101 protein-coding genes and 6 tRNA genes (2 of these 107 only partly in view) are annotated in these 114456 nt (G+C 72.8%); 67 read left to right on the top strand and 40 right to left on the bottom strand.

All coding sequences use genetic code 11. The features are described from left to right. A protein-coding gene (locus G7063_RS08735; protein ID WP_166414052.1) for a hypothetical protein crosses the window boundary here: on the bottom strand, positions 1–330 show its 5' portion. 285 nt of this gene lie to the left of the window's left edge; the window shows 330 of its 615 coding nt (coding positions 1–330); the start codon lies at positions 328–330; its stop codon lies off the left edge, out of view. A gap of 73 nt (positions 331–403) precedes the next feature. Here G7063_RS08735 and G7063_RS08730 point away from each other — a divergent pair, with 73 nt between their 5' ends. From G7063_RS08730 to G7063_RS08720, 3 genes are all read left to right on the top strand, one after another. Continuing rightward, positions 404–1183 carry a 1-acyl-sn-glycerol-3-phosphate acyltransferase gene (locus tag G7063_RS08730; protein ID WP_166415282.1) on the top strand — a complete coding sequence of 260 codons (780 nt, stop codon included), beginning with the start codon at positions 404–406 and terminating at the stop codon, positions 1181–1183. 117 nt (positions 1184–1300) lie between these two features. Continuing rightward, a complete protein-coding gene (locus G7063_RS08725; RefSeq protein ID WP_166414051.1) occupies positions 1301–2518 on the top strand; it encodes a pyrophosphate--fructose-6-phosphate 1-phosphotransferase in 1218 nt (405 codons plus the stop codon). Next, entirely contained in the window at positions 2515–3861 is a 1347-nt protein-coding gene (locus tag G7063_RS08720) for a class II 3-deoxy-7-phosphoheptulonate synthase (protein ID WP_166414050.1), read from the top strand. Before G7063_RS08725 ends, G7063_RS08720 begins: the two co-directional genes overlap by 4 nt. A 94-nt stretch (positions 3862–3955) precedes the next feature. Here the strand turns inward: G7063_RS08720 and pknB are convergent, their stop codons facing one another. Next, positions 3956–6013 (bottom strand): Stk1 family PASTA domain-containing Ser/Thr kinase, encoded by a 2058-nt coding sequence (pknB, locus tag G7063_RS08715; RefSeq protein ID WP_166414049.1) that lies wholly within the window; start codon positions 6011–6013, stop codon positions 3956–3958. Positions 6014–6112: 99 nt separating this feature from the next. On the opposite strand from pknB, the gene G7063_RS08710 reads away from it, so the two are divergent. After that, positions 6113–6511: an Rv2175c family DNA-binding protein gene (locus G7063_RS08710; protein WP_166414048.1), complete on the top strand. Its 399-nt coding sequence runs from the start codon at positions 6113–6115 to the stop codon at positions 6509–6511. Between the two features lie 69 nt (positions 6512–6580). Here the strand turns inward: G7063_RS08710 and G7063_RS08705 are convergent, their stop codons facing one another. After that, complete coding sequence (locus tag G7063_RS08705) at positions 6581–7681, bottom strand: polyprenyl synthetase family protein (protein ID WP_166414047.1); 1101 nt, start codon at positions 7679–7681, stop codon at positions 6581–6583. A 106-nt stretch (positions 7682–7787) separates the two neighbouring features. On the opposite strand from G7063_RS08705, the gene G7063_RS08700 reads away from it, so the two are divergent. The 3 genes from G7063_RS08700 (at position 7788) to G7063_RS08690 (ending at position 11319) form a co-directional block, all read left to right on the top strand. Next, entirely contained in the window at positions 7788–8918 is a 1131-nt protein-coding gene (locus tag G7063_RS08700) for a DUF4192 domain-containing protein (RefSeq protein ID WP_166414046.1), read from the top strand. A gap of 136 nt (positions 8919–9054) precedes the next feature. Next, entirely contained in the window at positions 9055–9462 is a 408-nt protein-coding gene (locus G7063_RS08695) for a universal stress protein (protein WP_166414045.1), read from the top strand. 216 nt (positions 9463–9678) lie between these two features. Next, on the top strand, positions 9679–11319 hold the full coding sequence (locus tag G7063_RS08690) for an RNA polymerase sigma factor (protein WP_370520695.1): 1641 nt from the start codon (positions 9679–9681) through the stop codon (positions 11317–11319). Between the two features lie 217 nt (positions 11320–11536). On the opposite strand, the gene G7063_RS08685 is transcribed toward G7063_RS08690, so the two are convergent. Beyond that, positions 11537–11743, bottom strand: coding sequence for a hypothetical protein (locus tag G7063_RS08685; RefSeq protein WP_166414044.1), 207 nt, complete (start codon positions 11741–11743; stop codon positions 11537–11539). A gap of 201 nt (positions 11744–11944) precedes the next feature. Between G7063_RS08685 and G7063_RS08680 the strand changes: the two genes are divergently transcribed. From G7063_RS08680 to G7063_RS08645, 8 genes are all read left to right on the top strand, one after another. Beyond that, on the top strand, positions 11945–14071 hold the full coding sequence (locus G7063_RS08680; RefSeq protein WP_240916009.1) for a type IIA DNA topoisomerase subunit B: 2127 nt from the start codon (positions 11945–11947) through the stop codon (positions 14069–14071). A 51-nt stretch (positions 14072–14122) separates the two neighbouring features. Continuing rightward, complete coding sequence (locus G7063_RS08675; protein WP_166414042.1) at positions 14123–15106, top strand: GNAT family N-acetyltransferase; 984 nt, start codon at positions 14123–14125, stop codon at positions 15104–15106. A gap of 61 nt (positions 15107–15167) precedes the next feature. Further along, a complete protein-coding gene (locus tag G7063_RS08670) occupies positions 15168–15911 on the top strand; it encodes a lysoplasmalogenase (protein ID WP_206188128.1) in 744 nt (247 codons plus the stop codon). 96 nt (positions 15912–16007) lie between these two features. Next, positions 16008–17117 (top strand): hypothetical protein, encoded by a 1110-nt coding sequence (locus G7063_RS08665; protein WP_166414041.1) that lies wholly within the window; start codon positions 16008–16010, stop codon positions 17115–17117. Then, the gene (locus tag G7063_RS08660; RefSeq protein WP_166414040.1) at positions 17117–17800 is read left to right on the top strand and encodes a hypothetical protein; all 684 of its coding nucleotides are present in this window, start codon (positions 17117–17119) and stop codon (positions 17798–17800) included. Before G7063_RS08665 ends, G7063_RS08660 begins: the two co-directional genes overlap by 1 nt. After that, entirely contained in the window at positions 17797–18921 is a 1125-nt protein-coding gene (locus G7063_RS08655; protein ID WP_166414039.1) for an energy-coupling factor transporter transmembrane component T, read from the top strand. The genes G7063_RS08660 and G7063_RS08655 overlap by 4 nt, the downstream gene beginning before the upstream one ends. Then, positions 18918–20612: an ABC transporter ATP-binding protein gene (locus G7063_RS08650; protein WP_166414038.1), complete on the top strand. Its 1695-nt coding sequence runs from the start codon at positions 18918–18920 to the stop codon at positions 20610–20612. Before G7063_RS08655 ends, G7063_RS08650 begins: the two co-directional genes overlap by 4 nt. Beyond that, positions 20609–21418, top strand: coding sequence for an ECF transporter S component (locus G7063_RS08645; protein ID WP_166414037.1), 810 nt, complete (start codon positions 20609–20611; stop codon positions 21416–21418). The genes G7063_RS08650 and G7063_RS08645 overlap by 4 nt, the downstream gene beginning before the upstream one ends. Here the strand turns inward: G7063_RS08645 and G7063_RS08640 are convergent. Further along, the gene (locus G7063_RS08640) at positions 21378–21890 is read right to left on the bottom strand and encodes a YcxB family protein (RefSeq protein ID WP_166414036.1); all 513 of its coding nucleotides are present in this window, start codon (positions 21888–21890) and stop codon (positions 21378–21380) included. The two genes, G7063_RS08645 and G7063_RS08640, sit on opposite strands and share 41 nt — an antisense overlap. 217 nt (positions 21891–22107) lie before the next feature. Between G7063_RS08640 and G7063_RS08635 the strand changes: the two genes are divergently transcribed. The 3 genes from G7063_RS08635 (at position 22108) to G7063_RS08625 (ending at position 25350) form a co-directional block, all read left to right on the top strand. Further along, positions 22108–24006 (top strand): DUF2075 domain-containing protein, encoded by a 1899-nt coding sequence (locus G7063_RS08635; protein ID WP_166414035.1) that lies wholly within the window; start codon positions 22108–22110, stop codon positions 24004–24006. Between the two features lie 65 nt (positions 24007–24071). Next, positions 24072–24734, top strand: a complete 663-nt coding sequence (locus G7063_RS08630; protein ID WP_166414034.1) for a DUF5701 family protein — start codon at positions 24072–24074, stop codon at positions 24732–24734. Between the two features lie 85 nt (positions 24735–24819). After that, positions 24820–25350, top strand: a complete 531-nt coding sequence (locus tag G7063_RS08625) for a dihydrofolate reductase family protein (protein WP_166414033.1) — start codon at positions 24820–24822, stop codon at positions 25348–25350. 82 nt (positions 25351–25432) lie between these two features. Here the strand turns inward: G7063_RS08625 and G7063_RS08620 are convergent, their stop codons facing one another. Further along, positions 25433–26725, bottom strand: a complete 1293-nt coding sequence (locus tag G7063_RS08620) for an esterase family protein (protein ID WP_166414032.1) — start codon at positions 26723–26725, stop codon at positions 25433–25435. A 287-nt stretch (positions 26726–27012) separates the two neighbouring features. Here G7063_RS08620 and G7063_RS08615 point away from each other — a divergent pair, with 287 nt between their 5' ends. The 4 genes from G7063_RS08615 to fepB are packed head-to-tail and all read left to right on the top strand — an operon-like array spanning position 27013 to position 31098. Next, positions 27013–28056, top strand: a complete 1044-nt coding sequence (locus tag G7063_RS08615) for an iron ABC transporter permease (protein WP_240916008.1) — start codon at positions 27013–27015, stop codon at positions 28054–28056. Further along, positions 28053–29144: an iron chelate uptake ABC transporter family permease subunit gene (locus G7063_RS08610; protein ID WP_166414031.1), complete on the top strand. Its 1092-nt coding sequence runs from the start codon at positions 28053–28055 to the stop codon at positions 29142–29144. Before G7063_RS08615 ends, G7063_RS08610 begins: the two co-directional genes overlap by 4 nt. Beyond that, positions 29141–30007 carry an ABC transporter ATP-binding protein gene (locus G7063_RS08605; protein WP_166414030.1) on the top strand — a complete coding sequence of 289 codons (867 nt, stop codon included), beginning with the start codon at positions 29141–29143 and terminating at the stop codon, positions 30005–30007. Before G7063_RS08610 ends, G7063_RS08605 begins: the two co-directional genes overlap by 4 nt. 41 nt (positions 30008–30048) lie before the next feature. Next, a complete protein-coding gene (gene fepB / locus G7063_RS08600) occupies positions 30049–31098 on the top strand; it encodes a Fe2+-enterobactin ABC transporter substrate-binding protein (protein ID WP_166414029.1) in 1050 nt (349 codons plus the stop codon). A gap of 109 nt (positions 31099–31207) precedes the next feature. Here fepB and G7063_RS08595 read toward each other — a convergent pair whose 3' ends face one another. Then, positions 31208–32146 (bottom strand): phosphotransferase, encoded by a 939-nt coding sequence (locus G7063_RS08595; RefSeq protein WP_166414028.1) that lies wholly within the window; start codon positions 32144–32146, stop codon positions 31208–31210. A gap of 176 nt (positions 32147–32322) precedes the next feature. Between G7063_RS08595 and G7063_RS08590 the strand changes: the two genes are divergently transcribed. Next, on the top strand, positions 32323–32922 hold the full coding sequence (locus G7063_RS08590) for a DUF6318 family protein (RefSeq protein WP_166414027.1): 600 nt from the start codon (positions 32323–32325) through the stop codon (positions 32920–32922). 22 nt (positions 32923–32944) lie between these two features. After that, complete coding sequence (locus G7063_RS08585; protein ID WP_166414026.1) at positions 32945–33826, top strand: hypothetical protein; 882 nt, start codon at positions 32945–32947, stop codon at positions 33824–33826. Between the two features lie 57 nt (positions 33827–33883). Here G7063_RS08585 and metH read toward each other — a convergent pair whose 3' ends face one another. After that, positions 33884–37417, bottom strand: a complete 3534-nt coding sequence (metH, locus tag G7063_RS08580) for a methionine synthase (RefSeq protein ID WP_166414025.1) — start codon at positions 37415–37417, stop codon at positions 33884–33886. 86 nt (positions 37418–37503) lie between these two features. On the opposite strand from metH, the gene G7063_RS08575 reads away from it, so the two are divergent. Continuing rightward, positions 37504–37863 (top strand): DUF488 domain-containing protein, encoded by a 360-nt coding sequence (locus G7063_RS08575; RefSeq protein WP_166414024.1) that lies wholly within the window; start codon positions 37504–37506, stop codon positions 37861–37863. A gap of 85 nt (positions 37864–37948) precedes the next feature. Here the strand turns inward: G7063_RS08575 and G7063_RS08570 are convergent, their stop codons facing one another. Further along, complete coding sequence (locus G7063_RS08570; RefSeq protein ID WP_166414023.1) at positions 37949–40405, bottom strand: DNA topoisomerase (ATP-hydrolyzing) subunit A; 2457 nt, start codon at positions 40403–40405, stop codon at positions 37949–37951. Between the two features lie 127 nt (positions 40406–40532). Here G7063_RS08570 and G7063_RS08565 point away from each other — a divergent pair, with 127 nt between their 5' ends. From G7063_RS08565 to G7063_RS08555, 3 genes are all read left to right on the top strand, one after another. Next, positions 40533–43349, top strand: coding sequence for a GNAT family N-acetyltransferase (locus G7063_RS08565; protein WP_166414022.1), 2817 nt, complete (start codon positions 40533–40535; stop codon positions 43347–43349). Positions 43350–43454: 105 nt separating this feature from the next. Beyond that, a complete protein-coding gene (locus G7063_RS08560; protein WP_166414021.1) occupies positions 43455–44042 on the top strand; it encodes a DUF5998 family protein in 588 nt (195 codons plus the stop codon). A gap of 2 nt (positions 44043–44044) precedes the next feature. Then, complete coding sequence (locus G7063_RS08555; RefSeq protein ID WP_166414020.1) at positions 44045–45241, top strand: alkaline phosphatase family protein; 1197 nt, start codon at positions 44045–44047, stop codon at positions 45239–45241. 107 nt (positions 45242–45348) lie between these two features. Here G7063_RS08555 and sepH read toward each other — a convergent pair whose 3' ends face one another. Beyond that, positions 45349–46500, bottom strand: a complete 1152-nt coding sequence (gene sepH / locus G7063_RS08550) for a septation protein SepH (RefSeq protein ID WP_166414019.1) — start codon at positions 46498–46500, stop codon at positions 45349–45351. Positions 46501–46615: 115 nt separating this feature from the next. Here sepH and G7063_RS08545 point away from each other — a divergent pair, with 115 nt between their 5' ends. From G7063_RS08545 to G7063_RS08535, 3 genes are all read left to right on the top strand, one after another. Next, positions 46616–47380, top strand: coding sequence for a trimeric intracellular cation channel family protein (locus G7063_RS08545; RefSeq protein ID WP_240916007.1), 765 nt, complete (start codon positions 46616–46618; stop codon positions 47378–47380). After that, on the top strand, positions 47377–48240 hold the full coding sequence (locus G7063_RS08540) for an inositol monophosphatase family protein (protein ID WP_166414017.1): 864 nt from the start codon (positions 47377–47379) through the stop codon (positions 48238–48240). The genes G7063_RS08545 and G7063_RS08540 overlap by 4 nt, the downstream gene beginning before the upstream one ends. A 295-nt stretch (positions 48241–48535) precedes the next feature. Next, the gene (locus G7063_RS08535; protein WP_102508472.1) at positions 48536–48835 is read left to right on the top strand and encodes a DUF4193 domain-containing protein; all 300 of its coding nucleotides are present in this window, start codon (positions 48536–48538) and stop codon (positions 48833–48835) included. A 92-nt stretch (positions 48836–48927) separates the two neighbouring features. Here the strand turns inward: G7063_RS08535 and G7063_RS08530 are convergent, their stop codons facing one another. Next, positions 48928–49401, bottom strand: a complete 474-nt coding sequence (locus G7063_RS08530; RefSeq protein WP_166414016.1) for a DUF3093 domain-containing protein — start codon at positions 49399–49401, stop codon at positions 48928–48930. 52 nt (positions 49402–49453) lie between these two features. On the opposite strand from G7063_RS08530, the gene dut reads away from it, so the two are divergent. The 4 genes from dut to G7063_RS08510 all read left to right on the top strand — a co-directional run bounded on the left by dut (position 49454) and on the right by G7063_RS08510 (position 51984). Continuing rightward, complete coding sequence (gene dut, locus G7063_RS08525; protein ID WP_166415278.1) at positions 49454–49939, top strand: dUTP diphosphatase; 486 nt, start codon at positions 49454–49456, stop codon at positions 49937–49939. Positions 49940–50029: 90 nt separating this feature from the next. Then, positions 50030–50761, top strand: coding sequence for a DUF3710 domain-containing protein (locus G7063_RS08520; protein WP_166414015.1), 732 nt, complete (start codon positions 50030–50032; stop codon positions 50759–50761). Between the two features lies 1 nt (position 50762). Next, positions 50763–51134, top strand: coding sequence for an OB-fold nucleic acid binding domain-containing protein (locus G7063_RS08515; RefSeq protein WP_166414014.1), 372 nt, complete (start codon positions 50763–50765; stop codon positions 51132–51134). 58 nt (positions 51135–51192) lie between these two features. After that, positions 51193–51984: a DUF3159 domain-containing protein gene (locus G7063_RS08510; protein ID WP_240916006.1), complete on the top strand. Its 792-nt coding sequence runs from the start codon at positions 51193–51195 to the stop codon at positions 51982–51984. A 62-nt stretch (positions 51985–52046) separates the two neighbouring features. Here the strand turns inward: G7063_RS08510 and G7063_RS08505 are convergent, their stop codons facing one another. Further along, positions 52047–52727, bottom strand: a complete 681-nt coding sequence (locus tag G7063_RS08505) for a TrkA family potassium uptake protein (RefSeq protein WP_166414013.1) — start codon at positions 52725–52727, stop codon at positions 52047–52049. Next, the gene (locus tag G7063_RS08500) at positions 52727–53377 is read right to left on the bottom strand and encodes a TrkA family potassium uptake protein (protein WP_166415276.1); all 651 of its coding nucleotides are present in this window, start codon (positions 53375–53377) and stop codon (positions 52727–52729) included. The genes G7063_RS08505 and G7063_RS08500 overlap by 1 nt, the downstream gene beginning before the upstream one ends. A 127-nt stretch (positions 53378–53504) precedes the next feature. Between G7063_RS08500 and G7063_RS08495 the strand changes: the two genes are divergently transcribed. The 5 genes from G7063_RS08495 (at position 53505) to G7063_RS08475 (ending at position 61814) form a co-directional block, all read left to right on the top strand. Beyond that, a complete protein-coding gene (locus G7063_RS08495; RefSeq protein ID WP_166414012.1) occupies positions 53505–55505 on the top strand; it encodes an APC family permease in 2001 nt (666 codons plus the stop codon). Continuing rightward, positions 55502–56851, top strand: coding sequence for a class I SAM-dependent RNA methyltransferase (locus G7063_RS08490; RefSeq protein WP_166414011.1), 1350 nt, complete (start codon positions 55502–55504; stop codon positions 56849–56851). Before G7063_RS08495 ends, G7063_RS08490 begins: the two co-directional genes overlap by 4 nt. 237 nt (positions 56852–57088) lie before the next feature. Continuing rightward, positions 57089–59845: an aconitate hydratase AcnA gene (gene acnA / locus G7063_RS08485; protein WP_166414010.1), complete on the top strand. Its 2757-nt coding sequence runs from the start codon at positions 57089–57091 to the stop codon at positions 59843–59845. A gap of 134 nt (positions 59846–59979) precedes the next feature. Continuing rightward, positions 59980–61323 (top strand): serpin family protein, encoded by a 1344-nt coding sequence (locus tag G7063_RS08480; RefSeq protein WP_206188127.1) that lies wholly within the window; start codon positions 59980–59982, stop codon positions 61321–61323. A gap of 56 nt (positions 61324–61379) precedes the next feature. Further along, positions 61380–61814, top strand: coding sequence for a DUF1801 domain-containing protein (locus G7063_RS08475; protein WP_166414009.1), 435 nt, complete (start codon positions 61380–61382; stop codon positions 61812–61814). A 67-nt stretch (positions 61815–61881) separates the two neighbouring features. On the opposite strand, the gene G7063_RS08470 is transcribed toward G7063_RS08475, so the two are convergent. Then, positions 61882–62883 (bottom strand): phosphotransferase, encoded by a 1002-nt coding sequence (locus tag G7063_RS08470; protein ID WP_166414008.1) that lies wholly within the window; start codon positions 62881–62883, stop codon positions 61882–61884. After that, the gene (locus G7063_RS08465; protein ID WP_166414007.1) at positions 62880–63557 is read right to left on the bottom strand and encodes a CoA pyrophosphatase; all 678 of its coding nucleotides are present in this window, start codon (positions 63555–63557) and stop codon (positions 62880–62882) included. The genes G7063_RS08470 and G7063_RS08465 overlap by 4 nt, the downstream gene beginning before the upstream one ends. Positions 63558–63615: 58 nt before the next feature. On the opposite strand from G7063_RS08465, the gene G7063_RS08460 reads away from it, so the two are divergent. After that, a complete protein-coding gene (locus tag G7063_RS08460) occupies positions 63616–63948 on the top strand; it encodes a hypothetical protein (RefSeq protein WP_166414006.1) in 333 nt (110 codons plus the stop codon). After that, positions 63945–64679 carry a class I SAM-dependent methyltransferase gene (locus G7063_RS08455; RefSeq protein ID WP_166414005.1) on the top strand — a complete coding sequence of 245 codons (735 nt, stop codon included), beginning with the start codon at positions 63945–63947 and terminating at the stop codon, positions 64677–64679. Before G7063_RS08460 ends, G7063_RS08455 begins: the two co-directional genes overlap by 4 nt. 18 nt (positions 64680–64697) lie before the next feature. On the opposite strand, the gene G7063_RS08450 is transcribed toward G7063_RS08455, so the two are convergent. Next, positions 64698–66146, bottom strand: coding sequence for a GuaB1 family IMP dehydrogenase-related protein (locus G7063_RS08450; RefSeq protein WP_166414004.1), 1449 nt, complete (start codon positions 66144–66146; stop codon positions 64698–64700). 245 nt (positions 66147–66391) lie between these two features. Between G7063_RS08450 and G7063_RS08445 the strand changes: the two genes are divergently transcribed. The 6 genes from G7063_RS08445 to pflA all read left to right on the top strand — a co-directional run bounded on the left by G7063_RS08445 (position 66392) and on the right by pflA (position 73569). Further along, the gene (locus G7063_RS08445; protein WP_206188126.1) at positions 66392–67654 is read left to right on the top strand and encodes an inorganic phosphate transporter; all 1263 of its coding nucleotides are present in this window, start codon (positions 66392–66394) and stop codon (positions 67652–67654) included. Between the two features lie 11 nt (positions 67655–67665). After that, positions 67666–67905, top strand: coding sequence for a hypothetical protein (locus G7063_RS08440; protein WP_166414003.1), 240 nt, complete (start codon positions 67666–67668; stop codon positions 67903–67905). 156 nt (positions 67906–68061) lie between these two features. Continuing rightward, a complete protein-coding gene (gene dxs / locus G7063_RS08435; RefSeq protein WP_166414002.1) occupies positions 68062–69933 on the top strand; it encodes a 1-deoxy-D-xylulose-5-phosphate synthase in 1872 nt (623 codons plus the stop codon). 269 nt (positions 69934–70202) lie between these two features. Continuing rightward, positions 70203–72308, top strand: coding sequence for a pyruvate formate lyase family protein (locus G7063_RS08430; RefSeq protein ID WP_166414001.1), 2106 nt, complete (start codon positions 70203–70205; stop codon positions 72306–72308). 31 nt (positions 72309–72339) lie between these two features. After that, positions 72340–72591 carry an autonomous glycyl radical cofactor GrcA2 gene (gene grcA2, locus G7063_RS08425; protein ID WP_102508497.1) on the top strand — a complete coding sequence of 84 codons (252 nt, stop codon included), beginning with the start codon at positions 72340–72342 and terminating at the stop codon, positions 72589–72591. A 93-nt stretch (positions 72592–72684) separates the two neighbouring features. Next, positions 72685–73569, top strand: a complete 885-nt coding sequence (pflA, locus tag G7063_RS08420) for a pyruvate formate-lyase-activating protein (RefSeq protein WP_166414000.1) — start codon at positions 72685–72687, stop codon at positions 73567–73569. Between the two features lie 245 nt (positions 73570–73814). On the opposite strand, the gene G7063_RS08415 is transcribed toward pflA, so the two are convergent. The 7 genes from G7063_RS08415 to G7063_RS08385 all read right to left on the bottom strand — a co-directional run bounded on the left by G7063_RS08415 (position 73815) and on the right by G7063_RS08385 (position 81566). Beyond that, a complete protein-coding gene (locus G7063_RS08415) occupies positions 73815–74105 on the bottom strand; it encodes a DUF1416 domain-containing protein (protein WP_166413999.1) in 291 nt (96 codons plus the stop codon). Between the two features lie 29 nt (positions 74106–74134). Further along, entirely contained in the window at positions 74135–74974 is an 840-nt protein-coding gene (locus G7063_RS08410; protein WP_166413998.1) for a sulfurtransferase, read from the bottom strand. Between the two features lie 196 nt (positions 74975–75170). Then, positions 75171–77282, bottom strand: a complete 2112-nt coding sequence (locus G7063_RS08405; protein WP_166413997.1) for a 3-hydroxyacyl-CoA dehydrogenase NAD-binding domain-containing protein — start codon at positions 77280–77282, stop codon at positions 75171–75173. Next, positions 77279–78535, bottom strand: a complete 1257-nt coding sequence (locus G7063_RS08400) for a thiolase family protein (protein WP_166413996.1) — start codon at positions 78533–78535, stop codon at positions 77279–77281. Before G7063_RS08400 ends, G7063_RS08405 begins: the two co-directional genes overlap by 4 nt. A gap of 118 nt (positions 78536–78653) precedes the next feature. Beyond that, positions 78654–79658: a peptidoglycan bridge formation glycyltransferase FemA/FemB family protein gene (locus G7063_RS08395; RefSeq protein ID WP_166413995.1), complete on the bottom strand. Its 1005-nt coding sequence runs from the start codon at positions 79656–79658 to the stop codon at positions 78654–78656. 9 nt (positions 79659–79667) lie between these two features. Beyond that, complete coding sequence (locus tag G7063_RS08390; RefSeq protein WP_166413994.1) at positions 79668–80909, bottom strand: ribonuclease D; 1242 nt, start codon at positions 80907–80909, stop codon at positions 79668–79670. Positions 80910–80993: 84 nt separating this feature from the next. Then, positions 80994–81566: a DUF3000 family protein gene (locus G7063_RS08385; RefSeq protein WP_166413993.1), complete on the bottom strand. Its 573-nt coding sequence runs from the start codon at positions 81564–81566 to the stop codon at positions 80994–80996. A 147-nt stretch (positions 81567–81713) separates the two neighbouring features. On the opposite strand from G7063_RS08385, the gene gndA reads away from it, so the two are divergent. Both gndA and G7063_RS08375 read left to right on the top strand, forming a co-directional pair. Continuing rightward, positions 81714–83147 (top strand): NADP-dependent phosphogluconate dehydrogenase, encoded by a 1434-nt coding sequence (gndA, locus tag G7063_RS08380; RefSeq protein ID WP_166413992.1) that lies wholly within the window; start codon positions 81714–81716, stop codon positions 83145–83147. Positions 83148–83261: 114 nt separating this feature from the next. Continuing rightward, positions 83262–84449, top strand: coding sequence for a DegT/DnrJ/EryC1/StrS family aminotransferase (locus G7063_RS08375; protein WP_166413991.1), 1188 nt, complete (start codon positions 83262–83264; stop codon positions 84447–84449). Here the strand turns inward: G7063_RS08375 and G7063_RS08370 are convergent. After that, entirely contained in the window at positions 84439–85674 is a 1236-nt protein-coding gene (locus tag G7063_RS08370) for a hypothetical protein (RefSeq protein WP_166413990.1), read from the bottom strand. The two genes, G7063_RS08375 and G7063_RS08370, sit on opposite strands and share 11 nt — an antisense overlap. Before the next feature lie 138 nt (positions 85675–85812). Here G7063_RS08370 and G7063_RS08365 point away from each other — a divergent pair, with 138 nt between their 5' ends. After that, positions 85813–86568: an aspartate/glutamate racemase family protein gene (locus G7063_RS08365; RefSeq protein WP_166413989.1), complete on the top strand. Its 756-nt coding sequence runs from the start codon at positions 85813–85815 to the stop codon at positions 86566–86568. A 15-nt stretch (positions 86569–86583) separates the two neighbouring features. Here G7063_RS08365 and G7063_RS08360 read toward each other — a convergent pair whose 3' ends face one another. Then, positions 86584–87381: a dihydrofolate reductase family protein gene (locus G7063_RS08360; RefSeq protein WP_166413988.1), complete on the bottom strand. Its 798-nt coding sequence runs from the start codon at positions 87379–87381 to the stop codon at positions 86584–86586. A gap of 97 nt (positions 87382–87478) precedes the next feature. Between G7063_RS08360 and zapE the strand changes: the two genes are divergently transcribed. Beyond that, entirely contained in the window at positions 87479–88531 is a 1053-nt protein-coding gene (zapE, locus tag G7063_RS08355) for a cell division protein ZapE (protein ID WP_166413987.1), read from the top strand. Between the two features lie 15 nt (positions 88532–88546). On the opposite strand, the gene G7063_RS08350 is transcribed toward zapE, so the two are convergent. The 9 genes from G7063_RS08350 to G7063_RS08310 all read right to left on the bottom strand — a co-directional run bounded on the left by G7063_RS08350 (position 88547) and on the right by G7063_RS08310 (position 94301). After that, positions 88547–89413 (bottom strand): PPK2 family polyphosphate kinase, encoded by an 867-nt coding sequence (locus tag G7063_RS08350; RefSeq protein ID WP_166413986.1) that lies wholly within the window; start codon positions 89411–89413, stop codon positions 88547–88549. Positions 89414–89507: 94 nt separating this feature from the next. Continuing rightward, positions 89508–91742 (bottom strand): glycogen debranching protein GlgX, encoded by a 2235-nt coding sequence (gene glgX, locus G7063_RS08345; protein ID WP_166413985.1) that lies wholly within the window; start codon positions 91740–91742, stop codon positions 89508–89510. A 50-nt stretch (positions 91743–91792) separates the two neighbouring features. Next, complete coding sequence (locus tag G7063_RS08340) at positions 91793–92623, bottom strand: metalloregulator ArsR/SmtB family transcription factor (RefSeq protein ID WP_166413984.1); 831 nt, start codon at positions 92621–92623, stop codon at positions 91793–91795. Positions 92624–92707: 84 nt separating this feature from the next. After that, a complete protein-coding gene (locus G7063_RS08335) occupies positions 92708–93172 on the bottom strand; it encodes a GyrI-like domain-containing protein (RefSeq protein ID WP_166413983.1) in 465 nt (154 codons plus the stop codon). Between the two features lie 173 nt (positions 93173–93345). Further along, positions 93346–93417, bottom strand: a tRNA-Val gene (locus tag G7063_RS08330). 80 nt (positions 93418–93497) lie between these two features. Beyond that, positions 93498–93569: transfer RNA gene (locus G7063_RS08325), tRNA-Gly, on the bottom strand. Between the two features lie 462 nt (positions 93570–94031). Beyond that, a tRNA-Val gene (locus tag G7063_RS08320) sits at positions 94032–94103 on the bottom strand. 17 nt (positions 94104–94120) lie between these two features. Next, a tRNA-Cys gene (locus G7063_RS08315) sits at positions 94121–94191 on the bottom strand. Positions 94192–94229: 38 nt separating this feature from the next. Then, positions 94230–94301, bottom strand: a tRNA-Gly gene (locus G7063_RS08310). A 143-nt stretch (positions 94302–94444) separates the two neighbouring features. On the opposite strand from G7063_RS08310, the gene G7063_RS08305 reads away from it, so the two are divergent. From G7063_RS08305 to G7063_RS08290, 4 genes are all read left to right on the top strand, one after another. After that, complete coding sequence (locus G7063_RS08305; RefSeq protein ID WP_166413982.1) at positions 94445–95566, top strand: chorismate-binding protein; 1122 nt, start codon at positions 94445–94447, stop codon at positions 95564–95566. Then, entirely contained in the window at positions 95563–96384 is an 822-nt protein-coding gene (locus tag G7063_RS08300) for an aminotransferase class IV (protein ID WP_166413981.1), read from the top strand. Before G7063_RS08305 ends, G7063_RS08300 begins: the two co-directional genes overlap by 4 nt. 168 nt (positions 96385–96552) lie before the next feature. Beyond that, positions 96553–97263 (top strand): class E sortase, encoded by a 711-nt coding sequence (locus tag G7063_RS08295; protein ID WP_166413980.1) that lies wholly within the window; start codon positions 96553–96555, stop codon positions 97261–97263. Continuing rightward, positions 97263–97448 carry a hypothetical protein gene (locus tag G7063_RS08290; RefSeq protein ID WP_166413979.1) on the top strand — a complete coding sequence of 62 codons (186 nt, stop codon included), beginning with the start codon at positions 97263–97265 and terminating at the stop codon, positions 97446–97448. The genes G7063_RS08295 and G7063_RS08290 overlap by 1 nt, the downstream gene beginning before the upstream one ends. A gap of 80 nt (positions 97449–97528) precedes the next feature. Here G7063_RS08290 and G7063_RS08285 read toward each other — a convergent pair. Both G7063_RS08285 and G7063_RS08280 read right to left on the bottom strand, forming a co-directional pair. Continuing rightward, positions 97529–97603, bottom strand: a tRNA-Val gene (locus G7063_RS08285). Positions 97604–97623: 20 nt separating this feature from the next. Further along, positions 97624–98133: a MarR family winged helix-turn-helix transcriptional regulator gene (locus tag G7063_RS08280; RefSeq protein ID WP_166413978.1), complete on the bottom strand. Its 510-nt coding sequence runs from the start codon at positions 98131–98133 to the stop codon at positions 97624–97626. An 81-nt stretch (positions 98134–98214) separates the two neighbouring features. Here G7063_RS08280 and G7063_RS08275 point away from each other — a divergent pair, with 81 nt between their 5' ends. Next, positions 98215–98580 carry a DoxX family protein gene (locus G7063_RS08275; RefSeq protein ID WP_166413977.1) on the top strand — a complete coding sequence of 122 codons (366 nt, stop codon included), beginning with the start codon at positions 98215–98217 and terminating at the stop codon, positions 98578–98580. Between the two features lie 68 nt (positions 98581–98648). Here the strand turns inward: G7063_RS08275 and G7063_RS08270 are convergent, their stop codons facing one another. The 3 genes from G7063_RS08270 to G7063_RS08260 all read right to left on the bottom strand — a co-directional run bounded on the left by G7063_RS08270 (position 98649) and on the right by G7063_RS08260 (position 102150). Continuing rightward, a complete protein-coding gene (locus G7063_RS08270) occupies positions 98649–100337 on the bottom strand; it encodes a long-chain-fatty-acid--CoA ligase (protein WP_166413976.1) in 1689 nt (562 codons plus the stop codon). A gap of 74 nt (positions 100338–100411) precedes the next feature. Next, the gene (locus G7063_RS08265) at positions 100412–101323 is read right to left on the bottom strand and encodes a ketopantoate reductase family protein (protein ID WP_166413975.1); all 912 of its coding nucleotides are present in this window, start codon (positions 101321–101323) and stop codon (positions 100412–100414) included. Positions 101324–101400: 77 nt separating this feature from the next. Beyond that, the gene (locus G7063_RS08260) at positions 101401–102150 is read right to left on the bottom strand and encodes an alpha/beta fold hydrolase (protein ID WP_166413974.1); all 750 of its coding nucleotides are present in this window, start codon (positions 102148–102150) and stop codon (positions 101401–101403) included. Positions 102151–102215: 65 nt separating this feature from the next. Between G7063_RS08260 and hrpB the strand changes: the two genes are divergently transcribed. The 10 genes from hrpB (at position 102216) to G7063_RS08210 (ending at position 113736) form a co-directional block, all read left to right on the top strand. Then, a complete protein-coding gene (gene hrpB / locus G7063_RS08255; protein ID WP_206188125.1) occupies positions 102216–104723 on the top strand; it encodes an ATP-dependent helicase HrpB in 2508 nt (835 codons plus the stop codon). A 35-nt stretch (positions 104724–104758) separates the two neighbouring features. Beyond that, entirely contained in the window at positions 104759–105835 is a 1077-nt protein-coding gene (locus G7063_RS08250; protein ID WP_166413973.1) for a phosphotransferase family protein, read from the top strand. Between the two features lie 86 nt (positions 105836–105921). After that, positions 105922–107928: a threonine--tRNA ligase gene (gene thrS / locus G7063_RS08245; protein WP_166413972.1), complete on the top strand. Its 2007-nt coding sequence runs from the start codon at positions 105922–105924 to the stop codon at positions 107926–107928. Between the two features lie 2 nt (positions 107929–107930). Next, positions 107931–108503 carry an HIT domain-containing protein gene (locus G7063_RS08240; RefSeq protein ID WP_166413971.1) on the top strand — a complete coding sequence of 191 codons (573 nt, stop codon included), beginning with the start codon at positions 107931–107933 and terminating at the stop codon, positions 108501–108503. Positions 108504–108599: 96 nt separating this feature from the next. Next, entirely contained in the window at positions 108600–109244 is a 645-nt protein-coding gene (gene pgsA / locus G7063_RS08235; RefSeq protein ID WP_166413970.1) for a phosphatidylinositol phosphate synthase, read from the top strand. Further along, positions 109241–110236, top strand: a complete 996-nt coding sequence (locus tag G7063_RS08230) for a phosphatidylinositol mannoside acyltransferase (RefSeq protein ID WP_370520692.1) — start codon at positions 109241–109243, stop codon at positions 110234–110236. Before pgsA ends, G7063_RS08230 begins: the two co-directional genes overlap by 4 nt. Then, complete coding sequence (locus tag G7063_RS08225) at positions 110233–111447, top strand: glycosyltransferase family 4 protein (protein ID WP_304610648.1); 1215 nt, start codon at positions 110233–110235, stop codon at positions 111445–111447. The genes G7063_RS08230 and G7063_RS08225 overlap by 4 nt, the downstream gene beginning before the upstream one ends. Further along, complete coding sequence (locus G7063_RS08220; RefSeq protein ID WP_166413968.1) at positions 111444–112118, top strand: hypothetical protein; 675 nt, start codon at positions 111444–111446, stop codon at positions 112116–112118. Before G7063_RS08225 ends, G7063_RS08220 begins: the two co-directional genes overlap by 4 nt. 63 nt (positions 112119–112181) lie before the next feature. Continuing rightward, positions 112182–113087, top strand: coding sequence for a pyridoxal 5'-phosphate synthase lyase subunit PdxS (gene pdxS / locus G7063_RS08215; RefSeq protein WP_206188124.1), 906 nt, complete (start codon positions 112182–112184; stop codon positions 113085–113087). A gap of 1 nt (position 113088) precedes the next feature. Next, a complete protein-coding gene (locus G7063_RS08210; protein WP_166413967.1) occupies positions 113089–113736 on the top strand; it encodes an NUDIX hydrolase in 648 nt (215 codons plus the stop codon). A gap of 56 nt (positions 113737–113792) precedes the next feature. Here G7063_RS08210 and G7063_RS08205 read toward each other — a convergent pair whose 3' ends face one another. After that, positions 113793–114456, bottom strand: partial view of a PPC domain-containing protein gene (locus tag G7063_RS08205; protein WP_166413966.1) — the 3' portion only. The gene runs 197 nt beyond the window's last position; 664 of the gene's 861 nt are visible here — the last part of the coding sequence; its start codon lies beyond the right edge, outside the window — the gene reads right to left on this strand; it ends in the stop codon at positions 113793–113795.

Genomic DNA, 114456 nt, shown 5'->3' with positions numbered 1-114456 from the left:
GTCGCGCGGCCCGATGGGGTGAACGCCCGGGAGCGTCGGGACGTCGGTGAGCCACGACTGCCGCCGGACGTCGACGTGGTCCGTGGCGGCGCGCACGTCGTCGAGACCCGCGACGATCCGCGCGAACTCCGTGTCGGTGTCGAGGTCCGCGGCGTCCGCGGCGGTGCCGCCTGACGCGTCGGGAGCGTCAGGTGCGGTAGGTTTCTCCGCAGGGACCGAGGTGTGCGCATCGGCGTCGTCGGTCGCCCGGACGCCGTCCGCGACCTCGCCCGTGAGGTCCTCGGAGGCCTTGTCAGGGCCCTGCGTGGGATCGACGTTGGGTTCCACCATGCAGATCACTCTAGAGTCGGAAGGTGCGCCCCGTCGGAGGCGCGAGGAGGAAGCTGCGTTGTTCTACTGGCTCATGAAGAAGATCGTCGCCGGTCCCTGGCTGAAGCTGTACTTCCGGCCGTGGACCCGCGGGCTCGAGAACGTGCCCGCGACCGGCGGGGCGATCCTCGCGAGCAACCACCTCGCCGTCATCGACTCCTTCGTCCTGCCGATCGTCCTCGACCGCGAGATCGTCTTCATCGGCAAGTCCGAGTACTTCACGGGCACGGGACTCAAGGGCCGCCTCCAGGCGAAGTTCTTCCGCGGCGTCGGGACGATCCCCGTCGACCGCTCGGGCGGCAAGGCCTCCGAGGCCGCCCTCAACACGGGACTCGCGCGTCTGCGCGAGGGTGGGCTCTTCGGCATCTACCCCGAGGGGACGCGGAGCCCCGACGGTCGGCTCTACCGCGGCAAGACGGGCGTCGCGCGCCTCGCGCTCGAGTCCGGCTGCCCCGTCGTGCCCGTCGCGATGATCGCCACGGAGGATGCCCAGCCGCTCGGCAAGGTCATGCCGCGCCCGGTCCGCGTCGGCGTCGTCGTGGGGGAGCCCCTCGACTTCTCGCGCTACCACGGCATGCAGGACGACCGCTTCATCCTGCGCTCCGTCACGGACGAGATCATGTACGCGCTCATGAGCCTCTCGGGCCAGGAGTACGTCGACATCTACGCCGCTACCGCGAAGGCGCGGATCGCGGCGGGACAGAAGTCCGGTGCGGACGCCGCTCCGAGCGGCAAGGCTCCTGGAGGACGTACCGCTCCGGACGTCCATGTGCCGGTCCCGCCCGAAGAGGGCGCGGCACCGTCGGTAGACTGACGGCGGCGTGGACGGCTCTGCCGTCCGGCGCCCCGCGGTCCGGAAAACCATGGCCCGACGAGCCCGACGCACCCCCGCGTCGCAGGCCCGTGGGCGACGATGAGAGGTAGTTCTTCGATGGCTGTACGTCGTGTTGCCCTTCTGACGGCCGGTGGCTTCGCCCCGTGCCTCTCCTCCGCGGTCGGAGGGCTGATCGAGCGCTACAACGAGCTCGACCCGTCGATCGAGATCATCGCGTACCAGCACGGCTACCACGGCCTGCTCCGCGGCGACAAGATCGTCGTCGACGCCGAGGGCCGCGCCAAGGCTGGCGTCCTGCACCGCTTCGGCGGCTCGCCGATCGGCAACTCGCGCGTCAAGCTGACGAACGCGAAGGACTGCGTCAAGCGCGGTCTCGTCCAGGAGGGCGAGGACCCGCTCAAGGTCGCGGCCGAGCAGCTCAAGTCCGACGGCGTCGACGTCCTCCACACGATCGGCGGCGACGACACGAACACGACCGCAGCCGACCTCGCGGCGTACCTCCACGAGAACGACTACGAGCTCACGGTCGTCGGTCTGCCCAAGACGATCGACAACGACGTCGTGCCGATCAAGCAGTCGCTCGGTGCCTGGACGGCCGCCGAGGAGGCCGCCGGCTTCGCGTTCAACGTCATCGGCGAGCACCGTTCCGGCCCGCGCATGCTCATCGTGCACGAGGTCATGGGCCGTCACTGCGGCTGGCTCACCGCCGCTGCGGCTGCCGAGTACCGCAAGCACCTCGACACGCTCGAGTGGGTTCCGAGCCTCGGCCTCACGCGTGAGCGCTGGGACATCAGCGCGGTCTTCGTCCCCGAGATGAAGATCGACATCGAGGCCGAGGCCGCGCGCCTCAAGGCCGTCATGGACACCCAGGGCAACGTCAACATCTTCCTCTCCGAGGGTGCGGGCATGCACGAGATCGTCGAGCAGCTCGAGGCCGCAGGCGAGACCGTCGAGCGTGACCCGTTCGGCCACGTCAAGCTCGACACGATCAACCCGGGTGCCTGGTTCGCCAAGCAGTTCGCGGAGCGCCTCGGCGCCGAGAAGGTCATGGTCCAGAAGTCGGGCTACTACTCGCGCGCCGCTGCGGCGAACGAGGAGGACCTGCGCCTCATCAAGTCGATGACGGACTACGCCGTCGACGCCGCGCTCCGCGGCGAGTCGGGCGTCGTCGGGCACGACGAGGAGAACGGCGACGTCCTCACGGCCATCGCGTTCCCGCGCATCGCCGGCGGCAAGGCGTTCGACGTCAAGCAGCCGTGGTTCGGCGAGCTCCTCGCCGGCATCGGCCAGGACCTGGTGCCCGCACAGGCATGACGACGACGGCGCACGACGAGGTGGTGGAGGGGCTCGACCACTTTCGCTCGCTGACTGCCAAGCAGCAGCCCACCTGGCCCGACGCTCACGCGTTGGGCCAGGTGGCCGCGCGCCTGGCCGAGGCCGCCCCCCTCGTCGTGCCCGCAGAGGCCGACCTGCTCACCGAGCGGCTCGCAGCCGCTGGTCGCGGCGACGCGTTCCTCCTGCAGGGAGGCGACTGCGCCGAGACCTTCGCCGAGGCGCAGGCCGACCGGATCCGCAACAAGATCCGCACGATCCTGCAGATGGCGGTCATCCTCACGCACGGCGCGAGCATGCCCGTCGTGAAGATGGGGCGCATGGCCGGGCAGTACGCCAAGCCGCGCTCGTCGGACGACGAGACCCGCGACGGCGTGACCCTGCCCGCGTACCGCGGTGACATGGTCAACGGCCACGACTTCACCGAGGCCGCTCGCATCCCGGATCCCCAGCGGCTCCTCGACGGCTATCAGATCTCCGCCGCGACGATCAACATCGTGCGTGCCTACACGCGGGGCGGTTCCGCCGACCTGCGGCGCGTGCACGAGTGGAACCGCGGCTTCATGCTGAACCCCGCATATGCGCGCTACGAGTCGACAGCCGCCGAGATCGACCGCGCGCTGCGCTTCATGGACGCGTGCGGCGCCGACTTCGACGCGCTGCGCACGGTCGAGTTCTACGTGTCGCACGAGGGGCTCCTGCTCGACTACGAGCGCGCCCTCACGCGCGTCGACGCCCGCACGGGCGAGGCCTACGACACGTCGGGGCACTTCCTGTGGATCGGGGAGCGCACACGCGACCTCGACGGCGCGCACGTCGAGTTCCTCTCGCGCGTCGCCAACCCCATCGGCGTCAAGCTCGGACCCACGACCTCCCCGGCAGAGGCGATCGCCCTCATCGAGAAGCTCAACCCGACGGGACGTCCTGGTCGCCTGACGTTCATCACCCGCATGGGCGCGGGCCGCATCCGCGAGGCGCTGCCCCCGATCGTCGCGGCCGTCCGCGACCACGGGAGCCCCGTGACGTGGGTGACCGACCCGATGCACGGCAACACGATCACCGCCGCGACGGGCTACAAGACCCGCCGCTTCGAGGACGTCCTCGACGAGGTGAGCGGCTTCTTCGAGGTCCACCGCGCGCTCGGGACCGTTCCGGGCGGGCTTCACGTCGAGCTCACGGGTGACGACGTCACGGAGGTGCTCGGCGGCTCCGAGGAGATCGACGACGAGGGCCTCGCTGCCCGCTACGAGACGCTCGTGGACCCGCGCCTCAATCACCAGCAGTCGCTCGAGATGGCCTTCCAGGTGGCCGAGATGCTGCGCTGACGGCGCACAGAGCGTTCGTACGTCGAAGGGCCCCGACCGCATGGTCGGGGCCCTTCGACGTACGTATGCGCGCGCGGCGATCCGTGGGTGGGCCTCAGACGACCGTGATGGAGATCGTCGACCCCTTGGGGATCTTGGTGCCGGCATCCTCGCTCTGGAACCGCACGATGTTGAGGAGCCCGCCCCACTGCTTCTTGACGTCCGGCACGAAGCCGGCGTCGCGGAGGATGCTCTCCGCGTCGGCGGCGGACTTCCCGACGACGTTGGGCACGACCATGAGCGGAGGTCCCTCCGAGACGACGATCGTCACGACGTCCGTGCGGTGGGCGTCGCTCGAGGCCGTCGGGCTCTGGGAGATGACCGAACCCTTGGGAACCGTCTCGGAGTGCTCCTTGGTGACCTTCACCTCGAGCCCGACGCTCTTGAGCGTCGCGGTCGCGTTCTTCCTCGTCGAGTCGACGACCTGGGGGACCGTCACCGGGGCGGGGCCCTGCGAGACCGTCAGCGTCACGACCGTCGAGTGCGTGACCTCCGCGCCCTCCGTCTGGTCGACCGCCATGACCTGGCCCGCGGGGATCTTGTCGTCGTGGACGAGCGTGTCGGGGGCGAGCTCGAGCTGGGCCTCGGCGAGGCGCGCGTGCGCCTCCTCGGCCGTCAGCCCGACGAGGTCCTTCGGCACGGTACGCATGAGGATGCCGAGGGACACGACGAGGCGGACGGTGCCCTCCTTGTGGATCTCCGCGCCCTCGCGGGGCTCGACGCTGACGACGGAACCCTTGGGGATGTCGTCGTCGTTGACGGTCTCGGAGGTGTCGGCGCGGAGGCCGAGCGTGCGTAGCGCAGCCGATGCCGCGTCGGCCTCGGCGCCGACGAGCCCCGAGGGGACCGTCGTGTAGGCGCCAGGCCCCCACGTCGCCCACCAGAGGGTCGCGCCGCCGGCGAGCGCGGCCACGAGGACGACGACGAGCGTCGCGACGAGCGCGCGCCGTCGACGGCGCGCGCGACGCGCCGGACCGACGGTGTCGACGGGAGCGACCGCACCGGTGCCGATCGGCAGCGCGATCGTGGTGCCGGAGCCGGCGATCCCGAGAGCCTCCGTGCGGTCGTCGTCCTCGTCGGGGGTCGGCGCGGACACTGGCGAGGAAGGCGATGAGGGCGTGTCCGGGCTTGGTGCGGAGTCCTCGCCGGGCGGAGGCGGGACGGGAGGGATCGCGGCGTCGTCGGCCGCGGGCTCGTCGATGTCAGGAATCACCTGGGAGGCGACCTCGACCTCGTGCCGCAGCGCGAGATCCTCGGGCGCGAGCGCCGCACGCGTGCGACGCAGCAGCTCGAGCGCGGCCGACGCGTCCGGCGGACGGTTCTCCGCGTCGCGCGCAGCGAACGCTGCGACGAGCTCGTCGACCTCGGTGGGGACGTCGTTCGCGACGTCGGAGACGTCGGGGACGTCGACGTTCACGTGGCGGTACGCGACCTGGATGGGCGTCGCACCCGTGTGGGGCTGCGCGCCCGTGATCATCTCGTGGAGGAGGATCCCGACGGCGTAGACGTCTGTGCGCGCGTCGCACGCCCCCGTGAGGATGATCTCCGGGGCCAGGTAGGCGACGGTGCCGAACACCGTGCCGGTCGCGGTCGACGTCACCTCGGTGACGGCGCGCGCCAGGCCGAAGTCGGCGACCTTGATACGCCCCTCCTCAGAGAGGAGGACGTTCTCGGGCTTGATGTCCCGGTGGACGAGTCCCGTGCGGTGCGCGGCCGTGAGGGCGTCGAGCACAGCCTCTGCGACGTCGAGCGACTCGCCGACCGAGAGAGTGCCCCTCTCACGCAGCCGTCGGCGCAGCGTCGTCCCGTCGACGAGCTCCATCGTGAGGTAGCTCGTGTCGCCGTCGACGCCCTGGTCGAACACCGCCACGAGGCCAGGGTGCGCGAGACGTGCCGCCGCGCGGGCCTCGCGCCGGAAGCGCGAGACGAAGTCCGCGCCCTCCGCGCCGTCGGCGAGGTGGGGGTGCATGACCTTGAGCGCGACCTCTCGGTCGAGACGCCGGTCGACGGCCCTGTAGACCGTCGCCATGCCGCCCCGAGCGATCCGTGACACGACGAGGTAGCGGCCGTCGACGAGACGGCCGACGAGCGGGTCGGTCAGGGTGGCTCCCACGGTGGCGAGTCTACGGTGGTGCGCCTGCCGGAGGTGGGTGGGCGCGCCCGATGTCCACCGCGTGATCGTGGGTGCTTCACACACGACTACCGTGGACCCATGACTGACACCACGTACACGGGGGAGTGGCTCACGCTCCCGGCCGTCGCCGAGCTCCTCGGGACCGACGTCGCCAAGGTCCGGGGAATGCTGCACGACCGCGTCATCGTCGCGGTGCGACGTGGCGAGAACCCCGTCAAGCGCGTCCCGGCCGACTTCTTCGTGCCGCGCCACCTGCAGAACCCTGCGGACCGCCGCACGCCCGTCGAGGGCGAGCACCCCGTCCCGCTGCCCTCGCTCCAGGGCACGATCGCGCTGCTCGGAGATCTGCGCTTCGACGACGAGGGGATCATCGACTGGCTCCTTGCTCACAACGAGGAGATCGGCGCGTCGCCGCTCGCCGCACTGCGCGAGGGCCGCAAGTCCGAGGTGCGGAGGGTCGCGCAGTCGATGCTCTGAGCGCCGAGACCTCGGACGTGTGAGGCCCGGTCGGGGATCCCCGACCGGACCTCACACGTTGGAAGAGCCTCAGGCAGCGCGCTCGATCGCCGCGTAGCCCAGCGCGCGGAGCATCGTTGCGCCCTCACCCGCGAGGTCGAGCGCGTCGAGCGCCTCGAACGCCTCGTCGGCGAGCTGGTCGACGAGCCGCTCGACCCCGTCGAGGGCGCCGGTCCGCACAAAGATCTCGCGCAGGTCGGCGATCTCTTCGTCGGTGAGCTCGGGCGATCCGACGAGCCCGCGCACGAGCGCGGCCTCAGCAGCGGTCGCGCCACCGAGCGCCCGCGCGAGGAGGACCGTGCGCTTGCCCTCGCGCAGGTCGTCGCCCGCCGGCTTGCCGGTCGTCGCGGGGTCACCGAACACGCCGAGGATGTCGTCGCGCAGCTGGAACGCCTCGCCGAGCGGCAGGCCGAAGCGGCGGACGCCCGCGAGCGTGTCCTCGTCGGCACCGGCCGCGGCCGCGCCGAGGCTCAGCGGGTGCTCGACCGAGTAGCGAGCCGACTTCGCGCGGATGACGGCGCGGGACCGGCGCTCGTCCTCGGCGGCGTCGTCGCTCCACGGGCGTACCTGCGAGAGGACGTCGAGGTACTGGCCGAGCGTCACCTCGGCGCGCATCGTGTCGAAGATCTCGCGGGTCGGCGAGCCGACGCGCTCCGGCAGGTGCTCGAGCGCGGTCGTGAGCATGCGCTCGCAGCCCGCGAGCGCGAGGTCGCCGAGGAGGACGGCGGCCGAGAGGCCGAACTGCGAGGAGTCGCCCGGCCAACCGCCCGCGCGGTGCACGCGCGCGAAGTGGACGTGCGCCGTCGCATGGCCGCGGCGGGTGTCGGACTTGTCCATGAGGTCGTCGTGGAAGAGCGCGGCGGCCTGGAAGAGCTCGAGCGCGGCCCCGAGGCGCAGTGCGCCCTCGGCCTCGCCCTCGTCGTCGGTCAGCGCACGCCACGCCCAGTACGTGAAGGCCGCGCGGAGGCGCTTGCCCCCACCGAGCAGCCTGCCCATCGCGTCGAAGAGGGGCACGACGTCCTCGCCGTGCTCGGCGGCCGCGTCCTGGCGGGCGCCGGTGAGATAGAGGTCGACGAGGTGGTCGACCCGGGAACGCACGTCGTCACGATCGACCAGGGCTGGGGTACTCATGCCCGCAGCCTAGCGAGGTTGTCCCCAGGCGAGGGTTGCTCGCCTGCCGTCCACAGATCTGCACGGACGCCGCGCGCGTGTCTCGCGCACCGTGTGCGGTGGGTCCATGACGCACACGATCCGGGCCTCCGAGCCCTGCGAGCTCCTCGCCCTCGTCCCGTACCAGATGGGCTTCGTCCCGCGCGACTCCGTCGTCCTCGTCGGGCTGCGGGGTCCGCGCCGCCGGGTCGGCATGATGATCCGCACCGACGTCGGCGACGTCGCGCACCCCGAGGCCGGCCCTCAGCTCGCACGCAACCTCGTCGCTGCCGCAGCGCGGGACGGGGCGTCGGGAGTCGTCGTCGTGCTTTACCGCGAGCGAGCGCTCGCCGACGGCGAGCACCTCGACGATCAGGCGACGAACGCGCTCGAGGCGCTTCTCGAGGCGATCGGCGACGCGCTCGAGATCCGGGGCGTCGTCGTCGTCGGGGAGACGACGTACCACGAGGTAGAGCCCGACGGACAGCTCGTCGCAGCCCGCCCGCTCGCCGACCTCGAGTCGACCGCGGTCGGCGCGCGCATGGTCTTCGACGGCGTGGCCGTCCTCGCGGACCGGGACGACCTCGGCCGGATCCCGGTCCCCACAGCCGTGCACCGGCGCACCGCGGCGCGCGCCGCCCGCGCCCACGGACGCCCGGCGCCCGACGCCCTCGGCTCGAGCGGCGGCTGGCGCAGCCGGTCGCTCGCCGAGTGGCGGGGCGCTGTGCGCGCAGCTGGACGCGACGCCGCCGCCTCGCGTCCGCAGCGTGCCCGGCCCACGCAGTGGGGTCGTCTCGGGGAGGCGCTCGAGGACAAGCACCTGCGCGACGCGGTCCTCGTGACGCTCGTGGCGGGCTTGAGCCAGGTCGCCGAGAGGTTCTGCGCGAGCGACGGACGGGACTGTGCCGAGGACGTCGGGCTCGCGGTGCAGGTCATCGTGGACCCGACGGTCGCGCTCGCGCCGGACCCCACGCTGCTCGAGCCTGCCCGAGCCGTGCTGCGCGAGGTCGCTGCGCACCGGGACGGCGGGTCGGCGCCCGCGCTCACTCTTCTCGGCGTCACCGCCTGGTGGACGGGGCACGGAGCCGAGGCCGGCGTCTGGATCGACCGTGCGCTCGAGATCGACCCCTTCCATTCGCTCGCGGGCCTCGTGCGCACAGCGCTAGACGCCGGCCTGCCGCCGGGCTGGGTGCGTCGCGCGCGCATGTCGCAGGACTGAGACGGACGGTGTGTGCCGGACGCCACAGCATGCGCACCCGGACAGGGGGCGGAGGGCATGACGCGGTACGGCAGGCGTCGGATATCGTCGGAGATCTACGGCGCGACACGGTGCGCCCGGCGCAGGAGGAACAACGATGTCTGTTGTCGTCGGCTACCAGTCCACGACCGAGGGGTCGACGGCGCTCAGCGCCGCCCGCGAGGCGGCGCGGGCGAAGGGTTCACGGCTCGTCGTCGTCGTGAGCGAGCGGGCCGACAGGGTCGACGAGACGCGCGCTCGGGCACGTGACGAGGATCTCGCGCGCGTCACCGCGGAGCTCGCGTCCGAGGGCGTCGACCACGAGGTGCGTGTGCTCGAGGGCGCGGGCGACGTCGCCGACGACCTCGTCCGTGTGGCGGAGGAGACTTCGGCGTCGCTCGTCGTCATCGGGCTGCGCCGGCGCAGCCCTACTGGCAAGCTCGTGCTCGGCGCGAACGCTCAGCGTGTGCTCCTCGACGCGCCGTGCCCCGTGCTCGCGGTCAAGCCGACGCCCGCGACTGCCTGACCTCGCGAGCCCGCGGGAACAACTCGCGGGTCCCTGTGCGTTGGAGGGGTGGCGCACGGCACTCGGGAGCGCGATGAAACGCCCCGCTCGGGGCGCGTCCCGGGCGATCCGTGCGCGTGCTCCGAGTACAATAGGGGGACCGTGCTCACACCGCACCGCGAAGTTCATCCCGTGGCCGGCGTCATGCACTCCTCGAGTTCTGCCGAAAGGTCATCTGTGGCGCCCAACATCCCGAACCCCGCCCTGCCGCGCGAGTTCGAGCACCCCGTGCTCCAGGAGCTCGTCCGGCGCGGGACGACCGACGGCCGGATCGACGCCGAGAGCCTGCGTTCCGCGTGCGAGACCGCTGCGGTCGCGGACGCCAAGCGGCTCAAGGCCGTCTACCGTGCGATCGCGATGCTCGGCATCGAGGTGACGCTGCCCGCGACCGGCAAGGTTGCCGCGGCCGCCACGAAGCGTGCGACGTCGGCGACCGCGAAGGCGGACGTCGGGTCGGCGACCGCCACGAAGGCTGCGCCGAAGCGTGCCGCAGCCAAGGCTGCGCCGAAGGCCGTCGAGGCCGAGGTCGAGACCGAGGACGAGGTCGCCGCGAAGCCTGCCGCGAAGAAGGCGCCCGCCAAGAAGGCTCCGGCCGCGAAGGCGCCGACCAAGGCCGCCGCGGCGAAGAAGGCCGCTGCCGCGAAGACCGCCAAGGCCGCCGACGAGGGCGACGAGCCGGTCGAGGACGACGCCGAGGCTGTGCCCGGCGACGAGGACCTCGAGGACGTCGAGATCGACGCGGACGAGCCCGAGACGGACACGGCCGAGGAGACCGAGGCGAAGCCTGCCGCTGCTGCTGCCGCGGCCACCAAGCCTGCCGAGGAGGCCGAGGAGTCCACGAGCGGCTTCGTCTACTCCGACGCCGACGACGACGACGCCCCGGCGCAGCAGGTCGTCACGGCCGGTGCGACCGCTGACCCGGTCAAGGACTACCTCAAGCAGATCGGCAAGGTCGCCCTCCTCAACGCCGAGCAGGAGGTCGACCTCGCCAAGCGCATCGAGGCGGGACTCTTCGCCGAGGAGCGGCTGACCCACGCTGCGGGCGAGCTCGCCCCCAAGCTGCGTCGTGAGCTCGAGTGGATCGCGTCCGACGGCCGTCGCGCGAAGAACCACCTGCTCGAGGCCAACCTGCGCCTCGTCGTCTCGCTCGCGAAGCGCTACACGGGTCGCGGGATGCTCTTCCTCGACCTCATCCAGGAGGGCAACCTCGGCCTCATCCGTGCTGTCGAGAAGTTCGACTACACCAAGGGCTACAAGTTCTCGACGTACGCGACGTGGTGGATCCGTCAGGCGATCACGCGTGCCATGGCTGACCAGGCGCGCACGATCCGCATCCCCGTCCACATGGTCGAGGTCATCAACAAGCTCGCCCGCGTCCAGCGGCAGATGCTCCAGGACCTGGGCCGCGAGCCCACGCCCGAGGAGCTCGCCAAGGAGCTCGACATGACCCCTGAGAAGGTCGTCGAGGTCCAGAAGTACGGCCGCGAGCCCATCTCGCTCCACACGCCGCTCGGCGAGGACGGCGACAGCGAGTTCGGTGACCTCATCGAGGACTCCGAGGCCGTCGTCCCGGCGGACGCCGTGAGCTTCACGCTCCTGCAGGAGCAGCTCCACCAGGTGCTCGACACGCTCTCCGAGCGTGAGGCCGGCGTCGTCTCGATGCGCTTCGGACTCACCGACGGGCAGCCCAAGACGCTTGACGAGATCGGCAAGGTCTACGGCGTGACGCGTGAGCGCATCCGTCAGATCGAGTCGAAGACGATGTCGAAGCTGCGTCACCCGAGCCGCTCGCAGGTTCTGCGCGACTACCTCGACTGAGCTCGACGTCCGACGGCCCCCGCACCGATGGTGCGGGGGCCGTCGTCGTTCCCGGTGACGCCCGAGCGTGCCCGCGCGCACGGGGAGAGTGGCCATCGTCGGACTCGTGAGCCGCGGGTCGTGGGCGCGCGCTCACGCGCAGGGGGAGCGGGAGACGTCGAAGGGCCCCGCACCATCTCGGTGCGGGGCCCTTCGAGGTCGGGCTGCGATCGGCGGCTCAGCGCGCGCCGTGCTCCTCGTGGAGGCGGTCGGTCTCGTCCTGGATCTCCACGGCGACCGACGCGTAGGCGTCGGCGTGCTCGCGCGAGTGATGCGCGCAGAAGAGGAGCTCACCCACGGGGAGGGTGATACGGACGTAGGCCTGGGCGCCGCAGCGGTCGCAGCGGTCGGCCACGGTCAGGGGGGTCACGGTAGCGGTGCTCATGTCAGCATCCAACCATCCTGGGCGTCCCGGGATTCCGTCATCCGAGGAACGTTCGCCACCGGCGTACGGATCGTCTCGTGCCAGATGGCGGGATTCGGACGTCCGGCCTGCGACCGTCACAAACCCGTGTGGGTGAGGCGCACGCGCCACGCAGCGTGCCGCGGCCGGGAGTGTCGGAGGCAGCGCCTAGAGTGGGTGCTCGTGCCGACCGCAACGACCGAGTCCTACTCCGCCCGCCACCTCTCCGTCCTCGAGGGCCTCGAGGCGGTGCGCAAGCGACCTGGCATGTATATCGGGACCACCGACTCGCGCGGTCTCATGCACTGCCTCTGGGAGATCATCGACAACGCGGTCGACGAGGCCCTCGGCGGGCACTGTCAGAACATCACGGTGACGCTCCACGCCGACTCGTCGGTGTCGGTCGAGGACGACGGGCGCGGCATCCCCGTCGACGTCGAGCCCAAGACGGGACTCTCGGGCGTCGAGGTCGTCTTCACGAAGCTCCACGCGGGCGGCAAGTTCGGCGGCGGCTCGTACGCCGCGTCGGGCGGCCTCCACGGCGTCGGCGCGAGCGTCGTCAACGCGCTCTCGTCGCGCCTCGACGTCGAGGTCGACCGCGGCGGCAAGACGTGGGCCATGTCCTTCCACCGAGGCGAGCCCGGGACCTTCGACGACCCGCGGACGGGACCGAGCCCCGACGCGGCGTTCGCGCCGTTCGTCGACACCTCCGAGCTCCGCGCTGTCGGCAAGGTCGCGCGCGGACGCACTGGGACGCGCGTGCGCTACTGGGCGGACACGCAGATCTTCCTGCGCACGGCCGCGTTCCAGTACGACGAGCTCGTCGCCCGCATCCGCCAGACGACGTTCCTCGTGCCCGGCCTGCGCATCATGCTGCGCGACGAGCGCGGCATCGAGGGGACGCCCGGCGCCGAGGGAACCTGGGAGGAGGAGTTCCACCACACGGGCGGGACCGTCGACTTCGTCGAGTTCCTCGCCCCCGACACCGCCGTGACGGCCGCGTGGCGGCTCGCGGGGTCGGGTCGATTCACCGAGACCGTTCCCGTGCTCGACGAGCGCGGGCACATGACGCCGCGGGAGGTCGAGCGAGAGTGCGAGGTCGACATCGCCCTGCGCTGGGGGACCGGCTACGACACGACCGTGCGGACGTTCGTCAACATCATCGCGACGCCCAAGGGCGGAACGCACCTCGCGGGCTTCGAGGCCGGGCTGCTCAAGCTCGTGCGCAAGCAGATCGAGGCCAACGCGCGCCGGCTGAAGATCACCGCGAAGGACTCCTCGGAACGCATCGAGAAGGACGACATCCTCGCGGGTCTCACCGCGGTCGTCACCGTGCGTCTCGCCGAGCCGCAGTTCGAGGGCCAGACGAAGGAGGTCCTCGGCACCGCACCCGTCCGCGGCATCGTCTCGAAGGTCCTCGAGAAGGAGCTCGGCGCGATCCTCACGTCGACGAAGCGCGACGAGAAGGCGCAGTCGGCGCTCCTGCTCGACAAGGTCGTCGCCGAGATGCGTGCACGCATCTCGGCACGCAAGCAGAAGGAGATCTCGCGCCGCAAGAACGCGCTCGAGACCTCGTCGTTGCCCGCCAAGCTCGCCGACTGCCGCTCGGACGACGTCGAGCGCTCCGAGCTCTTCATCGTCGAGGGCGACTCGGCTCTCGGCACAGCCAAGCTCGCGCGGTCCTCGGACTTCCAGGCGCTCCTGCCCATCCGCGGCAAGATCCTCAACGTCCAGAAGGCCTCCGTCTCCGACATGCTGCGCAACGCCGAGTGCGCCGCGATCATCCAGGTCATCGGCGCAGGCTCGGGGCGGACCTTCGACCTCGAGCAGGCGCGCTACGGCAAGATCGTCCTCATGACGGACGCTGACGTCGACGGCGCCCACATCCGCACGCTGCTCCTCACGCTGTTCTTCCGCTACATGCGGCCCCTCGTCGAGGACGGACGGGTCTACGCGGCCGTGCCGCCGCTCCACCGGATCGAGGTCATCGGCGCGGGCAGCCGCAAGAACGAGTACATCTACACGTACTCCGAGGCCGAGCTCACCGCGACGCTGAAGAAGCTCGACAAGGCAGGCAAGCGCTACAAGGACGACATCCAGCGGTACAAGGGCCTCGGCGAGATGGACGCCGACCAGCTCGCAGAGACCACCATGGACCCGCGCCTGCGCACCCTGCGACGGGTGACGCTCGCGGACGCCGAGATCGCCGAGCACGTCTTCGACCTGCTCATGGGCTCCGACGTGGCTCCTCGCAAGGAGTTCATCGTCGCCGGCGCACAGAGCATCGACCGCTCGCGCATCGACGCCTGACCGGGCGATAAGGGGTCGACCCGGCGACCGGCCACGGCGCATGCTGGGTCCATGGACCTTCATCCCTCGCTGACATGGCGCCCCCTCGAGACCTCGGACGCCGACGACCTGCAGCGGCTCTTCAACGCCGTCGAGGAAGCCGACGCACAACCGTTCCGGATGTCGCTCGACGAGGTCGTCGAGGACCTCGGCGAGACCTGGCGCGACCTGGCCCACGAGAGCATCGTCGGGATCGACGAGGACGGCGTCGCCAGGGCCTGGATGCTCCTCACCGCGCCGCCCGAGGACGCGACCGAGCGCCGCGTCTACCTCGACGGCGGGGTCGACCCGGAGCTGCGCGGGCGCGGGATCGGGCGCACGGTCGCGAGCTGGGGGATCGACCGCGCGCACGAGCTGCTCGCACGCCGTGGCTCGGGCGACGGCGTGCCGTGGCGCGTCGGCGTGGTCGTCGGCACCGAGAGCACAGGGACGACGCACCTCTACGAACGGCTCGGGTTCGGCGCGCTGCGCCACTACGCGAACCTGCGGCGTGACCTCGACGCACCGCTCGTCGACGCGCCCGCAGCGGACGGCATCGTCCTGAGCCAGTGGGGTCCGCAGGACGAGGAGGAGGTGCGCCTCGCGCACAACGCCGCCTTCGCCGACCACTGGGGCTCGCAGCCGTCGAGCCCCGAGCGCTGGCTCACGGGACGGTCGACGTTCGCGGCAGGCTGGAGCCTCGTCGCGCGTGACACCGCCCGAGAGGGCTCGCCGGTCGTCGGCTACCTGCGGAGCGACCGCTTCCCCGACGACTGGCCCGCACAGGGCTTCACGAGCGGATACGTCCACCTGCTCGGCGTCGTGCGTGAGGGTCGCGGACGCGGCATCGCGAGCCTCCTGCTCACCCGTGCGCTCGAGCTCTTCCGGGAGGACGGCATGGAGGCAGGGACGCTCGGCGTCGACACCGCCAACCCGACGGGCGCGTACCGCCTCTACGAGCGGCTCGGGTTCCGCGTGTACCACTCCGAGGTGCTGCTCGGCGTGTCGGGCACCTGAGCGAGGACGGCCGCGCAGCCCGTCCCGTAACGTGTGCGCAGCCGTCGTCAAGGAGGATGCCGTGAGGCTTCGCGCGCCCGTCACCGTCGTCGTCGTCATGGGCGGAGCCGTCACAGCCGTCCACCTGGGGGCGCTGCTCGTCGGGGCCGAGGCCCTCGGGGACTTCACGCAGGTGCTGCTCATGGTGTTCGTCGCGCTGTGGCTGTGGCTGCGGACGACGCCCGACCGCGACGCGAGCGGGAGGCGCGGCAGGCGCCCGCGGCTCGTCGAGCTCACGCTCGTCGCGCTCGTCCTCTCCTGGCTCGGCGACTCGGTCCCACGCCTGCTCGACGGCGACGCCGCGTTCCTCGCGATGGTGGGCTTCTTCCTCGTCGCCCAGGTCGTCTACGTCGCGGCGTTCTGGCCGACGCGGCGACGGAGCGCGGCGGTGCGTGCACGGTGGAGCCTGCCGGTCTACGCGGCGACCTTCGTCGCCATCGTCGCGGCGTGCGCGGGGGAGGCAGGAGCACTGCTGCCCGCGGTCGTGGTCTACGCGTGCATGCTCGCGACCATGTCGATCCTCGCGTGGGGCCTCGGGCCCGTCGCAGGCATCGGCGGCGTGGTCTTCCTCGTCTCGGACGCGATGATCGCGCTCGGCGCCTTCGCGCCGAGCTTCGCGCCGCCGCAGAAGGACTTCCTCGTCATGGCGACGTACGTCGCCGCGCAGGTGCTCATCGCGTTCGCCGTCGACCGCCATGCGCAGGGCGGGGCCGCGGTGCGAGACGCTGCGCGGACTGCCACGCCTGACGTCGTCGGGCGCGGCTAGACTCCCCGCAGACGCAGGATGATGGCCCCAGAGGGGGACTGCGTCGGTCCTCCCGCCCACGTGCGGGACCTTCCGCGTCCCCTCCGAAAGGCCACCATGCGCACCTCCCGCACCCTCACGTCGCGTCCCGCGGCGCTCCTGCTCGCCACCGCGTTCGTCCTGCCGCTCGCCGCGTGCTCCGACGACGCGCCCTCCGCAGCACCCACGACCGCGTCGCCTGCGCCGACGACGCCCGCCCCGACCACGACGACGTCGGCCCCGCCTGCCGATGCTCCCGCCGACCCGGCCGCGACGGCGGCCGCCGCGCTCACGTGGCTCGGAACCGTCGAGCGCACCGACGGCCTCTTCACGACGACGTTCGACGGCACCGCGTACCCCGACCAGGGCCTCACGCTCGACGTGCTCGTCGCGGCGCTCGCCGCGCAGGACGACGCGTTCGCGAAGGACCTCGCAGGCACGTTCACGGCCGCGGTCGTCGACGCGTACGCGGGCGACGGCAAGACGGCGGGCTACGCGGGCTCGACCGCGAAGGCGGCGGTCGTCCTCGGTGCCGCCGACCAGGACATCGCCCGCGACCTCGACGCACGCCTCACGTCGTTCCTCGGCAAGGACGGACGGCTCTCGGACATCGGCGGCGACGACTACTCCTCGACGGTGAGCCAGGCGTGGGGCGTGCTCGCGCTCGTGCGCGGCGACGCCCTCGCGGGCGACGGTGCGGCCGAGCGTGCGAGCAAGGCCGCCGCCTACCTCGCGGCGCAGCAGTGCGACGACGGCTCGTTCCCGGCCGCGCTCGAGGCCGACGCGTGCGTCGGCGACGCCGACTCGACGGCCTTCGCGCTCTCCGCACTCACCGCCTACGCGGGCTCGGGGGCGAAGGACCTCGACGCCCAGGCCACCGACGGGGCGCGCGACTGGCTGCTCGGCGCGGCGGCCGACGTCGACGGCGGCAAGGCGTGGCAGTCGGGCGAGCCCGCTGCCGCCAACGTCAACTCGACGGCTGTCGCGCTCAGCGCGCTCGCCGACGCCGGCGTCGCCCCGAACGACGTCGTGGACGCGCGCACGTGGCTCGCGGCCCAGACCGTCGCGGTCGACGGCGGCGCGGCCCTCACCTTCGACGGCACCGCGCCCGACGCCCGTGCGTCCGCCCAGGGCATTCCCGCGCTCCTCGGAACGGGCCTCGTCGGCCTCGTGACGAGCGGCGACTGATGCGTCACCTCGTCGGCGCGGCGCTCGCCGTCGTGCTCGCCGCGCTGGGACTCACGGGTCTCGGCGCGACGAGCGCGGTGTCGGCGCCCGCCGACGAGGTGTGCGCGGGCGTGACGCTCGTCGTCGACCTCGGAGACCTGCCCGCCACGGCGGACGGGCACGGCAGCTCCGTGCGGTGCGGGTCGACGACGGGCCGCGCGCTCGACGTGCTCCGTTCAGCGGGCGTCGCGCTCGAGGGCACAGCGCAGATGGGGCTCGCGTTCGTCTGCCGCGTCGACGGACGGCCCGCCCCTGACGAGGCCGTGACGATGCCCGACGGCTCGACACGCACCGAGCCGTGTCGGCGGACGCCGCCCGCGACGGCGTACTGGTCGCTGTGGACCGTCGGGGACGATGGTAAGTGGCGCTACGCGACCGTGGGCGTCGGCGACACCGAGCTCGCCGCGGGCGAGGCGTTCGCCCTCGTCTACTCCGTCGGAAGCTCCGAGGGGCGCGCACCCGCGGTGACGCCCGCGCAGGCTCGCGAGGGCGACGTGCCGGACGGCTGGTCGCGTCCGTCGGCCGCGCCTGTCGCCGGGACCGATGCGGACGCGCCGGGTGCCGCCGTCGTCGCCGGTCTCGGCCTGCTCGCAGTGCTCGCCGTCGCCGTCGTCGTCATCCGTGCGCGCCGGGCGCGCGCATGAGGCCGGGCGCCGTCCACCCCGCAGCGTGGTGGCTGTGGGCCGGGGGTGTCGCGGCCGCGGCGACCCTCACGACGAACCTGCTGCTCCTCGCGCTGCTCGGCGCGGTCGTGCTCCTCACCGTCACCGTCCACCGGCCCGAGGGAGCGCGCGGCTTCGGCGTGTACGCGGTCGTCGCGGGTGTCATCCTCGCGGTGCGCGTCCTCGCGCACGTCCTGCTCGCGACGCCCGGCACGCACGTTCTGCTCGATCTGCCTGCGTTCGATCTCGGTCCGCTGATGTTCCTCGGGCCCGTGACGCGCGAGTCGCTGCTCGCAGGGTTCACGGGCGGTCTCCAGCTCGCGGTGCTCGTCCTCGCCGTCGGCGCCGCACACACGATCGCCGACGCCGGGCTGCTGCTGCGGCACGTGCCAGCGGCGCTCGGCCCGCTCGCGACCGCCGCCGTCATCGCGGTCTCGGCCTTCCCCGCGCTCGTACGTTCCGTGCTCGAGACGCGCGAGGCGCTGCGCCTGCGCGGCGCGACGCTCACGGGGCGCGGTGCGCGCGACCGGCGCACGCTCGAGCGCGTCGTCGTCCCCGTGCTCGAGGGCTCGGTCGAGCGCGCGTTCGCGACCGCGACGGGCATGGAGGCGCGCGGCTTCGGCTCGCAGAGCCAGGCCCGGCGTGGGACGGTCCCGCTCATGCTCGCCTCGCTCACGGCGGCGGGCCTCGCGATGCTCGCTCTCCTCGACGACGCCTGGCCCGGCTGGGCCGCGCCCGTGCTCGCGCTCGCCGCAGGACTGCTCACGTGGATCGCGCTCGGCGGCGCGCGCGGCAGGAGGACGACCCTGCACCGGCCGCCGCGCTGGACGTGGGTCGGTGCGGGTGTCGTCGTGAGCGGTCTCGGGGCCGCCGTGCTCGTCGGCGTGCTGCCCGCGTCCGTGCGAGGGCCTGCGGGGGAGTCGTGGCTCGCGCTCTCGGGCGGGGCGCTCGGGGCCGTTGTGCTTGCCGCGCTGCCCGCGGTCGTCGGGGCCGTCGCCGCCGAGGTGCGGGCGGTTCGTCGGGAGCCGTTCGGGCCGGGCGGCCCGGCCTCGCCGCGTCGGGACCTGGCGTCGCGCGCTCCCAGGGCGGGAGCCGCCCGATGATCCGGCTCGACGGCCTCACCGTCGCCGTCGGCGGACGCTCCCTCGTCGACGACGCGTCCGCGGACGTCGCCGAGGGCGACGTCGTCCTCCTTGCCGGGCCGACGGGCGTCGGCAAGACGACCCTGCTCCGCACCCTCGGCGGGCTGCTCGACGGCACCGGCGTGCGCGCGTCGGGACGCGTCCTGCTCGACGGGACCGACCTGCTCGGCGTGCCCGCGCGCGACCGCGCGCACCTCACCGGATACGTCGGGCAGGACCCGACCCGTGGCTTCGTCACCGCCCACGTCGAGACCGAGCTCGCGTTCGGCCTCGAGCAGCAGGGCGTCGCCCCGGCGGCGATGAGGCGGCGCGTCGAGGACACGCTCGACCTCCTCGGCATCGCCGAGCTGCGCGAGCGCCGCCTCGACACGCTCTCGCTCGGGCAGGCGCAGCGCGTCGCCCTCGGTGCGGTCCTCGTCTCGGAGCCCTCCGTGCTCCTGCTCGACGAGCCGACGTCCGCGCTCGACCCGGTCGCAGCCGACGACGTCGTCGGCGCGCTGCGCCGCCTCGCGCACGACGTCGGCCTCACCGTCGTCGTCGCCGAGCACCGGCTCGAACGCCTCACGGGCGTGGTCGACCGCGTGTGGCACCTGCCCGGCGACGGGAGCCTGCGCGCCGGCGGGAACGACGTGCTGCGGGCGACGCCGCAGGCGCCGCCGCTCGTACGGCTCGCCGACCTTGTCGGCTGGGACGACGTACCTCGGGACGTGCGGGAGGCGCGGCGGAGGTACGTCGCAGCGCCGGGCGTCGTCGGGCTGCGGGTCGACGCTCCCAGCGGCCACGGGAACGCCGCGGATCCAGCGCCCACCGAGGCGCGCGTCCGCACGCGCGGCCTCGAGGTGCGACGAGGCACCCGCACCGTCGTCCACGGGCTCGACCTCGAGCTCCACGCGGGCGAGGTCACCGTCCTCATGGGACGCAACGGCGCGGGCAAGTCGTCGCTGCTGCGCGCGCTCGCCGGTGCGCTGCCGCACCGCGCTCGCCTCGACGTCGCGGGCGTCGATCCCGCAAAGCTCGCCGCGCCCGACGCCCGACGCGTCGTCGCGCTCGTGCCCCAGGAGGTCGGGGCGCTGCTCTTCGCGCCGACCGTCGCCTCCGAGTGCGAGGGAGGCGACGCCGACGCCGACGCGGCCCCCGGCACGACGCGCGCGCTGCTCGACGGGCTCGTCCCCGGCATCGACGGCGCGACCCACCCGCGCGACCTGTCCGAGGGGGAGCGGCTCGCGCTCGTCCTCGCGATCCAGCTCGCCGCCGGGGCGGGCGTCGTCCTGCTCGACGAGCCCACACGCGGCCTCGACACGCCCGCGCGCCACGCGCTCGTCGCCGCGCTCCGCGAGCGCGCCGCCGCAGGCGCGACCGTCGTCCTCGCGACGCACGACGTCGAGACCGCCGCCGAGGCCGCCGACAGGGTGATCGTCCTCGCCGACGGCGAGGTCGTCACCGACGGGGCCGCGCGCGCGGTGCTCACGGGGTCCGTCGGAGCCGCGCCGCAGGTTGCGCGCGTCGTGCGGCCGCTCGCCGCGCTCACCGTCGCCGACCTCGTGCGCGGGCCCGCCTGTACGCCGGGTTCTGTACCCGTCGGACCGGACACCCCGGACGTGCCAGCCGTCGTCGCTCCCGGCCCGGGCGCCTCCGACGGACCGCCCCGATGAGCACCGTCGCGTCGCGCGTGCTCGTCGCCCTGACGAGCCTGCTCGGGGTAGCGATGCTCGGCTGGCCGCTCGTCGCGTCCGTCTCGCCGCGCGCCGACGGGCAGTCCGCGCCATGGCTGCTCGTCATCCTGCTGCCGCTCGTCCTCGCGACCGCGCTCGTCGCCGTGACCCGCGAGAGGCCCGACCCGCGCGCGCTCGCGCTCGTCGGCGTGCTCGCCGCGCTCGTCGCCGCGCTGCGCCTGCTCGGCACGGGCGTCGGCGGTATCGAGCCCATGTTCTTCCTGCTCGTCCTCGCCGGTGCCGCCCTCGGACCGCGCCTCGGCTTCACGCTCGGCGCGCTCGCCATGCTCGTCTCCGCGCTGCTCACCGCAGGCGTCGGACCGTGGCTGCCGTTCCAGGCGTTCGCCGCGGCCTGGGTCGGGGCGGGGGCTGGACTCGTCGGACGCGTCGTCCTGCCACGCGACGAGGCGCGGCCGGGCCGGCGCGCCGTCGTCGTCCTCGCCGCCTACGGCGTCGTCGCCGCGTACCTCTACGGGCTCGTCACCAACCTCTGGTTCTGGCCGTTCGCGCTCGGCGACGGCACACAGCTCTCCTACGTGCCCGGCGGCGGGCTCGGCGAAAACGTGCCGCGCTTCCTCGCCTACACGCTCGCGACGTCGACGCTCACCGTCGACACCGTGCGCGCCGTCGTCACCGCGGCCGGGGTGCTCGTGCTCGGACGGGCCGTGCTCGGGGTGCTGGGGCGGGCGCGGGTCGGGGCCGCGCTCACCGCAGACGGACCGATGCCGCACGCACCGCGTCGATGAGCTCGGCCGCGCCCGGGACCCGTCGGGGGACGACGATCGCCGCCACGGGCGAGGCGAAGACGAAGTAGTGGTCCTCGGTCTCCGCCACACCTTCGATGCTGGCCCACGGGAGTGACGACGTCATGCCGCTGATCTGCACGGTCAGCCCGTCCTCGGCGAGCGTCACACGGACTTCACCGACCGGACCGACGAGGCCCTTGGCGACCATCTTGCGGATGCTGCGGAGCAAGGAGCGCCAGAGGATCCGCGGGAGCAGGAACCACATCACGACGGCCGTGAGAAGGCCAGTGACGAGAGCGACGGGCAACGACCGCTCGAACGCCCAGGCGATGCCGAGGCTCGTGGCGCCGCAGAGGACAGCGCCGACGATGCGGGCGGTCGCCCGCTGCTTCCGGAGCACAGGCGACGTCCGCGCGACGTGCTCGTTGAACGCGACGTGGTCCTCGGTCGTGAGGAAGAACTCCAGCACCATGGGCGAGACGGTGGCAGGAGATATCGACCCAGGTCAACGTGGTCGATGACTTCTGAGGTAGGCCCGCCAGGTGTCGTCCCGGCAAGCGACCGCGCCGTGTCGTCCCTCGTCACGGCCGTCCGGATTGCTACCGTGACGGGCGTACCAGCGGTACCGACGGACTTCCCCCGGGACATGTCCCCACCGCACGAGACTTCGTGCTGCCCGGGGTGTGTCCATGTCGTTGTCGTCCGTCCGTCTGACGGCGTCCCAGATCATCGAGATGTCGTCGTCCGGCACCTCCGAGCTGGAGCGGGTCCTGTCCGAGTACCTCCGATCCCAGGGCATCGGCGCGGGAAGCGTCGGCGAGGCGCGGTCGTGGCGGAACTCGCTCCCGCAGCTCGCGCGGGACCTGGGTGACGCGGGACTCGGCGGGATCGAGATGCTCGTCGAGCAGCGGCTTCCGCTCACCTCCAAGCGGGCCGACGTCGTGCTCGCGGGCGTCGACGCTCGGACGGGCAACCCGCGCTATCTCGTCGTCGAGCTCAAGCAGTGGGGTGCCGCCGAGCAGCTCGACGATGCGGAGAACCTCGTCGCGGTCCCCGGGACCGCGTACCGGCAGTCGCTGCATCCGTCGGTGCAGGTCGCCGGCTACGTCGACTACCTCAAGGACTTCGTCGCCGTCCTCGGCGAGACGAATTCGGCGGGTGCGAGCATCGGCGGCCTCGCGTACCTGCACAACGCGACGGCGTCGTCCGTCCACACGCTGCTCTCCCACACGAGCACGCGGACGCATCCGCTCTTCACTGGAGACGCGCGCGGCGACCTCGTCGCGCACCTGCGCGCCCTCTTCGCACCCGAGCCGGGGATCGGCGCCGCGGACCTGTTCGCGCGGTCGCCCGTCGCGCCGTCGAAGCAGCTGCTCGCCCTCGCCGCCGACGAGGTGCGCGAGCGCGAGCAGTTCGTCCTGCTCGACGAGCAGCGCGTCGCGTTCGACCTCGTGCTGCGCGCCGTCGAGCGGTCCCGTCGCGGCGACACCAAGTCGGCCGTCGTCATCACGGGTGGGCCCGGCTCGGGCAAGTCCGTCATCGCGCTCGCCCTGCTCGGCGAGCTCGCGCGGCAGGGACGGTCCGTCGTCCACGCGACGGGTTCACGCTCGTTCACGCAGACGCTCCGCAAGGTCGCGGGGCATCGCTCGCCGCGCGTCCAGACGCTGTTCAAGTACTTCAACAGCTTCATGGAGGCCGACCGCAACGGCCTCGACGTGCTCGTCTGCGACGAGGCGCACCGCATCCGTGAGACGTCGGTCAACCGCTACACGTCGAAGGCGATCCGGCACGACGCGCGGCTGCAGGTCGACGAGCTGCTCGACGCCGCGCGGGTGCCCGTGTTCCTGCTCGACGAGCACCAGGTGGTGCGGCCCGGGGAGCAGGGTGCCGTCGCGGACATCCGTGCTGCTGCCGCGCGGCGCGGGTTCGACGTCGCGCAGGTCGACCTCGACGCGGAGTTCCGTGCCGGCGGCTCCGAGGCGTACATCCAGTGGGTGCGACGGCTGCTCGGGCTCGCCCCCGGCGGGCCCGTGCCGTGGCGCGACGAGGCCACCTTCCGCGTCGACGTCGTCGACTCGCCCCGCGAGATGGAGCACCGACTGCGCGCGCAGCTCGCCCTCGGGAAGGGCGCGCGCATGACGGCCGGCTACTGCTGGCCGTGGAGCAACCCCGTCGACGGCGTCGGGCTCGTACCCGACGTCGAGATCGACGACTGGGCGCGCCCCTGGAACGTCAAGGGCGACCGTGCGGTCGGTGACGCGCCGCCCTCGGCGCTGTGGGCGACGGTCGACGGCGGCTTCGAGCAGGTCGGCTGCGTCTACACCGCGCAGGGTTTCGAGTACGCGTGGAACGGCGTGATCCTCGGCCCCGACCTCGTCTGGCGCACCGACCGCTTCGTCGCGCGGCGCGAGCAGAACCGCGACCCTGACTTCCGCTCCCGGGCCCGCGTGCCCGACGAGGAGTTCGATCGGCTCGTGCGCAACGTCTACAAGGTGCTGCTCACGCGCGGCATGGAGGGCACGCTCCTGTACTCGGCCGACCGGGAGACTCGGGAGATGTTGCGGGGGATGGTCAATCCGCGCGGGTGACGCCCGGCGGGAATGCGGCGCCGGTGCCCGACGTTGCACGGGGCCGACGCCAACCAGGAGGCCCCGTGCACCAGTCCGCTCTTCCGTCCCTCACGGCCCAGGCCGAACGGCTCGTCGACCTCAGTCTCGTCGCAGATGCGGACAGTCTCCGGGCGCGCGCGGCGCAGCTCGAGCTCACCGCGCCGGCCGGCTCGCTCCTCGTCCTGCACGAGCGAGTCCTCCCCGCATCGGCTCTCGCCCCGCGCCTGCACCTGCCCGCGCCCGGCCGGGCGGGGGTGGCGGGGGAGACGCGCGAGGGCTTCGTCGTCGTCGACATGACCGACGTCGACGAGTTCAGTCCCACCGCCCAGGCTGAGCTGCCGGATGCCGACGTCTACGCCGTCCTCGCGCCCGAACGGGGCGACGAGATGCGGAACTGGTCGCCCGAGGAGGCACTGCCGGCCCTCGTCGCGGCGAGTCGGACGCCCCTGACGCTCGTCGAAGGGATCCACTGGGCGCTCCAGGCGCCGGGGGTCGTCGAGGCGAACGCCTGCTTCATGACGATCGGCTCGCGCAAGATCAAGCCGAACGGGACGCCGGACGCGCGCACGCCAGCACTGTGGATCTCGTCCGGCACGGGGCGCGACGGACGGGAGCGCAAGGGTGCGCCGAAGGTCGGCTGGTGCTGGTGGGGGAACCGGCACACGTGGCTCGGCTTCGCGTCGTCCGCGGGGCGCGCCGGCGCCTGAGCCACGGCCCGGCCAGTGCCAGCGTGAGAATCTGGGTGTCCTGGACCCACGACCCCGTGGCCGCACCCGTGCGTGAGGAGCCCCGATGACCACCTGCTACTACACCGCCGCGACGCTCGACGGCTTCCTCGCGACGCCGGAGCACTCGCTCGACTGGTTGTTCGCCTGCGACTTCGACTGGGCAGCGCCCATGCCGCACGCGACGTTCGCCGACGGTGTCGGGGCGCTCGTCATGGGCGCCTCGACCTACGAGTGGATGCTGGATCGCGGCGAGCCCTGGCCGTACGAGCAGCCTGCGTGGGTGCTCACGCACCGGGACCTGCCGATCCCGGACGGCGCCGACATCCGTCTCACGCAGGCCGACGTGCGCGACGTGCACGCTGAGATGACCGCGGCCGCTGACGGCAGGACGCTGTGGGTCATGGGCGGCGGAGGGGTGGCGCACCAGTTCGCCGAGGCCGGGCTGCTCGACGAGATCTGGGTCCAGTTTGCGCCCGTGATGATCGGGGCCGGCCATCCGCTTTTCACGGGTTGGCTCGACCTCCAGCTCATCGACGTCGCGCGCAACGGCGACTTCATGTGCGGCCGCTACCGGGTGCGGCGACCGTCGGCATGAGGTGTCGAGGCGTCGTCGCCTCAGCGTGATCCACGATGGCTGGCTCAGATCAGGACTCCTCGGGACGCCGGTTGGCGGCAGGTCAGACGGACGGGAAGAGGTGCGCTATGCCGTCGAGCAGACCGACGCGCCAGATTGCGTGGTCGTGGCCACCGGTCACCTCCCGCGAGACGATCTGGACGCCGGATGCCGCCGCGACGTCGCGGAAGGCCAGATTGTCGGCGAGAAGGAGTCCCTCGAGGGCACCGACCTCGTGGAAGATCCGGACGCGTCCAGCGAGCGCCGGACCCTCCGCGTGCCACAGACGCAGCTGCTCGCCCTCGGTGCCGTCGGCCCCGGGCCACCAGAACGACCCCGACTGGACGATCGCGTTGCCGAAGGCGTCGGGGGCGCGGCGCACGACGTCCGCTGCGGCGAGCCCGCCGAGCGAGACGCCCGCGATCGCGCGCCGTGCCGGGTCCGTGGGAGTTGTCGTGAGGGAGGCGCCCCAGGGAAGCAGCTCGTCGACGAGGAACCTCGGCAGGCCAGCGTTCATCCCGAGGAGCTCCGCGCGGCGGCCAGGGTCCTCGGGAGCGACGTGCAGCGCGAGCGTCGGCCCGCACGCACCGTCCTCGTGGAGGTGCGCGAGCCCGTCGAGGATGGGGTAGTCGAGGGTCCACCGCTCTCCGTCGAGCACGACGACGACGGCCGTCGCCTCGCCGAACGTGGGATGCGGGACCACGGCCCGGACACGCATCTGCAGGCCGAGCACCTCCGAGAAGAACCGGTGCTCGTGGACGCCGGGCGCCCGTGGGCGACGGGTCGCCCGGGTGGGGGAGAGGACCGCACCGGTGACCTCGCGCGCGGGCCATGGGGTCGGCGGAGCCCCAGGCAGCGCATGCACGTTGGCGCGGCCGGCGCCGTCCCGGACGACCTCGGTGGTGCCTGCGAGCGCGCGGGTGCGCTCGTAGGCGGCGCGCCATGCGCTCCGGTCCGTGACGAGCGACGGAGTGCGGCCCGTCTCGACGAGCAGGCTCACCGTCGCTCGCAGCGCACGGGGCAGGACGAGGGCGATGGCGAGCACCTCGGCGCCGTGCGCCGCCAGCGGCTCGAGCCGGAAGTGCTCAAGCCGGTCCCGGTGCACGTGGGTGAGAGTGTCGACGAGCGCGAAGACCTCCGTGCCCGCAGGCATGACGGGGTGGGCGACGCACACCGTCGCGGTGCCGGAGGGTGGGTCGTCGCTGACGAACGCTCCGCCACGGGCGGCGAGCTCGGCGAAGAACGCCTCGACGTCGCCGGAGTGACCCGCGAGTGAGGCGACTGCCGCGGTCGGAGACACACGTGGCGGCAGCGCGGGCACGAAGGTCGCCCGCGGCGCCGAGGACCCAGGTGTCACCGGGTGCCTCGCAGCGTGGCGAGGCTCGTCCTGCCGACAGCGGTCCGGTGGAGGTCCGGGACGAGCTGGGCCCGCACGTCAGCGCAGGCGTCGTCGAGGACGCGGATCTCGTCTGCTCGGGCGCTGTCGTGGCGGTCTGGGGCGAGATCGGCCATCGCGAGACGGCTGCGTCCGGTGGGGGAAGGCCGCGCCCCCGTCTCAGCATCTGGTTTAGGATAGCCAATCCTTAGTTTCATGAAGCTAGTTTAGCCATACCTTCGTCGACAAACGATCATGAAGAGGGACGGATGCCGCAGCTCGAGATGTCACGGACCGCCGCACGCCCGGCGGACCGCCCGGACCGCGTGCTGCTCGTCCGCTGGGGCGTGCTCCTCGGGACCGTGGCCCTCCTCGCCCTGTGCGTCGTCGCCTCGCTCACCCTCGGGTCCTCGACCATCCCCGCAGCCCGCGTCCGGGAGCTTCTTCTCGCTCCCGACGGCTCGAACGACAGCTACATCGTCCACGGCCTGCGCGTCCCCCGCACGATCATCGGCCTTCTCGTCGGCATCGCGCTCGGAGTGTCGGGCGCCGTCATGCAAACCCTTACCCGCAATCCGCTCGCCGATCCCGGGCTGCTCGGTGTCACCTCGGGAGCCTCCCTCGCCGTCGTCGCCGGAGCCGCCGCGGGCGTCGTCGCGACCCCGGCCGCGCAGCTCACGCTCGCCGCGACGGGCGCGCTCGTCGCGTCGGGCGTCGTCCTCGCCGTCGGGACGCGCGGGGGAGCATCACCCATCCGTCTCGTCCTCACCGGTGTCGCCTTCTCCGCCGCGTGCGGAGGCGTGATCCAGGGCCTCCTGCTCGCCAACCCCCGCGCGTTCGACGCGTTCCGGTACTGGGACGTCGGCGCGCTCACCCGTACCGACCTCCCGTTGTGGACCTGCGCCGTACCCGTCGCCGTCGGGCTCGGCCTCGTCGTCCTGCTGCGTCGTGGGCTCGCTGACGTCGCGCTCGGCGACGACGTCGCCGCCGCGCTCGGCACGAACGTCGTCCTCGTGAGGGTCGGCTCGCTCATCGCGCTCACCCTCATGTGCGCAGCCGCCACCGCGACCGCGGGACCGATCGCCTTCGTCGGGCTCATGGCCCCCGTCGTCGCGGGTCGCATCCTCGGACCGGCCCGCGGCTGGATCCTCACGCTCAGCGCACCCTTTGGCGCGCTGCTCGTCCTCAGCGCCGACGTCCTCGGCCGCGTCCTCGCCAGGCCCGCTGAGATGCCGGTCGGTCTCCTCACCGCGTTCGTAGGCGCTCCCGTGCTCCTCGCCGTCGTGCTGCGCAACCGGGCGGAGCGCGGATGACCCCCGACGTCGCACCCACCGCGAGCCTCACGCGCGCCGCGGCCTCCGTCCCCGCGCCGCCCGGCACCTATCGGCTCCAGGCCGGGCGATCGCTGACGGTCCTCGTGCCACGTCGAGCCGCGGCCGTCGGCGCCGTCCTCACCGTCGCCTGCGTCCTCCTCGCCGCTGTCGCGCTCGGCGTCGGCTCCTCGAGCCAGTCCTACGCCGACGTCCTCGAGGTCCTGCGCGGAGGTGGTAGCCGTGTCGACCGGCTGGTCGTCCTCGGGTGGCGCCTGCCGCGCACCGTCCTCGCGCTCACCGTCGGCGCGGCCCTCGGCGTCTCGGGCGCGATCTTCCAGGAACTCACCCGCAACCCCCTCGGCAGCCCCGACCTCATCGGATTCACGACCGGCGCCCAGACCGGCATCCTCGTCACCGTCCTCCTCGGTGGCGGTGCCCTCTCCGTCGGTCCCGCCGCGCTCGTCGGCGGCGCGACCGTCGCCCTGCTCGTCCACACGCTCGCCGCACGCGGCGGGTTCGGCGGGCTCCACCTCGTCCTCATCGGCATCGCCGTCACAGCGATGCTGGGCTCCTTCAACAGGTGGCTCCTCCTGCGCACGGACGCTGCCTCGGCCTACGGCGCGGCCAAGGCCGTCACGGGATCGCTCGCCGCAGCCGACGCCCGCGTCGCGACGTGGGCCGTCCTCGCGACCTGCATCGTCGGGGCCCTCACCCTCCTGCACTCCCGCGACCTGCGCTCGCTCGACCTCGGCCACGACCTCGCGACCGCGCTCGGTACCTCCCTGCGCCGCGCCCGCGGCACGCTGGTCCTCCTCGGCGCCGCGCTCGTCGCGATCGCCACGACGGCCGCAGGGCCGATCGCCTTCGTCGCGCTCGCCGCACCGCACGCGGCACGCCTCATGACCCGCGCGCCCTCGGCGCCCCTGCTCGTCTCCGGGACGACCGGTGCCCTCATGCTGCTCGCCGCAGACGTCACCGCCCAGACCCTCCTCGACGGTCTGCCCGTCGGCGTCGTCACCGCGAGCACCGGCGGGCTCTACCTCCTCCTCCTACTCGTCTCCGACTCCCGCACGAGGACCGCGCCATGACACCGGCCACGACATCGACCACGATCCAGCACCGTCCCGCGGCGACCGGCCCGGCCGCTCCGCCCGCGGCGCGGTTCACCACCGCAGCCGTCCGCCTCGGCTACGACGGCCGCGTCGTGTCCGACAACCTCGACCTGAGCGTCCCGGCCGGCGAGCTCACCGCCATCGTCGGGCCCAACGCGTGCGGCAAGTCGACGCTCCTGCGCGCCCTCGCACGGCTCCAGGCCCCGCAGCAGGGCGCCGTCCTGCTCGACGGCACCGACATCCACCGGCTGCGCACCCGCGAGGTCGCGCGCCGCGTCGGGCTCCTCCCGCAGTCCGCCGTCGCACCCGAGGGCATGCGCGTCCGCGACCTCGTCGCGCGCGGCCGCTCCCCGCACCAGAGCCTTCTGCGCCAGTGGAGCGCAGCCGATCACGACGCCGTCGAGCGGGCTCTCGCGACGACCGCGACCACCGACCTTGCTGACCGTCGCGTCGACGAGCTCTCCGGAGGTCAGCGGCAGCGGGTCTGGCTCGCGCTCGTGCTCGCGCAGGAGGCCGGGACCGTCCTCCTCGACGAGCCCACGACGTTCCTCGACCTCGCACACCAGCTCGAGATCCTCGAGCTCTGCCGCCGCCTGCACGCCGACGAGGGTCGCACCGTCGTCGCCGTCCTGCACGACCTCAACCAGGCCGCACGCTTCGCGACCCACCTCGTCGCCCTGCGCGACGGTGAGATCCGCGCCGAGGGCCCGCCCGCAGAGATCCTCACCGCGGAGCTCGTGGCCGACGTCTTCGGGCTGCGAGCCATCGTTGTCCCCGACCCCCTCACCGGCACGCCCATGGTTGTGCCCTACCCGTCAGCGACGCACTCCGCGTCCTGATCCGCACCATCAGCCCCTCGAGAGAAGAGACACCACCCCTCATGTCCGCACGCCCCCACGCCCCACGTCCGACGCGCGCCCGCCGCCTGCGCACACTGGTGGCCGCGACGGCCCTCGCCGCGACCGTGCTCGGCGGATGCGCCGCAGCACCTGCGACGCAGGACGCCACGACCCCGGGCGCCGAGCAGCCCACGAGCGCAGGATGGCCGCGCACGATCCAGACCGACGACGGCACGCTCACGCTCGACGCGCAGCCGCAGCGGATCGTCTCGACGTCGACGACGCTCAACGGGTCGCTCCTCGCGATCGAGGCGCCCGTCGTCGCGAGCGCCGCGACGACACCGAACATCTCGGGCCTGAGCGACGCGCAGGGGTTCTTCAGCCAGTGGTCCGCGCAGGCCAAGAGCGCCGGCGTGGCCAAGCTCTACGAGAACTCCTCGCCCGACATCGAGGCAGCCCTCGAGCACGAGCCCGACCTCATCCTCGTCGCGAAGAACAGCGGTGACTCCGTCATGGACCAGGTCGCCCAGCTCCGCACGATCGCCCCGGTCCTCGTCATCGACTACTCCGGCGCCTCGTGGGAGGCCGTCACCCGCAAGGTCGCCGAGGCCACCGGACGTGAGGCCAAGGCCGAGGAGGTCATCGCCAGCTTCGAGACCCACCTCGCCGAGGCCAAGGCAGCGATCAAGCCCCCGGAGGGCGAGACGAGCGCGTTCATCGTCTTCGGCGACGGCTCCGGCGCTGCCGCGCTCACCGACAAGGCCCCGCAGGTGCAGGTCATGACCTCGCTCGGCTTCACCATGGCCACGATCCCCGACTCGGTGAAGGGGGACACCTCGATGGGCGCCGACCGGCAGGACATGGTCAACCTCTCGCTCGAGAACATCCAGAAGGGTCTCACGGGCACGAGCTGGGTCGTCGTCTCCGCGGACGATCTCGCGCGCGAGACGGTCGCCGGCAACAAGGCGTTCAGCACGGCGCCCGCCGTCAGCGAGGGCAAGGTCTGGTACACGCCCGGCGAGACGTTCCGCCTCGACTACTACTCCGCGACGATGCTCGTCGACTCCCTCGTCGAGTCCTTCCCGAAGTAGCAGGCACGGGCGGCCGCACCCGGGTGCGGCCGCCCCGCCGGCGTCCCCCCCACGGACAGGTCCCAGGCACTCTTCCGCGCTCGGTCTCCGCGGTCAGACCGAGCTGCGGTCAGGCTGCGTCGAACCACCGCAGCGTCGCGTCGCGGTACCAGCGCTGGTGCGTGCGGAGCCACGGTGAGGACTCGACCTCGTCACCGTCGGCGACGCTGAGGAAGTACCCGAGGTGCAGCGCCATGACGCCGTCGACGTACGTGGCCGGGACGTCACGTGTTGCGGGGTGCGTGGCGAGGAGCGCGCGCACGTCGACCCCGTCCGCCGCGGGCGCGATCATCGCGACGACGGCCATGAACCAGGGCGGCGTGAGGATCCCCGAGCTCCAGTCGACGAGGCGTACGCCGCCGTCCGGGGTGAGGAGCAGGTTGTCGTCGCGCACGTCGTCGTTGCTCAACGTCGTCGCTGGCGCCTCCGCGAGGACGCGGCGGGCCAGCTCCTGGATCTCGGCGGTGCGCTCGACGCCGAGCTGCGGCGCAAGGGCTGCGAGTGGGCCGATACAGCTCGCGAGCTCGTCCGCCCACGACGCCGGTTCGAGGCCGGACGGTGGGGGCGTGAGTGCGTCGGCCAGGTCGAGCAGCGTGTCGAGAACGCGGGTCGCGTCGTCCGTCCGCCACGGGCGAGGCGGGTGGACCGCGTCGACCGCCTCGTAGGCGGCGAGGAACCAGCCGTCGGCGTGGAGGGACCACAGGAGCGGCACGACGCTCGCATGCTGCGGGAGCAGTGCAACGGTTGCGGCCTCGCGCTCGTAGACCGTGACCATCCAGGTCTCGGCCGACGGGCCCGCGCCCTTGACGAAGACCTGGCGTCCGTCGGCGAGCGTAAGGACGCTTGCGAGCCCGGGGGTGAACCCAGCGGTCGCTGACCGTGCCGCGACGACCTCGCTCCCGAGTCGATGCTCGACCGCCGCGCGCGAGGCGGCGGAGACGTCGTCCCAGGTCGGGCGGAACGATGTGCGGTAGTGGGGCGTGCCCGCAGTGCTGCCCGGTCCGGTCATGGCTGGCATCCTGCCATGCCTGTCCGTCCGTGGCTCCCTCCGCTCGCTGTCCACAGCCCCGCAGGCGTTGTCGCAGGTCAGCCCAGGGGGAACGGAACGGGTGCCCGCTTACCGCGCGGACATTCGAGCAGTCCGGTACTTTCGGGCGCATTGCCGCTGAACAGAGGGAGTGATGCATGCGCCGGAACCACCGGAGCCATCTGGCTGGACTGATCGCCGTCGCAGGGATGATGTTCGTCGCCGGGTGCACGGCCACGGAGCAGGTTGCCTCGCCGACGCCGCCCCGAACGCCGGCCGTGACCCTCTCGGCCTCCGCCACCCCGACGCCGGCACCGACGACCCCGGAGCCCGAACCGACGCCCACCGTCGAGCGCAACCGCGAGACCGCGAAGCAGTTCATCATCGACTACTTCGAGGCGTACGAAGAAGGACTGCGGACCGGGAGTCCGGAGCCGGTTGCCGGGCTTTCGTCGCGGAACTGTGGGAAGTGTGCAGCCGCGGCCGCTGAACTCGAGGACCTCGCCGTCGAGGGGAGGCGATGGCCGACGGTGACCACCTCTGCCATTCCGTACGCGTCCAAGGAGTCGGAAGACCCGAGCGTTCTGCACTGGGAGATCGACTACAGCGTTAACCAGGGTGACGAAGTTGACCGCTCGGGAGCGGTGACTGCCTCATGGGGCGCCGACAGGTTCATTGTGTATGTCACGCTTCAGCACGACGGGCGTCGGTGGTGGATTGATGGCATGGCTACGGGAGCAACGATCAGTGAGAAGTGATCGAGGCGCGTGTGTTCCAGCGGTGTTCGCCGCGGCCTTGCTAATCGGAACCATGGGCGTCACATCCGCCCCGACAGTCGCTGCTGAGGGACGCTGCCATCCTCAAGAGCGCGAATCGTCCCTTGATGCCAACGCAGCGAATGACGAAGTGGTGTCTGTTACTGGAGAGAGGAACGAGTGTCAGGGCGAGCGCGAGGCGCCGCCAACTACTACCGAAGTCGAGTTCGGCGTCTGGGTCGACGGCGACTGCGCGTCGGTCCCGCTCACACACGTCTCCGCGGCGTCATGGTGCGCGTCGCGGGAGTCGTGGGCCGAGGGCGCGCCGGAGTACGTGTGTAACGACGGTTCGCCGGCGCGCACCCCTGACAAGATCCGCACGCGTCCGCTCGACCCGCCCGGGCAACCGTGGGGTCCCTGGCGGCTCAACACGGTTCCGTGCCCGGGCGATGGTCCCGCGCAGGACGACGAGCTCAAGGATGCGGTCGAGCGGGAGATGGCGCGGCTCAAGGTGGACGCCGCTCCGGCGTTGATCGCCCCGGTCACGGAGTGGTTCGCGGTGCAGACTCCGCTCACCGTCTACACCCGGGCCGCGACGCAGCGTTTCGAGGTGAGCCTCGTCGGGTCACGGGTGCAGATCGAGGTGGTGCCGGAGGTGTTCTCGTGGGACTTCGGGGACGGGTCGGCGCCCCTGGTGACGACGGAGCGTGGCGCGCCCTACCCGGACCAGACGCTGACGCACACCTTCACGAAGAAGGGGAGCAGGACGGTGGAGCTGACGACAGAGTGGCGCGGGCGGTTCCGCGTCGTCGGCGAGGACTCCTGGCGCGAGGTCGACGGGCGGGCCAGGACGCGGCATGCGGCCGCGCCGGTCGAGGTGCGGGAGATCCGCTCGGTCCTGTCCTGAGCGCAGACGTGCGTGGGGCCCGACGCCACGATGGCGTCGGGCCCCACGCACGAGCCGTCACACGGAGAAGTACTTCGCCTCCGGGTGGTGGAACACGAACGCGTCCGTCGACTGCTCGGGGTGCAGCTGGAGCTCCTCGGACAGCACGATGCCGACGCGCTCGGGGCGGAGCAGCTCCACGACCTTGCGGCGGTCCTCCATGTCGGGGCAGGCCGGGTAGCCGAGCGAGAAGCGGGCACCGCGGTACTGGAGGTCGAACATCCCCGCGACGTCCGCCGGGTCCTCGGCGCCGAACCCGAGCTCGGACCGCACGCGCGCGTGCCAGAACTCCGCGAGCGCCTCGGTGAGCTGCACCGAGAGCCCGTGGAGCTCCATGTACTCGCGGTACCGGTTCTCCTCGAAGAGCACCTTGGTGAAGCGGTCGACGCTCGCACCGACGGTGACGAGCTGCACGGCGACGACGTCGACCTCGCCCGACTCTCGCGGCCGCACGAAGTCGGCGAGGCACAGGTGCCGGTCACGGTGCTGACGGGGGAACGCGAACCGCAGGCGCTCGGTGCCGGCCTCGCCGCCGGAGCCGCCGTCGGGCCCGTCGTGGTGGAGGATCACCATGTCGTCTCCCTCGGACACCGCCGGGAAGTACCCGTAGACGACGGTCGGCTCGAACATCTCCTCGGCGACGATCCGGTCGAGCCAGGCGCGCAGCCGCGGCCGGCCCTCGGTCTCGACGAGCTCCTCGTAGCCCGGCCCGTCGTTGCGGGACGGCTTGAGGCCCCACTGGCCCATGAAGGTCGCACGCTCGTCGAGGAACGCCGCGTAGTCGGCGAGGCGCACACCCTTGACGATGCGCGTGCCCCAGAACGGCGGCGTCGGGACGGGGTTGTCGAGCGCGACGTCCGAGCGCGCGGGCAGGTTCTCGGGTGCGGTGAGGGTCGGGGTGACGACCGCGTGGCGGCGCTTCTTCAGCGGGGGCAGCCCGACGGCGTCGCGTGCCTCGCCGCGCGCGACGCGCACGAGCGGTTCCATGAGCCGCAGCCCCTCGAAGGCGTCGCGCGCGTAGCGCACCTCGCCGTCGTAGATCGATGCGAGGTCGTCCTCGACGTAGGTGCGGGTGAGGGCGGCGCCGCCGAGGATCACCGGGTACTTGCCGGCGAGCTCGCGAGAGTTGAGCTCCTCGAGGTTCTCCCGCATGACGAGCGTCGACTTCACGAGCAGGCCGGACATGCCGATGACGTCGGCGCCGTGCTCCTCGGCCGCGTCGATCATCGCGCCGATCGACTGCTTGATGCCGATGTTGATGACGGTGTAGCCGTTGTTCGTGAGGATGATGTCGACGAGGTTCTTGCCGATGTCGTGGACGTCGCCGCGCACGGTCGCGAGGACGATCGTGCCCTTGGAGCCCGTGCCCTCGACCTTCTCCATGTGCGGTTCGAGGTGAGCGACGGCCTGCTTCATCGTCTCGGCGGACTGCAGCACGAACGGCAGCTGCATCTCGCCCTTGCCGAAGAGCTCTCCGACGGTCTTCATGCCCTCGAGCAGGTGGTCGTTGACGATGTCGAGGGCCTTGACGCCCGAGGCGAGGGCCTCGTCGAGGTCGTCGGTCATGCCCTTGGCCTCGCCGTCGACGATGCGCCGGGAGAGGCGCTCGCCGAGGGGGAGCGCTGCGAGCTCGGCGGCGCGCTGGTCCTTGAGCGAGGCGGAGTCGACGCCCGCGAAGAGGTCGAGCAGGTGCGCGAGCGGGTCGTGGGCGAGCGTGCCGTCCTCGTCGTACCGGCGACGGTCCCACACGAGGTCGAGCGCGGCCTCGCGCTGCTCGTCGGGGATCTTCGCCAGGGGGAGGATCTTCGCCGCGTGGACGATCGCCGAGTCGAGGCCGGCCTTGACGGCCTCGTGGAGGAACACCGAGTTGAGCACGGTGCGCGCTGCGGGGTTGAGGCCGAAGGACACGTTGGAGACACCGAGCGTCGTGTGGACGCCCGGGTAGCGGCGCTTGAGCTCGCGGATCGCGTCGATCGTCTCGATCGCGTCGCGTCGCGTCTCCTCCTGCCCGGTCGCGATGGGGAAGGTGAGGGTGTCGACGACGATGTCCTCGACGGCCATGCCCCACGAGCCGACGAGGTCGTCGATGAGGCGTGAGGCGATCGCGACCTTGTGGTCGGCCGTGCGCGCCTGGCCCTCCTCGTCGATCGTCAGGGCGACGACGGCGGCCCCGTGCTCGCGCACGAGCGGCATGATCCGCTGGTAGCGCGACGTCGGGCCGTCGCCGTCCTCGAAGTTCACGGAGTTGACGACGGCGCGCCCGCCGACGAGCTCGAGGCCCGCCCGCAGCACCTCGGGCTCGGTGGAGTCGAGGACGAGGGGAAGGGTCGAGGCGCTCGCGAGGCGTGAGACGACCTCGCGCACGTCGGCGACGCCGTCGCGGCCCACGTAGTCGACGCACACGTCGAGCAGGTGGGCGCCGTCGCGCGTCTGGTCGCGCGCGATGCGCACGCACTCGTCCCACTCGCCCGCGAGCATCGCCTCGCGGAACGCCTTGGAACCGTTGGCGTTGGTGCGCTCGCCGATCGCGAGGAAGCTCGCGTCCTGGTCGAAGTCGACGTGCGTGTACAGGCTCGCGACGCCCTGCTCGACGACCGGCGTGCGGGGCGCGATCGGCGCCCCGCCGACGGCCTCGACGACGGCGCGCAGGTGCTCGGGCGTCGTGCCGCAGCAGCCGCCGACGAGCGCGAGGCCGAACTCGCCGACGAACTGCGTGTGGGCTGCTGCGAGCTCGGCCGGGGAGAGCCGGTAGACGGCGCCGTGCGCGCCGATCTCGGGAAGCCCCGCGTTGGGCATGCACGACACGGGCACGGGGGAGTGCTTGGCGAGGTGGCGCAGGTGCTCGCTCATCTCGGCAGGACCGGTCGCGCAGTTGAGGCCGATCGCGTCGACACCGAGGACGCGCAGCGTCGTGAGGGCGGCGCCGATCTCGGAGCCCATGAGCATCGTGCCCGTGGTCTCGACGGTCACCTGGGCGATGATCGGCACGTGCTGGCCGAGCCGTTCCATCGCCTCGTGCGAGCCGTTGACGGCGGCCTTCGTCTGGAGGAGGTCCTGGCTCGTCTCGACGAGGATCGCGTCCGCGCCGCCGCGCACGAGTCCCTCGGCCTGGAGCGAGAACGTCTCCTTGAGGTGCACGTACGTCGTGTGGCCGAGGCTCGGGAGCTTCGTGCCCGGGCCCATCGAGCCGAGCACCCACCGCTCGCGGCCGTCGACGGCCGTGTGCTTGTCCGCGCTGCGGCGCGCGATCGCCGCCCCGGCCTCGGCAAGCTCGGTGATGCGGTCGTCGATGCCGTAGTCGGAGAGGTTCGACCAGTTGGCGCCGAAGGTGTTCGTCTCGACGCAGTCGACGCCGACGTCGAAGTAGCGGTCGTGCACGGACTCGACGACGTCGGGCCGGGTGACGTTGAGGATCTCGTTGCAGCCCTCGAGGTCGAGGAAGTCGGCCAGCGTGAGGTCGGCCTCCTGGAGCATCGTGCCCATCGCGCCGTCGGCGACGACGACCCTCGTGGCGAGTGCTTCCTTGAACGATGCGGCGCGTGCTGTGAGCATGGTCCGAGTCTAGGGAGGCGCCGCCCGTACGGGAGCGGCTGCCCGCAGGTCGGTCGTCCCGGGCGGTGCCGGGGATACCGTGAACCATGGTGACGCACCAGGTGCATGTCCGACGGGTCTATGGCGAGCCCGTGCCGGACGAGGGCCTGCGTGTGCTCGTTGACCGGCTGTGGCCACGCGGGCTCGCCAAGGAGAAGGCGGCACTGCACCTGTGGTGCAAGGAGGTCGCGCCGACGACGGAGCTGCGCACCTGGTACGGCCACGACCCGGCGAAGCACGACGAGTTCGTGCGACGGTACGAGGCCGAGCTCGCGGACGACGACCACGTCGACCCGTTCGCGGAGCTTCAGGAGCTCGCCGCGACGAACGACGTCGTCCTCCTCACGGCGAGCAAGGCCCTCGACATCTCCCACGCGGCGGCCCTCGCCGATTTCCTCACGCGCTGACCGCCCCCGTGCCCCGACGGATTGACGCGTTCCGCCCGTTCGACGGGCGGAACGCGTCAATCCGTCGTGAACAGCGCCGGAGCGGTCAGCCGATCGCGTGGAGCGGGACCTTGAGGGCCGTGCCGGAACCGTCGCGACGCTCGTCGACCTCCGGCAGCGCGACCGCCTGGCCGCCCGACCCGACGCCGTGCGCGGGCGCCGGCCCGACCCACGCGTGCAGCAGAGTGTCCTCGCCCTTGAGGAAGCGGTGCGCGCGCACGCCTCCCGTCGCCCGACCCTTCGAGGGGTAGGCGGTGTACGGCGTGACCTTCGCGGCACCGACCTCGGTGCCCGGCAGTGCCGTCGTCGAGCCGGACACGGTGACGACGACCGACTGCGGACCGAGGCCTGCAGGCACGACGCCGAAGAAGCGCACCTGCTCGCCGTCGGCGAGCCGCACGCCGGCCATGCCGCCTGCGGCACGCCCCTGGGGCCGCACCTGTGACGCCGAGAAGTGCAGGAGGGACGCGTCCGTCGCGACGAGCACGAGGTCGTCGTCGTCCGTGCACGCGCCCGCGCCGACGACCTCGTCGCCGTCCTTGAGCGAGATGACCTCCCACGCGTCCTTGCCGGGCACGTCGTCCTGGGCGACGCGCTTGACGACGCCCTGGCGCGTGCCGAGCACGACGGTCGGGGCGAACGAGTCGAGCGAGACGAGCGTGAGGACGCGCTCGCCGGGCTCGAGCGCGACGATCTCGCCGACGGGGGCCCCGCCGCCGAGCGACGGTGCGCCACCGGTCGGGGGCAGCGCCGGCAGCTCGAGGACGTCGACGCGCAGGATGCGGCCGAGGTTCGTCACGGCACCGACCTGACCGCGTGCGGTCGCGGCGACGTGGGCCGCGAGCGCGTCGTGCGAGGAGCGCTCCTCGCTGCGGGCGGGCTCGTCGCCGTCGGTCGTGCGGGCGAGGAGGCCCGTCGCGGACAGGAGCACCCAGCAGGGGGAGTCGGCGACCTCGAGCGGCGTCGCTGAGGCCTTGCGGGCTGCGGGGGTCTCGCCGCCGGAGGACTCGAGGAGGATCGTGCGGCGCGGCGTGCCGTGCACGCGCGCGACCTCGGCCATCTCTTCGGAGACTAGCGCGCGCAGGCGCGGCTCGGAGGCGAGGATCGCCTCGAGCTCGGCGATCTCGGCGCGCAGGCGGGCCTGCTCGTCCTCGAGCTCGATGCGCGAGAACTTCGTGAGGCGCCGCAGGCGCAGCTCGAGGATGTAGTCGGCCTGGAGGGTCGAGAGGTCGAAGACCTGCATGAGGCGGCTGCGTGCCGACTCGGCGTCGTCGGAGGTGCGGATGACCTCGATGACCTCGTCGATGTCGAGGATCGCGACGAGGAGGCCGTCGACGAGGTGGAGGCGCTCGCGCCGGCGTTCGAGGCGGTACGTGCAGCGGCGTCGCACCACCTCGAGGCGGTGGTCGACCCACACCTGGAGCAGCTCGCGCAGCCCGAGGGTGCGCGGCTGGCCGTCGACGAGCGCGACGTTGTTCATGCCGAACGAGTCCTCGAGCGGCGTGAGCCGGTAGAGCTGCTCGAGCACGGCGTCGGGGTTGAAGCCGGTCTTCACCTCGATGACGATGCGCAGGCCGTGCTCGCGGTCGGTGAGGTCGGTCGCGGCGGAGATCCCGGAGATCTTCTTGCTCTTGACGCCGTCGGCGATCTTCTCGATGACCTTCTCGGGCCCCACCTGGTAGGGGAGCTCGGTGATGACGATGCCCTTGCGCTTCGCGGTGACGTTCTCGATGCGCGCGGTCGCGCGCGTGCGGAACGAGCCGCGGCCCGTGCGGTAGGCGTCGCGGACGCCCTCGAGGCCGACGATCTTGCCGCCGCCCGGGAGGTCGGGGCCGGGCACGAAGCGCATGAGCTCCTCGAGGTCGGCGTCCGGGTTCTCGAGGAGGTGGCGGGCGGCCGCGACGACCTCGACGAGGTTGTGCGGCGCCATGTTCGTCGCCATGCCGACGGCGATGCCGGTCGTGCCGTTGACGAGGAGGTTGGGGATCGCGGCGGGCAGGACCTCGGGCTGCGTGAGCTTGTTGTCGTAGTTCGGCACGAAGTCGACGACGTCCTCGCCGAGGTCGGCGGTCATCGACATGGCGGCCGACGCGAGCCGGGCCTCGGTGTAGCGGGGAGCTGCGGGCCCGTCGTCGAGCGAGCCGAAGTTGCCGTGGCCGTCGACGAGGGGCAGGCGCAGCGAGAAGTCCTGCGCGAGCCGCACGAGCGCGTCGTAGATCGCGACGTCCCCGTGCGGGTGGAGCTTGCCCATGACCTCGCCCGTGACGCGCGCGGACTTCACGTAGGGGCGGTCGGGGCGCAGGCCCATGTCGGACATCTGGAAGAGGATGCGCCGCTGCACGGGCTTGAGCCCGTCGCGGGCGTCGGGCAGGGCGCGCGCGTAGATGACCGAGTACGCGTACTCGAGGAACGACCCGCGCATCTCCTCGCCGACGTCGATGTCGACGATCTTCTCGACGTAGTCCTCGCCGGGGTCGACGGTCTTCGAGGTCCTGCGGGCCATGGGTGGGTGCGCTCCTCACGCTCGACGATCAGCCGCCATTGTCGCCGCCCGGAGTGACGCGGGGCGAACGGCGCGCCGCGCCGGACACCACCGGCTCGGGCGCGCCGCGTCAGGCTAGCCTGAGCCTGTGACATCGACGACGCCCTCAGGCGCCGACCGCTACCCCGTGGAGTGGGAGGCGGACGTCATCCTGCGCGACGGGTCGACGACGCACCTGCGGCCCATCACCCCTCAGGACGCGGACGCGCTCCAGGCGTTCCACGTCGCGCAGTCCGAGCGTTCGATCTACCTGCGCTTCTTCGCTCCCCTCAAGCGGCTCTCGGAACGGGACCTCGACCGCTTCACGCACGTCGACCACACAGACCGGGTCGCACTCATCGCTGTCGCCTCGCCGACGACGACCGCGGCGGCGCCGCTCGCGCTCACCGACGGCACGCCGGCGCCCGACGAGCGGATCCTCGGCGTGGCGCGCTTCGACCGCATCACGCCCGACGAGGCCGAGGTCGCGTTCAACATCGCCGACTCGGTGCAGGGTCGGGGCCTCGGCTCGGTGCTCCTCGAGCACGTCGCGGCGGCTGCCCGCGAGCGCGGGGTCCGTCGCTTCACGGCGGAGGTCCTGCCGCAGAACACGCGCATGCTCGCGGTGTTCCGCGAGGCCGGCTACGAGGTCTCGCAGCGCGTCGAGGACGGCATCGTCGCAGTGTCCTTCGACCTCGACCAGACGGAGCGCTCGCGCACCGTCATGGCGGAGCGTGAGCGGCGTGCCGAGGCGCGGTCGGTGCAAGGGCTGCTCGAGGTGTCGTCGGTCGTCGTCGTCACGGACCCGCAGGCGCCGGCGGGCTCTCCCGTCGCGCTGCTCGCGGAGCGCGCGGTCGAGTCGCTCGTCGCGACGACGCGGCTCGTCGCCCGGGGCGCCGCCGCCGCGGAGGACGACGGGCAGGACGACGGGCTGCGGATCGACGTCGTCGGGCTCGGCGGCGCGAGCCGTCTGTGGAACCGCGACGAGGTGACGTACCACGCGTCGCTCGACGAGCTGCGCGCGACGGGACGCACGGTCGACCTCGCGGTCGTCGCGCTCGACGCGGCCGCGACGGTCGAGTCGGTGCGGGATCTTGCGCACCTCGGCACGCGGGGCGTCGTCGTCCTCGACGAGGGTTTCGCGGAGACCGGGAGCGACGGCCTCGCGCTCCAGCGCGACCTGCTCCACGCGGCCCGCACCGCGGGCATGCGCATCGTCGGCCCGGGCTCGTACGGGCTCGCCCGGCTCACGGGCGAAGTACCCGTCGCGGCGACGATCGCCGCCTCAGCGCCTGCACCCGGGCGCATCGGTCTGTTCTGCCAGTCGTCGCCGACCGCGGTGACGCTGCTCGCGACGTTCGCGCGGCGCGGGCTGGGGCTCTCGACGTTCCTCTCGGCGGGGAACCGCGCCGACGTCTCGGGCAACGACCTCATGCAGTTCTGGCACGAGGACCCCGAGACGGACGTCGTGTGCCTCTACCTCGAGTCGATCGGCAACCCGCGCAAGTTCTCCCGCATCGCGCGCCGCCTGGCGACGGTCAAGCCGGTCGTCGTCGTCACGGCGGGACGCTCGGGGCAGGTCGTGCCGCCCGGGCACGCTGTGCGCGCGTCGTCCGCGCCGCGGCGCACGCTCGAGGAGATGCTGCGGCAGTCGGGCGTCATCCGTGTCGAGAACACCCACCAGATGGCGGACGTCGCGCAGCTGCTCGACACGCAGCCGCTGCCCACGGGGAGGCGCGTCGGCATCGTCACGTCGTCGGCCGCGCTCGCCTCGCTCGTCGCCGAGGCCGCGAGCTCGGCGGGCCTCGTCGTCACGGGGCACGTGGGGATCGTCGGGGAGTCCGCGGACGACGAGACCGCGGCCGCGATCGTCGCTGAGGTCGCCGACGGGGACGTCGACGCGCTCGTCGCCGTCGACATCCCCGTGCTCGGGCTCGGGGACGGCGCGTTCACGCGCGCGGTCGCGCGTGCTGCGGCACGCACGGGTCGTACGACGGTCGCGTCGGTGCTGGGTCGCCACGGGCTCGTCCCCGAGCTCGCGCACACGGCCGACGACGGCCGGCGCGTCCAGGTGCCGGCGTACGCGACTCCCGAGGACGCGGTGCTCGCGCTCGCGTCCGTGGCCCGCTACGCGACGTGGCGTGAACGGGACCACGGCGAGTACCTGCGCCCCGAGGCGAACCAGGCGCGCGCGCTCGCGCTCGCCGAGAGCTGGACTCACGCTGACGAGGAGGTGCGGCTCGACGCGGCACAGGTCGCCGAGCTGCTCGGCTGCTACGGCATCGCGGTCGAGCCGTCGGTCGAGGTGCGCGACGCCGAGGAGGGCATCGCCGCTGCGGAGCGGCTCGGCTGGCCGGTCGCGCTCAAGAACATGGACGCCGCGCTGCGGCACCGGCAGGACCTCGGCGGCGTGCGGCTCGGGCTGCAGGACGCCGACGACCTCCGCGAGGCGTTCGCCGCGATGCGCGCCGAGGGCCGCGAGCGGCTCGGGGCCGAGGTGCGGCTCGAGGCCCAGGCGATGGTGCCCGCGGGCGTTGCCTGCGTCGTCCGGACCGTCGAGGACCCGCTCTTCGGCCCGGTCGTCGCGTTCGGGCTCGCGGGCGACGCGATCGACCTGCTCGGTGACGTCAGCTATGGCATCCCGCCGCTCACGGACGTCGACGTCGACGAGATGGTGAGGTCGGTCAAGGCCGCCCCCAAGCTCTTCGGCTATCAGGGCCTCGCGCCCATGGACACGGCTGCGGTCGAGGACGTCCTCGCGCGGGCGTCGCGGCTCGCCGACGATCTGCCTGTGCTGCGCTCGCTCGAGCTCTACCCGGTCGTCGTCGGTCATACGGGTGCGCGGGTGCTGCAGGCGCGAGCGACGCTCGGCCGCACGCTGCGGCCCGACGAGTCACGTCGCGCGATGCCCGCGCCGCCGCGATGACGCGCCGCGCACCAGACCCTGACCACAGCGCGCACCAACGGGTCGAGCCTCACCGGCGACGGACGCGGCTGACGCGCCCCCGCCGCCGTCTGGGATGATGGATGCGTGACCTCCTCGACGACCGACAACCGTGACGCGCTCCGCACCCGCCTCCAGCGGGCCGGCTACTACCCGGAGCTCGTGCTCGACATCGTCGAGGGCGCCGTCGTGGGGGAGGCGATCAGCGAGTCCCTCGTCCACGTCGAGACGACGTTCGCCGCGGACGAGGTGCATCGTCACGTCACGGTCCTCACGCTCACCCCGACGCGCCTCGTGACGGTCCACGTCGACGACCAGCCGGCCGACTCCGAGCACGCGGTCGCGAGCGCGATCGCGACGAGCGAGGTCCTGCCGCTGTCCGCGGTGCGGTCCGTCGTCACGACGCACGTCGTCGTCGCGCCCGCCGAGCACGTCCCCGGGGCCCCGCCCGCCGAGGTGACGCTCGCCGTCGGCTGGGGCGCCGTCAACCGCGTCGAGCTCGAGCCCGCCGGCTGCGGCGACCCGGGCTGCGACGCCGATCACGGCCTCACGGGCACCATGTCTCCCGACGACGTCGTCCTCCGCGTGAGCGCGCAGGCCGAGGGCGTCGCGGCGGTGCGTGAGGCGCTCGCGTTCTCGCGCGCCCTCGCGGCCGCGACCGGGCAGCGCGGCTGACCGTGCCCCCGGCGGCACCGGTCCTCGACAGGCTCGCGCACGCGGGCCTGCGGGCCCCCGATCACGAGCTCTCGCTCGGCGCCGTGCTCCTCGCCGCCGCCGACGCGGCCGGCGCGGACGTCGGTGCGCGGACGACCCTCGACGGCGGCCGCCGGACGGGCGCCGACGCGCGCGCGCTCCTGCGGCTGCCGCGCGCAGAGCGGGTCGTCGTCGTGCTCGTCGACGGGCTCGGGCTCGCGCAGGTGAGCGAGCGTCGCGGGCACGCCCCGACGCTCCGACCGTTCCTCGACGGCGCCCGCGCGCTGTGCTCGGCGTTCCCATCGACGACGGCGTCCTCGCTCGGTCTTCTCGGGACGGGCTGCGCCCCCGGGCTCACGGGCATGGTCGGCTATACCGCGCGCGCCACGGACGGACGCCTCGGCAACCTCGTGTCATGGACCGGGCTCGGCGACCCCGCTGACGTGCAGCGCGAGCCGACCGTTCTCGAGCAGGCCGCGGCTACCGGGCTTCCCGTGACGTCCGTCGGCCTGCGTCGCTTCGACGGCTCGGGCCTTACCCGCGCCGTGCTGCGTGGTGCGCGGCACGTCGGCGTCGACGACCTCGGCGCGCGCGCCGACGCGGCGGCCCGCGCGTTGCGCAAGCCAGGGCTCGTCTACCTCTACTTCGGCGAGGTCGACAAGGTCGGTCACCACGAGGGCTGGACGTCGGACGCGTGGGGTGACGCGCTCGCCGACGTCGACCGCGCGCTCGGCCGCCTGCTGCGCGTCGTGCCGCGCGGGACCCTCGTCCTCGTCACGGCGGACCACGGCATGGTCGACGTCGACCCCGCGCACCGGCACGACGTCTCGGCCGCGCCGCACCTCACGGACGGGGTGGCGCTCGTCGCGGGGGAGCCTCGCATGACGCACCTCCACGTGGCGGACGGCGTGTCCCCGGAGGCGGTCGCGGACCGCTGGCAGGACACGCTCGGCGACGACGCGGTCGTGCTCACTCGCAGCGAGGCCGTCGGTGCGGGCCTCCTCGGCGCGGTCGCGCCCCACGTGGAGCCGACGATCGGCGACGTGCTCGTCCTCGCGACCGGGCGGGCGACCGTCGTCGACCCACGCTCGCAGAGCGCCGCGTCGCTCGAGCTGCGTGGCGTCCACGGCTCCCTCACGCATGCGGAGACCGACGTCCCGTTCATCGCGCTCACGGTGTAGGTCACCGCACGGCGACCCACGCCGTCGTCGGGCGGCGACCACTCGTCGGTGCGTGAGGCAACGACTCGTCGGTGCGTGAGGCGACTACTCGTCGGTGCGTGAGGCGACTACTCGTCGGTGCGCGCCCCGAAGACGATCTCGTCCCAGCTCGGCACCTTGGGGCGGCCCTTGCCGCCGCGCGACTTCGAGCGCTCGAGCGGGGGAGGCGTGGCGTCGTCGACGGGGATGTCGAGCGTGCCCTCGTCCTCCGTCGCACCGGGCTGCCCGTCCGTCGGCACGACCGAGAGTCCTGGCGCGGCCTCGTCGGACGCGTCGATGCCGGCGGCCGTCGCAGGGCTCGTGGCAGTTCCGCTCGTACCAGGCGTCGTCCGTGCGCGGTCGGCGAGGGAGTAGAGGCGAGCGCCGCTCCCGGCGGCGTCCTCGTCGACGGGCTCGTCGGGAGTGGTCGCGACGACCGGGCCGGCGGCCTCCTCGTCGATCTCCTCCTCCTCGACCTCGAGGTCGATCTCCTGACGCACGCCGCGGCGCGCGCTGAGGTCGTCGAGGAGCGCCGCGGTCGGGTCGGGCTGCGGCTCGCGGGTCTGCTCGCCCGAGCCGGTCGCGGCTCCGCGCGGGTCGGACTCCTGGTCGTACGGCACGGCGTCGAAGACGCGTGAGCGCACGGGCTCGAGGTGTCGGCGCACGGGCTCGTCGACGATCCGCGTCTCGGAGAACCAGCGGCCCTCGTCGTCGACCGCGGTGAGCGTGCGCGACTGCTGGTCGAACGTCCAGGTCGCGCGGCGCGAGTCCGTGCCGACCTCGTACGACACCGTGACGTGCCAGGGCTCGCCCACGGGACGCCACGCATCCCACACGAGCTCGGTCGTGTCGACGTGGCGCGACGCGAGCCGGTCGGTGACGAGGTCGCCGAGCGAGGGGGAGTCCCCGTCGCGCCCGACGCGCGTGCCCCGGGCCTGCGTCGCGACGAACTCGCGCTCGGCGAGGACGGGACCCTCGTAGCGGCGGACCTGCGCGACGGTGACGCCGCCGAGCTCGGCGACCTCCTCGGCGGACATTCCGGCGCGTACGTGCGACTGGATCTCTCGCGGCGGCATCGTGCCGGCGTCGGCGGCGCGCAGCTGCTCGAGCTGGGGCCGGTTGCGCCGTACCGCGGCGCGCAGCGGCTCGTCGATGCGCAGCGTGAAGCGCGTGCCGTCCGGCGACGTGAGCACGAGGTGCTCACCGTCGTCGGCAAGTCCGATGAGCTCAAGCTCAGCCATGGGGTCCCTCCGAGGTTCTCTCACCCCTACGGTGCCATCCGCGGGGCCGCGGAGCGCGGAGGCGGGTCGGTGCGCCGCGCACGAGCAGGGTGCGAGCGCCTGCCAGAATAGGCGCGTGCACCTCGAGATCAACGGGACCGCGCTGCTCGACGACGCCTACGTGTGGCTCGAGCTTGCCGCGATCTTCTTCGCGGGCGTCTCGGGCGCCCTCGCCGCCGTCCGCAAGAACTTCGACATCTTCTCCGTCCTGCTGCTCGCGTGGGTGACGGGTCTGGGCGGCGGTCTGCTGCGCGACGTCCTCATCGGGGCCGTGCCCCCGGTGGGCATCACGAGCTGGAAGTACGTCACGGCAGCGCTCCTCGCGGGCGCGCTCGTCCACCTCTTCCACGTCCGGCTCGACCGGCTGCGTCGCGCGATCATCGTCTTCGACGCAGGCGCGCTCGCGATGTTCGTCGTCATCGGCACGCACAAGGGCCTCGAGTACGGGGTGGGGCCGCTCGCGGCGGTGTTCGTCGGCATGCTCACGGGCATCGGTGGCGGCCTCGTCCGCGACCTGCTGGTCGACGAGGCCCCCATCGTCCTGCGCGACCGCGAGCTCTACGCGATCCCCGCGACGGTCGGCGCGATCCTCGCGGCGTGGGTCGGCATGACCGGTCATCTCAACTACCTCACGGGCGGGCTCATCTGCCTCGCGATCTTCGGGTTCCGGCTCGTCTCGCTGCGCATGCGGTGGCGGGCTCCGGGGCCGTGGAAGGGCTTCGGGCTGCCACGGCGGCCTCCGCGCCGACTGCGTCGGCTCGGAGGGGGGTCGCCCTCCCGCGGCCGACGCGACGCACGGACTGCCGACGACGGCCAGGCCGGGACGGGAAGCACCTCATGACGACGATTCCGCGCGACACGACGCTCACGGGACTGCGGACCCTGTGCGAGCACCTCGCGACGACGACGGCGGAGCGTGTGCGCGCGCAGACGCCCGCGACGGTCGAGGTCGCCGCGACGAAGTCGAACGACCTCGACGTCGTCACGCGCGCGGACCGCGCGGCCGAGGAGCACCTGCGGTCGGAGATCGCGCGGTGGCGCCCGGACGACGCGATCCTCGGGGAGGAGGGCGGCGCGACCGACGGGACGAGCGGCCTCACGTGGGTCGTCGACCCGATCGACGGGACGGTCAACTACCTCTACGGGCTCGGCTCGTGCTCGGTGTCGGTCGCCGTCGTCCTCGGCGAGCCGGACCCGGCGACGTGGCGGCTGCTCGCGTCGGCCGTGTGCGAGATCCCGACGGGCACGACGTGGTCGGCCGCGCGCGGACGTGGCGCGACGCGCGACGGGGCGCCCGTCCGCGTCCGGGAGGCGACGGACCTGCGGCACGCGCTCGTCGCGACGGGCTTCCACTACGACGACGCGCTGCGGGCCGGCCAGGGCCGCAGCGTGGGCGAGCTGCTCGCGCACGTGCGCGACGTGCGTCGTTTCGGCTCGGCGGCCCTCGACCTGTGCCGTGTGGCCGATGGTCGTGTCGATGCGTTCTACGAGGAGGGCCTCTCCCCGTGGGACCACGCGGCGGGCGCGCTCGTCGTCGAGGAGGCCGGCGGCGTGGTCCGTGGGACGGACGGGGGAGCGCCGGACCGCGGCCTCGTCGTCGCGGGTCCGGCGGGCACGCTCGACGTGCTCGAGCCCCTGCTCGCCCGTCTCGAGGTGGGTCGTCGCCCCGGGATCACCCCGGGGTTCCGCGCGGGGGTGTGACCGACCGCACCCGAGGGCGGGACCGGCTCGGGAACAACGGCGCGCGGCCGCGCGTTGGGCGGGCGACGGACCCCGGGAACGGGACCGTGCGTGCGCCACGCACCCCCGTCACCGACACTCTGGGTCGGGGCACACGTGCATCGGCGCGCCGAATGGTGCACAATCCCCTTCGCCGCTGCACGCGCTGCGGTGGGGGAATCGGATCGTCGCCCTGCGGGGCCGTCGGACCGTGCAGCACCAAGGCGGGACCGCCGAACACGGTCCCGGACGAACGACGACTGGAGCACAGCGACAGATGGCAACCGACTACGACGCACCGCGCAAGACCGAGGAAGACCTCTCGGAGGACTCGCTCGAGGAGCTCAAGGCGCGGCGGTCCGACAAGTCCTCGGGCGTCGTCGACGAGGACGAGACCGAGGCGGCCGAGGGCTTCGAGCTCCCCGGCGCAGACCTCTCGGGCGAGGAGCTCTCGGTCCGTGTCCTGCCGCGGCAGGCCGACGAGTTCACCTGCTCGAGCTGCTTCCTCGTGCATCACCGCAGCCAGCTCGCCTACGAGAAGAACGGCCAGCAGGTCTGCACGGAGTGCGCTGCCTGAGCGGGCGCGCACCGACGACGAGAGCCGCGGACCTTCGGGTCCGCGGCTCTCGTCGTCGGTGGGCAGCGCCCAGGCTCCGGACGTGGTGGTGCTCAGGCGGTGCGTGCCGCCTCGATCGCGGCGCGCAGGGCCGAGGGTCGACGGGTCGAGACTAGCCACGAGGGCGTCGGGTCGGCCGGGTCGACGACGGGTGCGGTGACCGCGCCCTTCGTCCAGGTGCGCAGGCACGCGTAGGTGCGCGGGTCAAAGCCGGGGCCGAGCGCGGAACGCACACCCGCTGCGTCGAGCTCGGTGACGTCGCCGAGCAGGGCGACGGGGATGTGGGCGTGGCCCGCGCGGAGCTCGCCGCCGCGGACCTCGACGACGGGGGAGGTCACCATGACGAGCACGATCCCGGCGACGAGGACGACGACGGTCGTCGCGATCGCCGCGACGGCGCTCGAGACGAGGACGACGACGCCGCACATGACGGCGAAGAGGACGGCCGCGCCGATGCCCGCCGGCCCGGGCAGCAGCCGTTCGCGGTACGTGGCGGGCGCTGTCGTGGGGATGCGCGTGCTGCTCATGCCCCAAGCATGCCAGCCCCGCATGCGCGTCCGGGCCGCGTGCCGGGCTACGATGCCGGGCGTGACGCACGCAACGGGCCCCGGTGGGGGCGACCTCGAGATCCTTCTCGTCATGCTCGACCCCGAGCTTCCCGAGCCGTCGTACGCCCACCCGGGCGACGCGGGCGCGGATCTCGTGGCGCGGGTCGACGTCGAGCTCGCGCCCGGGGCGCGGGCGACGGTCCCGACGGGCGTCTCGATCGCGCTGCCGGACGGCTACGCGGCGTTCGTGCACCCGCGCTCGGGTCTTGCGGCGCGTCACGGCGTGACGATCGTCAACGCCCCGGGCACCGTCGACGCGGGCTACCGCGGCGAGATCGCGGTGACGCTCCACAACACCGACCCGGCGGTGCCGGTGACGCTCAGGCGTGGCGACCGGATCGCACAGCTCGTCGTCCAGAAGGTCGAGCGGGCACGCTTCGTGCGTGCCGAGCGGCTTCCTGGGTCCCACCGTGGCGAGGGCGGCTTCGGCTCGTCGGGCGGGTGGGCCGGGGCCTGACCCCGGAGCGGGTGGGGACACGGCCCCTCCCGAACGCATAGGCTTGAGCGGTGCGCCTCACGGGCGCCCGGACGGACGGAGTTGGGACGAGTGGGTCTTTTCGGTCGACGAGGAACGAACGCGAAGCGCGAGGAGGCGCCCGTCGAGGAGACGGTCGTCGAGGTGCGCGACGAGGTCGCCGAGGCGCGTGAGCACGGTCCGTGGGACCGCGCCGAAGTCGCGGACGACGAAGGCCGCATCGACCTCGGTGCGGTGTGGCTCCCGGGTGTCCCGGGCATGCAGATGCGCATGGAGGTCGACAAGGCGACGGGTCAGACCGCCGGCGTCTCGATCCACGTCGACGGCGTGAGCCTCCAGGTGCAGGCGTTCGCCGCCCCGCGCACCCAGGGCATCTGGGACGAGATCCGCGAGGAGATCGGCGCGTCGCTCGCCGAGCAGGGCGCCAAGGTCGACGACATCGTCGGTCCCTTCGGCCGCGAGCTCCTCGCCCGTGCCTCGTTCCGCGAGGAGGACGGGTCGCGGACGCTCCGCGTCATCCGCTTCCTCGGGGTCGACGGCCCTCGCTGGTTCCTCCGCGGCGTCATCAACGGGCCCGCCGAGATCGCGACCGACGGCGCCGCCGCGGTCGAGGCGATCTTCCGCGAGACCGTCGTCGTGCGCGACGACTCCGCCCGTGCGCCGCGCGAGCTCCTCGAGCTGCACGAGCCGCGCATCGGCGCCGGTGGCGGTGGCGGTGGCGTCCTCAAGGTCGAGGAAGAGGCCGAGAAGCCGGCACCGCTCACCCCGCCCGAGCGCGGACCCGAGATCACGCAGATCGGCTGACGTGTCCCTCCGCAGCGCGCTGAGGTCGCTCGTCGCCGGCCGCGACGAGGTCGAGGCCGACGAGGAGCGCCTGCGCGCAGCGCGCGTCGGGACGACGGCGGTCGCCGACGTCCCGACGCGCGAGACCGCTGTCGTCTCGGGCGTCCTGCGCTCGGTCATCCTGCGACCCTCCGAGAGGGTCCAGGTCGTCGAGGCAGAGCTCTACGACGGTTCCGGTTCGGTCGAGCTGCGCTGGTTGGGTCGCCGCCGCATCCCCGGCATCGACCCGGGACGTCGTGTCCGTGTACGTGGCCTTGTCTCCGTCGTCGACGGCCGCCGGGTCATCTACAACCCGCGCTACGAGCTCGTGGCCGCCGCAGACGCCCAGCTCTGAGACCGACGCCCTGCGACGTCGTCGACCCGGCGCACGCCGCCACCGGAAGGACCCCCGCGTGACCACGACACCTCCCGAGCCCGACGCGCCGACGGCGCCCGACGCCGCAGACGCGCAGCCGGACGGGCCCGCTCCCGACGCTCCCGCGCGCGGCATGCGTCAGCTCACGGCCCAGGAGTTCTCGCTCACCGAGTCCGTCGGCGGCGTCCGCGGCGTCGTCGAGACTCTCCTGCCGGGCGTCGTCTTCGTCGTCGTCTTCATCGCGACGCGCGAGCTCATGCCGACGATCCTCTCGGCTCTCGGCGTGGCACTGCTCGCCGTCGTCGTGCGGCTCGTCCAGCGCACGCCCGTCACCCAGGCGTTCTCCGGGGTGCTCGGCGTAGCGATCGGCGTCCTCTGGGCCTGGCGCTCGGGCGACGTCGAGGACTACTTCCTCTTCTCGCTCCTCACGAACGCCGCCTACCTGCTCGTGTGCCTCGTGAGCATCCTCGTGCGCTGGCCCGGCGTCGGCGTCGTCGTCGAGCTCATGCGCTCAGGACTCGCCACGACGCGTGAGGGGACGAAGGCCGAGGATGCGCCCGAGCCGTCGTTCCGCGACGTCTTCGGCGGCTGGACGGCGTGGCGCACCGATGCGGTCGCGATGCGTCGCTACGCGATCGCCACGTGGTTCTGGGTCGCGCTCTTCGGCGTACGGCTCGCCGTGAAGACGCCGCTCTACCTTGACGCGACGACCGAGTGGCTCGGCATCGCGCACCTCGTCATGGGCGTGCCGCTGTGGGCGCTCACCCTGTGGGGGACGTGGGTCGTCGTGCACCCCGTCCTGCGGCGGACGACGCCCGAGCAGGTCTGAGAGCGTCCCAGCAGGTCTGAGGGCGTCCCGCGCGGGACGCCCTCAGACCGCGTGCGCGAGGATCAGGACGCCGCAGCGCCCTGCGTGCCCGCGAGCAGCGACTGGAGCGTCGCAAGGTCCGCGCCCTGCCCCGTGACGAGCAGGAGCTCGTCGCCGGCCTCGAGCGTGTCGTCGGGCGCCGGCGCGATCGGCGTCGTGTCCCGCACGACGGCCGCGAGCACGCAGTCCGCCGGCCACTCGACCGCGCCGACCCGCGCGCCGACGAGGTGGGAGTCGTGCGGCAGCGTGATCTCGTGGATGTCCGCGCCGGACTGGTGGAACGTGAAGATCCGCACGAGGTCGCCGACCGCGACGGCCTCCTCGACCATCGCCGTCATGATGCGCGGCGTCGACACCGCGACGTCGACGCCCCACGACTCGTCGAACATCCACTCGTTCTTCGGGTTGTTGACGCGAGCGACCGTGCGCGGCACGCCGAACTCGGTCTTCGCGAGCAGGGAGATGACGAGGTTCGCCTTGTCGTCGCCCGTCGCTGCGACGATGACGTCGCACCCGTCGACCTTCGCCTCGGAGAGCGTCGAGATCTCGCACGCGTCGGCGAGCAGCCAGTCCGCGTCGGCGACCTGCGCAACGCGCATGGCCGTGGGGGAGCGGTCGATGAGCGTGACCTCGTGGTCACGCCCGAGGAGCTCGCGGGCGATCGACCGGCCGACGGATCCGGCTCCGGCGATGACGACGCGCATCAGTCCTCCTGCTCGGGGGCGTGGGTGAGGATGCGCTCGACCTCGACGAGGTCGAGCGTGCGGGCCAGGACGTGGACGAGGTCGCCGTCCTGGAGCACCGACTCGGGCGCGGGCAGCTCGGCGGTGCCGAAGCGCGTGACGAACGCGATGCGAGCGCCCGTCGCACGCTCGAGGGCGGAGAGACGGCGGCCCACCCACCCGGGGTGGTGGTCGACCTGGCACAGACGCACCGAGCCCGTCGGGTCGCGGTACTCGTCGCTCGTCCCCAGGGGCAGCATGCGCCGCAGCACCTGGTCAGACGTCCAGCGCACGGTCGCGACCGTGGGGATGCCGAGCCGTTCGTAGACCTCGGCGCGGTGGGAGTCGTAGATGCGGGCGACGACGTTGTCGACGCCGAAGGTCTCGCGCACGACGCGTGCTGCGACGATGTTCGAGTTGTCGCCGTCGGACACCGCGGCGAACGCGTAGGCCTCGTCGATCCCGGCCTGCGAGAGGGTGTCACGGTCGAAGCCGACACCCGTGACCTTCTTGCCGGAGAACGTCGCCGGCAGGCGCCGGAACGCCTCGGGGTTCTGGTCGATGATGGCGACGGAGTGGCCGTTGCGCTCGAGCGACTGGGCGAGCGTCGCCCCGACCCGGCCGCAGCCCATGATGACGAAGTGCACGGGACGAGCGTATGCCCCACGGGGGTCGTGCGTCCCTGTCGACCGTCCCGTGTCGGGACGCTCGCGGTGCACATGCTCCATGAGTGGCCGCGCGGGCCTAGCATGGGTCCTTGTGTCGGACATCGTGGACGCTGGTAAGCGTCTCCTCCTCGGGCGGCCCATGCGCAGCGACGGCCTCGGCCACACGTTGCTGCCCAAGCGCATCGCCCTGCCGATCTTCGCGTCGGACGCGCTCTCGTCGGTGGCGTACGCCCCGGACGAGATCCTCCTGACCCTCGCTCTGGCGGGTATCGCGGCGACGACGATCTCGCCGTGGGTGGGCCTCGGCGTGATCCTCGTTCTCGTCACGGTCGTGCTGTCCTACCGGCAGAACGTCCACGCCTACCCCTCGGGCGGCGGCGACTACGAGATCGCGACGGAGAACCTCGGCAAGACGTCGGGCCTCACTGTCGCGAGCGCGCTGCTCGTCGACTACGTCCTCACGGTCGCGGTGTCGATCTCGTCGGGCGCCCAGTACGCCGCGACCGCGATCCCGGCGCTGCGCGGGCACGAGACGCTCATCGCCGTCGGGCTCGTCGTCGTCCTCACGCTCATGAACCTCCGGGGCGTCAAGGAGTCGGGCAGGCTCTTCGCCGTACCCGTCTACCTCTTCATGATCGCGGTCGGCGCGACGGCCGTCGTCGGCTTCGTTCAGTTCGTCACAGGCACGCTCGGCCAGGCCGAGTCGGCGCGGTTCGAGGTCGTCCCCCACGCGGCGTACGAGCAGGGCCTCGTCGGCGTCGCGGGTGCCTTCCTCGTGGCGCGCGCCTTCGCGTCCGGCTGCGCGGCCCTCACGGGCGTCGAGGCGATCTCGAACGGTGTGCCCGCGTTCCGCACGCCGAAGTCGCGCAACGCCGCGACGACGCTCGCGATGCTCGGCGCGATCTCGGCGTTCATGCTCGGCTCGATCCTCCTGCTCGCGATCCAGACGGGCGCGACGTACGTCGAGGACCCCGCGCGAGACCTGCTCATCGACGGCCATGCGCCCGTCGGCTACGTCCAGGTGCCCGTCCTCTCGCAGCTCGCGCACACGGTGTTCGCCGACTTCCCGCCGATGTTCTACCTGCTCTCGGCCGTCACGGGGATCATCCTCGTCCTCGCGGCGAACACCGCGTTCAACGGCTTCCCCGTCCTGGGGTCGATCCTCGCCAAGGACGGCTACCTGCCGCGCCAGCTCCACACGCGTGGCGACCGGCTCGCGTTCTCGAACGGCATCATCTCGCTCGCGATCGGCGCGATCGTCCTCATCGTCGCGTTCGACGCCCAGGTCACCCGGCTCATCCAGCTCTACATCGTCGGCGTCTTCGTGAGCTTCACGCTGTCGCAGCTCGGCATGGTGCGGCACTGGACCACCGCGCTGCGCCTCGCGTACGACCCGGCTGTGCGCTCCCGCATGAAGCGCTCACGCGCCGTGAACATCGTCGGGTTCTCGCTCACGGCGACGGTGCTCGTCGTCGTGCTCCTCACGAAGTTCCTCCACGGCGCGTGGATCGCGATCCTCGCGATGGCCGTCGCGTTCGTCGTCATGCGCAAGATCCGGCGCCACTACGACTCCGTCGCGGCCGAGCTCGAGCTCGACGAGGACGTCGACACCGAGCGCGCGCTGCCGAGCCGCGTCCACGCGATCGTCCTCGTCTCAAAGATCCACAAGCCCGTCATGCGTGCCGTCGCGTACGCCCGCGCGACGCGTCCCTCGACTCTCGAGGCCGTGACGGTCGCCGTCGACCAGGCGGACTCGGCGGCGCTCGTCGAGCGCTGGGAGACCCTCGGTCTGCCCGTGACGCTCCGCGTGCTCGACTCGCCGTTCCGCGAGATCACGCGGCCCGTCCTCTCGTACGTGCGCTCGGTGCGGCGCGAGAGCCCGCGCGACCTCGTCGTCGTCTACATCCCCGAGTACGTCGTCGGTCACTGGTGGGAGCAGCTGCTCCACAACCAGTCGGCGCTGCGGCTCAAGGGGCGTCTCCTGTTCACCCCCGGCGTCGTCGTCGCCTCCGTGCCGTGGCGCCTCGCGTCCTCGGTCGCGAGCGCGGCTCCCGACGCGCAGCTCTACCCCCCGAAGGGCCCTTCTCGATGACCCCCGCACGTCCGTCCCGCGACTCCGACCGCACCCCCTCGTCCCCGGCGCGCCCCGGCGCCCGCCGGGGCGTACGGCCGCCGCGTCCCGCCGCCCCCGCCGACCTCCCGCTCGTCGAGGTCGAGGTCGGGCCGGTCGCGCACGGCGGTCACTGCGTCGCGCGGCACGAGGGTCGCGTGATCTTCGTGCGGCACGCCCTGCCCGGTGAGCGCGTACGCGTGCGGCTCGTCCAGGCGGGGGAGAAGGACCGCTTCTGGCGCGGCGACGCGGTCGAGGTGCTCGAGGCGAGCCCGGACCGGGTCGCGTCCGCGTGGCCCGAGGCCGGCCCGGGCGGCGTCGGCGGCGGCGAGCTCTCGCACGTCGCGCTGCCCGCGCAGCGTGCGTGGAAGGCGACCGTCGTCGCTGAGCAGCTCGCGCGCCTCGCGCGGCTCGACCGCGACGTGACGGTCGAGGCCGCGCCGGGCGACGACGAGCGTGGCGGCCTCGGCTGGCGAACGCGCATCGACCTCGTGGCCGACGACGAGGGGCACGCGGGCATGCTCGGGCACCGCTCGCACGACGTGCACCCCCTGCGTTCGATGCCGCTCGCGACCGCGGAGGTCGCGGCGCTCGCGCGCGCCGAGGGTGTGTTCTCGCGCCGGTGGCGTCCGGGCTCACGGCTCGAGGTCGTCGCCCCCGCGGGGGGCGCACCGGGGCTCCTGCTCGTCGACGGCGTACCGGGCCACCTCGGCACGCCCGACCAGCGTCCCAACGCGCGGCGCTCTGTCGTGGAGACGGTCGAGGTCGGCGGACGCGAGTATTCCTACCGCGTCGCGGCCGACGGCTTCTGGCAGGTGCACCGCGAGGCGCCCGGGCTGCTCGCGGCGGCCGTGCTCGACGCTGTCGGCGACGTCGACGGCGGGCGTGTCGTCGACCTCTTCTCGGGCGCCGGCCTCTTCTCCGCGCCCCTTGCGGACGCGGTCGGGACCGCGGGCCAGGTCGTCACTGTCGAGGGTGACGAGCGTGCCGTGCGCGACGCGCGCCGGACGCTCCACGACGCACCGAACGTCGAGCTCCACGTCGGGGACGTCGCACGCGTGCTCGCCTCGGGCGAGCACGGCGCCGCAGGGGGTGCTGACGTCGTCGTGCTCGACCCGCCGCGCGCCGGCGCCGGGCGCGGGGTGGTCGACGCGATCGCGGGGCTTGCTCCCCGGCGCGTCGTCTACGTCGCGTGCGACCCCGCGGCGCTCGCGCGGGACGTCGGCCTGCTCGCCGAGGCCGGCTACGAGCTCTCGGGCCTGCGCGCCTTCGACCTCTTCCCCATGACGCACCACGTCGAGTGCGTCGCGGTGCTCGACCGCGCCTGACCGGCCGGGGAGCGGGCGACAGCCCGTGACGGGAGGTCCGGTGGCTGGGACGATGAGGAATAACGTCAGCACGGCGTGACTTATCTTGACGTCAAGATAAATGGTAGTGTGGAGCGACCGTGGACACCGCCGAGGCCGACGCGTGCCCACGGTCGACGCGGGGCCCAGCCTCGCAGCCCAGACCCGTGAGCGGAGCACTCGCTCGCCACGGACGATCGTGAGGAGTGAGGAGTCATCGTGAGCACAGTCGACTCGTTCGGTGCCAAGGGAACGCTCGACGTCGGAGGGAGCTCGTACGAGATCTTCCGGCTCAGCGCCGTCGAGGGCGTCGAGCGCCTTCCGTACGCGCTCAAGGTGCTCGCGGAGAACCTTCTGCGCACCGAGGACGGTGCGAACATCACCGCCGACCACGTCCGCGCCCTCGCGGGCTGGGACCCGGACGCGCAGCCGGACACGGAGATCCAGTTCACCCCTGGCCGCGTCATCATGCAGGACTTCACGGGCGTGCCCTGCGTCGTCGACCTCGCCACCATGCGTGAGGCCGTCGCCGACCTCGGCGGCGACGCGACCCGCATCAACCCGCTCGCCCCGGCCGAGCTCGTCATCGACCACTCCGTGCAGATCGACGTCGCCGGCCGTGCCGACGCGTTCCGTCGCAACGTCGAGATCGAGTACGAGCGCAACCACGAGCGCTACCAGTTCCTCCGCTGGGGCCAGACGGCCTTCGACGACTTCAAGGTCGTCCCCCCGGGCACGGGCATCGTCCACCAGGTCAACATCGAGTACCTCGCCCGCGTCGTCATGACGCGCGAGGTCGGCGGCGTCCTGCGCGCCTACCCCGACACGTGCGTCGGCACCGACTCGCACACGACGATGGTCAACGGCCTCGGCGTGCTCGGCTGGGGCGTCGGCGGTATCGAGGCCGAGGCGGCCATGCTCGGCCAGCCCGTCTCGATGCTCATCCCGCGCGTCGTCGGCTTCAAGCTCAAGGGCCAGATCCCCTCGGGCGTCACGGCCACGGACGTCGTCCTCACGATCACGCAGATGCTGCGCGCCCACGGCGTCGTCGGCAAGTTCGTCGAGTTCTACGGCGAGGGCGTCGCCCAGGTGCCGCTCGCGAACCGCGCGACGATCGGCAACATGAGCCCCGAGTTCGGCTCGACCGCCGCGATCTTCCCGATCGACGGCATCACGCTCGACTACCTGCGCCTCACCGGCCGCACCGAGGAGCAGCTCGCGCTCGTCGAGGCGTACGCCAAGGAGCAGGGCCTCTGGCTCGACCCGTCGTCGGAGACCTACGTCGAGCCCGTGTACTCCGAGTACCTTGAGCTCGACCTCTCGACGGTCGTCCCCTCGATCGCCGGCCCCAAGCGCCCGCAGGACCGCATCGAGCTCTCCCACGCGAAGACGGCGTTCGAGCGCGACCTGCGGAACTACGCCCCGGGCCTCGTCGACGCGGTCGACGAGGCCGAGGAGGAGTCGTTCCCCGCGTCCGACGCCCCCTCGCACGGCGCGAACATCCGTCCGACGTTCCCCGTGACGACCCCCGAGGGCGAGACGTACGAGCTCTTCCACGGCGCTGTCGCGATCGCCTCGATCACGTCGTGCACCAACACGTCGAACCCGTCGGTCATGCTCGCCGCAGGCCTCCTCGCGAAGAAGGCCGTCGAGCGCGGCCTCGTCGCGCAGCCCTGGGTCAAGACGTCGATGGCGCCCGGCTCGCAGGTCGTGACGAACTACTACGAGAAGGCCGGCCTGTGGCCGTACCTCGAGAAGCTCGGCTTCCACCTTGTGGGCTACGGCTGCGCGACGTGCATCGGCAACTCGGGCCCGCTCGCCGACGAGGTCTCTGCCGTCGTCAACGAGCACGACCTCGCCGTCGTCTCGGTGCTCTCGGGCAACCGCAACTTCGAGGGTCGCATCAACCCCGACGTCAAGATGAACTACCTCGCCTCGCCGCCGCTCGTCATCGCGTACGCGCTCGCCGGCACGATGGAGTTCGACTTCGAGTCCGAGCCGCTCGGCCGCGACACCGACGGCACGCCCGTCTTCCTGCGCGACATCTGGCCGTCGGCCGAGGAGGTCCAGGAGACGATCGACGCGTCGATCGACCGCAAGATGTTCGAGGACGACTACGCGGACGTCTTCGCGGGCGACGACAAGTGGCGCGCGCTGCAGACGCCCGAGGGCGACGTCTTCGAGTGGGACGCCGACTCCACGTACGTCCGCAAGCCCCCGTACTTCGAGGGCATGACGATGACGCCGGACCCGGTCACCGACATCGCGGGTGCCCGCGTCCTCGCAAAGCTCGGCGACTCCGTGACGACCGACCACATCTCGCCCGCGGGCGCGATCAAGGTCGACTCGCCGGCCGGCCGTTACCTCGCCGAGCACGGCGTCGAGCGTCGTGACTTCAACTCCTACGGCTCACGCCGTGGCAACCACGAGGTCATGATCCGCGGCACGTTCGCGAACATCCGCCTGCGCAACCAGCTCCTCGACGGCGTCGAGGGCGGCTACACGCTCGACTTCACGACGGGCGAGCAGGCTGCGATCTACGACGCGGCGCAGAACTACGCGTCGGCCGGCACCCCGCTCGTCATCCTCGGCGGCAAGGAGTACGGCTCCGGCTCGTCGCGCGACTGGGCTGCCAAGGGCACCGCGCTCCTCGGCGTCAAGGCCGTCATCACCGAGAGCTTCGAGCGGATCCACCGCTCCAACCTCATCGGCATGGGCGTCCTCCCGCTGCAGTTCCCCGCGGGCCAGACGGCCGACAGCCTCGGCCTCGACGGCACCGAGACGTTCGCGATCGCGGGCATCACGGCGCTCAACGAGGGCACGACGCCCGCCACCGTCGCGGTCACGGCGACGAAGGCCGACGGCTCCGTCGTCGCCTTCGACGCGGTCGTCCGCATCGACACCCCCGGAGAGGCCGACTACTACCGCAACGGCGGCATCCTCCAGTACGTCCTGCGCTCGCTCGTCGAGGCCTGACGCACGCGGGCCCCGCTGAACGCTGGGCCCGGCACGCACGACCCCGACGGGGCGTCCACCGCACGGTGGGCGCCCCGTCCTCGTTCGTCACGGCACACGTGCAAGCCGCGCGGGTGACGAGACACAGGACGGGTATGACGGACATGCGCAGCAAGGGCAGGTCGGCGCGGCGTACCGCGACGTGCACGACCCTCGCCGTGGTGGCGGCCCTCGCGCTCGGTGCCTGCGGCCCCGGCAAGGTCGCCACGATCGGCCCGGACGGCGACAGGACGGCCGTCGGCGTGCACGTCGGCCAGGGCGTCCGGCTCGACGCGCGCGCGGGCGTCGACGTCGGTCCCGCGGTCGACGCGACGTGGACCCTCGGGCTCGCTGCCCTCGCCGGGGCCGACCCGGGCAAGGGTGCCGCCGTGTCGCCGTCGAGCCTCTACGTCGCGCTCTCGATGCTCGCCGACGGGTCGAGCGGCGCCGGCCTCGCACGCACGGAGGACGCCCTGGGTGCGCGCGGTAGCGCGCGACGGGACGCGGTCGTCGCGCTGCGCGCGTCGCTCGGCGCGTACGACGGCGACCCGGCGCTCGTCGGCGCGGACGAGTTGCCGGACCGCGCGGTCGTGCACCAGGCGAGCCAGGTCGTCGTCGACGACGGAGAGGTCGCCGCGGAGCCGTACCTCGACACGCTGTGGCAGGTCTACGGCGCGGGGGTGCTCCGCACCGACCTCGCGACGTCGGCCGGGCTCGACCCCCTGCACGCCTGGGTGGCGGAGCACACGGGCGGACTCGTCGAACGCTCGGCCATGACCCCGGACCGGGACCTCGTCATGGTCCTCCAGGACGCCGTGGCGCTCGCCGCCCGCTGGCAGCGGCCCTTCGACGCGCGGCTGACGTCGGACGCGCCGTTCCACCTGGCCGACGGCACGGTCGTGCAGGTCCCGACGATGCGCGGGGAGCGCGAGGCCGCTCACGCGACGGTCGACGGCTGGCAGGCGGTGCGCCTGCGCTACGCGACGACGGACGGGCCGGGCCTGCACACCGACGTCGTCGTCCCGCCTGCAGGCACGGATGTGCGTCGCCCCGACCGCGGCGTGCTCGGCCGGCTCACGGCTGCGCTCGACGCGGCCGCACCCCCGGCCGTCGAGCTGTGGCTGCCGCGGGTGGACCTCACGAGCAAGGTCGACCTCGTGGGCGCCTTCGAGGCCGCGGGGCTCGGCCACCTCATGTCCCCGGAACGCTCAGGCATCGACCAGATCCTCGCGGAGCAGGCGGACCCAGGGTTCGTCGGCCAGGCGGTCCAGCAGGCAGTCCTGCGGCTCGACGAGGACGGGACGCGAGCCGCAGCGGTCACCGAGATCGGAGTGCGCGTGGCGAGCGCGCCCGTCGTCCCGCCCGTGGAGCTGCACGTCGACCGCCCGTTCCTCGTCACCGTCGCCGACTCGACGACGGGTTGGCCCGTGTTCCTCGCGGCGGTCGACGACCCGCGCTGACCGCACCGTCGCTGGCACTCTCGCGCGGGACGCTCGCGGCACGGCAGACTCGTGGCATGGCCGAGAACCTCACCCAGCCGACCGTCGCGTCCGTCGGCGCGTTCCTCGACGCGGTCGAGCACCCTGTCCGCCGCCGTGACGGGTGGCGGCTGCACGACCTCCTCGTCCGGGTGACGGGGGAGGAAGCCGTCATGTGGGGACCGACGATCGTCGGCTTCGGCCGCTACGCCTACGCGTACGACTCGGGGCGCACGGGTGAGGCGCCTGCCGCGGGCTTCTCGCCGCGCAAGGCCGCGACGACGATCTACCTCGCCGAGGGCACGGGGCCGCACGCGGATCGACTCGCCAGGCTCGGCCCGCACCGCGCCACGACGGCGTGCGTGTACGTGACGAACTTCGACAAGGTCGACGCGGACGTCCTCGAGGAGATCCTGCGGGCCTCCTACGCGACCGTGACGTCCGGGGTCATGGACCACCGCGCGGAGGGCTGACCGCGCAGCCTCACGCGATCGTCGAGCGCGCAGCGCCCAGGGCTCGTCGCTGCGGCCGCCAGGCGGTTCAGCGCGAGCCGACGGGCGCGGGCAGCCCGAGCAGCTCGGCGAGCGCGCCCGTCGCGAGCGCGTGGTGGCCCGTGCCGGGCGCGGCGTGCTCGGCCATCGCCGTCGCCATGCTGAGCGCCCACGCACGGGCGCGGGCGCGCGCATCGCAGTCGTCGGCGGCCGGGTGGCCTCCGGCTCGGAGCCTGTCCCAGAACCGGCGGCGTGCGTGTGCGTCGAGGACGAGCCACGCGATCGCCAGGTCGGTCGCCGGGTCGCCTGCGGTGACGTCGCCCCAGTCGACGACCGCAGCTAGCGTGTGGGGCGAGTCAGGCGTCGCGACGAGGTTCGCGGCGTGGAGGTCGCCGTGCACCCACAGCGGCGGGCCCGCGTGGACCGGTGCTGCGAGGCCGTCGTCCCACATCCGCTCGAGCCGCGCGAGGAGCGCTGCGACCTCGGCACGCCGGTCGTCCGTGGGCGCAGTGGGCACGAGCCCCGACGTCGCGAGGTAGCCGCCCGGTGCTGCGAGACGGGTGAGGCGCTCGCGCACGGCGCCGGTGCGCGTCGCGAGCGGGACCCCGCGCACAGGGTTGTGCGGCGCGTCCGCCGGCGCGGGGACGTGGAGGGCGACGAGCACGTCGGCAAGCGGCTCCGCAAGCTGCGCGCGTGCCGGGCGGGCGAGGTCGGCGACGACGACGCCCTCGGTCCACGGCACGACGGCCCACACCCACGGGTATCCGAGCGCGGCCGAAGGGCCCCCCGCGCGCACGGCCGCAGGCACCGTAGCGGGCAGCTGCGCGGCGATCGCGGGGAGCGCGCGCAGCTCGTGCGCGACGAGCCCCGCAGCCTCGGTGCGTCGCGGGACGCGCACCGCGAGCGCGTCACCGAGGCGCAGCACGACATTGTCCCAGCCGTGGGCGACGACGACGAGCGGGAGGTCGGCAAGATCCGGGTGCTGCTCGGAGAGCAGCGCGCGGACGAGCTCGGCGGTGACGTCGACGTCGGCCGGGGGAGCCTGCGTCACGCGTCGACCTCGACGAGCTGCGCCTGGTCCCACGGCTCGTCCCAGCCGAGCGCTCCGAGCAGCTCGGTGAGGACGAGCGCCGTGAAGCCCCACACGAGGTTGTCGCCGACGAGGAACGCGGGCCCCCGGTACGTGCGCCGCCCACGCGTGAGCGTCGCGGTGCGGCGGTGCGCGGGGTCGACGAGGTCGGCGACGGGCGCGCGGAAGACCTGCGCGGACTCGCCGTGATCGACGACGGCGACGGGGGTCGGGCGTGCCCACCACGCGAGCACGGGCGTGACGAGATGGTCGCTCACGGGCAACGGCAGCGGCCCGAGCGTCCCGAGCACCTCGACGCCCGACGGGTCCAGTCCCGTCTCCTCCTCGGCCTCGCGCAGCGCTGCTGCGACAGGTCCGGAGTCCTCGGGGTCCTGGCGCCCGCCGGGGAACGCGACCTGGCCCGCGTGCTGGCGCAGGGTTGCGGCGCGCCGCACGAGGAGCACGTCGAGGTCGGCCGGGACGAGCGGCGTGTCGTGCTGCGCGGGCACGCCGTCGAGGCGTCCGAGGAGGACGAGGACGGACGCCGGCCGGTGCCCGTCGCCGGTCCGGACGACGGCCCCGGTGCGTGCGCCCCAGTCCACGCCCTTGCGTGCGAGGGCTCGCAGCTGGGAGAGGGCGTCGTTGGTCGTCGTCACGCCTCGACCCTACGTCGGGTGGTGGTGGGGTGAAGAGGGTGCGCGCTAGCGTCTGGCCATGAACATCATCACGCGCGTCGCTGGTCAGGTCCTCGCTGTGGGCGTCACGAGGGCTGTGGGGGAGCCGGTCGACCTTGGAGGCGGGACGCTCGTGCCCGTCGCGATCGTCGCGCACGCGTTCGGCGGCGGGGGCGACCAGGGCGACGGCGACGAGGACGGCGCGGGCGGAGCGGGCGGGTCGGCGTTCGTCTGGCCCGTGGGCGCGTACGTCGCGGACGCCTCAGGTGTCCGCTTCCGGGGCAACCCCGTCCTGTGGGGCGTCGTCGCCACTCCGCTCGTGCTCGCGACGGGCATCGGCGCTGCGCTCGTCGTGCGCGCCGTGCGTCGGTGAGCGTGCCTCACGGCACCGGGTCGCGTCGCTTCGGGGAGGTTGCCACGCTCTACGACGCGGTGAGGCCCGGCTACCCGGCGGCGACGGTCGCGCTGCTCGTGGGGGACGCCCGCCGTGTGCTCGATCTCGGAGCCGGCACGGGCAAGCTTGCTCGCGCCGTCGCGGCTCTCGGCCGCGAGGTCGTCGCTGTCGACCCCGACGCGAGGATGCTCGACGTCCTCAGTGAGCGCCTCGACGTCGAACGGTACGTCGGCACGGCCGAGGCGATCCCGTTGCCCGACGCCTCCGTCGACGCTGTCGTCGTCGGGCAGGCGTGGCACTGGGTCGATCCGGTGCCCGCGGCCCGCGAGGTCGCGCGCGTCCTCCGCCCGGGAGGGACGCTCGGGGTCGTCTGGAACAGGCGCGACGAGTCGGTGACCTGGGTACGTGAGCTGGGCCTGGTGCTCGGCGACGGCGTAGCACCTCCCACGCGCGTCGCGGCGCCGGACCTCGGTGACGACTTCACAGCACCCGAGCACCACGCGGAGACGTGGACGCTGCCGATGACGGTCGACGACCTCGTCGATCTCGCCGCGACCCGCTCCTACGTCGTCGAGGCGGGTGCGGAGCGAGGGGCGCACGTCGCCGCCGCGGTGCGGCGGCTCGCGACCACGGTCGTGCCGCGGAGCGCCACGGACCCGCGCCTCGACCTGCCGTACGTCACGGACGCGTTCGTCGCCCGGCGTCGCTGACGCCGGGCGACTGCCCGTTCACCAGCCTGCGGGGAGCGGGCGCCCCTCCTCGTAGCCGGCCGCGGACTGCAGGCCGACGACGGCGCGCTCCGCGAACTCCGCGAGCGAGCGCGCACCCGCGTACGTGCACGACGAGCGCAGGCCCGAGGTGATCTCGTCGAGCAGGTCCTCGACGCCCGGGCGCTGCGGGTCGAGGTACATGCGCGAGCTCGAGATGCCCTCCTCGTAGAGACCCTTGCGGGCCCGGTCGAACGCGCCGTCGGACGACGTGCGTGCTGCGACCGCGCGGGCCGAGGCCATGCCGAACGACTCCTTGTAGAGGCGACCCGTGCCGTCGTCGTGGAGGTCGCCGGGGGACTCGTGCGTGCCCGCGAACCACGAGCCGATCATCACCTGGCTCGCGCCTGCCGCGACCGCGAGCGCGACGTCGCGCGGGTGCCGCACGCCGCCGTCCGCCCACACGTGCTTGCCGAGCTCGCGCGCGGCGGCCGCGCACTCGAGGACGGCGGAGAGCTGGGGCCGGCCGACGCCCGTCATCATGCGCGTCGTGCACATCGCGCCAGGGCCGACGCCGACCTTGACGATGTCCGCGCCGGCCTCGACGAGGTCGCGCACGCCGTCGGCCGTGACGACGTTGCCCGCGGCGACGGGGACGTGGGGGTTCGCGGCCCTCACCGCGGCGAGCGCGTCGAGCATCTTCGCCTGGTGGCCGTGCGCGGTGTCGACGACGAGCGTGTCGGCGCCCGCCGCGAGCAGGGCCTCGGCCTTGCCGCGCACGTCGCCGTTGATGCCGACGGCGGCGGCGACGAGCAGTCCGCCGGACGCGTCGACGGCGGGGGAGTAGACGCTCGAGCGGAGCGCGCCCTTGCGCGTGACGACGCCGACGAGCCTGCCGTCGTCGAGCACGGGCGCGATGCGGCGTCGTGCGGCGTGCAGCTGCTCGAACACGCGCCGCAAGCCGTCGGGGCCGTCGAGGAGCGAACGGTCGACCGTCACGGGGCCGTGCGACATGACGTCGCGCGCCTGCGTGAAGCGGTCCACGCCGAGGCAGTCGTCGGCAGTGACGATGCCGAGCAGGCGGCCGTCCTCGACGACGAGCGCAGCGCCGTGCGAACGCTTGCCCATGAGGGTGAAGATCGTGTGCACCGTGTCGTGGGGCGCGACGGTCACGGGCGTCTCGACGACCGTGTGCTTGGACTTCACGTCCGCGATGACGCTCGCGACGACGTCGACGGGCGTGTCCTGCGGGATGACGGCCATGCCGCCGCGGCGCGCGACGGTCTCGGCCATGCGGCGGCCCGCGACCGCGGTCATGTTCGCGACGACGAGCGGGATCGTCGTGCCCGTGCCGTCGGACGTCGCGAGGTCGACGTCGAAGCGGGAGACGACGTCGGAGCGGGACGGGACGAGGAAGACGTCGCCGTACGTGAGGTCGTGGGCCGGGGTGTGACCGGGGAGGAAGCGCATGCGTCGAGCCTACGACCGTGGCCCGGTGCGCGGTGCTCTCCCGCGCCAGGCGGAGCGGGAGAGGGCCGGGACCTCGGTCCTACGTGCATGGACGTGCCCGCCGAACCCCTCCCAGGTGAACGCGAGGGCCTCAAGGTGAACGCAAGATGAACGAGGCATGAAAGGTCGTTCGTGTTCGACGTGATCTGGCGCCGCAGCGTGTCGAGCGGGTGGACACGAGGCGTCCCGTGACCCTCAATGGACACGTGGCCGAGACCCTCATCCTCCTGCTGGTGATCATCACCGCTCTTGCCTTCGACTTCACGAACGGCTTCCACGACACGGGCAACGCGATGGCGACGTCCATCGCGACCGGTGCGCTCAAGCCCAAGGTTGCCGTGGGGCTGTCCGCAGTCCTCAACCTCGTCGGTGCGTTCCTCTCCGTCGCCGTCGCTGCGACGGTCGCCAAGGGCATCGTCAACCTCGAGGGCGTCGGCGGGCAGGACCTGCTCCGCATCGTCCTCGCCGGCCTCGTCGGCGCGATCCTGTGGAACGTCCTCACTTGGCTGCTCGGCATCCCGTCGAGCTCCTCGCACGCCCTCTTCGGCGGCCTCATCGGCGCGGCCCTCATCGGCCTCGGCACGTCGGGCGTCCTGTGGAGCGGCGTCGTCGCGAAGATCGTCTTCCCGGCGCTGCTCGCCCCCGTCGTCGCCGGCCTCGTCGCCGGCATCGGCTCGTGGGTCGTCCACCGCATCGTCGCGACGGTCCCCGAGAAGACGCAGGAGAAGGGCTTCCGCTGGGGCCAGGTCGGCTCCGCGTCGCTCGTCTCCCTCGCGCACGGCACGAACGACGCGCAGAAGACGATGGGCGTCATCTTCCTCGCCCTCGTCGCGCACGGCTCCGTGACCGCCGACGACACGATCCCGTTCTGGGTCATCGCGGCGTGCGCCGTCGCGATCGGCCTCGGCACGTACCTCGGCGGCTGGCGCGTCATCCGCACGCTCGGCAAGGGGCTCGTCGAGATCTCGCCTGCGCAGGGCATGGCCGCGGAGACCTCGTCGGCCGCGATCATCCTCACGTCCTCGAGCCTCGGTCTGCCGCTGTCGACGACGCACGTCGCGACCGGCTCGATCCTCGGCTCGGGCGTCGGTCGTCCGGGTGCCCAGGTGCGCTGGGGCGTCGCCGGTCGCATGGGTGTCGCGTGGCTCGTCACCCTCCCCGCCGCCGCCGTCATGGGCGCCGTCGCGTGGCTCATCGCCAGCTCCGTCGGTGGCGCCACGGGCATGCTCGTCGTCTTCGCGATCCTCGTCGCGGGCTGCTTCGTCATGTGGCTCCGCTCGCGCAAGGCCCCGGTCAACCCGGACAACGTCAACGCGGACTGGGAGGAGGGCCTCGAGCCCGCCGCCCCGGCCGAGAAGCTCGCGACCGTCACCGTGCTCGACGAGGCCCCCGAGGTCCCGCTGCCTGCCGACCTCGTGTCCGGCACGGCCGACGAGGCCGCCCACCGTCGCATCGCGACCCCCGCCTGAGAGGACCGTCCATGATCTTCGCCGACATCGGTGTCTCGCTCGTCAAGGTCCTCCTCGTGGGCCTCACGCTCGGAGCCGGCCTGCCCGCGCTCTTCGCGCTCGGCCTCAAGGGCCTCGCCCGCACGGAGGTGCGTCCCGACGGAACGCTCGCGGTGACGGCCGGCGGCCGCGCCCTTGCCGGCGTGACCTTCGGGATCGTCACCCTCGCGGTCGTCGTCGGGATCGTCTGGATCGTCTCCGGCGGCCACTGATCCATCACGCGGATCCGCGGATCTGCACCGCTCCGCCACGGGACGTGCCGCACGCGGCACGTCCCGTGGCGCGTCCGGGAGCCGTCCCGACGTAGAGTGGACGGTCAGCACACGTACGTCCCGGTGGCCCGGGGCGCGACCGGGAACGGGGACGGCATGAGCCTGCTCGAGCACGTCGAGGGACCTGAGGACCTCCGGGGTCTCAGCGCCGAGGAGTGCCGTGTGCTCGCGTCGGAGATCCGCGCGTTCCTCGTGGCGTCCGTCTCTCGTACGGGAGGCCACCTCGGCCCGAACCTCGGGGTCGTCGAGCTGACGCTCGCGATGCACCGCGTCTTCGAGTCCCCGCGCGACACGTTGGTCTTCGACACGGGCCACCAGGCCTACGTCCACAAGCTGCTCACCGGACGCAAGGACTTCTCCGCGCTGCGCCGTCGGGAGGGGCTCTCGGGCTACCCGAGCCGCGCCGAGTCGGCGCACGACGTCGTCGAGAACTCGCACGCGTCGACGTCGCTGTCGTGGGCCGACGGCATCGCGAAGGCCAACGTCCTCGCGGGCCGTACCGACCGTCACGTCGTCGCCGTCATCGGCGACGGGGCGCTCACGGGCGGCATGGCCTGGGAGGCCCTCAACAACATCGCCGCCTCGGAGACCGAGCGGCTCGTCGTCGTCGTCAACGACAACGGGCGCAGCTACGCGCCGACGATCGGCGGCCTGGCCCACCACCTCGACACGCTGCGCACGACGCGCGGGTACGAGGACTTCCTGCGATGGGGCAAGCGCACGCTCACGCGCTCGGGCATCCCGGGCCGCATGGCGTACGACGCGCTGCACGCGCTCAAGAAGGGCGTCAAGGACGCGCTCGCGCCGCAGGGCCTCTTCGAGGACCTCGGCCTCAAGTACGTCGGGCCCGTCGACGGGCACGACACGGAGGCTCTCGAGCGCGCGCTCGCCTCGGCGAAGGCCTACGGCGGCCCGGTGCTCGTCCACGTCATGACGGAGAAGGGCCGTGGCTACACGCCGGCCGAGCAGGACATCGCCGACCGCTTCCACGCGGTGGGCCAGATCCACCCGGAGACGGGCCTGCCCGTGGCGCCGTCGCGCTTCGGCTGGACGAGCGTGTTCGCCGACGAGATCGTGCAGATCGGCCGCTCGCGCCCTGACGTCGTCGGGATCACGGCCGCGATGCTCGCACCGGTCGGCCTCGCACCGTTCGCCGAGCAGTTCCCGGACCGGACCTTCGACGTCGGAATCGCGGAGCAGCACGCCGTGACGGCGGCCGCGGGCATGGCGTTCGCGGGGCTCCACCCGGTCGTCGCGCTCTACGCGACGTTCCTCAACCGGGCGTTCGACCAGGTGCTCATGGACGTCGCGCTCCACCGCGCGGGCGTGACCTTCGTGCTCGACCGCGCCGGCATCACGGGTGACGACGGCGCGAGCCACAACGGCATGTGGGACCTCGCGATGCTGCGGATCGTCCCGGGGCTGCGTCTCGCGACCCCGCGCGACGAGCCCACGATGCGTGCGGCGCTGCGCGACGCGGTCGCTGTCGACGACGCGCCGACGGTCCTGCGCTACCCCAAGGGCGCGCTCGGCGACCCGCTGCGCGCGGTCGGCACGCTCGACGACGTCGACGTCCTTGCGGAGCACCCGGGAGAGGGCGTGCGCGTCCTGCTCGTCGGCATCGGCTCGATGGCGCCGACGGCGCTCGCTGCGGCCGCAGAGCTCGCGGCGCTGGGCATCCCGTCGACCGTCCTCGCGCCGACGTGGGTGCTGCCCGTGCCGTCGGGCGTCGTCAAGGCGGCCGGCGAGCACGACCTCGTCGTGACGCTCGAGGACGGCCTCGCGTCGGGCGGCATCGGTGCGGCGATCGCGGAGACGTGCGCGCGCGACGGTGTGCGGACTCCCGTGCGGACCGTCGGGCTGCCGACGGCGTTCCTCGACCACGCGTCTCGCGACCAGGTCGTCGAGGCGAACCGGATGTCGGCGGGCGACGTCGTCGCGGACGTCGTGAGGGCTCTCGGCCGCTGAGCTGCGGGCCGGGCCGGCGCCCGGCGTCGACGCCAGTCCGGGCGTCTTGTCAGCGTGTCCCAGGACCGCGGGGGAGCGTGCGCTGGCAGGCTGGGACGATGGGCGCCCGGCGAGTGCCGAAACCCTTGCGGGACCAGCGAGAAGACGTGTGACGCACGACTCAGGGGATGGGGCCTCGGGACGGCCGAAGGTCCCAAGTCATCCTACGTATTTCTCAGTACCTTGGTTCCAAGATCACACGACGATCGAGCGAACTACTGGAGACGGCGATGACGACGACGGAGACCAGCCCCACCATCGACGGTGCGGCGACCCCTGACCCCTGGCGCGGGTTCGAGACCGGTCCGTGGACCGAGTCCGTCGACCTGCGTGACTTCATCCTGCGGAACTACACGCCCTTCGAGGGCGACGCGTCCTTCCTCGCAGGCCCCACGGCCAAGACCCTGCGCGTCTGGGAGACGCTCGAGAAGGAGTTCCTCTCCGTCGAGCGCGAGCGCCGGGTCTACGACGTCGACACCGACACCCCCGCGGACATCGATGCGTTCCCCGCGGGCTACATCAGCTCCGACGACGACGTCATCGTGGGCCTGCAGACCGACACGCCGCTCAAGCGCGCGATGATGCCCTCGGGCGGCTGGCGCATGGTCGAGACCGCGATCCGTGAGGCCGGCAAGGAGCCGAACCTCGCCGTCAAGGAGATCTTCACGAAGTACCGCAAGACCCACAACGACGGGGTCTTCGACATCTACACCCCCCGCATCCGCGCCGCGCGCTCGTCGCACATCATCACGGGCCTGCCCGACGCCTACGGCCGCGGCCGCATCATCGGCGACTACCGCCGCGTCGCGCTCTACGGCGTCGACTTCCTCATCGCGGAGAAGCTCAAGGACAAGGACGCGGTCACCGACCAGCCGTTCTCCGAGCACTGGGCGCGCTACCGCGAGGAGCACTCCGAGCAGGTCAAGGCGCTCAAGAAGCTCAAGAACCTCGGCACGCAGTACGGCTTCGACCTCGGTCGCCCCGCCGCCACCGCGCTCGAGGCCGTCCAGTGGACGTACTTCGGCTACCTCGCCTCGGTGAAGTCGCAGGACGGCGCCGCGATGTCGATCGGTCGCCTCTCCGGCTTCTTCGACGCGTACGTCGAGCGTGACCTCGCCGAGGGCACGATCACCGAGTCCGACGCGCAGGAGATGATCGACGCCCTCGTCATCAAGCTCCGCATCGTGCGCTTCCTCCGCACGATCGACTACGACCAGATCTTCTCGGGCGACCCCTACTGGGCCACGTGGTCCGACGGCGGCCTCGGCGAGGACGGCCGCACCCTCGTGACGAAGACGTCGTTCCGCCTGCTGCAGACGCTGCGGAACCTCGGCCCGGCCCCCGAGCCGAACATCACGATCTTCTGGGACGAGACCCTGCCCGACGGGTACAAGGAGTTCTGCGCCGCGATCTCGATCGAGACGAGCGCGATCCAGTACGAGTCCGACGAGCAGATCCGTGAGCGCTGGGGCGACGACGCGGCCATCGCGTGCTGCGTCTCCCCGATGCAGGTCGGCAAGCAGATGCAGTTCTTCGGAGCGCGCGTCAACGCCGCCAAGGCGCTCCTCTACGCGATGAACGGTGGTCGCGACGAGGTCTCCGGCAAGCAGATCGTCGCCGGCTACGAGCCCGTCCAGGGTGACGGCCCGCTCGAGTTCGACGACGTCTGGAACCGCTACGAGGCCATGCTCGACTGGGTCGTCGGGACGTACGTCGAGGCGCTCAACATCATCCACTACAGCCACGACAAGTACGCGTACGAGGCCATGGAGATGGCCCTGCACGACTCGGACATCGTGCGGACGATGGGCTGCGGCATCGCCGGCCTCTCGATCGTCGCGGACTCGCTCGCAGCCATCAAGTTCGCCAAGGTCACGCCCGTCCGCGACGAGACCGGCCTCATCGTCGACTACGTCACCGAGGGTGACTTCCCGACGTACGGCAACGACGACGACAAGGCCGACGACATCGCGGCGACGATCGTCCACACGGTCATGGCGAAGATCAAGGCCATGCCGATGTACCGCGACGCGATCCCGACGCAGTCGGTCCTCACGATCACGTCGAACGTCGTCTACGGCAAGGCCACCGGCTCGTTCCCCTCGGGCCACGAGGCCGGCACGCCGTTCGCGCCGGGCGCGAACCCGGAGAACGGCGCCGACACGCACGGCATGGTCGCCTCGATGATGTCCGTCGGCAAGCTCGACTACAACGACGCGCTCGACGGCATCTCGCTGACGAACACGATCACCCCGGCCGGCCTCGGTCGCACCAAGGAGGAGCAGGTCGGCAACCTCGTCGGCATCCTCGACTCGGGCTTCGTCCCGCAGGACTGACCCCACCAACGGATACGCAGGAAAGGGAATCATCATGGCCAAGACCTACGACGAGCGCCTCGCTGACATGAAGGCCGCCCGTGACGCCAACGGTGGGGTCAAGGGGCTCTACCACGCGAACATCAACGTCCTCAACAAGGAGACGCTCGAGGACGCGATGGAGCACCCCGAGAAGTACCCGCAGCTCACGGTCCGCGTCTCGGGCTACGCGGTGAACTTCGTCAAGCTCACCCGCGAGCAGCAGCTCGACGTCCTCTCGCGCACGTTCCACCACAGCGCCTGAGACACTAGGGGGCGGGGGCCCGGACCGGGTCCCCGCCCCGCTCAGCACGCATCACCCGCACCCGGCAGCGCACCACGAGGAAGGACCGACGACATGACGATCCTGGAGACGCCCCAGGCGGCGGTGGCTGACGGCGCGAGCGGCGACCAGGGCTTCGAGGCGCCCGTCGGCCGCGCCGCGGGAGCGGGCCTCGTCGGCCTCGAGCTGAGCGACGCGGACCGCTCGGAGAAGTTCGCGCAGATGCGCTCCGGACTCCTCGGCTCGGTCCACTCCTGGGAGCTCGTCACGGCCGTCGACGGCCCGGGCACCCGCATGACGATCTTCCTCTCGGGCTGCCCGCTGCGCTGCCTGTACTGCCACAACCCCGACACGATGGCGATGCGCAACGGCGAGCCCGTCGAGGCCACCGAGCTGCTGCGTCGCATCAAGCGCTACCGTCGCATCTTCGCGAACTCCGGGGGTGGCATCACGCTCTCGGGCGGCGAGGTGCTCATGCAGCCCGCCTTCGCGGCGACGCTCCTGCGGGGCGCCAAGGAGATGGGCATCCACACCGCCATCGACACCTCGGGCTACCTCGGTGCTGCGTGCACCGACGAGATGCTCGCGGACGTCGACCTCGTGCTCCTCGACGTGAAGTCGGGCGACCCGGAGACGTACAAGAAGGTCACGGGTCGCGCGCTCGAGCCGACGCTGAAGTTCGGTCGCCGGCTCGCCGAGTCCGGCACGGAGGTCTGGCTGCGTTTCGTCCTCGTCCCCGGCCTCACGGACGACCCGGAGAACGTCGAGAAGGTCGCCGAGTACGCCGCGACGCTCCCGACGGTCACGCGCGTCGAGGTCCTGCCCTTCCACCAGATGGGCAAGGACAAGTGGGACAGCCTCGGCATGCCCTATGAGCTCGGCGACACCCAGCCGCCGTCGAACGCCGAGGTCGACCGCGTGCGCGAGCAGTTCCGCGCCAAGGGCCTCACCGTCTACTGAGCACTCGATCTGTCCTGCGTGTCGACGCCGACACGCGCAGAGAGCCCCGCACCGTCCAGGTGCGGGGCTCTCGTGGTGCGGACGGACGTCCCGCGCCCGCGACCGCGAGGGGTCGTCGGGTGCGGACGACGGTCGTCGCCGGGTCGCCACGGCCGGGATCAGGAGAACCGCCCGACGTGACCCGGCGGACGCGCCTCCCGTCCGCCCGGTGGCTGCCGGCCGGACGGGCGACGACGCCCGTCGGACTAGAGGGGGACGGCGACCGTCGTGCGACCCTCGGCGGCGTCGACGTCCACCGAGGTGTTTCCGGCACGCGACAGGACGCGCAGCTCCCACGCAGCGGGCCGCGCGTAGAACGTGAACGTACCCGTCGGGCCCGTGACGACCTCGGCGGTGAACTCACCGCTCGCGTCGTGCAGCCTCACGTAGGCGCCCGGGACGGGCTCGCCCGTGAGCGTCACGGTGCCGTCGACGACGGTTGCGCCCGGCGCGAGCGCGACGGGGCCGTCCTGGACGGGTGCTCCGCAGCCGGTCATGTCGATCCTCCTGGGTTCGTCCGTCCGGCTCAGGCCGGGACGGGGACCTCGATGGGCGCGCCGACGAGGGAGCCGTACTCGACCCACGAGCCGTCGTAGTTCTTGACGTCGGGAAGGTCGAGGAGCTGGGAGAGGACGAACCACGTGTGGCTCGAACGCTCGCCGATCCGGCAGTAGGCGATGGTCGAGCGCGACGTGTCGATGCCCGCAGCGCCGTAGAGCTCGGCGAGCTCGGCGTCGGAACGGAACGTGCCGTCGTCGTTCGCGGCCTTCGACCACGGGACGTTGATCGCACCGGGGACGTGGCCGCCACGCTGCGCGTGCTCCTGGGGGAGGTGGGCCGGTCCGAGGATCTTGCCCGTGAACTCCTCGGGCGAGCGGACGTCGACGAGGTTCTTGCCGCCGATCGACGCGACGACCTCGTCGCGGAACGCGCGGAGCGTGAGGTCCTGCTCGGTCGCGACGTACTGCGTCGCGGGGCGGGCCACGGTCTCAGCGTCGAGGGGGCGACCGTCGAGCTCCCACTTCTTGCGGCCGCCGTCGACGAGGCGGACGTCCTGGTGGCCGTAGAGCTTGAAGTACCAGAACGCGTACGCCGCGAACCAGTTGTTGTTGCCGCCGTAGAGGACGACGGTGTCGTCGTTCGCGACGCCGCGGGCGGAGAGCAGCGCCTCGAAGCCGGCGCGGTCGACGAAGTCACGGCGGACGGCGTCCTGGAGGTCGAGCTTCCAGTCGAGCTTGATCGCGCCCGGGATGTGGGCGCCGTCGTAGGCCGTCGTGTCCTCGTCGACCTCGACGAAGACGATGCCGGGGGTGGCGAGGTTGGCCTCGGCCCAGTCGGCCGAGACGAGGACGTCGCTGCGTGCCATGGGGATCCTCCTGGTTCCGGGGGCGCCCCGTCCGGGCGTCCGCTCTTCTGAGCCAGAAAGTAGACCGCGTTGCTCGGGATGCGAGGGCTTCGCCTGAACGTCTCACATCCCGGACGCGCTGTCCGCCCCCACCTGACGGATTGACGGCTTCCGACCATCGAATGGTCGGAAGCCGCCAATCCGTGCGGGAGAGGGATCAGGAGGCGTGGGGGACGTTGGCGACGCCGTCGGGGAGCAGTCGACGGCCCAGAACCCGCTCGGACGTGCCCGTGCGGTCGAGGTACGGCGCGATGCCACCCGTCGCGAAGTGCCAGCCGGCGCCGAGGATCATGCAGACGTCGATCTGGCTGACGTCGGCGACGACCCCCTCGTCGAGCATGTGCCCGATCTCGACCGCGAGCGCCGTGAGCACGCGCTCGAGCACCCCGGCCTCGTCGAGCGCACCCGGCCCGCCCGGCTCGCCGAACACCTCCTGGATCGCGGGGTCGACCCGCGCGGGAAGCCCCTTGGCGATCGGCGGCAGGACGACCTTGATGCCTTCCGCGACGATGCGCTCGAGCCCGGGAGACCGCGCGAACCGCTCGCCGAGGTCCTCGCGCAGCGACGTGAGGACGTGGAGGCCCACCGCAGGCCCGACGAGGTCGAAGAGCGCGTACGGTCCCATGGGCAGGCCTAGCGGCCGCAGCGCACGGTCGGCGACCTCGACTGGCGTGCCCTCCTCGACGGCGCGGACGATCTCCCCGAGCAGCAGGACGAGGAGACGGTTGACGACGAAGCCGGGCCGGTCGGCGACGCCGACGGCCGTCTTGCGCAGCTTGGCCGCGACGGCGAACGCGGTCGCGAGGGTCGCCTCGTCGGTCGCGTCCGCGCGGACGACCTCGACGAGAGGCATCTGCGCGACCGGGTTGAAGAAGTGCAGACCGACGACGCGCTCGGGATGCACGAGGTCCGCGGCCATCTCGCTGACGGAGAGCGCCGAGGTGTTCGTCGCGAGCACGGTCTCGGGACCGACGATGCCCTCGACCTCGGCGAGCACCCGCTTCTTGAGGGAGAGCACCTCGGTGACGGCCTCGATGACGAGGTCGCACGCCGCCATGTCCTCGAGGACGGTCGTGCCGTCGACGGACGCGACGATGCGCGCGCCCGCGTCGGTCGACATACGACCTGAGCCGACGAGCTTCTCGACGGTCCCGCGGACGTGCGCGAGGCCCTTGGCGACGCGCTCGTCATCGAGGTCCCGCATGACGACGGGCACGCCGAGACGCTGCGCGAGCAGGAGCGCGAGCTGCGCGGCCATGAGGCCCGCGCCGACGACGCCGACCCGGGTCACGGGGCGCGCAAGCTCCTTGGGCGGGGCACCCTGCGGCTTCTTCGCGCCCGAGACGTTCGTGAACGCGTAGATGCTCGCGCGCAGCTCGTCGGTCATGAGGAGGTCGGCGAGCGCCTCGTCCTCGGCGGCGAAGCCCTCCTCGCGGGACGTGCCCGGGCCGAGGGCGAGCAGGTCGAGCGCCCGGTACGGGGCGGGGCGGGCCCCCGCGACGACGATGTCGACCTGCGCGCGGGCGCGCGCGACGACGGCGGCCCACTCGTCGGCCTCGACGGGCTCGGGGCGTGTGACGACAGTCTCGCCGCGGACGACGGACGCAGCCCACGCGATCGAGCGGGCGAGGAAGTCGGCGCTGTCGAGAAGGATGTCCGCGAGCCCGATGTCGACTGCCTCGGCGGGCTTGTAGGGCTTGTTCTGCGCGGGGCGCACGAGGATGACCTCGCACGCGCGCTCGATGCCGACGAGGCGCGGCACGAGGTGCGCGCCCCCCCAGCCGGGCACGAGCCCGAGCGAGGTCTCGGGCAGCGCGAGCGCCCCGGCGGAGGTCGACACGGTGCGATAGTCGCACGCGAGCGCGAGCTCGAGGCCGCCGCCGAGCGCGACGCCGTTGACGAACGCGAACGTCGGCACGCCCGCGTCGTGCAGGAGGCTGTACGCGGCGTGGCCGGCGCGTCCGAGCTCGCGCGCCTCGTCGCGGGTCGCGAGCGAGCCCGCCTGCGTGAGGTCGGCTCCCGCAGCGAGGACGTACGGCTTGCCCGTCATGCCGATGGCCTGGATCTCGCCGGCGGCCGCGCGGTCGCGCATGCCCTCGAGCGCTGCGCGCAGCCCGGCGAGCCCTTCGGGCCCGAGCGTCGTCGGCCTGGTGTGGTCGAGGCCGTTGTCGAGGGTGAGCAGGGCCATCGTCCCGGCGCCGCCGGCCATCGTCACGTCGCGGACGAGGGAGCGTGCGACGCGCTCGGCGCGTGCGGTCGTCGTGGTCATCGGTCGGTCCCCTCGGTCGCGGCGGGCACGTGGCCCGAGTAGTCGGCGTGGTGCGGGTTCTCCCAGACCACGGTGCCGCCCATGCCGAGCCCGACGCACATCGTCGTGAGGCCGTAGCGGACCTCCGGGTGCGACTCGAAGTGGCGGGCGAGCTGCGTCATGAGGCGTACGCCCGAGGACGCCAGCGGGTGCCCGACGGCGATCGCGCCGCCGTCGGGGTTGACCCGCACGTCGTCGTCGGCGAGCCCGAAGTGGTCGGTGAACGCGAGGACCTGGATCGCGAACGCCTCGTTGATCTCGACGAGGCCGATGTCGTCGATCGTCAGGCCGGCGCTGCGCAGGGCGCGCTCCGTCGCGGGGATGGGGCCCAGCCCCATGACCTCGGGGTCGACGCCCGCGTACGCGAACGACACGAGGCGCATGCGGACGGGCAGGTCGAGCTCGGCGGCGGTCTCGCCCGACGCGAGCAGGCACATCGTCGAGCCGTCGGTGAGGGGCGAGGCGTTGCCCGCGGTGACGCGGCCTCCGGGGCGGAACGGGGTCTTGAGGTCGCGCATGCCCTCGACGGTCGTGCCGGGGCGCGGGAGCTCGTCGGCGGTCGCGAGGCCCCAGCCGAGCTCGGCGGAGCGGATCGCGACCGGGACGAGGTCGGGCTCGACGCGTCCTGCGGCGAGCGCGGCGGCGTAGCGGCGCTGCGACTCGGCGCCGTACGCGTCGGCGCGCTCCTTCGTGAGGTGGGGGAGCCGGTCGTGGAGCGTCTCGGCGGTCGCGCCCATGACGAGCGCGTCGCCCGCGACGAGCCGGTCGGCGACGAAGCGAGGGTTGGGGTCGGCGTCGAAGCCCATGGGGTGGTGGCCCATGTGCTCGACGCCTCCGGCGATCGTCACGTCCTGCATGCCCGTGGCGATCGCCGACGCGGTCGTCGTCACGGCGGTCATGGCTCCTGCGCACATGCGGTCGATCGCGAAGCCGGGGACGGTGCGGAGCAGTCCTGCGAGGACGGCGACGGAGCGGCCGAGGGTGAGGCCCTGGTCGCCGCGCTGGGTCGTCGCGGCGATCGCGACCTCGTCGATGCGGTCGTGGGGGAGGTTCGGGACGCGGTCGAGGAGGCCGCGCAGGACGGCGACGGCTAGGTCGTCGGCGCGGGTCTCGGCGTAGAGGCCGTCGGGACGCGCCTTGCCGAACGGGGAGCGCACCCCCTCGACGAAGACGACGTCGCGCAGTGCGCGACGTGCGGGCTGGGCCACGGGCATGGCTTCTCCTGATCTGGACGACGGTGTCCGGAGCTGTTCGCTCGTTCAGGTACACGATACCGCGGGTATCAGTAAAAAGCGCAAGCGGAGGGACCGAGGTCCCGCGACAGGCCTCGGATCAGCCGCGACGCAGGCGGCGCACGGCCTTCTTCGCGGTCGGCAGCACGCGGTCCCACACGTCGAACATCGGCCCGAACGGCACCTCGAGCGTGCCCACGAGCTCGTCCGTGTGCTGGGCGAACGACTTCTTGAACTCGCTGATGCCGTCGTTGAGCAGGCCGTTCATGTCATAGCGACGAGCCCCGGCCTCCGCCGCGAGCCGCACCGCGTGCCACTTCACGGGGGCGTTGGCACGCAGCCTGCGCCCCGCGTCGTCGACGCCGCCGTAGAGCTCGAACGCCGTCGAGCCCGAGAGCACGTCCCAGACGAACGAGCACGGTCGGCCGTCCTCGAACGCCGCGACGAGCAGCGAGGCCTCGCCCAGCTCGCGGTGGATCGCGAGGTAGTAGTCGTCGTCGTGGAGCGCGAAGCCCGCGTGCTCGGCCGAGACCCGGTAGAGCGCGATGACCGCGCGCACCTCGGCCTCGTCCGTGACGCGCCGGACGTCGAGGCCCGTCCGTGCGGCCTTGCGGATGTCGTAGCGCGTCGAACGACCGGCTGCCGCGAGCAACTCGTCCTCGGTCTTCGTGAGGTCGAGGACGAGCGTGCTCGGGTAGAGGATCGTGTGCGCGGCAGGGCGTGACCCGGGCAGGTCGACGTTCGTGCCGGCGTCCCAGTCGGGCTCGAGAGCGATGCCGATGCCCTTGACCTCGCGGCGGCAGTGCTCGACGACGGCCTGCGCGACCGCGGAGCGCTCAGCCTCCGTGCCGACCCCGTCGGAGCCGACGAACGGCCCGCGCGGCACGTGCGCGAAGGCGCGGAAGGGCGCCGGGAGCCGGCGCACGAGCACCTGCGCGCCGCCGACCGTCGTCCCGTCCTCGGCGACCGCGCGCAGCCGCAGCGGACGCCACGCGCCCGTGGCCTTGACCTCGCCCCAGCCCCACAGCTGGAGCGGATGACCACCCCCGGCGTCCACCAGTCGGTTCCACTCGGCAGGGTCGGTGACGGTCTCGATGTGCAGCACCCGACAACCCTATCCGGCGGCGCCGATCGCGGCCGCGAGAGGCCCCGCGAGCAGTTCGGTCTGCCATGCGCGAGCACCTCGACCGGCGAGCGCCTCCGTGACGGTCTCCTCCGTGACGACCTGCGGCGGCGTCCAGCACAGCCGACGCAGCGCGTCCGGCTGCAGGAGGTTCTCGACGGGCACCGCGAGGCGCTCGGAGAGCTCGACGACGACCGCGCGCGCAGCGTCGAGCCGCGCAGCGGCCTCGGGCTCGCGGTCGGCCCACGCGCGCGGCGGCGGTGGGGCGTCCGTGCGGGGCCCGCGCAGCGGCGGCAGGTCGGCCTCGGGCAGGGCCAGGCCCGCGTCGATCGCCGACTGCCACATCGGTGCGCGACGCGACGTGCCGCGGCCCGCGAACGTCGGGAGCGCCGTCAGCGCTCCGACGTTGCGGGGCAGCGCCTGCGCGGCCGCGACGATCGCGCGGTCGGGGAGGACGCGGCCCGGCGAGATGTCGCGCCGGCGCGCGTTGTCCTCGCGCGCCTCCCACAGCGACCGGACGACGCCGAGCTGGCGGCGCGATCGCAGCGAGTGGACGCCCGACACACGACGCCACGGGTCGACGCGCGGAGCGGGCGGCGGCGCGAGCCGCACGGCCTCGAACTCCTGACGGGCCCACTCGGACTTGCCCTGCGCCTCGAGCCTCTCGGCGAGCGCGTCGCGCAGGTCGACGAGCACCTCGACGTCGAGCGCCGCGTACGTGAGCCACGAGGCCGGCAGGGGGCGCGTCGACCAGTCGACGGCCGAGTGCTCCTTCGCGAGCCCGAGCCCGAGCACCTCCGCGACGACCGCGCCGAGGCCCACCCGCTCGAGACCGAGGAGGCGCGCCGCGAGCTCCGTGTCGAAGATCGCGTCCGGCACGAGGCCCTGCTCGCTCAGCGCGTGGAGGTCCTGGGACGCCGCGTGGAACACCCACTCGACGCCGTGGAGCGCGTCGCTCAGACCCGAGAGGTCGGGGAGCGCGACGGGGTCGACGAGCGCGGTGCCCGCGCCCGCGCGACGCAGCTGCACGAGATAGTTCTGCTGCCCGTACCGGTAGCCCGAGGCCCGCTCGGCATCGACCGCGACGGGGCCGGAGCCGCCCGCGAACGCCTCGACCGCGCGGGCGAGCCCCGCCGGGGTCGTGAGGACGTCGGGGACGCCGTCAGCAGGAGCTGTGAGCGGGGTGATGTCGGGTTCCTCGACCGCGGAAGCGGACGGTGCGGTCTGGCTCATGGGGGCAAGGCTAGACCCGCGCGGCTCCGTGGCACGGGAGCGACGCGGTGCGGGAAGCAGGCGGTGCGGGACGGACCGAGAGCGTCAGCGACGGTCGTCGAGCAGCGTCACGCCGAGCGGCGGCACGCCAGCGAAGAGTCGCAGGACGCGCGCCCACGCCGTGAGGAACGCGCCGACCGCGGGGTCGACCGACGACCATGAGGCACGGAGCTCGAGCTCGACCTCCTCGGGACGGCCCGCGACCGAGCCGTGGCTCGTCGTGATGGTCCGCGTCACCGAGCCGCCCGGCTCGACCGCCTCGACCGGGCAGGCCTCGAGGGCCTCGAGCATCCAGTCCCACGCGACCTCGGGGAGCATGGGATCGCCCGACATCTCCTCGTCGAGCTCCGCGCGCACGAGCACGATGACGCGGAACACGCCGTCGTCGACGGGTGTGACGGGCGGGTCGTAGAGGACGACGAAGGTGCCGTCGGCGACCTCGTCATCGGGCGCGCCGGCGCGGGCGAGCGAGCCCGAGAGCGCCACGGCGAACGCGGCGGCGCGCGACGGCGCGGGCACCTCACGCACCTCGATCCCGGCGTCGAGGGCGGCCGCACGCAACGAGGTGAGCGCCTGCGCGAACTGCGCGGGCACCTGCGTGAGCGCGGTGGCGACCATGGCGTCACTGTAGGCATCGGCGAAGCGCCCCGGGGCGCGCCACGCCGCGGACGGTGGCGGACACATGCTGGTCGCCGGGGCGGGCCGCGAGGGGCGCGCGATATCCTCGCAGGCGGAACATGTTCATCTGGAGGGAGAGTTCACACGATGACGGCACGCGCCCAGATCGGCGTCACAGGGCTTGCGGTGATGGGCCGCAACCTTGCCCGCAACTTCGCACGTCACGGCTACACGGTCGCGGTGCACAACCGCTCCTACGCCAAGACGGCCTCGCTCGTCGCCGACCACGGTGACGACGGCGACTTCGTCGCCTCGGAGTCGATGGCTGACTTCGTCGCCTCGCTCGCACGGCCCCGCAAGGTCGTCATCATGGTGAAGGCGGGCGCCGCGACGGACGCCGTCATCGCCGAGCTCGTCCCCCTCCTCGAGGAGGGCGACATCGTCATCGACGCGGGCAACGCGCACTTCCCCGACACGCGTCGCCGCGAGGCCGAGCTCAAGGCCCACGGCCTGCACTTCGTCGGCACCGGCGTCTCCGGCGGCGAGGAGGGTGCACTCAACGGCCCCTCGATCATGCCCGGCGGCTCGCCCGAGTCCTACGAGTGGCTCGGCCCGATCCTCGAGGACATCTCGGCCAAGGTCGACGGTGTCCCGTGCTGCACGTACGTCGGCCCGGACGGCGCCGGCCACTTCGTCAAGATGGTGCACAACGGCATCGAGTACGCCGACATGCAGCTCATCGCCGAGGCCTACGACCTGCTCAAGCAGGGTCTGGGTGCCTCGGCGGCCGAGATCGCCGAGATCTTCGCCGAGTGGAACAAGGGCGACCTCGAGTCGTTCCTCATCGAGATCACGGCCGACGTCCTCGCGCACGTCGACGCCGAGACCGGCAAGGCTTTCGTCGACATCGTGCTCGACCGCGCCGAGCAGAAGGGCACGGGCCGCTGGACGGTCCAGAACGCCCTCGACCTGGGCGTGCCGATCACAGGCATCGCCGAGGCGACGTTCGCGCGCGCTCTCTCGGGCTCGGTCCCGCAGCGCGAGGCCGGCCGTGTCCTGCCCGCCGAGGCAGGCTCGTGGGCCGTCACCGACCGCGCCGCGTTCATCGAGGACGTGCGCCTCGCGCTGTTCGCGTCGAAGGTCGTCGCGTACTCGCAGGGCTTCGACCAGATCGCCGCGGCGTCGGCCGAGCTCGGCTGGAACATCGACCGTGGCGCCATGGCGCGCATCTGGCGCGGCGGCTGCATCATCCGCGCCCGCTTCCTCAACCGCATCACCGAGGCCTACGAGCGCAACCCGGAGCTCTCGCTGCTCCTCGCCGACCCGTACTTCACGGAGCAGGTCGGCCAGGGTGTAGGCGCGTGGCGCAGGATCGTCGCGCAGGCGGCGCTCAACGGCGTCCCGACGCCCGCGTTCTCGTCGTCGCTCGCCTACTACGACGGCGTGCGTGCCGAGCGTCTGCCCGCGAACCTCATCCAGGCGCAGCGCGACTTCTTCGGAGCGCACACGTACCAGCGTGTCGACAAGGGCGGCGTCTTCCACACCGAGTGGTCGGGCGACCGGACCGAGTCCGACGCCTGACCCGCACCACCACCCCGCACGGCGGGGCGTTCGCCCGGTGACGTCACCGGGCCGGCGCCCCGCCGTCGGTGTACGAGCAGCGAGCCGGGCGCGCCCGACGAGCCGAGGAGCAGCATGACGCAGCACGACACGACGACCGTGACCCAGGAGCTCGCACGCCGTACGGGCACCGAGCCGGGCGACTGGTTCCTCGTCCACAAGGCGCGCTACGGCATGGAGGTCGTCCTGCGAGCGCTCGCCGAGCACCGCGGGGCCGGCGACGTCGTCACGCAGATCCTCACGTGCGCGACGGCGGTCGACCCGATCCTCGTCGCGGGGCACGCGGCGGTCCACGCAGACGTCGACCCGGGCTCGCTCGCGATCGACCCTGCGCGGCTCGACGTCGGCGAACGCACGCGCGCGGTCGTCCTGCAGCACACCTTCGGGATCGTCGACGACGCGGCGGCGCGCGGCCTGCGCGCCGCCGCCGACGGGATCGGCGCCCTGCTCCTCGAGGACTCGGCGCACTGCGTCGGTCGCATGGCACGCGACGCCGCCGGGCGACCGTACGCGGACGTGTCCATCCACTCCTTCGGCGTCGAGAAGATGCTGTCGACGCGCTTCGGCGGAGCGATCTGGGTCGCGCCCGACCTCGTGGACGGCGCGCTCGGCGACCTGCTGCGTGCCCGTCTCGGTGCGCTTCCGGTCGTGGGTCGCCGTCTCGACCTGCTCGCCCGCGCCTACCGCACGCAGATCCGGGTGCTCAACCGTCTCCCGCAGCGCGTCGCGCGCACCCTGCGGGGCGGCCTCGTGCGCGCCGGGCTGCTCGACCCCGCGATCGCCCCGGTCGAGATGCGCGGCGGGCTCCCGTACAGCCCGTCGGCACCGTCGGCCTGGATGACGGCCCAGGTCGCCGCTGCCCTCCCGGGGCTCGCGGCCGACGAGGAGCGCCGAGCAGCGTGCGTCACGGCGTACGTCGAGGCGCTCGCCGGGATCGTCGAGATCCCGTCAGCGATCCTCGACGGGGTGCGTGCCGGCGAGCCATCCCCCCTCGTGCGGCTCCCTCTGCTCGCGCGGGACGAGGCCGCCGCCGAGCGGCTGCTCGCGGAGCTCGGCTCGGCGCGCGTGCACGCGGGACGCTGGTACCGGCCGGCGCTCTTCCCCGGGGTCGAGGACCCTGCGACGTACGGCTACACGCCCGGGGACCCGACGCTCACGACGAGCGAGGACGCGATCTCCAGGCTCGTCAACCTGCCGACGAACGTCACGGTCGAGCGTGCCCGCGAGATCGCCGCGGTCGTCCGGGACGTCGTCAGCGGTTGAGACGCTCGCGGCCGTGCCGCACGAAGTCGAGCGTGCGGCGCAGGTCGATACGGGCCAGCTCGAGCAGCCTGCGGGGCGAACGGTCCGCGGCGTAGCGCAGGGTGTGCGTGATGCCGTGGCGACGCGCGGCCCGCAGCATCGGGCGCAGCGACCGCGGCGCGTAGAGGCGCGCCACGAGGTACGGCACGTTGAGCCAGAGCCGCTCGTCCTGCGTGACGACGTCGGGTAGCTCGTCACCGCGGACGAGGTCGTCGACGTAGCAGCGCGTGAGGTTGCCGCCCGCGGCCATCGTGTAGAAGCTCGCCGCTCCCTGGCGCAGGTTCACCTCGAGGATCGTGCGCGCACCCGTCCGCGTGTCGATCATGACGTCGAGGTTGGCGGGCCCCGTGTAGCCGACGCCGTCGAGGAGCCTGCGGACGGTCGCCGTCACGTCGTCGTCGTGCGTCGTGACGATCGCGTTGTAGTTGCCCACGAGGCCTGGGTCGGGCTCGCCGAGGACGATCTGCCCGAGCGACAGGAAGCGCATGCGTCCGTGGCGGTCGGAGTAGGTGTTGACGACCTGCATGACCGACTCGTCGCCCGCGAGGTACTCCTGGACGACGATGTCGTCGTCGTAGCCGCCCTCGAACATGCGACGCACGACGTCGCGCAGCTCGGCGGCGTCGTCCGCGAGATAGACCTTCTGCTTGCCAGGGAACCGCAGCCGCGGGTAGATGTCGGTGTTTGCGGGCTTGACGATGACGGGGTAGGCGAAGGGCAGCCCGTCACCGAGGGCCGCGTCGACCGGGCCGGGTCGCACGACGACGGTCTGCGGGTGCGGGATCCCGAGCTCGGCGCACAGCTCCGCGAAGCGAGCCTTGTGCATGAGCCGGTCGGCGAGCTCCTTGCGCACGAGCGGGATGACGTAGTGCTCCTCGAGGGCATTCCGGTGGTCGAGGACGACGCCGGCGTAGAACTCGATGTTCGGCAGCAGCAGGAGCGTGCGTCCGTCCGCGCGGAGCTCCGCCGCGAGGTCGAGGAGCGTCGCGACGACGACCTCCGGGTCCCCGAGGCTGGTGTGCGCACGGACGTCGACGATGCTCGACGACGCGGTCTCGCGGAGGGCCGCGCGCCCGAGCGCGATGGTCCGGACGCCGAACGCCTCGTGGAGCGAGCGAGCCATGTTGTACGTGTTGATGTTCGTCCCGAGGATCACGGGGACGAACTCGGCGTTGCCGTAGGTCATGCGACGGGGCTCCAGGTGGGGAAGCGACCGGCGCGGGGCGCCGCGAGCCTTGTCATCCTACGACGGAGCCCCATCCGGGCGCCGGGCCGGGACGTCCGTCGCCCGACTGTGCGGGTGCGCGGGGTCTAGCATGACGAGGTGACGTCCGAGCGAAGCAACGCCCCTGGTACCCGCCCCTTCGTCGGGGTCGTCGGCGGGGTCGGGCCGCTCGCGACCGCGTACTTCCTCAACCACGTCGTCCGGCTCACGGTCGCCGAGCGCGACCAGGACCACGTCGACATGGTCGTGCTCAACCACGCGACGATCCCGGACCGCACCGAGTTCGTCCTCGGCCGTTCCGAGCAGGACCCGGGCCCGGTGCTCGCGCGGGACGCCCGGCGCCTGGAGGAGTTCGGCGCTGACTTCCTCGTCATGCCGTGCAACACGGCGCACTACTTCACGCAGCAGGTGCTCGACGCGATCTCGGTGCCGTTCGTCTCGATCATCGCGACGACGGTCGACGCCGTGCGCGACCGCGTGCCGGGGCTGCGCGCGGTCGGGCTCCTCGCCACGAGCGGGACGTCGTCGTCGGGCGTCTACCAGGACGCGTTCGACGCCTACGGCGTCGCTACGCTCGTGCCCGACGAGGCCGACCAGGCGGTCGTCACGTCGATCATCTACGACCAGGTGAAGGCCGGCCGCCCCGCGGACCTCGAGGCGCTGCGCGGCGTGGTCGAACGTCTCGTCGAGCGAGGGGCGCAGGCCGTCATCCTCGGATGCACCGAGCTCTCGGTCGTCGCGGTCGACCACGGGCTGCTCGACGAGCCGCTCTTCGTCGACTCGACCGACCAGCTCGCGCGCGCGACGATCCGCCGTGCGGGCGGTACCGTGCGGGGAGAGGCGCCCGGGGCCTGAGCCGGCTGCTCCGCGTCAGGCGGTGCGCCAGCGGGCGACGAGCACGTCGCGAGCCCGCAGCAGGGTCGCGAGCCGCAACCCGCCCCCGCCCGGGACGGCGTCGCCCGCGACGATCCGGCCTGCCCCGGGACCGGCGGCCGTCGGGCTGGTCGTCACGCAGAGGTCGTCGACGAGGCCGTCGCCGAGGAGGTCGGCGAGCAGGTGCGGGCCACCCTCGGTGAGGATGCGGCGCAGGCCGCGGCCCGCGAGGTCCGTGAGCGCGGCGCGCAGGTCGACGTCGTCCGTGCCGGCGACGACGAGCCGCTCGGGCGGGACCGCCCCGTCGAGCCGCTGCGCACCCGCGGACGACGTGACGACGAGGACGGTCGCGTCCGCCCGGAGGTGCTCCGGGACCTCGCCCGAGCGCGTGACGACGGCGAGGACGAGCCTGTCCGCCCCGCCCTGCTCCGCGCGGAGCCCGCGCAGGTGGGCGGGCACTTCGATCGGCCCGTAGCCCTCGGCGCGGACGGTGCCTGCCCCGACGAGGACGACGTCGGCGAGGGCGCGCAGCACCTCGAAGACCCGCAGGTCGGCGGGGCCGTTGATCGAGCCCGAGCGGTGGTCGTGGCCCCACGCCGCGCCGTCGACCGTCGAGATCATGTTCGCGCGGACCCACGCGCCCGGCACGGCGCCCTCGCGCCGGCTCGTCGCGGGGTGCGCGAGGAGAAGGCCGAGCCCGGGCTCGTCGGTCTCGGGGGGCAGGATCGTGCCGCCCGCGGTCGCACCCTCGGCGACGAGGAGGTCGAACGTGGGCCGGTCGCTCAGGGAGGTCATGCGGCAAGCCTAGGACGGAGCGCGGTGTGACGAGCGTCGCACCGTGAGGCGCGGGACCAAGGTCCCGGACCGGGGTTGCCGCGGATACCGTGGACGGGTGACCCGACCGACCGCGCTGTGCGACGTGCGCCCCGCCGTCGGGCGCGAGCGGCTCCTCACGGACCTCGTGCCCCCGCGGCACTTCGAGGGCGCCTCCTTCGCGAGCTACGTGCCTGACGCGGCTCACCCGAGCCAGCAGGCCGCGGTCGAGCGCCTCGCGCAGGTCGCCGAGCAGCTGATGGCGCCCGTGCGCGGGCTCGGGGCGCTCCTGCGCCGGCGACGCGTGACACCTCCCGCGGTCTACCTCGACGGCGGCTTCGGCGTCGGCAAGACCCACCTGCTCGCCGCCCTCGCGAACGCGCTCGGTCCCGAGCGGGCCGCGTTCGGCACGTTCGTCGAGTACACGAACCTCGTCGGCGCGCTCGGCTTCGCCGCGACCGTCGACGCGCTCGGCGCGCTCGACCTCGTGTGCATCGACGAGTTCGAGCTCGACGACCCGGGTGACACGGTGCTCGTCTCGCGGCTCCTGCGGGAGCTCGCCGACCGCGACGTCGCGCTCGCCGCGACGTCGAACACCCTGCCCGACGCCCTCGGGGAGGGCCGCTTCGCCGCTGAGGACTTCCTCCGCGAGATCCAGGCGCTCTCCGCCCGCTTCGAGGTGCTGCGCGTCGACGGCGACGACTACCGTCAGCGTGCCGTCGTCACCGACGCCCACCCGTTGCCCGACCACCTGCTCGTCGCGGCCACGGCCCACCGCGCCGGGGCGACGTGCGACTTCCTCGACGACCTGCTCGCGCACCTGCGCACGGTCCACCCGAGCCGCTACGGCGCGCTGCTCGACGGCGTCGAGCTCGTCGCTCTGCGCGGTGTGCGGACCGTCGACCGTCAGGACGACGCGCTGCGGCTCGTCGTCCTCGCCGACCGGCTCTACGACCGGGGCGTGCCCGTCCTGCTCGGCGGCGACGAGCGCACAGCGCTCTTCACGTCGCAGATGCTCGCGGGCGGCTACCGCAAGAAGTACCTGCGCACGCTCTCACGCCTCGGCGCGCTCGCGCAGGAGGGCCGCGAGCTCGTCGCAGCCGGGACGGCCGGCGCGCCGACGTCGGTCTGACGCGCCGGCGTCCGGTCAGCGGGTCGCGGCGAGCCGCGCCTTCTCGACCTCGACGTCGTAGTCGACCGTGGGCCAGCCGAGGTCGAGCGTGCGGAGCGCGTCGAGCAGCAGTTTCGTCACGGCGAGGCGCGCGTAGTCCTTGGAGTCCGCAGGAACGACGTACCAGGGTGCCTCGGGGATGCTCGTGCGGTCGAGCACGGCCTGGTAGGCCTCCTGGTAGTCGTCCCAGAGCAGACGCGTGTCGACGTCGCTCGGGTTGTACTTCCACTGCTTGTCGGGACGCTCGAGCCTCGCGGCGAGACGGTCGTGCTGCTCGTCGTGGGAGACCATGAGCGCGACCTTGACGATCGTCGTGCCGCTCGCGACGAGCTCGCGCTCGAACGCGACGATCTCGTCGTAGCGCGCCTCCCAGACCTCGGGCGCGACGAGGTTCTTGACGCGTGCGACGAGGACGTCCTCGTAGTGCGAGCGGTCGAACACGCCGATGCGTCCCGCGGGCGGCAGCGCCTTGCGGATCCGCCAGAGGAAGTCGTGCTCGCGCTCCTCGGGCGTCGGGACGCCGAACGAGCGGATCGCAAGGCCCTGAGGGTCGACCATGCCCGCGACGTGCCGGACGATGCCACCCTTGCCCGCGGTGTCGAGGCCCTGGATGACGAGCAGCACGGAGCGCGTGCCGTCCGTGCGGCCCTCGGCGAAGAGCCGCTCCTGGAGGTCAGCGAGCTCGTCGCCCAGCAGCGCGCGCAGGTCCGCGGCGGTCGCGACGTCCTTGATCCCGGGCGTCGCGGCGCGGTCCATGCCCGCGAGGTCGAAGGACCCGGGCTCGGCGCCCGCCCGCAGCGCGTCCGGAAGCGAGTCGAGCCGTGCCAGCTTCTTCTTGCCCATGTGCGGACTCCCGTCGTCGGGGCGGCTCCGTCGCCGCCCGTCTCCGGGGAGTATCCCGCACCGGGCGCCGGCCGCGCGCCGGGACGCGCGCCCGTCAGCCCTCGGGTGTCGCCGTCCGTGGCGTGTGGGGGAGCGGCACGACCAGGGCGTGGAGCGGGGGACGGACGAGCACGACGACTGAGCGTGACGTCACGAGAAGCTGCGCGCCCGCGTCCACGACGCCCGAGACCTGCCCGTCGCCCGGCACCGCGCGCGGCGCGTCGGGGTCGTCGGTGCGCAGCACGAGCGTCCACGTCGTCCCGTACCTGGCGGACGGGAGCGTGAACGTCACGTCCTCGGAGTAGGCGTTGAAGAGGACGAGGACGGTGTCGTCGACGAGCCGGTCGCCCGCGGCGTCGGGCTCGGTGATCGCCTCGCCGTCGAGCAGCACTCCGACCGTGCGCGCGAACGACGCGTCCCAGTCGGCCTGGTCCATCACGTCGCCGCTCGTGTCGAACCACACGACGTCCGGCAGGGCGTCGGCGGGGACCTGCGTGCCGTCGGGAAGGTGCTCGGGCGGTCGGCCCGTGAGGAACCGGCGCCGTCGCAGCACGGGATGCTCGCGCCGGAGGGCGACGAGGCGCTGCGTCACCGCGAGGAGCGAACGCGCGTCGTCGTCGAGGTCCCAGTCCATCCACGACGTCGCGTTGTCCTGGCAGTACACGTTGTTGTTCCCGCCCTGCGTGCGGCCGATCTCGTCGCCGTGGGAGATCATCGGAACGCCCTGCGACAGCAGGAGCGTCGCGAGGAAGTTGCGCTGCTGGCGCGCGCGCAGGGCGCGCACCGCGGGATCGTCCGTCGGCCCCTCGACGCCGTGGTTCCACGACCGGTTGTGCGACTCGCCGTCGCACCCGCCCTCGCCGTTGGCCTCGTTGTGCTTGCCGTCATAGCTCACGAGGTCCGCGAGCGTGAAGCCGTCGTGCGCCGTGACGAAGTTGATCGACGCGGCGGGGCGTCGACCCGTGCTCTCGTAGAGGTCGGAGGAGCCCGTGAGCCGGCTGGCGAACTCCGGCAGCGTCGAGGGCTGCCCGCGCCAGAAGTCCCGCACCGTGTCGCGGTAGAGGCCGTTCCACTCGGTCCACAGAGGAGGGAACCCGCCTACCTGGTAGCCCCCGTCGCCGAGGTCCCACGGCTCGGCGATGAGCTTGACCTGGCTGATGACGGGGTCCTGCTGGACGAGGTCGAAGAACGCCGAGAGCCGGTCGACCTCGTGGAACTGCCGCGCGAGCGTCGCCGCGAGGTCGAAGCGGAAGCCGTCGACGTGCATCTCGGTCACCCAGTAGCGCAGCGAGTCCATGATGAGCTGCAGCACGTGCGGCGAGCGCATGAGCAGGGAGTTGCCCGTGCCGGTCGTGTCGAAGTAGTGCGCGGGGGAGTCGTCGACGAGCCGGTAGTACGCCGCGTTGTCGATGCCGCGGAACGAGAGCGTCGGCCCCATGTGGTTGCCCTCCGCCGTGTGGTTGTAGACGACGTCGAGGATCACCTCGATGTCGGCCTCGTGCAGCGCCTTGACCATCGCCTTGAACTCGTGCACCTGCTGCCCGCGCGACCCCGAGGACGAGTAGGCGTTGTGCGGCGCGAGGAACCCGATCGTGTTGTAGCCCCAGTAGTTCGTGAGGCCGCGGTCGCGCAGGACGGGGTCGTCGACGAACTGGTGGACCGGCATGAGCTCGACGGCCGTGATGCCGAGGTCCTTGAGGTACGCGACGACGGCCGGGTGCGCGAGCCCTGCATACGTACCGCGCAGGTGCTCGGGAACGGCCGGGTGCGTCATGGTGAGGCCGCGCACGTGCGCCTCGTACACGACGGTCTCGTGGTAGGCGTGGCGCGGCGGACGATCGTGGCCCCAGTCGAAGAACGGGTTGACGACGACCGAGTACATCGTGTGCGCGGCCGAGTCCCGCGCGTCGAGGTGAGCGGCGTCGTCGAGCACCGCGCCGTCGGCGGCGCGCGTGTAGGAAAGCAGGACGTCGGAGGAGTCGATCATCCCGTCGACGGCCTTCGCGTACGGGTCGAGCAGGAGCTTCGCAGGATTGCAGCGGTGGCCCTGGTCCGGGTCGTACGGCCCGTGCACGCGGAAGCCGTACCGCTGGCCGGGGGCGATGCCGGACACGTGGACGTGCCACACGTGCGCGGTCGACTCGGTGACCTCCAGGCGCGTCTCGGTCCCGTCGTCGGCGAGGAGGCAGAGCTCGACGCGGTCGGCGACGGCCGAGAAGAGCGCGAAGTTCGTGCCGCCACCGTCGAAGGTTGCACCGAGCGGGTAGGGACGACCTGGGCGCGTTCTCATCCCCCCAGGGTGCCACGGGCGCGGTGCTGCGCGCGTGCGCGCAGGTGTGCTCAGCCGCGGGGGGCGGTCGGCAGCTCGGTGCGGGTGGCGGCGGCGCGCTGCGGGAAGGTCGGCAGAGCGCGGCTGGGCGCGTGCGTCGCGTCATCCGTCCGCCGGACGCGCACGATGCACCGACCCGGGGCGACGAACGTCTCGATGCCGTCGAGCACCCACGGGCCTCGCCCACGGGCGAGCACGCCCTCGAGGAGACCCTCGTGGAGCCTGCAGACGACCTCGGGATGCTCGCGGGCGAGGTCGAAGAACGGGCAGCCGTGGGTCTCGAGGACGGTGCCACCCTCGCTCGTCTCGGGGTCGAACCCGGTGGCGGCGAGGTGGTCCTCGAGGAGCGCGAGCTGCGCGCAGCCTGCGCCGGACACCGGGTCGAGATCCGTGCACCCGTCGTCGACCCGCGGGCCCTGGGCGGGGGAGCCGAGCAGGGTGCCGGGGTGGCGCGACGCCTCGCGTCCTAGGTCACGGGCACGCTCGACGTCGTGGGGAGTGCCCGAGCCGAAGCCCTGGAGGAGCAGCCGGAGCAGCTCCTCGCGTGCGTGCTCGTCGCGCTCGTCGGCCGCGCGTCCCGGGGTGGTGACGGGCTCGGGGGTCGCGACCGCGTGGTAGAGCATGCGCGGGCGGCCTCGCGTGCGGCGCTCCTCGGGAGCGCAGGTGACGAAGCCGGCGTCGATGAGCCGCGCCAGATGCTCCCGGGCCGTGTTCGCGTGGATGCCGACGACCTGGGCAAGCTCCGTGACGGTGAGGCCGTCGCGGTGCTGGAGCGCGTCGAGCAGCGCGACCCGGCTCGCCGAGGCGAGCGCGCGGTACGTGGTGACACGACGGTTGCTCATGTCACAATTATTGACGGCGTCTCGCGGGCGGCCGTGGGACTTCGGTCCGAGCGCGACGGTCGTCGACTGGCGCCTCCGGCCTGCTCAGGGGACGTGGACGGGCAGGACGAGGCGCGTCTCGGCCGCAGCGGGGTCGCCGTCGGGAGCGGGATCGGAGACGTACTCCTCGACGAGGTCGCCGCGGGCGACGAGCCCGCGCGCTCCACGCTCGTCCTCGAGCCGCATCCACACGTGCGGAAGGCACGCGTATGCGCCGCGGTGCGTCGTCACGAGGGCGCGCCCGCCCGGGATCGACGTCGTCGTCGCCCGCCCGACGTCGAGGGATGTGCCGTCGGGCACCGGGACAGCGGCCGAGACGTCGGTCGAGGCTCCGGGGCGCGCGTGGTACCACGCGAGGAACGGCCCGGTCGCTGGGATCCCGGCCTCAGCGAGTGTCGCTGCGAGCTCGTCGAAGGCGGCCGGGAGGAACTCGCCGAGGGCGCCGACCGGCACCGCGGCACGGATCGTCAGAAGGGGCTGCTGTACCAGTTCGACGAGCTCGACGTGCATGAGTCCTCCTGCGGCGGCCGGTGATGGCCCGAGCATAGCCCGGACTCTCACGTCCGTCGCGATTCGGACGGACGTGACCATCCAGGGCGTGAGGTGACGGCTGGACGAGTGGCCCGGGGGCGAGGTGCGCCGGGAACGACGAAGGCCACCCCGAGGGGGTGGCCTTCGTGCTGTGGGCGATACTGGGATCGAACCAGTGACCTCTTCCGTGTCAGGGAAGCGCGCTACCGCTGCGCCAATCGCCCGACGCCTGGAACCAGGCGGGGTGGAGCCGATCCATGCGACGAGCCGCCCGTAGGGCGGCTCGAGGAAGGATTCTCGTCCGAGCGGATGACGGGATTCGAACCCGCGACCCTCACCTTGGCAAGGTGATGCTCTACCACTGAGCCACATCCGCACGCCATCGCGATCCGGTTTCCCGGGCCGCGCGGTGCTCACTAAAGATAGTCCACGCAGGCACCGTTCTCCAAAACGGCGGAAGCGCGCGGTGCGTGACGGGTACGCCGGAGCAGGTGCCGTTCACTGTCGCCGAGCCCGTCGCCGCACTCGTCGGCGTCCCTGTCGCCGCTCTCGTCGACGAGCCTGTCGCAGCGCCCGGCGGCCCGAGCTGGGGCAGGCACGGATTGACGCTGGACTTCCGCTCGACGGTGGGCCAGCGTCAATCCGTCGAGAAGGAGGGGCGTCGCGGGCCACGGCCGGATCGGGCCCGCCGGGAGCCGGATCAGGGCCCGCGAGGAGCCGGTCCGGGGCCTGCCGGCAGCACGCCAGAGGCCTGCCGGCAGCAGGCCGGTTCTGTCGCGTACGGCGGTGGCGTCGCCGGGAACGACGAAGGCCACCCCGAGGGGTGGCCTTCGTGCTGTGGGCGATACTGGGATCGAACCAGTGACCTCTTCCGTGTCAGGGAAGCGCGCTACCGCTGCGCCAATCGCCCAGAGTTGTGCTGCTGCGAGGTGGAGACGGGATTCGAACCCGTGTGTACGGCTTTGCAGGCCGCTGCCTCGCCTCTCGGCCACTCCACCGTGGACTACGCGAACCGGCGAACCGGCGCTCGTCTCCGAGCGGATGACGGGATTCGAACCCGCGACCCTCACCTTGGCAAGGTGATGCTCTACCACTGAGCCACATCCGCATGACATCGGCCTCCGAGTCTCCCCGGTGCCGTGGCACTCGCAGAACACTAGTCGACACTTGCACGGACGTCCAACTCACACGGGTGTGACCTGCCCCCGGACGGCCCGTGAGCAGAGCCGCGCCGCGGGATATCGTGGCGGCGTGACGTCCCAGGCCGGCCCCGCAGCGCCCGCGACGGCGCGCTTCGGCGGTCTCGTCGCCCGGGGTGTCGTCGACGTCGTCGACCCCTCGACGCGCGCCGGGGCCGAGCGTATCGCCCGCGGCGGGACCTGGTTCGTCCGTGCGACGTTCGAGGGGGAGTGCGTCGCGTGGCGCATGGCCGAGGTGGAGCCCGACGTCGGGACGCCCGGTGCCCGCCCGTGGCGCGGGCCCGACGCCGACGCATGGACGAGCTCGCTCGACGCGGACGCCTACCGAGCCGGCGTGCGCGCGATCCGCGCGGCGGTCCGGGAGGGGGAGGTCTACCAGGTCAACCTGTGCCGCGTGCTCGCTGCACCCCTTGGCCCAGACGCCTCCGGCGCGGACGGGACCGAGCCCGACGCGGCAGCGCTCGATGTGCGTCTCGCAGCCGGCAACCCCGCGCCGTACGGCGGCCACCTCCACGTGCCCGCAGGCGGCACGTTGCCGGACGGCAGGACGGTTCCCGCGGCATGGGTCGTGCCCGCGTCGCCCGAGCTGTTCCTCGCGCTCGCCGACGGCACGCTCACGTCGTCGCCCATCAAGGGAACTGCGGCGACGGCGTCGGGCCTCACGCCCAAGGACGAGGCCGAGAACGTCATGATCACCGACCTCGTCCGCAACGACCTCCAGCAGGTGTGCGTGCCCGGGACGGTCCGGGTCGAGCGTCTGCTCGACGTCGAGGTCCATCCCGGGCTCGTCCACCTCGTGACGACCGTCGCGGGCGACGTCCGGACCGGCACGCGCTGGGACGAGATCCTCGCCGCGACCTTCCCGCCCGCGTCCGTGTCCGGCGCACCGAAGTCGTCGGCGCTGCGCGTCATCGGTGAGCTCGAGCCCGAGCCGCGCGGCCCGTACTGCGGTGCGTTCGGCTGGATCGACGCTGACGCGGGGCGCGCGCTGCTCGCCGTCGGCATCCGCACGTTCTGGTGGATGGACGGCACGTTGCGCTTCGGCACGGGCGCCGGCATCACGTGGGGCTCCGACCCCGAGGGCGAGTGGCAGGAGACACAGCTCAAGGCGGCGCGGCTCGTCGCGCTCGCCTCCACGGCCCGCGCGGCCGCCGCTCCCGATGAGGACCGATGACGACGGTATGGCTCGACGGCACGCACGTGGACGGGCGCGCGACGATCCCCGTGTCCGACCACGCCCTCACGCTCGGCGACGGGGTCTTCGAGACGCTCGTCGTCGTGCGGGACCGACCCTTCGCCGTGACGCGGCACGTCGCGCGCCTCCGGGCGTCGGCGACCGCCGTCGGGCTGCCCGCGCCCGACGAGGACGCGGTCCGCGGCGCGCTCGACGCTGTCCTGCGCGCCGACCCGGCGGTCGGCCGGCTTCGCGTCACGTGGACTGCGGGCGACGGCCCTGCAGGACCGGTGCGTGGCGACGGCCCCGGCCGCCTGCTCGTCGTCGGCACGCCCGCACCCGTGCCCGGGCCGGTCCGGGTGTGGCGCGCGCCATGGGTCCGCAACGAGCGTTCACCGCTTGCGGGGGTGAAGTCGACGTCCTACCAGGAGAACGTCGTCGCGCTCGCCGCCGCGCGGCGCCACGGCGCCGACGAGGCGCTGCTCGCCGACACGACCGGACGGCTCAGCGAGGCCGCGACGTCGAACGCCCTCGTGAGCGACGGTGCCGGGCTCCTCACCCCGACGCTCGCGACGGGCTGCCTGCCCGGCGTCACCCGGGCGCTCCTGCTCGCCTGGTCGGACGCGCTGCCCGTCCCGGTCCGAGAGGGCGACGTCGCGTTCGACGACCTCGACGGACGTGCTCTCGCGCTCACGTCCTCGCTGCGGGGTGTCGCGCCCGTCGTCGCCCTCGACGGCACGACCCTGGCCGCCGACGACCGCGTCGGGCAGGTTGCGGCAGCGTTCGCCGCCCGCCGCGACGACGACCTCGATCCGTGAGTCCGGGTGACGGATGTCTCCCGAACGTCACCCGGACGTCCTGCGTGCGCCCGGTCGGACCGCTCATAAACTGACCGACCAGCACCGACGAGCACCGCGAGGAGGACGCATGCATCACGCGACGACCGACGGCCGTCACGCCGCGCGCCGCGCGCCGGCCCCATCGGCGTGCTCGGGTTCCTCGGCGAGCTGCTGCTGACCCTCGGCGCCGTCGTCGGGCTCTTCGTCGTCTGGCAGCTCTGGTGGACCGGGCTCGGCCCCGTCCAGGAGGCCAAGGAGCAGGTCACACAGTTCTATGCCCACGTCGAGCCGGCTGCGCCGGAGCCCGTCGCCCCCGAGGGGCTCCGGACGGACGACGTCCCCGACGTCGCCCAGGTCGCCCATGGCGAGACGCTCGGCGTGCTCATCGTGCCGTCGTGGGCGGACAAGACGCAGAACCGGATGCCTGTCGTCGAGGGTGTCACCCCCGACATCCTGGACCGTGCGTTCGCGGGTCACTACCCGGGGACGGCCACGCCCGGAGGGCTCGGCAACTTCTCGGTCGCCGGGCACCGGCGCTCGTACGGCAACAACTTCCTCCACGCGCCAGATCTCGAGGTCGGCGATGCGGTCGTCGTCGAGACCGCCGAGACGTGGTTCGTCTATCGCGTCACTGGGCACGAGATCGTCACGCCCGACCGCACGGACGTCGTCGCGCCCGTGCCCGGCAAGCCCGGTGCGGTGCCCGATCGGCGCCTGCTCACCATGACGACGTGCCACTCGCTGCGCTACGGCGCGTTCGGCAACGATCATCGCTGGATCGTCCACGCCGAGCTTGAGGGGTGGTTGCCGCGCTCCGCGGGCACGCCCGACGTCGTCGCCGAGATGGAGGCCTCCTGATGTGGACCTGGATCTTCCGACGCCTGCCGGGACCCGCTCCCGTGCGGCTGCTGCTCGTCCTCATCGTCATGCTCGCGGTCGTCGGGGCACTGTTCGTCTGGGTGTTCCCGTGGGTCGCGGAGCAGTGGCCGGGCCTCGTGGGGCGTCCTGACGTCGCGGTGTCCGGGGCTCCGTGGCGGGGCTGAGCGCACCGCCTCGTGACGCGGCCTGAAGACGCCGCCCGAGAACGACGAAGGCCCCTCCCGATCGGGAGGGGCCTTCGTGCTGGTGGGCGATACTGGGTTCGAACCAGTGACCTCTTCGGTGTGAACGAAGCGCGCTACCACTGCGCCAATCGCCCGGCGTGGTGCGTGGAAGACTCTAGCGCGTGGTCGGGCGAGGTGCGAAATCGGCGGCGTCGGTGCACCCTTCGGACGCGGCGCAGCCCGTCGCCGTGAGGGCGCGCGCGATGTCGCGGAGCTGATCGACCTGGGCCGCGTCGAGGCGGTCGAAGACGGCCGCGCGCACCTGGGAGACGTGCCCGGGTGCGGCGGCGACGACCGCGGCGAGGCCGTCGTCCGTGAGGCGCGCGAGGACGGCGCGGCGGTCGTCCGGGTCGGCGGCGCGTTCGACGAGGCCCCTGGCCTCGAGCCTGCCGAGGGTGCGGGACATGCGGGGGGCGGGTGTCGCGGTGAGGCGTGCGAGCGTCGCCTGGGGGAGGGTGCGCTCCGTGGACTCGGAGAGCATCGCGAGCGTGAGGTACTCGACGAGCCCGAGCCCGTCGTCGTGCTGGAGCTGGGAGTCGAGGAGCGCGGGCAGGCGGATCGTCAGGGCGGCGAGCGCGAGCCACGCCTCCTGCTCGTCGGGGGTGAGCCACCTGGGGTCTGCCATGGGCTCATCGTACTGCTTGACAACGCAATGGTTGCGGACGCAATAATTGACCACGCAACTTCCAGTCGAACCCGGAGCACCATGAACATCGCACTGTGGGCCCTCGCCGGCCTTGCCGCCGCCATCTTCCTCATGGCCGGCCTCATGAAGGCCACCCAGCCCAAGGCGAAGCTCGCCGCGAACGGCATGGCCTGGACCGAGGACTTCGCCCAGAACCAGATCCGCCTCATCGGCCTCGCCGAGATCCTCGGCACCCTCGGCCTCGTCCTGCCGGGCGCGACCGGCATCGCGACCTGGCTCGTGCCCGTCGCCGCCGCACTCCTCGCCGTCACCATGGTCGGCGCGATCGTCACGCACGTCCGTCGCTCCGAGCCCGCGACGCCCGCGATCGTCCTCCTCGTGCTCGCGCTCGTCGTCGCCGTCGGACGGGCCTTCGTCGCCTTCTGAGCCCCACCACGACGCACGTCGGGCCGCCACCCCAGCGGGGTGGCGGCCCGACGTGCGTCGCAGGTGGGTCAGATCATCGGGAGCACGATCTCCCGGACCTTGGCGCGCAGCACCTTGCCGAGCATCGAGCGCGGCGTCTCCGAAATCGCGACGATCCGCTTCGGCACCTTGTACGCCGCGAGCCGCGACCGGCAGTGCTCCCGCAGCGCGGCCTCGTCGAGCGTCGCCCCGTCCTCGAGCTCGACCGCCGCGACGACCATCTCGCCGCCTCGCTCGAGCGGCTTGCCGACGACCGCCGCATCCTTGACCGACGGGTGCAGCCGCAGCACCTCCTCGACCTCCGACGGCGCGACGTTGAAACCGCCCGTGATGACGAGCTCCTTGACGCGGTCGACGATCGTCGTGAAACCGTCCGCGTCGACGGTGACGATGTCGCCGGTACGCAGCCAGCCGTCGTCGAGAAGCGTCTTTGCCGTCTCCTCGGGCGCGTTCCAGTAGCCCTGGAAGACCTGCGGGCCCTTGAGCAGCAGCTCGCCCGGCTCGCCCTGCGTGACCTCGCGCGTCGGGTCGTCCTGGTCGACGACCTTCATCCACGTCGACGGGAAGGGCACACCGATCGTGCCCGTGCGACGCGTCGGGTGGAACGGGTTGCCGAGCGCGACGGGGGAGGACTCGGTCATGCCATAGCCCTCGACGAGCAGGCCGCCCGACATCGACTCCCACAGCTCGACGACGTGGTCGGGCAGGTTCATCGCGCCCGAGATGCAGAACTTCGCCGACGCGAGCGAGATGCCGCGCTCCTTGGCCGCGAGCGCCGTGCGCTCATAGATCGGCGGGACCGCGCAGTACACCGTCGCGGGAGACTTCTTCCACGCGTCGAGGATCATGCCAGGCTCGAACTTGGGGAACAGGACGAGAAGCGACTGCTTGAGCACGCCGTACGTGAGGTAGAGCGTCATGCCGAACGCGTGGAACATCGGCAGGATGGCGTAGAAGATCTCCTTGCGGTACTCCGCGCCGTGCATCCACGCCTCGCCCTGGAGCGCGTTCGCGTAGAGGTTGCGGTGCGAGAGCATCGCGCCCTTGGGTCGCCCGGTCGTACCCGACGTGTACTGGATGACGGCGAGGTCGTCGACCTCCGGGTGAGGATGCGCCGCGTCGAGCGCAGGGGACGCGAGCAGGTCCTTCCACGCGACCGTGCCCGACGTGCGTGCGGTGAGGCCCGCACGCGTCTCGCGGAGCTTCTTCACCGGGAGGCGCAGGGCGGCCCGCTTCGCGGCGGGGAACTCCGCGAGGAGGTCGACCGCGACTATCGTCGGGATCGCGACGTCTGCGGGAAGCTCCTGGAGCGCCGCGACCGTCTTGTCCCACGCAATCGCGACGCGCGCCTGGTGCGACTCGACGAGGTGGCGGTGCTCACGGGACGTGTAGAGGGGGTTGTGCTCGACGACGACGGCACCGAGACGCAGGACGGAGTAGAACGCGATGACGTGCTGGGGGCAGTTCGGCAGGACGAGGGCGACGCGGTCGCCCGCGCGAACCCCGAGGTTCCGCAGACCCTCGGCGAGCCGGTCGACCTTCGCGCCGAGCTCCGCGTACGTCGTGCGGCGGCCGAAGAACTCCATGGCGGGGCTCTGCCCGGCCTCCCGCACGGAGGTCTCGAACATCGTCACGAGCGAGGTCGTCGGCATCACGATGTCGGCGGGCACGCCCGGCTGGTACTGCGCGACCCAGGGCCGCTCGTCGGTGGAGGTCATGCCCCCCATCTTCTCCCTGCGGCGCGGCGTCCGCGCAAGACTCAGGTCCTGCCGGGTGCGAGAACCGTCACACGTCAGGCCGCGAGGGCTGCCGCTCGGAGCTGGACGAGCGCGAGGTCGAGCCGCGGCGTCGCGACGTCGAGCTCCCGCGCCCAGGTCTGGAAGGCGCCGAGGAGGTGCTCGGTCTCGCCTGCGCGTCCGGCGACGACGTCGCGGTAGAGGGACGACGTGAAGGTCGAGCCCTCGGCCGTGAGCATCTGCACGGCCGCGTGGTGCGCGTCGGGCTGCACCGGGTGCCCGGCCGCCGCGACAACGGCCTCGGCCTCGCTGATCGCACCGAGCACCGCGTCAGAGCCACCGGGGACTGCGACGATGTTGCCGACGTTGTTGCGCAGCAGGCACGTGACCACGCCGGCCGCGACGATGAAAGCCCACTTGGCCCACATGCGGTCGACGATGTCGTCGACCGCCGTGACGCGGAGCCCGTCGACCGTAAGACGCTCCGCGACGCGCTGCGCGCGGGCCGACCCACCGCCGGAGAGCTCGCCGAGCAGGACGCTCACGCCCGGTTCGAGGTGCACGACACGTCCAGCGCGGTCGACTGTCGCGACGACGCGCATGACACCCCCGAGCAGCCGGGCGCCGAAGCGCGCGCGCAGGCGGTCGACATGCTCGGTGCCGTTGAGCAGCGGGACGACGACGCCGTCAGGGGCGAGGGCGTCCTCGATGCCCTCGAGCGCGTCGTCGAGCGACGGCTCCTTGACCGCGAGCACGACGACGTCGAACGTCCCGGTGAGGTCCGAGGCCGTCACGGCTCTCACCGGCAGCGCTGTCGCGCCGTGGGTGTCGACGACGACGAGGCCGTCGTCGTCGAGGTGCTGCCGTCGCCGTTGCCTCACGAGGAACGTCACGTCGACGCCGGCCCTGACGAGCCGGGCCCCCAGCACCCCACCGGTCGCTCCGGCTCCGACGACGAGAACGCGCACGTGACCACCCCTCCGGACGCCCGCAGGAGCACGGCGTCAGCTGAGCCCGACCGTATCCGGCCCAGGACGCGGGCAGGTCACGGACGGGTCTCGATCGGGCCACCCTCCGGACGCGACGCGTCACCGACGACCTGCACGAGGATCGCGGCGAGCTCGTCGGGGCGCGTGATCTGGGGCCAGTGGCCCGTCGGCAGGTCGACGACGTCGAGGTCGGTGAGCAGTCCCGTCTCGGCGAGCCACGGCATGCCGTCGGCGAGCCAGCCGGTGAGCTCGGCGCCCGTGAACGTCGACGCGATGATCGTCGTCGGCAGCGCGCGGCGCGCCGCGTCGTCGCGGAGCGTGAGCTCGCCGTGCGCGACCTCGACCGGCTCGCGTTGCGCGTCGGTCCGCAGCGCGTCGAGGTGCACTGGCGTGAGGTCGCGCAGGTCGCGGTCCCAGCCGTCCTCCCGGAAGAACGACCAGTTCGGGATCGGGACGACGCCGTCCGTGACAGGGAGGTCGGGGTTGACGCGTGCACCCGAGGCGGGCGGCATCGTGTCGACGTAGACGAGCCGGGCGACGCGGTCCGGGCGGGCGTCGGCGGCGCCGGCGACGACGTTGCCGCCGCCCGAGTGCCCGACGAGCACGACGGGCCCGGTGACCGCGTCGATCTCCGCGACGGCGTCCGCGACCACGTCGTCCATCGCGAGGGCCGCGGCCGGCGACCCGGGGACGGCATCGGGACGTTCGACGACGCGGACGTCGTGGCCGGCGGCGCGCAGCGCCGGCAGGGCGGGTCCCCAGGACGAGCCGCGGAGCCAGAAGCCGTGCACGAGGATGACGATCATCCTCCGAGGCTAGGGCGTGAGCTCGCGCACCGCGAGGGACGGGCCGCCCGGGGGAGGATGGACCCGTGACCGACCCGATCGCCCGCCTGCTCGCCGCGCCGCCCGACCTTCCGGTCGCGCCGCACCTCGCCGACGTCCGGACCCGGCTCGCCGAGGCGGGCGTGCTCGTCGTCGCCGCACCGCCCGGCACGGGCAAGACGACGCTCGTGCCGCCCGCCGTGGCGGCTGACGTCGCAGGCCGCGTCGTCGTCACCCAGCCACGCAGGGTTGCGGCGCGTGCCGCCGCGCGCCGCCTCGCAGAGCTGTGCGGCGAGGACGTCGGAGGGATCGTCGGGCACGCGGTGCGCGGTGACGTGCGCCGCAGCGCTCGCACGCGCATCGAGGTCGCGACGGCGGGCCTCCTGCTGCGCAGGCTCCAGTCGGACCCGGGGCTCGAGGGCGTGGACGTCGTCGTGCTCGACGAGGTCCACGAACGCCACCTCGACGCGGACCTGCTGCTCGCGCTGCTCGTCGAGGTGCGGCGCACGCTGCGCCCGGACCTCCGGGTCGTCGCGATGTCCGCGACGCTCGACGCGGCCGCCGTCGCGGGGCTGCTCGGCGACGGCGCTCCCGCGCCCGTCGTCGAGGTCGCGGCCGAGACCTTCCCCGTCGAGGTGCGCTGGACGCCGCCGCCCGCGCGCGTCGCGCGGCTCGACGAGCGCGGCCCGACGCGCGGCTTCCTCGACCACGTCGCGGCGACCGCGCGCACCGCGCTGGCGACCTCTCCGGGCGACGTGCTCGTCATGCTGCCGGGAGCGCGCGAGGTCGACACGGTCGCCCGCGCACTCGAGGGCGCGCGTGCGGCCGACGGTGGGCCGGTCGACGTGCGGCGGCTCCACGGGCGGCTGCCGGGCGCCGAGCAGGACCTCGCGCTGCGCGAGGGCCCGCGGCGACGCGTCGTCGTCGCGACCGCGGTCGCGGAGTCCTCGCTCACCGTCCCGGGCGTACGCACGGTCGTCGACGCGGGGCTCGCGCGCGAGCCCCGCACGGACCACGTCCGTGGGCTCGCGGGTCTCGTCACCGTCTCGGTGAGCCGCGCGGGTGCCGAGCAGCGTGCCGGACGTGCCGGACGGCTCGGACCCGGCACCGTGTGGCGGTGCTGGGCCGAGAACGAGCACCCGCGGCTGCGGCCGTTCGCAGAGCCCGAGATCCGCACGGCGGACCTCGCGGCCTTCGTGCTCGCGGCCGCGTGCTGGGGAAGCGCCTCCGGTGACCTCGCGCTCCTGGACGCGCCGCCCGCGGCCGCGCTCGGCGCGGCGCACGTGACGCTCGCAGCGCTCGGTGCGCTCGACGACGACGGCCGAGTCACCGCGCGCGGCCGCCGGATCGACGCGCTCGGCACGGACCCGCGCCTCGCCCGCGCGCTGCTCGACGGCGCCGAGCTCGTCGGCCCTCAGCGCGCGGCCGAGGTCGTCGCGCTGCTCGACGCCGACGTGCGGGCCACCGGCGCCGACCTCGTCGCGGCGTGGCGACGGCTGCGCCGCGGCGGTCCGGGCAGCGAGGAGTGGCGCCGAGCGGCGCGCCGGTTCGCCGAGCGCCTCGGCGACGCCCGCGGACCCGCGGACAGGCTCGGCGACGACGCGGCCGCGGGCCTCGTCGTCGCGCTCGCGCACCCCGAGCGCGTCGCTCGTCGGCGCCCCGGCGGTCAAGGATTCCTCATGGCCGGCGGCACGGGTGCACGCCTGCCCGACGGCTCCCCGCTCGCGGGAGCGACGTGGCTAGCGATCGCCGACGCCGACCGCGGCCCGGGCCGGTCCGACGCGCTCGTCCGCGCGGCCGCCCCGCTCGACGAGGACTCGGCGCTCGACGCCGCAGGCTCGCTGCTCCTTGAGGAGACGACGCTCGAGCACCGGGACGGCCGTCTCGTCGCGACCCGTCGAACGATGCTCGGTGCGATCACCCTCGTCGAGGAACGCCTGCCCCGTCCCGACCGGGCCACCGTCGCGGCTGCGGTGCGGGAGGGCCTGCGTCGTGACGGCCTTCCGTCGCTCTCGCCCGCCGCGGCGCGGCTCCGGGACCGCCTCGCGCTGCTGCACGGGACCCTCGGGGCGCCCTGGCCCGACGTCTCCGACGTGGCGCTGCTCGCACGTCTCGACGACTGGCTCGGACCCGACCTCGGCGAGCTCAGGACGCCGGCGGACCTCGCGCGTCGGGACGCGAACGCGCTCCGGCGTCTTCTGCCGTGGCCGGACGCGGCGCGGCTCGACGAGCTCGTTCCCGAGCGGATCGACCTCCCGGCCGGGACCAGCGCCGCGGTCGACTATGCGCAGGAGCGGCCGGTGCTCGCCGCCAAGGTGCAGGAGGTCTTCGGCTGGGACGAGACCCCGCGCCTCGTCGGCGGTCGCGTCCCGGTCGTGCTCCATCTGCTCTCGCCCGCGCGTCGGCCTGCGGCCGTGACGAGCGACCTCGCCTCGTTCTGGCGGCAGGGCTACCCGCAGGTCCGCGCCGAGCTACGCGGCCGCTATCCGAAGCACGACTGGCCGGAGGACCCGACCACCGCGACCGCCTCGCGCGGGGTTCGGCGCCGGGACTGACACCGGGGGACCGGGCACGCTGCCAGGATGGTCCCGTGACCGATCCAGTGCCCAGCGGCGTCCGGGACGCCCTCGTCGCGCTCGCCGCGCACCACCTCCCTCCGGGGCCCCTCGTCGTCGAACCGCTCCACGGCGGGATGTTCGCTTCCACGTACCGCATCACGCACCCCGAGGGCATGCGGCTCGTCGCCAAGGTCGCCCCTGAGAGTGTCGACCGGCTCCTCACGTACGAGCACGACGTCCTCGCCACCGAGGTCGCGGTCGACCGGCTGGCCGGGTCGGACCCCGGTACGCTCGTCCCGGAGGTGCTCGCGCACGTCGCCGACCACCCGGTGCTCGGCGCCGGCGTCGCGCTCTTCACGCACCTCGATGGTGCTCCGTGGCTCGAGGTGACGACGGGCGATGACGGGCGCGCTCGTGTCGAGGCGGGACTCGGCACGGTCATGGCGCGGTTCCACGCCGTGGGCAGGCTCCCGTTCGGCTACCCGGCCCTCCCTGCGCTGCAGGGAACGACGTGGCGCGCCGCCTTCTGCGCGATGGTCGACGCGGTCCTCGCGGACGCCGCACGTTGGCAGGTCGACGTCGGGACGGAACGGGTCCGGGCTGCGCTCGCGAGCCACGCCGACGCGCTCGACGACGTCGTCGAGCCTGCCCTCGTCCACACCGACCTGTGGGAGGGCAACGTCCTCCTCGACCCCGCGACTCTCGCCGTCACGGGCGTGGTCGACACCGAGCGGGCCGTGGTCGGCGACCCGGTGCTCGACGTCGTCGGCGCCGACCAGACGTGGCTGCGCGGCGTGTCGCCCACGATGCTTGACGCGTACGGCCGAGCGGCCGAGCCGCGTCATGCACGCGCCCTCGCCGGCCTCGCCGGCCTCGGCCCCCTCGAGGCGCCGGGGCTCGACCGACCGCTGAGCGACGTGCAGCGACGCTTCCTCCTCTACCGGCTCTACTTCGCGCTCCTCATGCAGGTCGAGGTCGTTCCGCGCGCGTACCCGGCCGAAGGGCTCTCGTCGCACCTCGGACGTCTGCGCGCGGTGCAGGACGTCGCGCTCACGCTCCTTGGCGACGATCCGGCCACCGGTGCACCCGTGACCGCCACGGATCGGTAGCATCGTCGGGTGCGGTACGCCGCACGGAACACCACCCACCCACGGACGGCCCCGGTACGGCCGCCCGCGACACCAAGGAGCTCCACGTGTCCGCAGAACCCCAGATCACACTCACCGTCGACGGAGTCGAGACCACGGTGACGACGGGGACGACGGGCACCGAGCTCTTCGCCGACCGCCGCGACGTCGTCGTCCTGCGTGTTGACGGCGAGCTCATGGACCTCTCCACCGTCCTCGCGGCCGGCACCGTCGTCGAGAGCGTCGAGATCGGCTCACCCGACGGCCTCGCGGTGCTGCGCCACTCGGCCGCGCACGTCATGGCCCAGGCGGTCCAGCAGGCAAACCCCGACGCGAAGCTCGGCATCGGACCGCCCATCACCGACGGCTTCTACTACGACTTCGACGTCGAGACGCCGTTCACGCCCGAGGACCTCAAGGCCCTCGAGAAGGCGATGATGCGGATCATCAAGGAGGGCCAGACCTTCCGCCGCGTCGAGGTGAGCGACGCCGAGGCGCTCGAGCAGTGCGCCTCGGAGCCCTACAAGATCGAGCTCATCGGCCTGAAGTCGACCGCCGGCAGCGCCGAGGGCGCGTCCGTCGAGGTCGGCGAGGGCGGCCTGTCGATCTACCAGAACGTCCGCCGCAACGGTGACGTCGCGTGGCAGGACCTGTGCCGCGGCCCGCACCTGCCGTCGACCAAGCTCATCGGCAACGGCTTCAAGATCATGCGCTCGGCCGCCGCGTACTGGCGCGGCTCCGAGAAGAACCCGCAGCTGCAGCGCCTCTACGGCACGGCGTGGCCGACGAAGGACGAGCTCACCGCCTACCTCGACCGCCTCGCGGAGGCCGAGCGTCGCGACCACCGCCGCCTCGGCGCCGAGATGGACCTCTTCTCCTTCCCGGACGCGCTCGGCTCGGGCCTGCCCGTATTCCACCCCAAGGGTGGGGTCATCCGCACGGAGATGGAGGACTACTCGCGCCGCCGTCATATCGAGGCCGGGTACTCGTTCGTCAACACGCCCCACATCACCAAGGGGCACCTCTACGAGATCTCGGGCCACCTCGACTGGTACCGCGACGGCATGTTCCCCGCGATGCACGTCGACGAGGAGGTCGACGACGCGGGCGTCGTGACGAAGCCGGGCCAGGACTACTACCTCAAGCCCATGAACTGCCCGATGCACAACCTCATCTTCGACGCGCGCGGGCGCTCCTACCGCGAGCTGCCGCTGCGGCTGTTCGAGTTCGGCACGGTGTACCGCTACGAGAAGTCGGGCGTCATCCACGGCCTCACGCGCGTGCGTGGCCTCACGCAGGACGACGCGCACATCTACTGCACCAAGGAGCAGATGAAGGGCGAGCTCACGACGACGCTGCGTTTCGTCCTCGACCTGCTCGCCGACTACGGCCTCGACGACTTCTACCTCGAGCTCTCGACGAAGAACCCCGAGAAGTTCGTCGGCGACGACGACGTGTGGGAGGAAGCGACGCGCACGCTCGAGGAGGTCGCGACCGAGTCGGGCCTCGAGCTCGTCCCGGACCCGGGCGGCGCCGCGTTCTACGGCCCGAAGATCTCGGTGCAGGCGCGCGACGCGATCGGTCGCACGTGGCAGATGTCGACGATCCAGCTCGACTTCAACCTGCCCGAGCGTTTCGAGCTCGAGTACACGGCGGCCGACGGCACGCGCCAGCGTCCCGTGATGATCCACCGTGCGCTCTTCGGGTCGATCGAGCGATTCTTCGGCGTGCTCCTCGAGCACTACGCGGGGGCGTTCCCGGCGTGGCTCGCGCCCGTGCAGGTCGTCGCGATCCCGGTCGCGGAGCCGTTCAACGACTACCTCGCGGACGTCGTCGCACAGCTGCGCGCGGCGGGCGTGCGTGCCGAGCTCGACGACTCCTCGGACCGCTTCCCCAAGAAGATCCGCACGGCGTCGACGCAGAAGATCCCCCTCACGCTCATCGCGGGCGGCGAGGACGTCGAGAACGGCGCGGTCTCGTTCCGCTTCCGCGACGGTTCGCAGGAGAACGGCATCCCCGTCGCCGACGCGGTCGAGCGCATCCTCGCGGCGATCCGCGACCGCGTGCAGGTCTGAGCATGACGACGGACGACGTCCGCGAGCCCGGGGCTGAGCCGGCCCCGGGCCTCGCGGGCGTGCCCGACGGCTTCGGCCGGCTGTGGACCCCGCACCGCATGGTGTACATCCAGGGCGAGAACAAGCCGACCGACCCGGGCGAGGCGTCGTGCCCGTTCTGCGTGGCGCCCGGGCGCGACGATGCGGACGCGCTCGTCGTGCACCGCGGCGAGGTCGCGTACGTCGTCATGAACCTCTACCCGTACAACGGCGGGCACCTCCTCGTCTGCCCGTACCGGCACGTCTCGGACTACACCGACCTCACCGAGACCGAGACCCGTGAGGTCGCCGAGCTCACGCAGACCGCGATGCGCGTCCTGCGCGAGGTCTCGGGCCCCGCGGGGTTCAACCTCGGCATGAACCAGGGGGAGGTCGCGGGCGCGGGCATCGCGGCGCACCTCCACCAGCACGTCGTGCCGCGCTGGCTCGGTGACATGAACTTCCTGCCCGTCGTCGGGCGCACCAAGGCGCTGCCGGAGCTGCTCGCGGACACGCGCGCACGTCTCGCGGCCGCGTGGCCCGACGGCTCGAACTGACCGACCGCGCGCCCCGGGCGCGCAGGTCCGCACCCGCGGACCGGACGCCGGGACCCCCGGCACCCAGGGCTCCGGCCCGCTGACGGAAGGACGACGGTGCTCGACAACCTGCGCTCGCTGTCCACGTGGCTCTTCACGCCCGTGGCCAAGCTGCTCCTGCGGCTCGGGGTGACGCCGGACGCCGTGACGATGGGCGGCACCCTCGGGACCGTCGTCGTCGCGCTGTGGCTCTTTCCGTCGGGTCACCTCGTCGCCGGTGCGTGGACCCTCGGCGCGCTCGTCCTCGCGGACGCGCTCGACGGCATCATGGCGCGCACGGCGGGCCGCTCGGGCCCGTGGGGCGCGTTCCTCGACTCGACGCTCGACAGGATCGCGGATGCCGCGATCTTCGGCGGCCTCCTGCTCTTCCTCCTGCGCGAGGGCTCGGAGGCGGGGGTCGTCGTCGCGTTCGCGTGCCTCGCGCTCGGCGGGGTCGTGCCGTACGCGAGGGCGCGCGCCGAGGGCCTCGGCATGACGGCGTCCGTCGGCGTCGCGGAGCGTGCCGACCGGCTCGCGATCGCGCTCGTCGCGGCGCTCGTCGTCGGCTACGGCGCGCCGCTCGGCGTCCTCGTATGGACGCTCGGCGTGCTCGCGGTGCTCTCAGCGATCACGGTCGTCCAGCGCATGGCGACCGTGCACCGCCAGGCGCAGGCTCTCGTGCCCGCGACGCCCGCGCCAGCGGGCCCGACGGCGGAGGCGTGAGCATGGACGCTGGTCGGTTCTTCCAGATCGCGTGGGACGTCCTGCCGCGGCTGCCGCGGCCCGTCGTGCGCGGGCTCTTCGCCGCGGCGGCCGACGTCACGTGGCTCGTGCGACCCGCCGGGGTGCGCCGCCTCGAGGCGACGTACGCGCGCGTCCGCCCGGGCCAGGGCCGGCGGGCGCTGCGACGACTCTCCCGCGCGGGCATGCGTTCGTACCTGAGGTACTACAGCGAGGCGTTCACGCTGCGTGCGATGACGCCCGAGCAGATCGACGCCCGGGTCCGAGCCGTCGGCCTCGAGAACGTCGAAGGGCCGCGCGACGCGGGTCGTAGCGTCGTCGGCGCGCTCGGCCACCTCGGCAACTGGGACCTCGCCGGAGCCTGGGCGGGCAGCCACATCATGCCCGTGACGACGGTCGCCGAGCGCCTCGAGCCGCCGAGCCTCTTCGAGGAGTTCCTCGCGTTCCGCGAGGACCTCGGCATGGAGATCCTCGCGCTCGGCGACGACGGCGTCTTCCAGGCGCTCCTGAGGTCCGCGCGTGCGACGCCGCCACGGCTCGTGCCGCTGCTCGCCGACCGGGATCTCGCGGCCTCGGGGATCGAGGTCGACATGTTTGGTCGGCGCGCGCGAGTCGCGGCCGGGCCTGCGGCGCTGAGCGTCGCGACGGGCGCCCCGCTCGTGCCGATCTCCATCACCTACGAGAGGCTCACGGGAGAGCGCCGACGCCTGGCCGGCTCGCCGTGGGGCATCGTCATCCGGTTCCACGCCGAGGTGACGACGGACGCGGCGCTGCCGCGCAAGGAACGCGTCGCGGCCGCGACGCAGGGCTGGGTCGACACCCTCGCGGGTGCGATCTCGGAGAAGCCGGAGGACTGGCACATGCTTCAGCACGTGTTCGTCGAGGATCTCGACCCCGAGCGATACGCGCGTACCCTCGAGCGCGCCGCGCAGCGCGCGGCGGACGATCCCGGCCCTGCAGGAGGTGCGTCGTGAGCGTCCCTCTCGGCGGACGTCGGCTGCGCGTCGGCATCGTGTGCCCGTACTCCTACGACGTCCCCGGCGGCGTGCAGTACCACGTGCGTGATCTCGCCGAGGCACTCATGGCGCGCGGGCACGAGGTCGGCGTGCTCATCGCGGCGGACGACGACACTGAGATCCCGTCGTACATGACGTCCACGGGAAGCTCGGTGCCGCTGCGGTTCAACGGGTCGGTCGCGCGGCTCTCGTTCGGGCCGCTCGTCGCTGCCAAGGTGCGGCGCTGGCTCGACCAGGGCGACTACGACGTGCTCCACCTCCACGAGCCCGTGACCCCGAGCCTCTCGCTGCTAGCCCTGTGGAACGCGACGGGGCCGACGGTCGCGACGTTCCACACGTCGATGGTGCGCTCACGTGCGCTGCAGATGGTCTCGCCGCTCGTGCGGCCCGCGCTCGAGAAGATCGACGCTCGGATCGCCGTCTCGGAGGATGCGCGCCGCACGCTCATCGACCACCTCGGCGGCGACGCTGTCGTCATCCCGAACGGCGTGTATGTCGAGCCGTTCCGCGCGGCGCAGCGTGATGCCCGCTTCACGGGTACGCCCGAGGCCCCGACGATCGCGTTCCTCGGACGGCTCGACGAGCCGCGCAAGGGTCTGCCCGTCCTCGTCGGCGCCGTGCGCGAGGTCGTGGCCCGCATCCCCGACGCGCGCTTCCTCGTCGCCGGCCGCGGGGACGCCGGCCGCGACGCCGCGATCACCGAGCTCGGACCGCTCGCACGGCACGTCGAGTTCCTCGGCGGGATCTCGGACGAGGACAAGGCGGCACTGCTCACCTCGGCCGACGTCTACGTCGCGCCGCAGACAGGCGGCGAGAGCTTCGGCATCGTCCTCGTCGAGGCGATGAGCGCGGGCACGTGCGTCGTCGCGAGCGACCTCGGCGCGTTCCGTCGGGTGCTCGACGAGGGGGAGGCGGGCGTCCTCTTCCGCACGGGCGACAGCGACGACCTCGCGCGCACCCTCCTCGAGGTCCTTGCCGACGACGGGCGTCGTGCCGAGGTCGCGGCCCGCGGCGAGACCGCCGTGCGTCGCTACGACTGGTCGGTCGTCACGGACGAGGTCCTCACGGTCTACGAGATGGTCCTCGCGGCGTCGAACGCGACGGTGCGGGTCGATGACGCGGCGGGTGGCACGGGCCGTCTGCTCGGCGTCGAGGGGAGCGGTTCATGAGGTGGTCGGAGGTCGTCGTCCTCGTCGTCGCCGTCGTCGGTGTCGTGCTCGTCGTCGGCTGGCGGGCCGCGACGCGGCTCGACCGGCTGCACCGCAAGGTCGTCGCGTCGCGCATCGCGCTCGACGCGCAGCTCGTGCGACGTTCGAGCGCTGCGGGCGAGCTCGTCGTCTCCGGGGCGCTCGACCCCGTGGCCGCGTTGCTCGTCGCGGACGCCGTCGTCGCGACGGGTGGCAGCGAGGGACAGGGCGGGCGCGAGCTCGCGGTCGCCGTGCCAGATCTCGCCGACGAGGTACGTGGGGTCGCGACGGGCAGAGTCATCGGCGAGGCGCTCGGCGAGGGCCTCGGCAGCGAGCGCACGGACGCCGAGTCCGACCTCTCGGCAGCCCTGCGGGGAGTTCTCGACACGCCGGAGGAGATCGCGCGCGTGTGCGCCGTGCCCGGCGGGTCCGAGGTGCTCGAGCAGCTCTCGGCCGCGTGGTTCCGGGTGCAGCTCGCGCGCCGCTTCCACAACGAGGCCGTCGCGCAGACGCAGCGCATGCGCGCCAAGGGCTGGGTGCGGCTCGCACGGCTCGCGGGCCGAGCGGCGATGCCGCACACCGTCGAGCTCGACGATGCCTGGCCTGTGGGACTGGGGCGGCCAGGGAGTCACGTTCAGCCCGAAGAGGTCTAGCATGTCCGCGTCCGCACGGGACGTCCGTCCCGGGCAGCCGAACTTCCGAACGAGGTACACATCGTGAGCACCGAGAACTCCTCCGCCCCCGTGGTCGGGACGTCCCACGTCAAGCGCGGCATGGCGGAGATGCTCAAGGGCGGCGTCATCATGGACGTCGTCACGCCGGAGCAGGCGAAGATCGCCGAGGATGCCGGCGCCGTCGCCGTCATGGCGCTCGAGCGCGTCCCCGCCGACATCCGCGCACAGGGCGGCGTCGCGCGCATGAGCGACCCGGACATGATCGCCGGCATCATCGAAGCCGTCTCCATCCCCGTCATGGCGAAGGCGCGCATCGGCCACTTCGTCGAGGCTCAGGTCCTCGAGGCGCTCGGCGTCGACTACATCGACGAGTCCGAGGTCCTCACGCCTGCCGACTACACGCACCACATCGACAAGTGGGCGTTCACGACGCCGTTCGTGTGCGGGGCGACGAACCTCGGCGAGGCGCTGCGCCGCATCACCGAGGGCGCAGCGATGATCCGCTCGAAGGGTGAGGCGGGGACGGGCGACGTCTCGAACGCGACGACGCACATGCGGACGCTGCGCGCCGAGATCGCTCGTCTCTCGTCGATGTCGCACGACGAGCTCTACGTCGCGGCGAAGGAGCTCCAGGCTCCGTACGCGCTCGTCAAGGAGGTCGCGGAGGCCGGGCGTCTGCCCGTCGTGCTCTTCACCGCAGGCGGGATCGCGACGCCGGCCGACGCGGCGATGATGATGCAGCTCGGTGCCGAGGGCGTGTTCGTGGGCTCGGGCATCTTCAAGTCCGGCGACCCCGCCGCGCGTGCCGCGGCGATCGTCAAGGCGACGACGTTCTACGACGACCCCGCGGTCCTCGCGCAGGTCTCGCGCGGGCTCGGCGAGGCGATGGTCGGCATCAACGTCGACGAGGTGCCTGTCGCTCACCGTCTGCAGGACCGCGGTTGGTGACATGGCTGTGAACGGTTCCGCGTCCGCGGTCCCCGGCCCCGTGCCGGGGACCGCGGACGCGGTGCGTCCGGGGGCGCCCGCGTCGGCCGGCTCGCGGGAGGCGGACGCGCCGCTGCACCTCGACGAGGGCTGGGTGCGAGCGGCCGACGGGATGCGTGAGCGGTCGGCGGCCCGGGTGCTCGTGCTCGACGGCTCGGGGGCGGTCCTCCTCGTGCGGGGGCACGATGCCGATGAGCCGGAGCGGCACTGGTGGTTCTCGGTCGGCGGCGGGATCGACCCGGGGGAGTCGCCGCGGCAGGCCGCGGCGCGCGAGCTGCGTGAGGAGACGGGACTCGTCGTCGGTCTCGACGACCTCGAGGGGCCCGTGCTCACGCGGTCGGCGATCTTCGACTTCGCCCGTGAGCACTGCCGCCAGCACGAGGAGTTCTTCGTCCTGCGCGTGGCCGAGCGTCCCGAGCTGAGCCGCGAGGGCTGGACGGAGCTTGAGGAGAGCTTCGTCGACGAGGTGCGCTGGCTGACGGCCGCGGAGCTCGAGGCGAGCTCGGACGAGGTGTTCCCGATGGACCTGCCACGCATCGTGCGGGGGCTCGCCCACGGCTGGGACGGCGTGGTCGAGCGGATCGGCCTCGAGGTCGACGGCGCGAGCTGACACGCCGACGGCCCGGGTGCTCGACCGCGGTCGAGCACCCGGGCCGTCGGTCCGGCTCAGAGCCCGGGGTGGACGACGGCCCCGGACATCGGGGTCCCGCCCCCGCCGAGCGCGCGGACCCTGCGGTTGTTCGACGCCGCGACGCCCCACCAGATGGCGCCCGCCAGCAGCAGGCAGAAGCCGAGGCCGCCGACGGCGAGGCTGCCGAGGATGAGCCCGGTCCCGGCCATGAAGCCCGTCAGGAGATCGTCGAACGTGCCGTTCGGCATGAACGTCAGAACTCCCATGTCGCTGGTGACGTCGATCGTGTACGTGCCGGACTCGGGCGCCGTGACGCGGCCGACGATGGACGCGTTGAGGTCGTTGACAGAGACGTCGCCGGTGGCGCCGACGACGGCGACCGTCCCGCCCGAGGGGGTCGTGACGAGGATGTCGTCGACGTCGAGGAACGCGCTCGTCGACCGGGAGGTCCAGATCTCGTACGTGGAGCCTGCCGTGAGCGCCACCTGGGTCGAGCCGGGGGTGTCGGCGCTCGCGATCGAGTCGGCAAGCTCGGTGAGGCTGGCGGGAGCAGTCTCGGCGATGCGGCCGATCCCCACGACGAGCATCACGACCGCGACGATGCTCAGACCGAGACCCGTGAACGTGAGGATCTTGGCGCCGAGCGTCTTGCGCATGCGCGGTGCGGGCTGCCAAGCCGGTGCGCCGTACTGCGGCTGA

The sequence above is a fragment of the Sanguibacter sp. HDW7 genome (assembly GCF_011300875.1).
In the GTDB taxonomy this organism is placed as follows: Bacteria; Actinomycetota; Actinomycetes; order Actinomycetales; family Cellulomonadaceae; genus Flavimobilis.
This window is presented reverse-complemented; position numbering and strand designations above follow the sequence as displayed.

Excerpts from the sequence above, each read along its gene's own strand:
- G7063_RS08730 (WP_166415282.1), top strand. The coding sequence starts at position 404 with ATGAAGAAGATCGTCGCCGGTCCCTGGCTGAAGCTGTACTTCCGGCCG.
- G7063_RS08725 (WP_166414051.1), top strand. The coding sequence starts at position 1,301 with ATGGCTGTACGTCGTGTTGCCCTTCTGACGGCCGGTGGCTTCGCCCCG.
- G7063_RS08720 (WP_166414050.1), top strand. The coding sequence starts at position 2,515 with ATGACGACGACGGCGCACGACGAGGTGGTGGAGGGGCTCGACCACTTT.
- G7063_RS08710 (WP_166414048.1), top strand. The coding sequence starts at position 6,113 with ATGACTGACACCACGTACACGGGGGAGTGGCTCACGCTCCCGGCCGTC.
- G7063_RS08705 (WP_166414047.1), bottom strand. The coding sequence starts at position 7,681 with ATGAGTACCCCAGCCCTGGTCGATCGTGACGACGTGCGTTCCCGGGTC.
- G7063_RS08700 (WP_166414046.1), top strand. The coding sequence starts at position 7,788 with ATGACGCACACGATCCGGGCCTCCGAGCCCTGCGAGCTCCTCGCCCTC.
- G7063_RS08695 (WP_166414045.1), top strand. The coding sequence starts at position 9,055 with ATGTCTGTTGTCGTCGGCTACCAGTCCACGACCGAGGGGTCGACGGCG.
- G7063_RS08685 (WP_166414044.1), bottom strand. The coding sequence starts at position 11,743 with ATGAGCACCGCTACCGTGACCCCCCTGACCGTGGCCGACCGCTGCGAC.
- G7063_RS08675 (WP_166414042.1), top strand. The coding sequence starts at position 14,123 with ATGGACCTTCATCCCTCGCTGACATGGCGCCCCCTCGAGACCTCGGAC.
- G7063_RS08665 (WP_166414041.1), top strand. The coding sequence starts at position 16,008 with ATGCGCACCTCCCGCACCCTCACGTCGCGTCCCGCGGCGCTCCTGCTC.
- G7063_RS08660 (WP_166414040.1), top strand. The coding sequence starts at position 17,117 with ATGCGTCACCTCGTCGGCGCGGCGCTCGCCGTCGTGCTCGCCGCGCTG.
- G7063_RS08655 (WP_166414039.1), top strand. The coding sequence starts at position 17,797 with ATGAGGCCGGGCGCCGTCCACCCCGCAGCGTGGTGGCTGTGGGCCGGG.
- G7063_RS08650 (WP_166414038.1), top strand. The coding sequence starts at position 18,918 with ATGATCCGGCTCGACGGCCTCACCGTCGCCGTCGGCGGACGCTCCCTC.
- G7063_RS08645 (WP_166414037.1), top strand. The coding sequence starts at position 20,609 with ATGAGCACCGTCGCGTCGCGCGTGCTCGTCGCCCTGACGAGCCTGCTC.
- G7063_RS08640 (WP_166414036.1), bottom strand. The coding sequence starts at position 21,890 with ATGGTGCTGGAGTTCTTCCTCACGACCGAGGACCACGTCGCGTTCAAC.
- G7063_RS08635 (WP_166414035.1), top strand. The coding sequence starts at position 22,108 with ATGTCGTTGTCGTCCGTCCGTCTGACGGCGTCCCAGATCATCGAGATG.
- G7063_RS08625 (WP_166414033.1), top strand. The coding sequence starts at position 24,820 with ATGACCACCTGCTACTACACCGCCGCGACGCTCGACGGCTTCCTCGCG.
- G7063_RS08615 (WP_240916008.1), top strand. The coding sequence starts at position 27,013 with ATGCCGCAGCTCGAGATGTCACGGACCGCCGCACGCCCGGCGGACCGC.
- G7063_RS08610 (WP_166414031.1), top strand. The coding sequence starts at position 28,053 with ATGACCCCCGACGTCGCACCCACCGCGAGCCTCACGCGCGCCGCGGCC.
- G7063_RS08605 (WP_166414030.1), top strand. The coding sequence starts at position 29,141 with ATGACACCGGCCACGACATCGACCACGATCCAGCACCGTCCCGCGGCG.
- fepB (WP_166414029.1), top strand. The coding sequence starts at position 30,049 with ATGTCCGCACGCCCCCACGCCCCACGTCCGACGCGCGCCCGCCGCCTG.
- G7063_RS08595 (WP_166414028.1), bottom strand. The coding sequence starts at position 32,146 with ATGACCGGACCGGGCAGCACTGCGGGCACGCCCCACTACCGCACATCG.
- G7063_RS08590 (WP_166414027.1), top strand. The coding sequence starts at position 32,323 with ATGCGCCGGAACCACCGGAGCCATCTGGCTGGACTGATCGCCGTCGCA.
- metH (WP_166414025.1), bottom strand. The coding sequence starts at position 37,417 with ATGCTCACAGCACGCGCCGCATCGTTCAAGGAAGCACTCGCCACGAGG.
- G7063_RS08575 (WP_166414024.1), top strand. The coding sequence starts at position 37,504 with ATGGTGACGCACCAGGTGCATGTCCGACGGGTCTATGGCGAGCCCGTG.
- G7063_RS08570 (WP_166414023.1), bottom strand. The coding sequence starts at position 40,405 with ATGGCCCGCAGGACCTCGAAGACCGTCGACCCCGGCGAGGACTACGTC.
- sepH (WP_166414019.1), bottom strand. The coding sequence starts at position 46,500 with ATGGCTGAGCTTGAGCTCATCGGACTTGCCGACGACGGTGAGCACCTC.
- G7063_RS08540 (WP_166414017.1), top strand. The coding sequence starts at position 47,377 with ATGACGACGATTCCGCGCGACACGACGCTCACGGGACTGCGGACCCTG.
- G7063_RS08535 (WP_102508472.1), top strand. The coding sequence starts at position 48,536 with ATGGCAACCGACTACGACGCACCGCGCAAGACCGAGGAAGACCTCTCG.
- G7063_RS08530 (WP_166414016.1), bottom strand. The coding sequence starts at position 49,401 with ATGAGCAGCACGCGCATCCCCACGACAGCGCCCGCCACGTACCGCGAA.
- dut (WP_166415278.1), top strand. The coding sequence starts at position 49,454 with ATGCCGGGCGTGACGCACGCAACGGGCCCCGGTGGGGGCGACCTCGAG.
- G7063_RS08505 (WP_166414013.1), bottom strand. The coding sequence starts at position 52,727 with ATGCGCGTCGTCATCGCCGGAGCCGGATCCGTCGGCCGGTCGATCGCC.
- G7063_RS08500 (WP_166415276.1), bottom strand. The coding sequence starts at position 53,377 with ATGGGCTGCGGCCGGGTCGGGGCGACGCTCGCCCAGTCGCTCGAGCGC.
- G7063_RS08490 (WP_166414011.1), top strand. The coding sequence starts at position 55,502 with ATGACCCCCGCACGTCCGTCCCGCGACTCCGACCGCACCCCCTCGTCC.
- G7063_RS08480 (WP_206188127.1), top strand. The coding sequence starts at position 59,980 with ATGACGGACATGCGCAGCAAGGGCAGGTCGGCGCGGCGTACCGCGACG.
- G7063_RS08475 (WP_166414009.1), top strand. The coding sequence starts at position 61,380 with ATGGCCGAGAACCTCACCCAGCCGACCGTCGCGTCCGTCGGCGCGTTC.
- G7063_RS08460 (WP_166414006.1), top strand. The coding sequence starts at position 63,616 with ATGAACATCATCACGCGCGTCGCTGGTCAGGTCCTCGCTGTGGGCGTC.
- G7063_RS08450 (WP_166414004.1), bottom strand. The coding sequence starts at position 66,146 with ATGCGCTTCCTCCCCGGTCACACCCCGGCCCACGACCTCACGTACGGC.
- G7063_RS08440 (WP_166414003.1), top strand. The coding sequence starts at position 67,666 with ATGATCTTCGCCGACATCGGTGTCTCGCTCGTCAAGGTCCTCCTCGTG.
- dxs (WP_166414002.1), top strand. The coding sequence starts at position 68,062 with ATGAGCCTGCTCGAGCACGTCGAGGGACCTGAGGACCTCCGGGGTCTC.
- G7063_RS08430 (WP_166414001.1), top strand. The coding sequence starts at position 70,203 with ATGACGACGACGGAGACCAGCCCCACCATCGACGGTGCGGCGACCCCT.
- pflA (WP_166414000.1), top strand. The coding sequence starts at position 72,685 with ATGACGATCCTGGAGACGCCCCAGGCGGCGGTGGCTGACGGCGCGAGC.
- G7063_RS08415 (WP_166413999.1), bottom strand. The coding sequence starts at position 74,105 with ATGACCGGCTGCGGAGCACCCGTCCAGGACGGCCCCGTCGCGCTCGCG.
- G7063_RS08410 (WP_166413998.1), bottom strand. The coding sequence starts at position 74,974 with ATGGCACGCAGCGACGTCCTCGTCTCGGCCGACTGGGCCGAGGCCAAC.
- G7063_RS08405 (WP_166413997.1), bottom strand. The coding sequence starts at position 77,282 with ATGACCACGACGACCGCACGCGCCGAGCGCGTCGCACGCTCCCTCGTC.
- G7063_RS08400 (WP_166413996.1), bottom strand. The coding sequence starts at position 78,535 with ATGCCCGTGGCCCAGCCCGCACGTCGCGCACTGCGCGACGTCGTCTTC.
- G7063_RS08390 (WP_166413994.1), bottom strand. The coding sequence starts at position 80,909 with ATGAGCCAGACCGCACCGTCCGCTTCCGCGGTCGAGGAACCCGACATC.
- G7063_RS08385 (WP_166413993.1), bottom strand. The coding sequence starts at position 81,566 with ATGGTCGCCACCGCGCTCACGCAGGTGCCCGCGCAGTTCGCGCAGGCG.
- gndA (WP_166413992.1), top strand. The coding sequence starts at position 81,714 with ATGACGGCACGCGCCCAGATCGGCGTCACAGGGCTTGCGGTGATGGGC.
- G7063_RS08375 (WP_166413991.1), top strand. The coding sequence starts at position 83,262 with ATGACGCAGCACGACACGACGACCGTGACCCAGGAGCTCGCACGCCGT.
- G7063_RS08370 (WP_166413990.1), bottom strand. The coding sequence starts at position 85,674 with ATGACCTACGGCAACGCCGAGTTCGTCCCCGTGATCCTCGGGACGAAC.
- G7063_RS08360 (WP_166413988.1), bottom strand. The coding sequence starts at position 87,381 with ATGACCTCCCTGAGCGACCGGCCCACGTTCGACCTCCTCGTCGCCGAG.
- G7063_RS08350 (WP_166413986.1), bottom strand. The coding sequence starts at position 89,413 with ATGGGCAAGAAGAAGCTGGCACGGCTCGACTCGCTTCCGGACGCGCTG.
- glgX (WP_166413985.1), bottom strand. The coding sequence starts at position 91,742 with ATGAGAACGCGCCCAGGTCGTCCCTACCCGCTCGGTGCAACCTTCGAC.
- G7063_RS08340 (WP_166413984.1), bottom strand. The coding sequence starts at position 92,623 with ATGAGCAACCGTCGTGTCACCACGTACCGCGCGCTCGCCTCGGCGAGC.
- G7063_RS08335 (WP_166413983.1), bottom strand. The coding sequence starts at position 93,172 with ATGCACGTCGAGCTCGTCGAACTGGTACAGCAGCCCCTTCTGACGATC.
- G7063_RS08300 (WP_166413981.1), top strand. The coding sequence starts at position 95,563 with ATGACGACGGTATGGCTCGACGGCACGCACGTGGACGGGCGCGCGACG.
- G7063_RS08290 (WP_166413979.1), top strand. The coding sequence starts at position 97,263 with ATGTGGACCTGGATCTTCCGACGCCTGCCGGGACCCGCTCCCGTGCGG.
- G7063_RS08280 (WP_166413978.1), bottom strand. The coding sequence starts at position 98,133 with ATGGCAGACCCCAGGTGGCTCACCCCCGACGAGCAGGAGGCGTGGCTC.
- G7063_RS08275 (WP_166413977.1), top strand. The coding sequence starts at position 98,215 with ATGAACATCGCACTGTGGGCCCTCGCCGGCCTTGCCGCCGCCATCTTC.
- G7063_RS08270 (WP_166413976.1), bottom strand. The coding sequence starts at position 100,337 with ATGACCTCCACCGACGAGCGGCCCTGGGTCGCGCAGTACCAGCCGGGC.
- G7063_RS08260 (WP_166413974.1), bottom strand. The coding sequence starts at position 102,150 with ATGATCGTCATCCTCGTGCACGGCTTCTGGCTCCGCGGCTCGTCCTGG.
- G7063_RS08240 (WP_166413971.1), top strand. The coding sequence starts at position 107,931 with ATGACGACGGACGACGTCCGCGAGCCCGGGGCTGAGCCGGCCCCGGGC.
- G7063_RS08220 (WP_166413968.1), top strand. The coding sequence starts at position 111,444 with ATGAGGTGGTCGGAGGTCGTCGTCCTCGTCGTCGCCGTCGTCGGTGTC.
- G7063_RS08210 (WP_166413967.1), top strand. The coding sequence starts at position 113,089 with ATGGCTGTGAACGGTTCCGCGTCCGCGGTCCCCGGCCCCGTGCCGGGG.